Here is a 113,976-nt window from a genome sequence, read left to right on the forward strand (position 1 = left end):
GCGCAGGTGCAAGTCCGGTGTGGGTTTCCCCTACGGCCGAAGGTTGCGGGCGACAAGTGGCCAGTATGGTGGTGCGCGCCGCCGAGCCGCCCGAATCGAGGTCGAGTACACGGGCGGTGGAGCCAACCAGGAGAACCTGCCTTGAGTCGTGAAACTGACAGTCCGTCCTCCGGGCCCAACGGGCGCGGCGGAACCGCATACCCGTCGGGGACTCCGCCGTACGGAACGCCCAAGGCTTCCGACGGCGCCGCCGACAACGGACGTTCCGCCGGTGACCGGCCGGAACAGCCCAAGACCGAGACCACGCTGACGACGCGGATCCGCATCAACATCCCCGGATCCCGGCCCATTCCGCCGGTCGTCGTGCGCACACCCGTCGGAAGCGGTGAGACCTCCGACAGCACGAGTGTGCCCACACCGGCCCCTGTCGACACCGGGCCGAGCACCGGCGTGGGCGGGCCCGTGGACTCCGACACCGGGTCCCACCCCATGCCCACGGCCGCCGCCGAGGACAAGACCAGCGACTGGTTCGCGCCCCGCAAGTCCGGTGCGCCCAAGGGCGGTCCGGGCGGTGGCGGCACCAACGGCGCCGGTACGCCCGGCGCTTCGGGTGCTCCGGCCCCCGGCACGGGAGTTGGCGCTTCCGGTGCCCCCGCCGCACGGCCCTCCGGCTCAGGTGCGCCCAAGGGCGCCGGTGCCGGTGGTGCGGCCAGGCCCGGTGGCTCCCGGCCAGGCGGCACCAACGGCGCGGGACTGGCCGGCGCGGGCGGTACCGGGCCCGTGGCCCCCGGCCACGGCGGCGGTACCGGTTCCTTCGACGTGTCCGCGGCACTGGCGGCGGGGCCGCTGGGCAGCGGCCCCGGCAGCTCGCCGTATCCGACGGACGGCACGGGCGACGGCGGCGGTGAGCCGCGGCGCGACGGGCTTCCCTACTTCTCCGGCGGCGGCCAGGGCGGACCTTCGGGCCCGACCGGCGGGCCGGTCACCGGCGACGGCCAGCTGAATCCGCCCGGCACTGTGCGCGGCGGAGCCCCGGGCGGACCCGGTGGTCCCGGTCTCCCCGGTGGTCCGGGCGGCCCCGGTGCACCCGGCGGTCCGCGTGTCCGTGGTGGCATGGGCGACCAGAACGGCCAGGGTGCCGCCGCGTTCCACGGCGCTTCCGGCGGACCGGCTGGCCCCGGCGGCCCCGGAGCCCCGGACGGCTCGGGCTTCCCCGGCCCCAACGGCGCCCAGAACGGCTCCGGCTTCCCCGGCGGACCTGGTGGGCCCGGTGGCCCCGGCGGTCAGGCCGGCCCTGGTCAGGGTGGCCCCGGCGGCCCTCCCGCCTCCGGCTTCCCCGGCGGCAAGGGCGCCCAGCACGGCTCGTCCTTCACCGGAGGACCCGGCGGCGGGATGAGCGACGACACCGCGATCCTCACCCCGCAGAAGCCCGCCCCCGAACCCGGTACGCCGGGCTACGGCGGCCCCGGTGAGAACGTCTCCGGACACACGCTGACCAGCGGCATCCCCGTCGTACCGCCCGCCCCGAACTCCCCGTTCGGGCCCGGCGCACACACCGACGGACCGCTGCCGCACCAGCCCCCGAAGCTGCCCGAACCCGTCTCGCCGGCGGCGCCCGCGGCCTCGCGGACCAAGAAGAAAAAGGGCCGCAACAAGCTGGTGCTCCTGGTCACCGGCGTGGTGACCCTGGGCGGCATCGCGTACGGCGCCGGACTGCTGATGAACCACTCCGACGTGCCCAAGGGCACCACCGTGCTCGGCGTCGACATCGGCGGCGGCACCCGTGACGAGGCCGTCAAGAAGCTCGACGACGCCTTCAAGGCGCGGGCCGCCAAGCCGCTGCAGCTCTCGGTCGAGGGCGACACCGTCGCGCTCAGGCCGGACCAGGCCGGTCTCCAGCTCGACAGCCAGGCGACGGTACGGTCCGCGGCGGGCAGCGACTACAACCCCGTCTCGGTGATCGGCTCGCTGTTCGGCAACCATCGCGTGGTCGACCCCGCGATGCCCGTCGACGAGGAGAAGCTGACGGCCGCCCTGGAGCGCGCCGCGGGCGGCTCCGGCTCGGCGACCGAGGGCACGATCAAGTTCCAGTCGGGCAAGGCCGTCGCCGTCTACGGCAAGGCGGGCAAGGGCATCGACACCGGACAGTCGACGGAGGCCGTCGAGGAGGCGTACCGCGCCCAGGTGGAGACCGGTAAGGCGGCGACCGTCAAGGTTCCCACCACGGCCAAGGAGCCCAAGGTCACCAAGGCCGAGGTCGACCGCATGATGAAGGCGTTCGCGCAGCCGGCGATGTCGGCCAACGTGACGATCAAGGCCGGCGGGGTGGAGCTCCCGTTCAGCCCGGAGAACTCCCTGTGGAAGTTCCTCGGAGTCAAGGCCAACGCCCAGGGGAAGCTGGTCGAGTACTACGACCTGGAAGCGCTGAAGGAGTTGTACGGCGGCGCCTTCGACGGCGTGCTGATCACCCGGGGCAACGGCAAGAAGACCCCCGTCACACCTCAGGACGTGGTCGGCGCGATGCGTCCGGCGCTCCTCGGCAAGACGGCGGCGGACCGTGTCGGAGTGATCGAGACCAACCCCAGCTAGTCGCGGACTGGTTGAAGGGGGCACCCGGTGATGGCCGGGTGTCCCCTTGTCTCGTTCCGGCGACCGGCTCATCGTGGCCCGAGTGGCCCGCGCCGGGCGGGCGTCGAAGGGGCGGGTGCCGGTATGGGCTGGGAGTTCACGGACGACCGGGGGATCACGTTACGGCGCATCGGGCGGCCCGAGAGGGTGGCCGCGTACGTCCGCGCGGGCGCGGCTCTGTGGGATCTGGGGGTGCGGCCCGTCGGCGTGTACGGATCAGGCCACGACGGCGACGAGCCCGACCGCGCCAAGTCCGGCGCCCTGGCCGACGTCCCCTACCTGGGCGCGGGCAGGGGACTCGACGACGGCGCCATTCGTTCCGTACGGCCCGACATCGTCGTCGACGTCACGTACGACCGGGACAAGCCGTACGCCGTCACGGAGGCGGCGGCGAAACGGGCCGGCGCACCCGTCCTCGCCCTCGCGGTCGGCGGCGACACCTCGCTGCCCAACATCCTGGCGCGCTTCGACCAGCTGGCGGTGGCCCTCGGCGGCGAACCGGCGGGCGGGGACAGCGAGTTGGCCGCCGCGGAGGACGCCGTGCGGTCCGCCGCCTCCGTTCCGCTGAAGGTGCTCGCGCTGTCGGCCGCCGGAGCCCGCCAGGTGCATCTCGCCCGGCCCGGGACCTGGCCCGAGCTGCGTCATCTGGCCGAGCTGGGCGTGGAGTTGGTCGAGCCCGGCGACGGGGGCGCGAACTGGGCCACGACCACCTGGGAGCGTGCCCTCGGCCTCGCCCCCGACCTGGTCCTCGCGGACGCCCGCGCGAACGCCGTACCGGCGGGGGAGCTGGAGTCCGTGCCCGCCTGGGAGGCCCTCACCGCGACCGCGACCGTGGAGCCCTGGAACCCCGAACTGCCGTGCAGCGCCCACGCGTACGCCGCTTTCCTCCGCTCGGTGGCGGACGCGCTGGAGGTGCTGGGGGACAAGAGGTGAGCTTCGTGTGACCCCCTGACCGCCTCGGCCGGTCGCCTCCGCGTACCCGCACATGACATCTGTCATCCGGGAGTCACGACGGCCGACACTGCCGGGCGGGGCCCGTCTCCCGCCACGCTGGGTCACATGACAGCGACTGCGACAGCGGAGGCCACCGGCTCGGTGGTCGGGTTCGATCAGGTGACCAAGACCTACGGAAGCGTACGGGCCGTGGACGGGCTCACGCTGGCCCTGCACCCGGGCGAGACCGTGGCCCTGCTGGGGCCGAACGGCGCGGGCAAGTCGACCACGCTCGACCTGCTGCTCGGCCTGAAGCACCCGGACAGCGGCTCGGTGCGGGTGTTCGGCGGCAGCCCGCGGGACGCCATCGTCGGCGGGCGCGTCGGCGCGATGCTGCAGAGCGGCGGGCTGATGGACGAGGTCACGGTCGGCGAACTGGTGCGGCTGGCCTGCGACCTGCACCCGAAGCCGTTCCCCGTGTCGGACGTGCTCGCCCGCGCGAGCCTCACACAGATGGCGGACCGCAAGGTCAACAAGCTCTCGGGCGGCCAGCAGCAGCGCGTGCGCTTCGCGCTCGCCACGGCCGGGGACAGCGACCTCATCGTGCTCGACGAGCCGACGACCGGCATGGACGTCTCCGCGCGCCAGGCCTTCTGGGCCACCATGCGCGAGCAGGCCGACCAGGGGCGCACGGTCCTGTTCGCCACGCACTACCTGGAGGAGGCCGACGCCATCGCCGACCGCGTGCTCGTCCTGCACCGGGGTCGGCTGCTCGCGGACGGCACCGCCGCCGAGATCAAGGCGAAGGCCGGCGCCCGGCGGATCGCGTTCGACCTGGAGGGGCCGATCGACGAGCCCGCGCTGCGCGACCTGCCGTTCCTCACCTCGCTCGACGTGTCCGGCCACACGGTCCGCATCCAGTCCTCCGACGCCGACGCGACCGTCCACGCCCTGTACGGGCTCGGTGTATACCCCCGCAACCTCGAAGTGGCCGGGCTCGGTCTGGAGCAGGCCTTCGTCGCCATCACCGCCGCCGAGGAGGCGCGCACCTCATGAACGCCACGAACCCCGTCAAGGCCATGACCCCCGCGAGGGCCAGGAACGGCATGTCCGGCATGAACGGCCTGATCAGGCTGGAGATCATCCGCGCCCTGCGCAACCGCAAGTTCCTGTTCTTCTCGGTGATCTACCCCTCGGCCCTGTTCCTGCTGATCGCGGGCAGCGCCGACAGCACCACGAAGGTCGACGGCACCGGGCTCACCCTGCCGACCTTCTTCATGGTCTCCATGGCGTCCTTCGGCGCCCTGACCGCCGTCCTCATGGGCAACAGCGAGCGCATCGCCAAGGAGCGTGAGAGCGGCTGGGTACGGCAGTTGCGGCTCACCACCCTGCCCGGACGCGGCTATGTCCTCGCGAAGACCGCGAGCGCCGCCGTGATCAGCCTGCCGTCGATCGTCGTCGTCTTCGTGGTCGCGGCGGCCGTGAAGGACGTACGCCTGGACGCCTGGCAGTGGCTCGCGCTCACCGGCGCGATCTGGGCGGGCAGCCTCGTCTTCGCCGCGCTCGGCGTCGCCATCGGCTACATGGCGAGCGGTGACGCGGTCCGCCCGATCACGATGATCGTGTACTTCGGCCTGTCCATGCTGGGCGGACTGTGGATGCCCACGACGACCTTCCCGGACTGGCTGCAGGACATCGCGAAGTGGCTGCCCACGCACGCGTACGCTGCCCTCGGGCAGGCCATCGAACAGAGCCGGGCCCCGCACGCGCAGGACCTCGCCATCCTCGCCGTCTCCTTCGTCCTGTTCGCGGGCGGCGCGGCCTGGCTGTACAGGAAGGACACGCTGAAGGCGTGAGCGGTGTGGAGATCGGCATCGGGCAGCGCCCCACGAACCGGAGGCAGCGGGCGGTCAAGCTCCTCTGGACCAGCATCTGGCTCGCCTATCTGAGCGCGCCCGTGAGCGACCTGCTGCACGGCGGGCACAGCGACGGAGTCCGGGTCCTCGGCGCCATCGGCCTGGTGGCCTTCGTCGTCTGGTACTTCGCCCTGATCTTCCGCGCCGGACGCGGTGAGACGAACGGTGTGGTGCTCGGCTCACTGGCCGTGCTCGCGGCCCAGTCCTCGATCCTCTCGCTCACCCTCGGCCGCGAGTGGCTCGTCCTGTTCGTGTACGTGTCGGTCGCGTCCGGCGCGGCACTGCCCCCGCGGCTGGCACGGCTGACCGTCCCGGGCGTGTCCGCGCTGATGACGGTGATCGCCCTCTCCGTACCGGAGGGGAACGAGTACCTGGCCTCGCTGCTCCTCCCGGCACTCCTCGGCGGTTTCGCGATGGTCGGCGTCCGCACCCTGATCCGTACGACGATCGAGCTGCGCGAGGCCCGCGCCACCGTCGCCCAGCTCGCCGCCAACGAGGAACGGCTGCGGCTCGCCCGCGATCTGCACGACCTGCTCGGCCACTCGCTCTCGCTGATCACGCTGAAGAGCGAGCTCGCGGGCCGGATGCTGCCCGACCACCCCGACAAGGCGGCCCAGCAGGTCGCCGACATCGAGAACGTCAGCCGGCAGGCCATGGTCGACGTCCGGGAGGCGGTCACCGGCTACCGGCGGCCCCGGCTGACCGGCGAACTCGCGGGTGTACGGGTCGCCCTCACGGCGGCGGGCATCACGGCCGAACTGCCGGCCGAACCGGACCTCACGGGCGTCGCCTCGGAGACCGAGTCCGCACTGGCCTGGGCGCTGCGCGAGGCGGTCACCAACGTCGTACGCCACAGCGGGGCCCGGCGCTGCACGGTCGAGCTGGTGCGGCGCCAGACGCTGGAGGGGCCGGTGCTGGAGCTGACCGTGGAGGACGACGGCGGCGGGGCGGCCGGCGGTCCCGGCAACGGGCTGACCGGACTGCGGGAGCGGCTGGAGAAGGTGGGCGGGGAGCTGGAGGCGGGAAGCGCACGGCACGGTTTCCGGCTGCTGGCCCGAGTACCGGTGGGCACGGCGGCCGTAGGATCCGGGGCATGAGCCGAACGATCAAGGTCCTGCTCGCCGAGGACCAGTCGATGGTCCGCGAGGCACTGGCCGCCCTGCTCGGCCTCGAACCGGACATCGACGTGGTGGCACAGGTCGCCCGCGGCGACGAGGTGCTGGCCGCCGTACGCGCGCACGACGTGGACGTCGCCCTCCTGGACATCGAGATGCCGGGCGCCACCGGCATCGAGGCGGCGGCCGAACTCCACCGGGAGTTCCCCGAGCTCAAGCTGGTCATCCTCACGACCTTCGGCCGCCCCGGCTACCTCCGCAGCGCCATGGAGGCGGGCGCCGACGCCTTCCTGGTCAAGGACGCCCCCGCCGCCCAGCTCGCCGCGGCGATACGCAAGGTCCTCACCGGCGAACGCGTCATCGACCCCGCACTCGCCGCGGCTGCCCTGGCCGAGGGCGCCAACCCCCTGACCGACCGCGAACGCGAGGTACTCCGCGCCGCGGCCGACGGCTCCACCAACGCCGACCTGGCAACGACCCTCCACCTCTCCCACGGCACGGTCCGCAACTACCTCTCCACAGCCATCCAGAAACTGGCGGCCCGGAACAGGGCGGAGGCGGTCACGATCGCGCGGGAGAAGGGCTGGCTGTAGGGCCCGTCAGGCATCTCAGTTGAGCATGGCCCGCGCGGCCCGGGCCTGCCGCCGAACCCGATCGGCGGCAGGCTCGTCAACGGCGGCCACGACCTCCGCGTACGCGTCGAGTTCCAACGCCCCCGTAAGGAAATCCCCCCGCTCGACGAGCAACTGCGCCCGGTCGTACCGAAGACGAGCGGGATGGGACGGCAGCAACAGAGAAAGCTCGACGGCCCACAGCGCGACATCGGACCGCTCCGGCCGCGCGGCGGCCCAGGCACGAATGTTGTTGAGGATGCGCAGGACGACGTCCAGCGGATCGGCGGGCGACAGCATCGAAGGATCCAGCGGCGCCCCCGTCGCACCGGCCACCAGCAACTCGGCATCGGTCCCGGTCAGCACCCGGCCACCGTCGAAGGGATCGACGAGAACCTGCTGCTGGAAGAAAGCACTGAGCGAAGCTCCTTGAGGGGCGGTGGTCGGGTGACGGGTGGGAGGACCGAAGCCCACGACGAAGTGCCCCGGCAGCGCGACCCCGTACACCGGGGCCCCCGCCCGCCGCGCGACCTCCATCCACACCACCGACAGAAGGATCGGCAGCCCGCGCCGCCGTCGCAGGACCTCGTGCAGCAGCGAGGAGTCGAGCCGCTGATAGTCACCGGGCGTGCCCCGGAACCCGCAGCGGTCACCGAGGTGCTCGGCGAGTGCTGTGGCCCAGGACCGCGGCCCGCCGGGCCGGAACGGCAGCTCCCCGGCCAGCCGGTCCAGCTCGATCTGCGCCGCGTCCATGCCGGTCTCGTCCAGCTCCCCGTCCGCCTGGGCGCCCACCAGCAGACACAACGCCGACAGATCGGGCCGCTCGGCCCGCGCCTCGTCGCCGAACCGCCGCCGCCACTCGGCGCTCCGCTCGGGCCCGGGAGGATGAAGAGGACGCATAGCTGCCTCGTGCCCTTTCACACCGATCGATACCGCTCTGTGGCTCCGCCACGGATTTCGCCGCCGGGGAGGCGGCCGACGTGTTCGTCGGCACCCGCGGAGGCCCCGCCGTCCGTTGCCGTGGGCCCGAGGTAGTGGTGGTACGCGTGATGCGCCGCGAAGCCCATCCGCGCGTACAGGGCCCGGGCGCCCGCGTTGTCGGCCTCCACCTGGAGCCAGGCCGCCGAGGCGCCCTCGGACAGCGCCCGGCGGGCCAGGGCCGTCATGACCGTGGTGGCGAGACCCTGGCGGCGCAGGGACGGGTCGACCTCCACCGCCGCGAAACCGGCCCAGCGTCCGTCGATCACACAGCGGCCGATCGCCGCGGGTATGCCCGGTTCGGCGCCCGGCACGGTCGCGAACCACACCGAGGGGCCGCTGCCCAGCACCTGCAGGGCCACCTCGCTCACGCCCTTGCGCTGGTAGCGGCCGAGCCAGGCCTCGTCCGCCTCGCGCGCCAGCGCGACGGTCCGGTCGGGGCCGGGGTCCGGGAGATCACCGATCGGGGCCAGAGCGCCGATCCACATCTCCGCGGTCACCTCGCGCACCCACCCCCGCGCCTCCAGCTCCGCGCACAGCAGCTCCTGCGTGCCCGCCGCTCCGGTCGCGGTCTGCACATACGCGGGCAGCCCCCGGGCCGCGTACCACTCCTGTACGAGCGACAGTGTCTCGTCCAACGGGACGCCCGGGTCGCCGAGGGGAAGCACCGAGTTGGCGCGCCGGGTGAACCCCGCGGCGGCCCGCAGCTCCCACTCGCCGAGCCGCTCGCGCTCGACCGGTTGCCAGGCCCGGGCGGCGACCCGCGCCAGTTCCTCGTACGAGGCGGCGGGGCCCTTCCGCCGAGCGGGCGCGGCGGGCACGACCTTGCCCGCCACCAGCGCCGATTCCGGAATACGGACGCTCTCCCCCGACCGTCGTGTGATCAGCAGCACACCGTCGTCCCATGATGTGAGAACGCCAACCGTGTCGGTGAACTTCTCACCCTCAGGAGGGTCTTCGCGCAACCGTCTCACCGAGACGCGTTTCCCCACGTCAGCGGGGGTAACACGGACTTCGAGACGGAAGTGTGCGGAGAATTCCACAGCTCAGTCCAACCCTCCTGTTCGGATCATGCCCAAGAACGGAGATACTAGGTGCGGGCATCGACGACGCCGCGCTCCCGCGCGCCAGGTGGCGGAGCCTGAAGACGGCTCGCCAGCGCCCTATCGAGGAGGAACGACAGCGTGACCTACGTCATCGCGCAGCCTTGTGTCGACGTCAAGGACAAGGCGTGCATCGAGGAGTGCCCGGTCGACTGCATCTACGAGGGCTCCCGGTCCTTGTACATCCACCCGGACGAATGCGTCGACTGTGGTGCCTGTGAGCCGGTCTGCCCGGTCGAGGCGATCTTCTACGAGGACGACACTCCCGAGGAGTGGAAGGACTACTACAAGGCGAACGTCGAGTTCTTCGACGAGCTCGGCTCGCCCGGCGGTGCCAGCAAGCTGGGACTCATCGAGCGCGACCACCCCTTCGTCGCAGCGCTGCCGCCGCAGAACCAGTAAGCGCCGGTACGTACGCCGGGGGCCCCGCCCAGCGACGCCGGGGCCCCGCCCGGCGGTAGAAGCGCCGCCTCGGTCCCGTACGGCCTGCCGCCGTACGGGACCGAGGCGTTTGCCGTACGTGCCACCCGTCCGTGCGGACGCCCGCGTCCGTACGAGAAAGTGAGCCAGAACCCGTGTCCGCAGTCTCCGACCGGCTTCCCACCTTCCCCTGGGACAAGCTGGAGCCCTTCAAGGCGACGGCCGCCGCTCACCCGGGCGGCATCGTCGACCTGTCCGTCGGCACCCCGGTCGACCCGGTGCCCGACCTGATCCAGAAAGCCCTGGTCGCGGCGGCCGACTCGCCCGGCTATCCCACGGTGTGGGGCACGCCGGAGCTGCGGGACGCGCTGGTGAGCTGGTGCGAGCGACGGCTGGGCGCACGGGACTTCACCCACCGCAACGTCCTGCCGGTGGTCGGTTCCAAGGAACTGGTGGCCTGGCTGCCCACGCAGCTGGGCCTCGGCCCCGGCGACCGGGTCGCCTACCCGCGCCTGGCGTACCCGACGTACGAGGTGGGCGCACGCCTGGCCCGCGCGGACCATGTCTCGTACGACGACCCCACGGACCTGGACCCCACCGGCGTCAAGCTCCTGTGGCTCAACTCCCCGTCGAACCCGACCGGCCGGGTGCTCTCCCTCCCGGAGCTCACCCGGATCGTGGCCTGGGCGCGCGAGCACGGCATCCTCGTCTTCGCCGACGAGTGCTACATCGAGCTGGGCTGGGAGGCCGACCCGGTCTCGGTCCTGCACCCAGAGGTGTGCGGCGGCTCGTACGAGGGGATCGTGTCGGTCCACTCGCTCTCGAAGCGGTCCAATCTGGCGGGCTACCGCTCGGCGTTCCTGGCCGGTGACTCCGCGGTCCTCGGCGACCTGCTCCAGATCCGCAAGCACGGCGGAATGATGACCTCGGCGCCCACCCAGGCCGCGACGGTGGCCGCCCTCTCCGACGACACCCACGTCCAGGAACAGCGCGCCCGCTACACGGCCCGCCGCACCGCCCTGCGCGACGCCCTCCTGGCCCACGGCTTCCGCATCGAACACAGCGAGGCCAGCCTCTACCTCTGGGCCACCAGGGACGAGCCCTGCTGGGACACGGTCGCCCACCTCGCCGACCTGGGCATCCTCGTGGCCCCGGGCGACTTCTACGGCCCGGCGGGCGACAGGTTCGTCCGCGTGGCACTGACGGCGACGGACGAACGGGTACAGGCAGCGGTGGCCCGCTTGGCGCCCCTTTAGAGGCACAAGCGAAGGGGTCCAGGGAACTCCCTGGACCCCTTCCCCGTAAAGCCCCCGGGGGGCTTAGCCGAGCGGCAGGCCCTGAAGCGGCAGCTGCTCCGCCCCGGGCAGCCCACCACCGGTGGCCCCCGCGGTGTCACCCAGCACGCCACCCGCGGTCCCGGCGACATCCCCGGCCGTCTTCTGCGCGGCGGGAGTCGTGGTCTTGACGGCCTTGCCGCCGGTCTTGCCCGCGGTCGGCACGGCCTTCTTGACGGCCTTGCTGCCCGCGTCACCCGCGAGCCCGGTGGCGTTCTGCGCGGCGCCGTCGACGGTGGTGCCCGCGTTGTCCAGCGCGGTCAGCCCGCCGAGGTCGGGGGTGGCCGGCAGTTCGGCCGCGCTCGCGGAGCCGGCCGCACCGACCCCGGCTGCCGCTCCCGCTGCGACGAGCAGCGCGGCACGGGCGATCCGGCGGGTCAGGGGGAGGGACATGATGCTCCTTTGACGGAAGAGAACGGTGAAATGTCGTCCCGCGCCCGGCAGTTGACCGGCTGGCTGTCGGTCTTCCGTCGATCGACCGGCTGTTGATCGTTCCGGGCTCGGACGCAGTGACTACCGCTCGAAGTCCGCGAAGGTTGCGGTGGCCCAACGTAAAGAGTTGGCAATGCGTCGCATTATCGGCTGTGGAGAAACCCGGGCAAAGAACGCCCGGTGGGAAAGTCTGCCGAATCGCTACGGCCCTTTGATCCCAAGGGATTTGGCGGATTCGCCAGAGGCGCCGGAAGGGCCGGAGGAAATACCTGGCCGGCCGTCGACATGCCGCGCCGGGCATGCCCCCAACGGGTGACGGCCCGTACTACTGACCGGTGACGATTCGGACTTCGCCCGTGGAGTTCCACGCGCCCGAGTCGTCGCGCCACTCGCTGCGGGTGCTCCCGGCCGTCCACGCCCGGCCCGCGTACGAGACGCGCTCGACGTGCAGCGCCGACGAGTTGGCCACCGCCCAGTGCGCCAGGGCCCAGCCGCGCCGCCGCTCCCCGCCCTGCGCTGCCGGGGTCTTCGGGACGGTCACGGTCACGGTGCGCGTGCCGCCGGGGCCGTTCGAGGCGGTGGATGAGGTCGACGGCACGGCCGTCGAGGCCGACGGGGAGGCCGAGGGCGTGGCGGCCACCTCGGCGCCCGTCTCCTGGAACGCGTCGCGCCCGAAGTCCCGTACGAGCGCGGCACGCACCGCGTCCGGGCCCTCGGGCGGTGTGCTCGGACGGCCCTCGCAGGTGAAGGTGGCGGCGGCGCGCCCGGTCAGGGCCGCGGCGAGGAGCGTGGCGTCCGGCTCGTGCTTCGCGTACGCCTCCGGGAAGCCGCTGCGCTGGACGCGCTGCGCGGCGACGGTGAGCGGCAGGTCCGTGTAGTCCGGCACCTTCTCCAGGTGCTCGTAGAACTCGCCCGCCGCGTACGCCGGGTCCAGGATCTCCTTCTCGGTGCCCCAGCCCTGTGACGGCCGCTGCTGGAACAGGCCCAGGGAGTCACGGTCGCCATGGCTGATGTTGCGCAGGGCGGACTCCTGGAGGGCCGTCGCGAGGGCGATGGTGACGGCCCGCTCGGGCACTCCGCGGTTGGTGCCGACGGCCGTGATCGTCGCCGCGTTCACCGCCTGCTCCGCCGTGAACTGGTACGACGCCCCGTCGCCCTTGCCGGAGACGACCGTGCACTTCGGTTCTCCGGTGCTCCCTGTCAGGTACTGCACGGCGAGATAGCCGGCGAGGGCGAGCAGCACGGCGAAGGCGGCTCCGGAACGGAGGAGACGGCCACGGCGTACGGACCTGGCGGAGGTGGGGGACGGCTCTGGCACGCGTACAAGGTACTGGAGAGTACTGTCGGCCATCTGTGGGACTGTGGACAAGCCAGTGACGGCAGAGGTATCAGGCCACCGACAGGGCCGGGACACGGGCCGCGTTAGGGTCGACGGCATGGCCGACACCCAACTTGACCTCGCCCTGGACGCCGCCCGGCTCACCGCGCAGCTCGTCGACTTCCCCTCCGAGAGCGGCACCGAGAAGCCCCTCGCGGACGCGATCGAGGGCGTGCTGAGGGCCCTGCCGCACCTGACGGTCGAGCGGTACGGCAACAACGTCGTGGCGCGTACGAACCTGGGCCGGGCCGAGCGCGTGATCCTGGCCGGCCACATCGACACGGTCCCGATCGCCGACAACGTGCCCTCGCGCCTCGACGAGGACGGCGTGCTGTGGGGCTGCGGCACCTGCGACATGAAGTCAGGCGTCGCCGTCCAGCTGCGGATCGCGGCCACGGTCCCGGCCCCCAACCGCGACCTCACCTTCGTCTTCTACGACAACGAAGAGGTCGCCGCACACCTCAACGGGCTGAAGCATGTCTCCGAGGCACACCCTGAGTGGCTGGAGGGCGACTTCGCGGTCCTCCTGGAGCCGTCCGACGGGCAGGTCGAGGGCGGCTGCCAGGGAACCCTGCGCGTGCTGCTTCGCACAAAGGGCGAGCGGGCCCACTCCGCGCGCAGCTGGATGGGCTCCAACGCCATCCACGCCGCCGCCCCGATCCTCGCGCGCCTCGCCGCCTACGAGCCGCGCTACCCGGTCATCGACGGCCTGGAGTACCGCGAGGGCCTCAACGCCGTCGGTATCTCGGGCGGGGTGGCGGGCAACGTCATCCCCGACGAGTGCGTGGTGACCGTCAACTTCCGTTACGCGCCCGACCGCACGGAGGCCGAAGCGCTGGCCCACGTCCACGAGGTCTTCGCCGACTGCGGCGTCGAGGAGTTCGTGGTCGACGACCACAGCGGCGCGGCGCTGCCGGGCCTCTCCCACCCCGCTGCCGCCGCCTTCATCGAGGCCGTCGGGGGCACCCCCCAGCCCAAGTACGGCTGGACGGACGTCTCCCGCTTCAGCGCGCTCGGCGTTCCGGCCGTCAACTACGGCCCCGGGAACCCGCATCTGGCACACAAGCGGGACGAAAGGGTGGAAACCGCGAAGATCCTCGCGGGCGAGGAGCGGCTGAGGGCGTGGCTGACCGCATGACCCGTATCTGACGGCGGTTCATGGCGGACATGTCGGCGTCCCCCCTCCGTAACCCGCGTAGATCTACGCTGGGGTGGAACGACCCGCACGCGTGAAGGGAGCGGACATGGCTACTGGCAACCCGGAGGGCAAGAAGCGGCCACCGGAGGAGCAGCGGCTGGGCCCCGTGCTGCGCAGGCGGGGGCAGGTGCAGGCGAGCACGACCGACCAGCGGCTGCTGGACGCCGGCGGGCCCTCGGACTGGGTCCACACCGATCCCTGGCGGGTGCTGCGCATCCAGTCGGAGTTCATCGAGGGCTTCGGCACGCTGGCCGAACTGCCGCCCGCGATCAGTGTGTTCGGCTCGGCTCGGACGAAGGCGGACTCTGCGGAGTACGAGGCCGGGGTCGCGCTCGGGCGCGGGCTGGTCGAGGCGGGGTTCGCCGTCATCACGGGCGGTGGCCCAGGCGCCATGGAGGCCGCCAACAAGGGCGCCTGCGAGGCCAAGGGCATCTCCGTCGGGCTCGGCATCGAGCTGCCCTTCGAGCAGGGGCTCAACCAGTACGTCGACATCGGGCTCAACTTCCGGTACTTCTTCGTCCGCAAGATGATGTTCGTCAAGTACGCCCAGGGCTTCGTGGTCCTCCCCGGCGGCCTCGGCACCCTCGACGAACTCTTCGAGGCCCTCACCCTCGTCCAGACCCAGAAGGTCACCCGCTTTCCGATCGTCCTCTTCGGCACGGAGTACTGGGGCGGGCTGGTCGACTGGCTCAAGAACACCCTGATCGCCCAGGGCAAGGCCTCGGAGAAGGACCTCCTCCTCTTCCACCTCACGGACGACGTGGACGAGGCGGTGGCACTGGTTTCGAAGGAGGCGGGGAGGTAGGGGGGCTTTTCCCTCGCCCCCGCCGCCCCTACCCGTCCCGTCCCCTGGGGGCTGCCGCCCCCAGACCCCCGCATCGCGCTACCGCGCTCGTCCTCAAACGCCGGACGGGCTGGGTGGGCGGGGGCTGGCGGGGTGGGTGGGTTGACCGGGGTGGGTGGGAGATCGGCCTGAACGGCCTCGTCCTCAAACGCCGGACGGGCTGACTGTGTCGGCCCGGGCTGCGGAAAATCCAGCCCCTCCGGCGCTTGAGGAGCGGGGGTTCGGGGGCGGAGCCCCTGAAAAGGGACGGGAATGGGTAGGGGCGGCGGGGGCGAAAAAAGCCCTACGCCAGCCCCCGCCGGGCGACGGCCGGCGGGCGGTGGCCGGCGATCGACGCGACCATGTCCAGGACCTGCCGCGTCTCGGCGACCTCGTGGACCCGGTACACCTGCGCCCCCAGCCACGCCGACACGGCGGTGGTCGCGAGCGTCCCCACCACCCGCTCCTTCACCGGCCGATCGAGCGTCTCCCCCACAAAGTCCTTGTTGGACAGGGACACCAGCACGGGCCAACCCGTATCCACCATCTCCCCGAGCCGCCGCGTCGCCTCAAGACTGTGCCGCGTGTTCTTCCCGAAGTCGTGCCCGGGATCGATGAGCACGGACTCCCGAGGCACCCCCACCGCCACGGCCCGCTCGGCCAGCGCCACGGTCACCCGCAGGATGTCGGCCATGACGTCGTCGTAGGCGATGCGGTGGGGACGGGTCCGGGGCTGGGTCTCCCCGGCGTGCGTACACACGAGCCCCACCCCGTACCGCCCGGCGACCTCCGCGAGCAGCGGATCGACCCCGCCCCACGCGTCGTTGAGCAGATCCGCACCCACGTCGCACACGGCCTCGCCCACCTCGTGCCGCCAGGTGTCGACGCTGATGATCACGTCGGGGAACCGGCGCCGCACCTCGGCGACGAAGCCGACCGTCCGCCGCGCCTCCTCCTCGGCGGTGACCTCCTCGCCCGGCCCGGCCTTGACCCCGCCGATGTCGACGATGGCGGCGCCCTCGGACACCGCCTGCTCCACGCGCGCGAGCGCGGGCTCGTCGCGGAAGGTGGCGCCCTGGTCGTAGAAGGAGTCGGGGGTCCGGTTCACGATCGCCATGATCACCGGCTCGTGCGCCTCGAACTCGCGCCTGCCCAGCCTGAGCATCCCCTGTGACCTCTCCCAGTAGTTGGCAACGGATGTCGCCGTTCCGCCGCCTGCGACCCTAACTGTCAGAGTCGCATGGCACGATCGGAGCCTGATACTTTCCGCGCCGACGCGCCCGCGTCGGCACCAGAGTGTGGGGACCTCAGCGATGTTCATGTTCTTGTTCCTGGTCGTCGCCCTCGTCGTGGTGGTCGGCGCGGTGACTCTCTCCGTGGTGGGCGGCGGTGAGAGCGGCGCCCTTCCCGAGACCCCGCCGGAGCGGCTCCAGGACCCGCTGCCCCTGGACCGCCCCCTGCACCGCGGTGACGTGGAGGCCCTGCGCTTCCCGCTCACGATGCGCGGCTACCGCATGGCGGACGTGGACGACGCCCTGGGCCGCCTCGGTGCCGAGCTGGCCGAGCGGGACGCCCGGATCTCCGACCTGGAGGCCGCGCTGGCCGGAGCGGCCCACGCGGCCCGGTCCACCTCCCTGGAGAAGCCCGCCGAGGAGGACCACCGGTGAGCGACGCCCTGAAGGGCTCGGACGGCGCCCTGCGCTGCCCCTGGGCCCTGTCCACCGAGGACTACGTGGCGTACCACGACGAGGAGTGGGGCCGCCCGGTCCACGGCGACGACGCGCTGTACGAGCGGCTGTGCCTGGAGGCCTTCCAGTCAGGTCTCTCCTGGATCACGATTCTGCGCCGCCGCGAGGGCTTCCGTACCGCCTTCGCGGGCTTCAAGATCTCCGAGGTCGCCACGTTCACGGACGCCGACAAGGAGCGCCTCCTCGCCGACCCCGGCATCATCCGCAACCGCGCCAAGATCGAGGCGACGGTGGCCAACGCGCGCGTGCTCACGGAGTGGGCGCCGGGCGAGCTGGACGAACTGATCTGGTCCTTCGCTCCCGACCCGGCGACCCGCCCGGCCCCGAAGGCCCTCGCCGACGTCCCCGCGGTCACCGACGAGTCGAAGGCCCTCTCCAAGGCCCTCAAGAAGCAAGACATCCGCTTCGTCGGCCCGACCACGGCCTACGCCTTGATGCAGGCGTGCGGCCTGGTCAACGACCACCTGGCGGATTGCGTGGCCAGAGACGCCGCCCTTTAGGGGCGTGGGGAACTGCGCGACGGCGCCCACCGGCCCGCAGCTCCCCACAAACGGTCACCGCCCCAGATACTTCGGCTTCTCCTTGTTGACGAACGCCTGCACAGCGATCACGTGATCCTCGGAAGACCCGGCCCGAGTCTGCAGCTCGTCCTCCTTCTCCAGGGTCTCCTCCAGCGAGTGGGTCAGCCCGAACGCAAGAGACTCCTTGAGCGCGGCGTACGCCAAGGTCGGCCCCTCGGCCAAACCCCGAGCCACCTTCACCGCCTCGGCGGCCAGGTCGGCGGACGGCACGATCCGGTTGGCGATCCCCAGCTCGTACGCCTCCTGGGCGGTGATGCTGCGCGGAAAGAGCAGCAGATCCGCGGCCCGCGAGGGCCCGACGACCCGGGGCAGCGTCCACGAGATCCCGGAGTCGGCGGTCAACGCGACCCCGGCGAACGACGTGTTGAAGGCGGCGGTGTCGGCGACGATCCGATAGTCCGCCGCGAGGGCGAAACCGAAGCCGGCGCCGGCCGCGACCCCGTTGACGGCTGCCACGACCGGCTTCGCCGCTCCGGTCAGGGCCCGCACGATCGGGTTGTAGTGCTCCTGGACGGTGCTCATGACACCCCCGCCCGAGCCGGACTCGCGCGCCGCCATCAGCCCGCCGATGTGCTCCTTGAGGTCCTGGCCCACGCAGAAGGCCCGGTCACCGGCGGCGGTGAGCAGCACGGCCCGTACGGAGTCGTCACCCGCGGCTGCCTGTGCCGCCTCGCGGAAGGCGACCTTGGTCTCGATGTTCATCGCGTTCATCGCCTCGGGGCGGTTGATCGTGATCGTCGCGAGTCCGTCGCTCACCTCGTAGAGCACGGTGTCGGCCATGGGGGTCCCCTCCGGTTCGCGGCTCCGTCGTACCCGTCGGTACGTCCTGGTCTGAGGACAGCATGGCGGAGATCATGAGCGGCGGCGGGGTTCGGACATGTGACCTGCGTCAAAGAATTCCGGCGTCCGAAAGTCCATGCAGCGGCGCGGCAGCGGCGCAGTATCGCAGCCACTTCGGCGAATTGAGTGGTTTTGCTCAAGCGCGTTGCGCAAGCGATGCCGACTGATGTTGGTCATCGGGTCCTGAGATGCGGGATAATGGCCTGGAAGCAATGTGTTCGATGCCGGTGACGCGTGTCCGACGAGAGGATGCGTGCCCTTCAGTGGGGCCGTCGGCGACGATGAGCTGGTTTCAGGAAGGGGAACGAGCATGGCGGCCATGAAGCCGCGGACGGGCGATGGCCCGCTCGAGGTGACCAAGGAGGGGCGGGGCATCGTCATGCGCGTTCCGCTCGAAGGCGGCGGTCGGCTCGTCGTCGAGCTGACCCCTGACGAGGCCGACGCGCTCGGCGACGCCCTCAAGAAGGTCGTCGGCTGACGCGGAACGCGACCATACCTGTCCACTGCCCCGGCATCCAAAGTGATGCCGGGGCAGTGGGTTTTCAGGGGTACGACGGTGACGTACGCCATGTGTGTTCGCGCAGGTCAGCAGGGGTTTTGGGGTGGTCGGGCGAGGGTGCGGATCAGCGTTTGACCGCGCACAGCAGGCCGTCGCCGACCGGCAGGAGCGAGGGAATCAGCTCCTGGCTCTCGCGGACCGTGCGCAGCAGTTCGCGCAGCCGCAGGACCTCCGTGGGCTGCGGGCCCGACTCCACGGTCCGGCCGTTCGCGAAGACACCCTCGAAGACGACCAGGCCACCGGGCCTGAGCAGGCGCAACGATTCAGCGAGGTAGTCGAGGCTCTCGAGACGGTCGCCGTCGCAGAAGACGAGGTCGTAGCCGGCGTCCGCGAGCCGGGGCAGGACGTCCAGCGCGCGGCCCGGGATGAAGCGGGCCCGGTTGCTCGCGAAGCCGCACGCGCGGAAGGCCTGGCGGGCGAACTGCTGGTGCTCCGGCTCCGGATCCACGGTCGTCAGTACACCGTCCGGCCGCATGCCGTGCAGAAGATGCATTCCGGAGACCCCGGTCCCGGTGCCGATCTCCGCGACAGCCTTGGCGTCCACGGTGGCGGCGAGCAGTCGCAGCGCGGCGCCCGTCCCGGGCGACACAGAGCGCAGCCCTGCGTCCCGGGCCCGGTCCCGGGCCCAGTGCAGTGCTTCGTCCTCGGCGACAAAGGCGTCGGCGAACGCCCAGCTCGTCAGCCGGTTGCCGGTAATGGCCCTCTCCTGTCCCCGTGGTTGCCTGGGCGTGACTGTATCCGTTGCCGCCGGGAACCCGCAGATGGGACCAGGCGTTTAGAGGGGGTGGAGAACTACGCGGGGGTAGCAGATGGATCAGGACACCGAGCAAGTGCTGACGCAGCCATATGAGCGCGTATCAATTTCTCGTAAAACCGCTTATCCGGAGCTAACGGGCGAGGTGGCTATGGTAGGGGCTCCACCGGACACCACCAGAGCCGACAGGGGAGGTGCGGCTGCGCCTGTGGATCGGGGAGGGGTGCTGAGGCGCCTGCTCAGATCGGCGGGTGAGCCGAAATCTGTGAACGACACCGCTGACCGTTTCCGCACCGCTGACTCCGCTCAGACCGCGACCTTCACGTCCGACGCGGACTCGCAGGCGTGGACTCCGCCCACCTGGGAGGAGATCGTCAGCACGCACAGCGCCAGGGTCTACCGTCTCGCCTACCGCCTGACGGGCAACCAGCACGACGCCGAGGACCTGACCCAGGAAGTCTTCGTCCGGGTCTTCCGTTCCCTGTCGACGTACACGCCGGGCACCTTCGAGGGCTGGCTCCACCGCATCACCACCAACCTCTTCCTGGACATGGTCCGCCGCAAGCAGCGCATCCGTTTCGACGCCCTCGGCGACGACGCGGCCGAGCGCCTGCCCAGCCGCGAGCCCTCCCCGCAGCAGGTCTTCAACGACACGCACTTCGACGCGGACGTCCAGCAGGCCCTCGACACCCTCGCCCCGGAGTTCCGCGCCGCGGTCGTCCTGTGCGACATCGAAGGCCTTTCGTACGAGGAGATCGCCGCGACCCTGGGCGTCAAGCTCGGCACGGTCCGCAGCCGCATCCACCGCGGCCGCTCCCAGCTGCGCAAGGCGCTCGCCCACCGCTCGCCCGAGGCCCGTGCCGAGCGCCGCGGTTTCGCGGTCACCGGAGTGCCCGCTCTGGGAGGAGGGGGCGCGAGCGCGTGAGTGGATCACGGCTTAATCCTGCCGACCGGCCCCTTACCGAGCAGCACCTCGGAGACCGTCTCTCCGCCCTCGTGGACGGCGAGCTCGGTCACGAGGCGCGCGAGCGTGTCCTCGCACACCTCGCCACGTGCGCGAAGTGCAAAGCCGAGGCCGACGAGCAGCGACGACTGAAGAACGTGTTCGCGGAGGTCGCTCCGCCGCCCCCCTCGGAGAGTTTCCTGGCCCGTCTGCAGGGGCTCCCCGGAGGAGGTGACCCGGACAGCGACGGATCGCCGCTGGGCGGGGGAGGGTTCGGCACGTCCGGAGTCTTCGGCATGAAGCCGGACTCCTTCGGCTATGTGCCGTCCGGCCCCCACGCCGCCGTGCTGCCCTCCGAGCAGCGCGGGTTCCGCATCCATGACATAAGCCGGCGTGAGGCCGAGCGTTCGGCCTCAAGGGGACTGCGCTTCGCGGCAGCCGCCGCCGGTGCCGTGTCGCTCGCCGCGATCGCGCTCGGCGGAGTGTCGACCGGCATGCCGACGGACACCACGGACGCGCGCGGCGGGTCGGGCTCCGGAAGCAATGTGACCCCGATGCGGACGGCGAACGTGGGCGGGGCGACCAACCCCGACTCGCAGCGCCGCCGGTCCCTCACACCGCTGCTCGCACAGGGACAGCGCTCCTTCACCGGGGAGGGCGGCGCGCAGACCGAGATGTCCGCGCCGCTGCTGCCCGGGGTGCCCGCGCCCCTGACCCCCTCACCCGCCGAGCAGGACGCGCGCACGCTGCACGCGCTGACCACCCCCGTGGTGGCCGGTGCCGCGGCTATGTCCCCGCTCATACGCCCCTTCAGCCCCGCCCCACCGGTTGCGCTGACCGCCTTCTCGACGGCGTCGGAGCTGGAGACGTCCCTGCTGCCGCTCGTGCAGCCGTCCGACCCGTCCGCCTCACCCTCGCCTTCCTCCCCCGGCTGAACCGGCCCTCTGCGCGGCGGCCCGTGAACCTGGTTGAATCCAGGGATGGGCCGCGCCCGCGGTGAGAAATCCGGGCTCGGAGTGGACAAACCGCGGTGACCGCCGACGTGCCGAGCCGCGGGTCAGGTGTGGGGAGAGCATGGACGAGGGGAAGCCCACGAAGCCGAAGTGGTGGAGCCGGCCCCGGACCCACGTGCCGGAATCCGCTCCGGTGGACCCGGTTTCCGCGGGGGACGGCACGAGTGGGTTCCACGGGGGCGACATGGACGGCGACTTCGAGCTGGAGAAGCCCGCGGTTGGCGGCGCCTCAGGCGCCTTGGCCGCACCAGGCGCCCCGGGGGGTTCCGGTGCCGCTGGTGCTTCGGGTGCCCCGGGTGGCTCTGGTGCCTCGGACGGCGTGGGCGTTTCCGGCGGTGCGAGTGCGGGTGCGGTTGCAGGTACGACCGGCGCCGCGAACGCCCTGGGCGGCGACGCCCCGACCGGTTCCGCCGTGGCGCCGAGCCGTGTGCCGGACCCGACACCGACCGAAGTCCCGGGCCAGACACCTAGCCGGGTGCCGGACCAGACGCCGAACCGCGTGCCGGACCAGACACCCAGTCGGGTCCCGGACCAGACACCGGGCCCGGCTTCGAGCGAGGTGCCGGCCGACGTGAGCGGTGGCGCCGACGTGCCCGGTGGGCGGCCCGAGTCTCTGGGCGAGCGGCCCAGGCCTCTGCACGACCCGGATCCCTACAGCACGCCGCCCTACGGCGGGCCCGGTCCCTGGGCGCCCGCGCCCCCGGTCCAGCACCCGGCGACGACTCCCACGCACGGCACGGCCGTTCATGCGGTGACTCCGCCCCAGGGCACCCCGGCAGGAGCCGGTCCCGAGGACTCCGTCCCGCGGCCGGCCGCCACCCAGGGCATCCTCGGACCGGCGCTGCCCTCCGGCTACCACCAGGCGGCGGCTCCCCTCCACGGCACTCCCGACCACGGCCCCACCGACCACAGCGCCCCCGCGCCGGCCCCGGCGCCCCACCCCTTCGCCCCGCACGTCCCTGGACAGCACGCCTCGGCCCCGCATGTCCCGGCCGCCGCCGCCCCCGTGCCCCAGGCCGACGCTCAGGCCCAGCCGCCGCACACGCATCCCCAGACCCACCCCCAGGCACCCCACACCCCCTGGCAGAACTACGACCCGTGGGCCGCCGCGCCCCTCCAGCAGAACGGGGCGGCCGTCGAGAGCACGACCGGGCGGCGTCGGCGTACCCGGCGGGGGCTGGTCCTCGGGGCCGCGCTCCTCGCCCTCGTGTCCGGCGGTGTCGGCGGGGCCGTAGGGGCGTATCTGGAGCGCAACGGCGGGATCGACGACGTCGTGCTGCCGCAGGCCGGGACCGAGGCCAAGGGACGGGCCGCGGACAGCGTGGCCGGGATCGCGGCCAGCGCGCTGCCCAGCGTGGTGACCCTGCATGTGAGCGGGTCGGAGTCGCAGGGCACCGGCACCGGGTTCGTGCTCGACCAGCGCGGCCACATCCTCACCAACAACCACGTCGTCGACCCGGCGGACGGCAGTGGCGAGATAACCGTGACCTTCAGCGGCGGCCAGACCGCCAAGGCCAAGGTCGTCGGTCACGACAGCGGCTACGACCTCGCCGTCGTGAAGGTGAGCGGTGTCCGCGGCCTCAAACCACTGGCCCTCGGCAACTCCGACAACGTCCAGGTCGGCGACCCGGTCGTGGCCATCGGTGCCCCCTTCGACCTGGAGAACACCGTCACCGCGGGCATCATCAGTGCCAAGGAGCGCCCCATCACGGCGGGCGGCGAAGAGGGCGACGGCAGCGACATCTCGTACGTGGACGCGCTGCAGACGGACGCCCCGATAAACCCCGGCAACTCGGGCGGTCCGCTGGTCGACTCCAAGGCCCGGGTCATCGGCATCAATAGCGCCATCCGCTCCGCCGACAGCGGCTCGGACCTGGAGGGCGGCCAGTCCGGCTCGATCGGCCTCGGGTTCGCCATCCCCATCAACCAGGGCAAGCGCGTCGCCGAGGAGCTCATCAACACCGGCAAGGCCACCCACCCGGTGATCGGCGTGACGCTCGACATGGACTACAGCGGCGACGGCGCCCGCGTCGGCACCAAGGGCAACGACGGCAGTGCCCCGGTCAACCGGGACGGCCCCGGCGACCGGGCCGGCATCAAGCCCGGCGACGTCATCACCGAGGTCGACGGGCAGCGCGTGCACTCCGGCGAGGAGCTCATCGTCAAGACCCGGTCCCACCGCCCCGGCGACCGCCTGGAGCTGACGCTGGAGCGCGACGGCAAGGAGAAGAAGGTCACGCTCGTCCTCGGTTCCGCCGACGGCGACTGACACAACGATTGCGCGGGGCAACCGACAGGAACTTCACAGGAAGCGGGCCGCACCCCGGCCCCATCAGGCAAACATCCTGGAAAACCCGGTGTGTACACGCGGTCGGAGGGCCCCGGACAGTACCGGACAGACAGGATCGCCGGGTACCGTGGACCCGGCCCGGACCACGGAAAGACCTGCCGAGGGCCGAGGACATCGCAAGGAGCTGAAGGTGTTCAATGACATAGGACCGCTCGAGCTCGTGACGCTCGTTGTCCTTGCCGTGCTCGTCTTCGGCCCTGAGAAGCTCCCGAAGATGATTCAGGACGTCACGCGCACCATCCGCAAGATCCGTGACTTCTCGGAGAGCGCCAAGGCGGACATCCGCGAGGAACTCGGCCCGGAGTTCAAGGACTTCGAGTTCGAGGACCTCAACCCCAAGACGTTCATCCGCAAGCAGCTGGACAACGACGAGCTGGGGCTCAAGGAGATCCGCAACGGCTTCGACCTGAAGAAGGAGATGGCCGACGTCACGGACGCCGTGCACGGCCGCGACTCCGAGTCCTCCGCCTCCTCGTCGTCGTCCTCCTCGTCCGGTTCCACCGGCGGCACCGTCGACATGACGAAGAAGCGCGAGAAGCTCGATCAGGACGAGCGCCCGCCGTTCGACGCCGACGCGACCTGAGCCGGTCCCGGGCGCTCGGCTGCCCGGCTGACCGGCCCTGACCTGGGCCGACTCCGGCCGCTCTGAACGGCCGGGGCCAAGGCGTACGCCCGCGGCCCGTCGACGTGCGGCACGCCCGCCGTCCGGAATGCGCTTCAGCCGGGTCGCCGACACCCCTTTTCTCCGTACGCCGCCTGCGTTCTGCCTGCTCAAAGGGTGCCTGATCTGACGCGTACGCGACCCATGAGCCGACCGGTTTCCCGGGTCGTCGCGGACCTGTGGCTATCCTGCCTAGTTGTTGTGCGGACCGGAAGGACGCCCGAAGGGGGGCGGGCCGCCCGGTTCGACTAGAGCGAGGAGGCGTCCGGGCGATGGAGACGACAAGTCGGGTAGGCGCGCAGGCGCCGGCTGCGGAGGGCGGACAACAGGTCCCCTCCGCCCGGCGCACGGTCGACGGCTACCTGCTGGCGCCCTTCCCGTGGTACGGCCTCGACGAGGCCTTCACGGGACCGCGCTGGCTGATGCAGGTCGGTGCTTCGGCCGACGGAGCCATTGAGCACGGATCGATCGGGCACGGCGACGAGCCCTCGGTACGCGGCGAGACCACGGAGGACAAGGAGCGGTTCGCGGTCGTGGTGACCGTGGCGGCCAGCCCGGTGCGGCGCAGCGCCGACGGCACGGGGCTGCTGGAGGCCACCTCGGTGTCCTCGGCGGCCTGGCTCGCGGGGGTCGGGCTGCTGTCCTTCACCTGGCCCGGGCAGATGGACCACACGCTGCGGGACGACTGGCTGGACCAGCAGACCGAGACGGCGTGGGTCCTCGCGGACGATCTCGACGGCACCGACTGGTCCACGCTCTCGCTTCCCGTGGACGGTGTTCCGACGCCGTTCCACTACCGCGAGTCCGAGTTCGGGTGGGTGCTCGCGGGGTCCACGCAGGAGGGGGTCCACCTGGGGGCGTACGGGCGGGGGATGAGCGCGTACGGGCTGGGCTTCGCCGTGATCAAGGACATCGCCACGTACGCCTAGGCGGCGGGCTGAGCGAGGAGGGCACCGTCTGTTGGCGGTGCCCTCCTTGGTGTCGTTCGTCTGCTGCGGGCCGGTGCGTATAGGTGCGGGTTGGTCATCGCCGAGTGCGCGGTTCCCCGCGCCCCTAAATGAGACGGGCCCGCTTTTAGGGGCGCGGGGAACCGCGCACCCAGCCACAGACCATCCGCAGCCGCTCCACGAGAAGCGGCTGCAGGGCCGTGGGCGACGTCCTAGAACTTGTTCCGCGGGGTGATGCCCAAGGACATGCCCGACAGGCCCCTCTGGCGGCCGCCCAGCTTGCCCGCGATGGCTCGTAGGGCCGAGCCCGCGGGGGAGTCGGGGTCGGAGAGGACGACCGGCTTGCCCTCGTCGCCGCCCTCGCGGAGGCGGAGGTCGATGGGGATGGAGCCGAGGACCGGGACGGTGGCGCCGGTGGTGCGGGTCAGGCCGTCGGCGACCGACTGGCCGCCGCCCGTGCCGAAGATGTCGACCATCTCGTCGCAGTGCGGGCACGGCATGCCCGACATGTTCTCGACGACGCCCACGATCTTCTGGTGGGTCTGGACGGCGATCGAGCCGGCCCGCTCGGCGACCTCGGCGGCGGCCTGCTGAGGCGTCGTCACGACCAGGATCTCCGCGTTCGGGACGAGCTGCGCGACCGAGATCGCGATGTCGCCCGTACCCGGCGGGAGGTCCAGGAGCAGGACGTCCAGGTCGCCCCAGTAGACGTCCGCGAGGAACTGCTGGAGGGCGCGGTGGAGCATCGGGCCGCGCCACACGACGGGCGCGTTGCCCGGGGTGAACATGCCGATCGAGATGACCTTCACGCCATGCGAGGACGGCGGCATGATCATGTTCTCGACCTGGGTCGGGTGGCCGTCGGCACCGAGCATGCGGGGCACGGAGTGGCCGTAGATGTCGGCGTCCACGACACCGACCTTGAGGCCGTCCGCGGCCATCGCCGCCGCGAGGTTGACCGTCACGGACGACTTGCCGACGCCGCCCTTGCCGGAGGCGACCGCGTACACGCGCGTCAGCGAGCCCGGCTTGGCGAACGGGACCTCCCGTTCGCCCTGGCCGCCGCGCAGCGCGGACGCCAGTTCCTTGCGCTGTTCGTCGCCCATCACGTCCAGCGTCACGTCGACGTGGGTGACGCCCTCGACCGCCGCGACGGCGTCCGTGACGTTCTTCGTGATGGTCTCGCGCATCGGGCAGCCGGAGACAGTGAGGTAGACGGTGACCGCGACAGCACCGTCCGCACCGATCTCCACCGACTTGACCATTCCGAGCTCGGTGATCGGGCGATGGATCTCGGGGTCGTTCACTGTCGCCAGTGCTTCACGCACCGCGTCTTCCGTAGCCATGGGTCGATGGTACGGCGCTTCGCACCGGCCCCGGAAAGCCTGTCACCGGTCGTCTACGTCACGTCCCCGAGGGTGTTCTGCCGGGAATACGACACGAGCGTCGCCGCGGGCCTCCGGACGCCGCTCGTCCAGCTCCTTGACCAGGTCCTCCAGCTCCGAGCGGATCCAGTCACGGGTGGCGACCTCGCCGAGGCCCACGCGCAGCGCGGCGATCTCCCGCGTCAGGTACTCGGTGTCCGCGATGGACCGCTCGTTCTGCTTGCGGTCCTGTTCGAGGTTGACCCGGTCGCGGTCGTCCTGCCGGTTCTGCGCGAGGAGGATCAGCGGGGCGGCGTACGAGGCCTGGAGCGAGAGCATCAGGGTCAGGAAGATGAACGGGTAGTTGTCGAAGCGCAGGTCACGCGGCGCGGACACGTTCCACACCACCCACAGGATGATGACGACCGTCATCCAGACGATGAACCGCCCGGTGCCGAGGAAACGGGCGATCCGCTCGGACAGCCGGCCGAAGGCCTCCGGGTCGTACTCGGGCAGGAATCGGCGCCGAGGCGGCTGCGGCTGGTCGAGCCGCGTGCGCGGCCGGCCGGCGGCGGTCGCCCCGGTGGCGGCCCGTTCGCGGGCGGCCTCGCGCTCAGGAGCCATCAGAAGCCCCCTCACCGGCCGTCTCCGCCGGTGTCTCCCCGTCCAGGTGGAACTCCGTCTCGCGCCAGTCCTCGGGCAGCATGTGGTCGAGCACGTCGTCCACGGTGACCGCGCCGAGCAGCGAGCCGCTCTCGTCGACGACGGGCGCCGCGACCATGTCGTACGCCGCGAAGAAGCCCGCCACGACGGGCAGTACGGCCTCGGGGTCCAGCGGCTGCAGATCGTCGTCGATCATCGAGCCGACGAGCGTGTACGGGGGATCGCGCAGCAGCCGCTGGAAGTGGACCGTGCCCAGGTACTTGCCGGTGGGCGTCTCGTCCGGCGGGCGGCACACGTACACCTGGGCGGCCAGCGCGGGGGAGAGGTCGGGGTTGCGTACCCGCGCGAGCGCGTCCGCGACCGTCGCGTCGGGACGCAGCACGATCGGCTCGGTCGTCATCAGCCCGCCCGCCGTGCGCTCCTCGTACGCCATCAGCCGCCGTACGTCCGCCGCGTCGTCCGGACGCATCAGCGCCAGCAGACGCTCCTTGTCCTCCTCCGGCAGCTCGGCGAGCAGGTCGGCCGCGTCGTCGGGGTCCATCGCCTCCAGGACGTCAGCGGCGCGCTCCTCCTTGAGCTTGCCGAGGATCTCGATCTGGTCGTCCTCGGGGAGTTCCTCCAGGACGTCCGCGAGCCGGTCGTCGTCCAGGGCCGCCGCGACCTCCGCGCGCCGCTTGGGGGACAGGTGGTGCAGCACGTTCGCGAGGTCGGCGGGGCGCAGCTGCTCGAAGGTGGCGAGGAGGTTCTCGGCGCCCTGCCCGTGCTCCTCCAGCGAGAACCCGGTGACGGCCGACCACTCGACGGTCAGCGTCTCGCCCCTGGCCCGCCGGAAGGCGCTGCCCGTGCGCCCCTTCCGTACGAAGACCCGGTCGATCTCCCAGTCGCGACGGGCGGGCAACTGCTGGATGGAGATGTCGAGGACGGTGACCTCCTCCTCCGTCTCGACGAGCGTGACCCGCCGGTCGAGCAGCTCCCCGATGACCAGCCGCTCGGTGGGCCGCTGCTCGAAGCGGCGGACGTTGAGGACACCGGTGGTGATGACCTGACCCGACTCGATGCCGGTCACGCGCGTCATGGGCAGGAAGATGCGGCGGCGGGTGGACAGTTCGACGACGAGGCCGAGCAGCCGAGGGGGCCGCCTGCCGACGCGCAGCATGGCGACCAGGTCGCGCACCCGGCCCACCTGGTCGCCGTTCGGGTCGAAGACGGCGATGCCGGAGAGGTGCGAGACGAAGATCCTGGGGGCGCCTGCCGCCATGCCCGCGCCTCCTTCTCCGTACGGGCTCCACTACGGGCGTTTTGCTGTGTCATGTCCGCTCGGGTGGGCTTCAGGCTAGCCCGTCCCGGTCGGATACGCCCTGGTGAGCGGTGCGGACGGACCCACTCCGAGTGGCGTGGGGAGCCCCGGTACGCTGCGGTACGCCGTTGAGGTCACCCGTATGAGAGGCAGCGCCACCTGTGACTGCGATTCCCCAGGGACGTACCCGTAGGGCCGCGTTGGCGAGCGCCGTGTGTGCGCTGGTCGTGACGGGGACAGGGGTGACGGGGTGCGGCGGTGACGACCCGGACGCGGGCACGAACGGGGTGGGGAAACTGCCCCCGGCCAAGATCCAGAGCAGAACGCAGTCGGCCGCCAAGGCCGCGGAGACGGTACGGCTGTCCGGTGCCGTGATCAGCGGCAAGCGCACCTACAAGCTGGACATGCAGCTGAAGGGTGACGGCGGCACCGGCTCGGTCACTTCGAAGGGAGTGACGTTCCAGCTGCTGCGGGTCGACGAGCACCTCTTCATCAAGGCCGACGCGGACTTCTGGGACCACCAGGACGGCAAGAGCGACGACGGTACGTCCGACGCGACGGCCGCGGGCAAGCTCGAGGGCAAGTACGTGAAGGTCCCCAAGGGCGACCCCGCCTACAAGCAGCTCAGCGTCTTCACCGACAAGGACGTCCTCCTCGACGGCCTCCTCACCCTCCAGGGCGAGCTCGCCACCGAAGGCCACCACGAGCAGCGCGGACTCCGCACGATCCGCATCACCGGCGACAAGGGCTCCGGCGGCGAACTGGACGTCTCCCTGGAAGGCAAGCCGTACCCCCTCCTCCTCGTCCGCGCAGGCGGCGCCGGAACCCTCCGCCTGACGGACTGGGGCAAGGGGTTCGCCTTGGAGGCCCCGGACAAGGACGACACGGTGGACTACGGACAGCAGCTGCCCTCGTCCTGAGGGGGGTTGGGGGCGGTGCGGGTCGTTCGTGCCGGAGTGCGCGGTTCCTCGCGCCCCTAAAAGCGGGGCCGGGCCCTTTCAGGGGCGCGAGGAACCGCGCACCCAGCCACGACTCACCCGCACCCGAAATCCGACCCGAGCCCCGCTCCCCGCGGAGCGCTCAGCGCTTGCGCTTCTTGAAAAGCAGCCGCGGCAACCCCGCAGGAATCGCCCGCCGCGTAGTCGCAGACGTAGGCGACGGCACAGCAGCGAGCGACCCGTCCGGCAGCGACGCAGTCGCCCCCGTCGGCGCGAGCCGAACCACCCGGCACTCCCGGGCCCACCGCCCGGTCATGGCCTCGCCATCGGGCGCGTTCAGCCGCTTGCCCTTCAGCTCGCCGACGGCCGCGTCCCACTCCTCGGACCCGGGAGCGAGCTCCACCACCTTCGCGGACCAGGAGACAAGACGACCGCCCTTGTCCTTGCTGCGGACGGTGACGACGGCCTCGCCCCCGTCCACGAGTCCGGGCAACGGCTGCTCACCGGGCCCGTCGCCGACCAGGCACACGGCCCCGTCGTGCCACACGTGCCACAGCGCCTGGGAGGACGCACCGTCCGCCGACCCGGCCCCCTGGGCGGGAAGCCCCCGCACCCAGACGAGCCCGGACTTCTTCGTGGCCTCCTCGACGAGGGCCTGGTCGAGCAGCTGATCCGTCATGGGGGTCAGCCTAGTGCCGGGCCCCTCGGGGCAGGTCAGAGCCAGCCGTTGCGCTTCAGGGTCCGGTGGATGCCCAGGCAGAGCACCACGGTGATACCCATGATCACCGGGTAGCCGTACTTCCAGTGCAGCTCCGGCATGTGGTCGAAGTTCATGCCGTACACACCGCACACCATCGTCGGCACGGCGATGATCGCCGCCCAGGACGTGATCTTGCGCATGTCCTCGTTCTGCGCGACGGAGGCCTGCGCGAGGTTGGCCTGGAGGATCGAGTTGAGCAGCTCGTCGAAGCCGACGACCTGCTCCTGGACCCGCGCGAGGTGGTCGGCGACATCGCGGAAGTACTTCTGGATGTCGGGGTCGACCAGCCGCATCGGCCGCTCGCTCAGCAGCTGCATGGGCCGCATCAGCGGCGACACCGCGCGCTTGAACTCCAGCACCTCGCGCTTGAGCTGGTAGATCCGCGCCGAGTCCACGCCGCGCGACACCCCGCCCCGGGGACCGGGCGAGAACACCTCGGTCTCGACCTCGTCTACGTCGTCCTGGAGGGCGTCCGCGACCGCCACGTACCCGTCGACGACGTGGTCGGCGATGGCGTGCAGCACGGCCGAGGGGCCCTTGGTGAGCAGCTCGGGGTCGTCCTGCAGCCGGTGCCGCAGCGCCCGCAGCGAGCCCTGGCCGCCGTGCCGGACGGTGATGAAGAAGTCCCGTCCCGTGAAGCACATCACCTCGCCGGTCTCGACGACCTCGCTGGTGGCGGTGAGCTCGTCGTGCTCGACGTAGTGGATGGTCTTGAAGACGGCGAACAGGGTGTCGTCGTACCGCTCCAGCTTGGGCCGCTGGTGGGCGTGGACGGCGTCCTCGACGGCCAGCGGGTGCAGCCCGAACTCGGCGGCCACACCGGCGAATTCGGCCTCGGTCGGCTCGTGCAGGCCGATCCAGGCGAACCCGCCGTCCCGCCGCGCCTGACGGATCGCCGCACGCGGGGTGAGGCCCTCGTCGGACGGGAGGCGGACGCCGTCGCGGTAGACCGCGCAGTCCACGACGGCCGAACTGGCCCCGGCCGCGCGGGTGGTGTCGTACGCGCCGCCGTCCTTGCGCAGCGAGGGACGGACCGCGGCACGCAGGTCACGAATCATCGACATGGCTGGCTCCTTCGCGGAACGAGAGCCGCCGGCAACGGTTGAGACTGCCCGGAATGGGGACGTCCTGGGTGCGGATGTTTGGCACGTCCACAAAGCGGGGAGCACCGCACCGTCGCGGTGGCAGCTTCGCTACTGATACAGATCAGAAAAATTCAGACAGATCAGGAAAAACGAAGTGCTCTTCCGTTGTGCACCGGAGGCCAGGACGCGAGTGCGAGAGGTGGCAGCCAGTAGAGCGTGAGCTCTGGAGCTGAGAGGGACTCAGCAGCCGGAAGAGCGGGTGGTACTGCACGGTCGACTTCGATCCATGGAGCCCCACCTCCTCCGGCCGGTCCCCCGTAGGGGAGGTCCATCCCCCGTAGGGGAGTCTCATGCGTCGAGACTGTCGAGACTTGGGTCGGGACTCGAGAGCGACGCTTCTGCGTGCTGCCCCGACCAGCGGCCAAGACTATCAGCCGACTGAAGTGTCAAGCCGTCGCTTTGCCCGTCACTGACGAGTTCTATGCTCGGCGCATGGCTGATGTTCTTCCTCTGGTCGAGGCCCGGTTGCGTACCGCGCTGGGCGAACCGGACGCGCGCGCCGCGGTGACCTTCCTCGGCACGGACCGCATCGAGGTGCTCCGCTTCAGCGACGCGGAAGCCGGCAAGGGGATCGTCCGCTACGCCACGCTCGGCATGTCCGCCCAGCCGATGGCCGACCCGATGTCGGTCGTCGCCGACCCGGTCGCGGGCCCGCGCGCCGAGCTGGTCCTCTCCGTACGGGCCGGGACCGCCGATACCGACAAGGTGCTCCGCCCGCTCGCCGTACTGGCCGCGTCCCCGCAGGTCGAGGGCCTGGTCGTGGCCCCGGGCGCCTCGCTCGACGTGGGCGAGCCGCTGTGGCCGGGCGCCCCCTTCACCTCCGTACTGGTCGCCGAGGCGGGCGGCCTGATCGAGGACCTGGAGCTCGACGCACCTCTCGATCCCGTACGTTTCCTGCCGCTGCTCCCCATGACGCCGAACGAGGCCGCGTGGAAGCGGGTGCACGGCGCGGGGGCCCTCCAGGAGCGCTGGCTCACGAGCGGGACGGACCTGCGCGATCCCTCACGCACGTCCGTCCCGCTGGACTGATCCGGGCGGCCCGGGGGTGAGTAACGTCACCAACCCGTGGCCGGAATCCGTCAGTTGGCAAAAACGGCGACACTGTCCTCGGTCGCGTGCCGCGTCTCCAGTTCCTCGGCCTCGTGTGTGAGGGACTTCCGGCGTACGAGGACGACGACCGCACCCAGCACCGCGGTGACCGCCGCGACCACGAACGGGATGTGGATGTCGGTCCACCCCTCGATCCGGGGCGCGAAGAAGGGGGCGGCGGCGGCCGCGAACCAGCGGACGAAGTTGTAGCCGGCGCTCGCCACCGGGCGCGGGGCGTCCGAGACGCCGAGCGCGAGCTCCGTGTACACGGTGTTGTTCACGCCGATGAAGGCGCCGGAGAGGATCGTGCAGACGACGGCCGTGGTGTGGCTGCCGTAGCCGAGGACGAGCACGTCGGCCGCGAGCAGCACCAGCGAACCGCCGAGCACCTTGAGAGACCCGAACCGTGCCTGCAGACGCGGCGCCACGAGCACCGAGAACACCGCGAGCAGCAGCCCCCAGGCGAAGAAGACCGCGCCGGACCTGTACGGGCTCATGTTCAGCACGAACGGCGTGAAGGCCAGCACGGTGAAGAACGTGTAGTTGTAGAAGAACGCGGAGGCCGCCACCGACGCGAGCCCGCCGTGGCCGAGCGCCTTGATCGGGTCGAGCAGGCCGGTCTTGCGCGCGGGCTTCGGCTGCTCCTTGAGGAACGCCGTGATGCACAGGAACCCGATCGCCATCAGGACCGCGGTGCCGAAGAACGGATAGCGCCAGCTGGCGTCCCCGAGCAGTGCGCCCAGCAGGGGCCCGCAGGCCATGCCGAGGCCCAGGGCGGACTCGTAGAGCAGGATCGCCGCGGCGCTGCCGCCGGCCGCCGCGCCGACGATGACGGCGAGGGCCGTCGAGACGAACAGGGCGTTGCCGAGGCCCCAGCCCGCGCGGAATCCGACGAGTTCGCCGACCGAACCGGAGGTGCCGGACAGGCCCGCGAAGACCACGACCAGGGCGAGGCCGAGGAGCAGGGTCCTGCGGCCGCCGATACGGCTGGAGACGAACCCCGTGACCAGCATCGCGACGGCCGTGATCAGGAAGTACGAGGTGAAGAGGAGTGAGACCTGGCCCGCGGTGGCGTCCAGGCCCTTGGCGATGGAGGGCAGGATCGGGTCGACGAGGCCGATGCCCATGAAGGCGACGACGGATGCCCCGGCGGTCGCCCAGACCGCCTTCGGCTGACGCAGGAGGCCGCCGGCACCCGCGTCGAACGTGTCCCCCTCGGCGGGACCTCCTGTGTGCTCTGCCGTACCGCTGTTCATGCCGGCTCCTTCACTCCTCGCATCGGGATCGTTGGCGTATACACATAATAAGTTAGCTCGACTAATAAATGCAAGCTACATCTTGTTTCGGGGGGTGATCCGAGGTGAGGGGAAGGTGACCGGCGCACGCCGGACGGGTGATCGTCCTTGACTCAACCAAATACGGGGAGGACCGTTGGGCCTTATGAGGGGCGAACCCAGTTGCCCGAAGTGTGGTGGCCGGGTCAGGGCTCCCGGCCTCTTTGCCGACTCCTGGCAGTGCGATGTGCACGGCATCGTGCATCCGCTGCAGCCCGTGATCCCGCCCAGCGTCGAAGCCCTCGGCGTGGTCGTGCACCGTGCGCGCGTACCGGTGTGGATGCCGTGGCCGCTGCCCGTCGGCTGGCTCTTCACGGGTGCCGCGTTCGCCGGTGACGACCGCAGTGGCGGTCGCGCCACGGCGGTGGCCTGCTCCGGGCCGGGGCCGCTCGGTGGCATAGGGGAGCTGGTGCTCATCGCCGAGGAACTCGGGGTCGGGCTCGGCGCGCGGTACGCGGGGATCGACGGGCCCGATCCGGGGCCGTACATGAGCGTCGAGAAGCCCGCCCAGGCGAAGCTGCTCGCCGCGGGGCGACCGACGCCGTTGTGGCATGTCGCCGGGACGCCCGACGACCGGGCCGTCTTCGCGGGGGAGGCGCGGGGGTTGTGGCTGTGGGCCGTTGTGTGGCCCGAGCAGTCGGGGTTGCTGATGTACGACGAGCTGGTGCTCACGGATTTGCGCGATGCGGGGGCGGAAGTGGATCTGCTGCCCTGCGGGGCGTTGTCGCCGCGCATTCTTGAGCCGTAGCGCTCCGCCGGCGGGGTGGGCGGCTACGGGGGCGGGGTGTCCGTGGTCTGCCGGGTGCGAGTTGGGTGTGGTGGGGTGCGCCCACGCGGCGGAGCCGCAAATCGATACAGCCCCGCGCCCCTGAAAGCATGTAGGGGGTGACCCCGCACTTTGGGTGTGACAGGAGTCGTCCCTGGGGCCGTTATCCTTGAGCGGTCCGTCTTGTTCCGTTCATGTCTGGAGTTCGTGTCGTGCGCATCGATCTGCACTGCCACTCCACGGCGTCCGACGGTACGGACACCCCTGCCGAGCTGGTGCGCAACGCCGGCGCCGCCGGGCTCGACGTCGTCGCGCTGACCGATCACGACACCACGCGCGGGTACGCGGAGGCCGTCGCGGCCCTGCCCGCCGGGCTGACGTTGGTGACCGGGGCCGAGCTCTCCTGCCGTCTCGACGGGGTGGGGCTGCACATGCTGGCGTACCTCTTCGATCCCGAGGAGCCCGAGTTGCTGCGCGAGCGCGAGCTCGTACGCGACGACCGGGTGCCGCGGGCCCGGGCGATGGTCGGCAACCTCCAGGAACTGGGCGTGCCGGTGACGTGGGAGCAGGTGGAGCGGATCGCGGCCGGCGGTTCCGTGGGCCGGCCGCACATCGCCACCGCGCTGGTCGAGCTGGGCCTCGTGGGCAGCGTCTCCGAAGCGTTCACGACCGATTGGCTCGCCGACGGCGGGCGCGCCTATGTCGAGAAGCACGAGTCCGATCCCTTCGAGATGATCCGGCTCGTCAAGGCCGCCGGTGGCGTGACCGTCTTCGCGCATCCCGCCGCCGCCAAGCGCGGGCGGACCGTGCCGGAGTCCGCGATCGCCGAGCTCGCGGCGGCCGGGCTCGACGGCATCGAGGTCGACCACATGGACCACGAACCGGCCACCCGGGCCCGACTGCGGGGCCTCGCGGGCGAGTTGGGGCTGCTGCCGACCGGCTCTTCCGACTACCACGGCAGTCGGAAGACGTGTGTGCTCGGGGAGTTCACGACGGATCCCGAGATCTACGGGGAGATCACCCGGCGGGCCACCGGCGCGTTTCCCGTGCCGGGGGCCGGCGGGGGCGCCGAGCGGTAGGCGATGCGGGCCGGGTCCGGCTCGGGGCCGGCTCGGTTCCAGCTTGGACTCGGCTCGGGTTCGGCTCGGGTCCGGCTTTGGTCCGGCCCTGGTTCACGCTTGGGTCCTGCCCGGTTCAGGCTCGGGGCTGGCTCGGGTCGCTTTGAGAGCGCCTGCGCCTCAGGCTGCACCCCACCCTCCGGGCTACGCGACGCCTGCCCACAGCCGCAGGGGTGGTGCGGCCTGTCCTCGTTGTTGTTGTTCCACTCCCTCGTCCCGTCGTCCCTCTTCTCGCAAGGCTCACCGTGTTCGACCTCGCCGTTTTCGGCTCTCTCTTCCTCACCCTCTTCGTCATCATGGATCCCCCCGGGATCACGCCGATCTTTCTCGCGCTGACGGCCGGACGGCCTGCCAAGGTGCAGAAGCGGATGGCGTTCCAGGCCGTCTGCGTGGCCGGCGGAGTCATCGCCGTCTTCGGGCTGCTCGGGCACCAGATCCTCAACTACCTGCATGTGTCGGTCCCCGCGCTGATGATCGCGGGCGGGCTGCTGCTCCTGCTCATCGCCCTCGACCTGCTCACGGGCAAGACGGACGAGCCCAAGCAGACGAAGGACGTCAACGTCGCCCTCGTACCGCTGGGCATGCCGTTGCTCGCCGGGCCGGGCGCGATCGTGTCCGTCATCCTGGCCGTGCAGAAGGCGGACGGCGTCGCCTCGCAGGTGTCGGTGTGGGCCGCGATCGTCGCCATCCATGTCGTGCTGTGGGTGGTGATGCGGTACTCGCTGCTGATCATCCGGGTCATCAAGGACGGCGGTGTCGTGCTGGTGACGCGGCTCGCGGGCATGATGCTCTCCGCGATCGCCGTGCAGCAGATCATCAACGGCGTCACACAGGTCATCCAGAGCAGCTGAAGACCCTCGTGCGGGCGCCCTCCGCGGCGCCGCACAACGCAGAACCCCCGTACGGCGTCGGTGCCGTACGGGGGTTCTGAAGTCTGTCTGTCCGTCAGTGGGTCAGTCAGTCGTCGTCTGTCGAGCGTCCGATGTTATGAGGCCGAGGTGTTGGCCGGGCGGATCCAGAGGCGCTGCCCGATGGCTGCTGCCTGCTGAACGATCCTGTTGACGGAGGCGGCGTCCACGACGGTGCTGTCCACGGGGGTTCCGTCGACGTCGTCAAGGCGCATGATTTCGAAGCGCACAGGCTTCTCCCTTCGTCTGGTCATCCTCCTGAGGAGAACTACTTGGTTACATAGGGATCCAACGGCATGCGTGTTACAAACATTCCCTACGCTAAAGAAATTTTTCGAACGGCTAACTACCGACTGGTATCCGACCGGCATCCAAGCCAGCTTTGAGATCGATTTCCGGACCGGTTGTGTTCGTCCCGTGACCGCCTGCGACAATGAGGCGCATATGAATGACGACCTCGATCCAGCGGTGCTCGGTGCGCGTATCGACCGCACGAACGAGCTGCTCCAGCGCATGCTCGCCGAGGTGGCGAAGACGCCGTCGACTCATGCGATCTTCGTCGACGCGGGGTATCTCTACGCGGCCGCGGGCCGGCTCGTCGCCGGGACGGAGGACCGCCGGGCCTTCGATCTGGACGCCGAGGGACTCATCGAGGCGCTCATCGACCGGGCCCGCACGATCTTCGCGGACAGCAGGCTGCTGCGCGTCTACTGGTACGACGGGGCGCGGCGCCGCATCCACACCGCGGAGCAGCAGTCCATCGCCGAGCTGCCCGACGTGAAGGTCCGCCTCGGCAACCTCAACGCCAACAACCAGCAGAAGGGCGTCGACTCCCTGATCCGTACCGATCTGGAGTCACTGGCCCGGCATCGCGCCATCAGCGACGCGGCGCTCATCGGCGGCGACGAGGACCTGGTCTCGGCGGTCGAGGCGGCGCAGGGGTACGGGGCCCGCGTGCACCTGTGGGGGATCGAGGCGCCGGAGGGGCGCAACCAGGCGGAGCCGCTGCTCTGGGAGGTCGACAGCCAGCGCACGTTCGACCTGGAGTTCTTCAAGCCGTACGTCGCCCGGCGGACCTCCGCCTCGTACGACACGTCGGCGGCGGGCCGGCCCACGCGCGAGGACGTGCGGTTCGTGGGCGCGCAGATCGCCGCGAAGTGGCTTTCCGCGCGGGGGCGCGAGGCGCTGTCGGAGCTGCTGCCCGGGCATCCGTACCTGCCCGGCCCCGTCGACCAGGATCTGCTTGTGGAGGCGGAGGGGCTGCTGCAGTACTCGCTGCGGGGGCAGGCGGACCTGCGGAGGTCGTTGCGGGACGGGTTCTGGGAGCACTTGCAGGGGCAGTACTAGCCCGTCACCAGCCCGTCTGCTGTTTCCGGTCCCAGAACGCGGCCAGCGCCTCCGCCGTCTCCCGCGGGCGGTCCGAGTTCGGTGAGTGCTCGGCCCCGTGGACGATCGTGCGGTGCGCGTCGAGGCGTACGGCCATGTCGTCGAGGAGCGGCACGGGCCAGGTGTCGTCGCGTTCGCCCGACAGGACATGGACGGGCAGCCCGACGGCGGCCAGCTCGGCCACGCGGTCGGGCTCCTCGCACAACTGGCGTCCCGCGGCGATGAGTTGGGCCGGGCTGTTGCCGAGCCAGCGCCGCTTCAGGTCGTCCTGGTCGTCGAGGCCGGCGTCCAGATCGCCCTCGGCGTCCTCCGGCGGCTCAAGGGCCTGGATGGCTTCCCACACCTCACCCATGTCCATCACGGCGAGCGCGTCCCGCAGGAGCTTCACGCGCTGCTGCTGGGAGGGGGAGATCTCGGCGGGCCCGGACGCCATCAGGGTGAGCGAACGGAAACGGGACGGATCCAGCAGCACGGCCGCCCGGGCGACCTGCCCGCCGAAGGAGTGGCCCACGAGGTGGACGCGCTCCTGCGGGCTGGCGGTCAGGGCGTCGATCTGGGCGAGGACGTCCTGCGCCAACTCGGCCTGCGCGTAAGGCGTTTCGTCATCCGTCGGGCCCGGCGACTCGTACTGGCCCCGCCCGTCCACGGCGACGGTCCGGTACCCGGCCGCGGCCAGCGGTTCGTGCAGCGAGATGAAGTCCTCCTTGCTGCCGGTGAAGCCCGGCAGCAGGAGCGCGGTGCCCTTCTCGGGGCTGCCCGCCTCGATCACGGCAAACTCCCCGCGCGCGGTGACGAGCCGATACGCACGGGCTCCGGACGGCGGGACGAAGGTGGCGGGCCTGCTCATGAGGAGGAGGCTATCCGGGGAACCTTTCGGCTGGCATGCCGGGCGGCGACCGGGGGCTGTCGGGCCGGTCACATGGGGCTGTGGCTGTGTGCGGGGGTGCCGAGGGTGGGGCCGTGAGCGTGAGGGGGAGCGCCGAGGGTGGGGCTGTGACTGTGCACGGGGGTGTCGACGGTGGGCCCGCGATCGTGTGCGGGCACGCCGGCGACGGGCCCGCGATCGTGTGGGGGTGCGCCGACGATGAGCCCGTGACTGTGCACGGGAGTGCCGGAGACGCGCCCACGACCGCGCGCGGGAACGCCGAGGGTGGGGCCGTGACCGTGTGGGGGAGTGCCGACGGTGGCCCGCGGATGTGCGGGGGAGTGTCGACGACGGGCCCTGGTGACTGTGCACGGAAGCGCCGACGACGCGCCCACGGCCGCGCGCGGGAGCGCCGACGACGGGGCCGTGACTGTGCACGGAGGTGCCGACGGTGGGCAGCACACGATCGTGTGCGGGCAGGCCGACGACGGGCCCGTGATCGTGTGGCGGGCACGCCGACAATGAGGCCCGCCCATGACCGTGCACGGGCACGCCAACAACGCGCCCGCGATCGTGCAGGCCGGGGAACGCCGACGGCGACCCGCGCCCCCGCCCGGAAACGCCGACGGCCCGGCCCCGCCGAAGCGGGACCGGGCCGTCAGGTGTGAGCGTCAGCTCTCCGTCGGCTCGGCGGTTGCTGCCGTCTTCCGTGCACGGCGGCGGGGCGTGGCCTCGGGGGCGTCCGCGTCTGCCACGGTGGCCGCAGTCTTGCGGGTGCGGCGCGGCTTGGCCGGGGCCTCGGCATCGGTGGCCTGGGCCGGGATGTCGGCCTCGGCGACCGCGACCTTGCGGGCGCGGCGGCGGGGCTTCGCCTCGGCAGCCTCGGTCGCCTCCGCGGTGTCCACGGCGGCCTCTGCGGCTGCCGCGGTCTTGCGGGTGCGGCGCGGCTTCGTCGCCGTGGCCGCCGGTGCCTCGACCGTCGTGCCCTCGGCGGTGTCCACCGCGACCTCGGCGGCCTTGCGCGTACGCCGACGCGGCTTGGCCTCCGCGACGGGCGCCTCGTCCACCGGAGCGGTCTCCGCGACCGTGGCGGCCGTGACGGCCTTACGGGTGGTGCGGCGGCGCGGCTTGGCCTCGGCCTCCTCGGCCACCTGGGCCGGGATGGCGGCTTCGACGGCCTCGACGGCTGCGGCGACCTCGTCGGACGCTGCGGCCTTACGAGTGCGGCGGCGCGGCTTGGCCTCCGCGGCCTCGGCGGTGTCCAGGACGGCCTCCGCGGCTGCCGTGGTCGTCGCCTTGCGCGTGCGGCGCGGCTTGGCCTCGACGGCCTCCACCGGCTCGACAGCGGCTTCCACCACGACCTCGGGGGCCTGGGCGGTCTTCCGCGTACGGCGGCGCGGCTTCGTCTCGGCGACCTCCGCCGCCTCGACGACAGTGCCCTCGGCGGTGTCCACCGCGGTCTCGGCAGCCGTGCCGGCCGCGGCGGACTTGCGGGTCCGGCGGCGCGGCCTGGTCTCGGACGCCGGCTCGGACACCTCGACCGCCTCGGCGGCGGGAGCCGTGGGGGCCTCCTCGACGACGGCGGCCTCGGGCTGAGCGGCCTCCGCGGTCCGGCGCGAACGGCGGCGACGCGACCTGGGCTCCGCGACGACCGGCTCGGCCGACGCGATCGGCTCGGCGGCCTCCGCCACCGTGCCCTCGGCCGTGGCGACGGCCGTCTCGGCCGCCTCCGACCCACCACCGGAACGCGTACGACGACGGCGACGCGGCGTGCGCGGCTCCGTGGCCGCGCCGGCCGGCGCCGACTCCGTGATCTCCGGGGCGGTCTGCTGCGTGGTCTGCTGCTCCGCGCCGTCGAGCGGCGTGCCGTTACGGGTGCGGCGACGGCGACGCGGCGTACGAGCCGGACGCTCGCGGTCCCGCTCGGCGACCGGGGCGGAGGCCGAGGCCGGGGCGCCGGAACGGCCGCCGCGGCCGCGCGGGCCACGCCCGCCGGTCTCGCCGAGGTCCTCGACCGCCTCGGCCGAGAGACCGGCGCGGGTGCGCTCGCCACGCGGCAGGACGCCCTTGGTGCCCGCCGGGATGTTCAGCTCTTCGTAGAGGCGCGGGGACGTGGAGTACGTCTCCGGCGGGTCGCTCAGACCGAGGTCCAGCGCCTTGTTGATGAGCTGCCAGCGCGGGATGTCGTCCCAGTCGACGAGGGTGATCGCGATGCCTTTGGCCCCCGCGCGGCCCGTACGGCCGATGCGGTGCAGGTACGTCTTCTCGTCCTCGGGGGACTGGTAGTTGATGACGTGCGTGACGCCCTCGACGTCGATGCCGCGCGCGGCCACGTCGGTGCAGACGAGCACGTCCACCTTGCCGTTGCGGAAGGCGCGCAGCGCCTGCTCGCGGGCGCCCTGGCCGAGGTCGCCGTGGACCGCGCCGGAGGCGAAACCGCGCTGCTGCAGCTGGTCGGCGAGGTCCGCCGCCGTCCGCTTGGTGCGGCAGAAGACCATCACGAGACCGCGGCCGTCGGCCTGCAGTATCCGCGAGACCATCTCCGGCTTGTCCATGTTGTGCGCGCGGTAGACGAACTGCTTGGTGTTGCGGACCGTCTGGCCCTCGTCGTCCGGCGCCGTGGCGCGGATGTGCGTGGGCTGCGACATGTAGCGGCGCGCGAGGCCGATGACCGCGCCCGGCATGGTCGCCGAGAACAGCATCGTCTGACGGCGGGCCGGCAGCATGTTGATGATCTTCTCGACGTCGGGCAGGAAGCCCAGGTCGAGCATCTCGTCGGCCTCGTCGAGAACGAGGGACTTGATGTGCTTGAGGTCGAGCTTCCGCTGGCCCGCGAGGTCCAGCAGCCGGCCCGGGGTGCCGACGATCACGTCGACGCCCTTCTTGAGGGCCTCGACCTGCGGCTCGTACGCCCGGCCGCCGTAGATGGCCAGAACGCGTACGTTACGGACCTTGCCGGCCGTCAGCAGGTCGTTCGTGACCTGCGTGCACAGCTCGCGCGTCGGGACGACGACGAGGGCCTGCGGGGCGTCGGTGAGCTGCTCGGGCTTGGCCCGGCCCGCCTCGACGTCCGCGGGAACGGTCACGCGCTCGAGGAGCGGAAGGCCGAAGCCCAGCGTCTTGCCGGTGCCGGTCTTGGCCTGGCCGATGACGTCCGTGCCGGTCAGGGCAACGGGGAGCGTCATCTCCTGGATGGGGAAGGGACTGGTGATGCCGACGGCCTCAAGGGCTTCGGCCGTCTCGGGAAGAATCCCAAGGTCTCGGAAAGTAGTCAGGGTGCTGCCTCTTCTGTGTACGCGGTGCGAGGCGAGCGCGGGGGTCGTGTCGGGACCGTGCCGGGGACGTCGGCCGCTCTTGACCAGCGGGCCGGGTGGCATGGGACCACTGCCGACGCTCGAGCTCTCGTACCGCTGAGGGTTCCCTCCGGGTGTCGTACGCAATGTGCCGTACCGACGTGGAGGGCTGTCTGGTCGGAGCCGATCGGGCCACCGACCGGGCATCCTCATTCGTGCGGCCCGTCGAGTTACGTAGATCAACTCAGCGAGCGCATTACCACCATACCCCGGAATCGCGCATATGCGATGGCCGATTTGGTCACGTAGTCGTCGTCACACTGATTGACCAGGGCCTTCCGTCGTACGGTGGGCGGGCTATTGTGCGCTTCATGACGACGCCTGACAACGCTTCCGACGCATCTGCCGCTCACACCGGAGTCGCCGCCCAGGACTGGGCCAAGGCCTCCGTCGACCCCCAGTACCGCGCCGCGGTCGTGGACCTGATCGGAGCGCTGGCGTACGGGGAGCTGGCGGCGTTCGAGCGCCTCGCGGAGGACGCGAAGCTGGCGCCGACGCTCGCGGACAAGGCGGAGCTGGCGAAGATGGCGTCGGCGGAGTTCCACCACTTCGAGCAGTTGCGGGACCGGCTCACGGAGATCGGGGCGGAGCCGACGCAGGCCATGGAGCCGTTCGTCGCCGCGCTCGACGGTTTCCACAAGCAGACCGCGCCCTCGGACTGGCTGGAAGGGCTCGTCAAGGCGTATGTCGGCGACTCGATCGCCAGTGACTTCTACCGGGAGGTCGCCGCCCGGCTCGACTCCGATACGCGGGGGCTCGTACTGGCCGTCCTCGACGACACCGGGCACGCGTCGTTCGCCGTCGAGAAGGTGCGGGCCGCCATCGACGCGGATCCGCGTGTGGGCGGTCGACTCGCCCTGTGGGCGCGGCGGTTGATGGGCGAGGCGTTGTCGCAGTCCCAGCGGGTCGTCGCCGACCGGGACGCCTTGTCGACGATGCTCGTCGGTGGGGTGGCCGACGGGTTCGACCTCGCCGAGGTGGGGCGGATGTTCTCCCGGATCACCGAGGCGCACACCAAGCGGATGGCCGCGCTGGGGCTGGCCGCCTAGCCTTTTGGCGCCGGTTCGTTTCAGCGGTCGCCCGCCGAATCGGAACCCTTGGAGTCGTCGCTCACACCGTCGCCGAGTGGCGGCCGAGTCTTCCCGCGGGGCGCAGGAGCAGGGAGACGGAGGCCGCCGAGACGGCCACCGCGCCGAGCATCACGGGCAGGAAGCCGACGGATCCCAGGGCGGTGTGGGTGAGGAAGGCGCCGAAGAGGCCTCCCGCGATGCCTGTCCCGAGGACGAGGCGGCGAGCGGGCAGGCGGTGCGGCAGGCGATACGCGGCGGCCCAGGCCAGTGCCAGACCGAGAATCGCGGAGCCGAGCGCTTCCAAGAACATCAGTGGGTCCCTCCCGCACGGCTGTGTGCACTTCGGTCGTAGCCCGTCATACCCGTGACCTGCGGAATGCAATCCTCCTCTGTGAGCGAGTTGTGCTCCATCCGTGAAGCACGGACACCAGGGGCGAGAGTGTGGAAAAGGGGATGGAAGAGGGAATGGAAAAGGGGCTCGACGGCAACTGCCGTCGAGCCCCTTCTCGTCGCCTTACAGCGCGCTGAAGCCCACCTTGCGGGTCGTCGGCTCGCCGAGCTCCACGTAGGCGAGGCGGTCCGCCGGAACCAGGACCTTGCGGCCGTGGTCGTCCACGAGGCTGAGCAGCTGCGACTTGCCGGCCAGCGCCTCGGACACCGCGCGCTCGACCTCTTCCGGGGTCTGACCGCTCTCCAGAACGATCTCGCGGGGCGCGTGCTGCACGCCGATCTTGACCTCCACGGCTATGTCCCTCCGACGGTCACTGATGTGCGCGTTCGTCCGCGCCGTACGCAGCACACATTAGCCCGGTGAGGGGACGTACATGCTCCGCCCGAGAACGCCAGGAGCGAACATCCGGTGGGAACAAAGTGGCGGTCAGTGGTGCTCGCTGCCGTGCAGCGGGAAACCGGCGATGCCCCGCCATGCCAGCGAGGTCAGCAGCTGGACCGCCTGGTCGCGCGGCACGCTGCGGTCGCTGTGCAGCCAGGAGCGGGCCACCACCTGGGCGAGTCCGCCGAGACCCGAGGCCAGCAGCATCGACTCGGCCTTGGACAGGCCGGTGTCCTCCGCGATGACCTCGCAGATCGCCTCCGCGCACTCGAACGTGACCTTGTCGACCCGCTCGCGCACCGCCGGCTCGTTCGTCAGGTCCGACTCGAAGACCAGGCGGAACGCGCCGCCGTCGTCCTCCACGTACGCGAAGTACGCGTCCATGGTCGCGCGCACCCGCAGCTTGTTGTCCGTGGTGGACGCCAGGGCGGCCCGTACGGCCTGCAGCAGTGACTCGCAGTGCTGGTCCAGCAGCGCGAGGTAGAGGTCGAGCTTGCCGGGAAAGTGCTGGTAGAGCACCGGCTTGCTGACGCCCGCGCGTTCGGCGATGTCGTCCATCGCGGCCGCGTGATATCCCTGCGCGACAAACACTTCCTGGGCAGCGCCGAGGAGCTGGTTGCGTCGGGCACGGCGCGGCAGGCGTGTGCCCCGCGGGCGCGCCGCCTCTGTCTGCTCGATGGCTGTCACGCCGCCTCCCAAAATCGTCCACATTGCGGTGAGCGCCGCGCGGCCATCGTACTTTTCGGTAACCGTGGTGTGCGCGGTGCGAGCGCAGAATTTCACGGACCGGACGCCGGTGATAACCCTGCATAACCCTTCATCAATGGGCATACCGGGCGGTCGTGTCTTCTCCGACGCCGTCCCGGTTCGCCTCACCTCGGCTCAGCGGTAGTCGTCCTCGTCGAGTTCGACGACTCTCGCCTGTTCGGCGAGGTCCGCCTCGTCGGCGCTGTCCTTGTCCGCGTCGGTCAGTGGTTCGTCGCGGTGGGGGGCCAGGTCCGCGTGCTGTTCGGCCGCGTCGGCTTCGGGGGCCTCGACACCGATCTCGGTGTCGTCGGATTCCTCGATGGTCTCGGGGTCGGTGGGGTCGACGGTCATGTGTCCTCTTCCCGAGTGGGTGCGAGTGCGCTCTCGTGCGAGTAACGAGTGCCCTCGTCTATGAAGCGTATGAGAGTCGAGATCGGGACGCTATGCGATCGCGCCGCCGTCCGGCCGCCGTCCGGCCGCCGTCCGGCCGCGGTCCGGCTGTGGTCCGGTCGTGGTCCGGTCGTGGTTCGGACGGCGAACGGTCGCCGTCCGATCTGTTCCTCGGTCGTCGCGCGGGCGCCGTCCGGCCCGTCGTGCGACACCGGACCCTGTGACTGCGAACACACGATCCAGCGCGTGATCGTCTCGTAACATTGCCGCATGTCTTCGACCGAACTGCCGTCCGTACTGGCCACTTCCGTCGCTCCGAAGGTCGGGACCGTCAGGGTGGCCGAGGGGGAGCGGCTGCGCACGGTCGGGCTCCCCGGGATCACGCTGACGGTCCGGTCGAGACCACCGGTGCGGGAGGGACTGCCGCCCGCGCTGTACGTGCACGGGCTGGGCGGTTCCTCGCAGAACTGGTCGGCGCTGATGCCCCTCCTGGACGGCCTCGTGGACAGCGAGGCCGTCGATCTGCCGGGCTTCGGCGACTCGCCGCCGCCGGACGACGGCGACTACTCGGTGACCGGGCACGCGCGCGCGGTCATCCGCTTTCTCGACGCGGCCGAGCGCGGTCCCGTGCACCTCTTCGGGAACTCGCTGGGCGGCGCCGTCACCACGCGCGTCGCGGCCGTACGGCCCGATCTCGTCCGCACGCTCACCCTTGTCTCACCGGCGCTCCCGGAGATCCGGGTGCAGCGCTCGGCCGTACCGACGGCGCTGCTCGCCCTGCCCGGAGTGGCGGGTCTGTTCACCAGGTTCACCAAGGACTGGTCGGCCGAGCAGCGCGTACGAGGGGTCACGGCGCTCTGTTACGGCGACCCCGGCATGGTCACTCCCGAGGGATTCCGCAACGCGGTCGAGGAGATGGAGCGACGGCTCGCCCTCCCCTACTTCTGGGACGCCATGGCACGTTCGGCACGCGGCATCGTGAACGCGTACACGCTGGGTGGCCAGCACGGACTGTGGCGCCAGGCCGAGCGGGTGCTCGCGCCGACGCTCCTCGTCTACGGGGGGCGCGACCAACTCGTCTCGTACCGTATGGCCCAGCGCGCGGCACGCGCCTTTCGCGACTCGCGGTTGCTGACGTTGCCTGACGCGGGACATGTGGCGATGATGGAGTACCCGGAGACCGTGGCCACGGCCTTCCGCGAACTCCTCGCGGACACCGGCGAGTTGGCCGACACCGGCCCTACCAGCGCGAGGAGCTGAGGCGGGACGTGGGACGTCACAGCCGCCGCGGGCCGGCCCCCAAGGGCGACACCGCCGACATACACGTGGTTCCAGCTGCCCGGTCGGAACCGGAGCCGGTGAAGAAGAAACGGACCGGGCGCCGACGGGGGTCCGCTGAACAGCAAGCTCCTCAGCCGCCGAGGGGCGGGACGCCGTCCCAGGGCGTGCCCCGGCTGCCCGAGGGCTGGGCACCCCGAGGGCCTGAGGGCGTACAAGGCGTGCAGGGGCAGGGAGTTCCGCGGTCAGGGGGCGGGATGCCTCCGGGTGGAGCACCGGGCCGAGGCCCGGGTAGGGCTTCGGGATTCGCGGGTGGCGCGCCGACGGGGGGACCTCCGCGGTTCTCCGGCGGCCCGTCGGCAGGAGGACCGGCCGGTGGGGGAGCGCCCACCGGGAGGCTTCCCGACGGCACGCCCGCGTACGGGTTTCCGCGCCTTCCCGACGGGACTCCGGCACACGGATTTCCGCGTATGCAGGGCGGGGGGACGCCGGACGGGCGGACACAGGGCGGGCGGACGCAGGACGGCACGCCCGATCGTGGGGTTCCGCGCCCTCAGGACGGCACGCCTGCCTATGGCTTTCCGAGGCCGCAGGACGGCACCCCAGCCCACGGCTTTCCGCGGTTGCCCGACGGGACTCCGGCGCACGGGTTTCCCCGGCTGCCCGACGGGACTCCGGTCCGTGGCACGCCGCGTTACCCCGACGGCACTCCCGCTCACGGCGTACCGCGAGTCCGTGGTGGGCACCCCGAGCAGCGCGAAACCGGCGGTGCGTGGGGCGAGTTGAGGGGCGGGCCGCAGGCATCCCCGCAGGGGCCTCCCGGGGCGGCGCGGCCCGGGCCCGGACAAGGTCAGGGCGGGGCGCCGGGCCGGCCCGGTCCGACGGTTCCCCGGCAGCGGTTCGCGCCGCCCCGGTCGGGAGCCGGCGGCCCCAGGCAGGCCTACGTGGACGCCTTCGACCAGGGCGACGGCTCCTTCGCGCCCCGTTCCGGCGCCGCGGCGACACTTCGCGCGGACCCCTACGCCTCCGTCACCGTCTGGGACGACGAGGTCGAGCACAAGGTGGCCCCGGGCGGGCACAAGGGGCCCCCGGGCGATCAGGAACCCCCGGACGCGCGGCCCGAGAAGGCCAGGGGAGGCAAGGGCCGGGCCTTCACCGGCATCGCGGCAGCCGCCGTCACCACCGTCCTGGCCGTCGTCGTGGCCGGGCAGGTCACCGGCGGACGTGAGGACGACTCCGTACGCCCGCAGTCGGCGAGTGGCGGGGACCGCGGGGCCAAGGACTCGACGTCGCGCACCGACGGCCGGCCGGTCCCGTCCGCGTCGGCGGGTGCGGACGCGGGTCAGGGTGCGGTCACGCTGTCGTACTCCCAGCAGATGGCGAAGAAGTATCCGCTGGCGGCCGATCTCAAGGGCTCCGGGGAGTTCGACGCGGTTTCCGGGTTCGACAAGGCGCCGGGGACCGGGCGGAAGTACACCTACCGCGTCGACGTCGAGAAGGGCCTCGGCCTCGACGGTGGGCTCTTCGCGGAGGCCGTGCAGAAGACCCTGAACGACGACCGGAGTTGGGCCCACGACGGCGGTCGTACCTTCGAGCGGGTCTCCTCCGGGAAGTCCGACTTCGTCATCACCCTGGCAAGTCCGGGGACGACGGCGTTCTGGTGTGCCAAGTCGGGCCTCGACACCACCGAGGACAACGTCTCCTGCGACTCGGCCTCCACCGAACGCGTGATGATCAACGCATACCGATGGGCCCAGGGTTCCGAGACGTACGGCGACAAGATGTACGCCTACCGCCAGATGCTGATCAACCACGAGATCGGCCACCGGCTCGGCTTCGGCCATGTGAGCTGCAGCGTGGACGGCGCGCTCGCCCCCGTCATGCAGCAGCAGACCAAGTTCCTCGACCACGACGGAATCCGCTGCCGGCCCAACCCCTGGGCGTTCCCCGGGAAATGACGCCCTTCTCGGGGAACTGACGCCTCTCCCCGGGAGCTGGCGGCCTTTCGCCGGAAACCGGCGGGCCGTGACATGACGAAACGTGTTCGGTTGATCTCTTAGCGCGACGGAACGCGACCCGCACGGGAAAGTTACGACCGTTCACCCCTTTTGGTGGCGCGATGGACAACCGTCCATCGCGCCACCGTCATGTCCGCATACGTTCGTCCCGCTGCGAGCCGCCGGGTCAACGGCGGCTCCCCATACGGGAGATCGGGGGTGCGCTCGTGCGCATCGGACTGCTTACGGAGGGTGGCTATCCGTATGTGAGCGGTGACGCCAGGCTCTGGTGCGACCGGCTCGTGCGCGGGCTCGGGCAGCACGAGTTCGACATCTACGCGCTCAGCCGCAGCGAGCAACAGGAGGACGAGGGCTGGATCGAGCTCCCGCCCCAGGTCAGCCGCGTACGCACCGCACCGCTGTGGACCGCCGAGGACGACGGTGTCGGATACGGGCGACGGGCGCGGCGGCGGTTTGCCGAGTGTTACGAGGAGCTGGCGGCGGCCGTGTGCGCCGGGGACGCGCCTGTGGGATCCGCCGCGTTCGAGGGATCGGCCGGGGCTGTCGGGGCGGTCGGGTCTGTTGGGTCTGCGGTGGCAGCCGGATCCGCCGGGGTGGCTGGGGTAGCTGGGGGTGGAGGAGCGGCCGGGGGCGCTTCCGCGGGCGCCTCCGCGGCTGTGGCGGACCGTTTCGGCAATGCGCTGTACGGGCTCGCGGAACTCGCCCGGGACGAGGGCGGACTGGTCGGCGCCCTGCGCTCCGAGACCGCTGTGCGCGCCCTGGAGCGCGCATGCCGCGCGCCCGGCGCACTTCGTGCCGCACGCGGCGCACGCGTACCGGATCTGCTCACCGTCGCCGCCCAGGTGGAGCGCACGCTGAGACCGCTGTCCCTCGACTGGTACGAGGACGACGGGCTCGGCTCGGTCGACCTGTGCCACGCCACGTCCGGCGGCGCGGCGGCCCTGCCCGGGCTGCTGGCGCGGCACTTCGCGGGCGTGCCCCTGCTCGTCACCGAGTACGGCGTGCAGTTGCGGGCGCACTATCTGGGCGCGCGGGAGGATCTGGAGGGCCGTGCGGCCTCGTCCTCGGCGCGGGCCCTGCTCGCCGCGTTCCATGGTCGGCTCGCCGCCGAGGCGTACCGGCAGGCCGAGATCATCACGCCCGGCAACACACACGCCCGCCGCTGGCAGGAACGCTGCGGCGCCGACCGCGCCAGGATCCGTACGGTCTATCCCGGCATGGAGGCGTCCCGCTTCTCGGACGTGGGCGAGAGCGCCGAGGCCGCCGACGCGGACACCCTGGTGTGGGTCGGGCGCATCGAGCCCGCCAAGGACCTGATCTCGCTGCTGCACGCCTTCGCGGAGATCCGCAAGGACGAGCCGAAGACGCGCCTGCGGATCGTCGGCGCACCGGCCGAGGGGCTGGAGGGCGCGACCTACCTGGCGCACTGCAAGGCACTCGCCGCGCAGCTCTTCCCGGACGAGGCGGACGGCGTGCACACCGTCGGCGACAACCCCGTCTCCTTCGAGGAGATCGGCGGACCGGAGGTACCGACCCTCCCGGAGGCGTACGAGGCGGGCGCCGTCGTCGTCCTGTCGAGCGTCGTCGAGGGCTTCCCGATCAGCCTCGTCGAGGCGATGTTCTGCGGACGCGCCACGGTGTCCACCGATGTCGGCGCTGTCGTGGAGGTCATCGGCGGTACGGGTCTCGTGGTGCCGCCGCGCAATCCACGGGCGCTCGCCGAGGCGTGTGTCTCCCTGCTGCGCGACCCGGAGCGACGTGCGCGCCTCGGCGCGGCGGCACGCGCGCGGGCGCTCGAACTGTTCACCGTCGAGCAGAACATCACGGCATTTCACGGCATTTACCTGGAGATCATCGCGCGCTGTCCGGTCCGGCGGGTCCTCGTCGACGCCTCGGGCGAACCCCTGCCGTTCGCCATACCGGCCGAGATCCATGTACCGGGGCGGTGGGCCGACTCCGGCACCCGACTGGTCGCGGGCAGACCCGGGCCGGGATGGGCCGCGGGACCACCGGTCCGGGGTGTCCCACTCGGGTCCGCCTCTGAGGGCGCTTCCGGTGAGCCCGTCCCTGCGGGGGAGGGGGCGCGGTGAACGGACGACGACGGACGGGGCGCGCGGACGCCACCCGGGCGCCGGGGAGCCCCGAGACGTGGGACGCAAGGTCCGAGGAGTGGCTGACGGGCGCCGAGGAGCCGGGGACGATCCCGGACGCCGAGGTGGGCGAGACGCGGGTCGTCGACGTCCAGCCGGGAGAAGTCCGCGTGGTGGACGTGCAGTTGGGGGAGTCGAGGGTGGCGGATGCCCGGCCCGAGGCGTCGAGCGCGGCGGATGCCCGGCGCGGGTGGGATGCCGAGTCCCGTGATGTTGCCGGTGCCGCTTCCCGTGCCGGTGCCGGTGTGGGGGCGGCCGTGGCTCCGGTCTCCGGCCGGAAGCCGTCGGCTCACGTGGGCGAGGCCGCGTCCGCCGTCCGCGGGGATTCCGCCTACGGGAGCGAGTCGGCAGGCTCCGACCGTGTGGCGTCCGCCTACGCCAGGGGAGGCGCTGCCGGGGACCGCAAGCCCTCCGCCCGGCGCGGTGCCGTCGACCCCGTGAAGGCCCTGATGCACCGCCACCGCGAACTGTGCGAGCGCGCGGTGGACCCGCTGGAGATCGCAGCCGGGCTGGAGGCACACGGTGTGACCGACCGGACCGCCACGCGCTTCCGGCACCGGGACGTGTTCTCGCTCGCCGAAGAGATGTACGCGCGCGTGCCCCGCGCCGGCGACCCGGCCCCTCAGTCCGAGGCGCCGGACACCCCCGGGGTGCGCGCCGACTGGGCTCTGCTCACCCTGCTGCCGGGCGCCCTGTGCGCGGCGACCGTCACCGGGCTCCGGCTCACGGAGGGACGGCCGCGTCTCGCGGTGGCCGTCGTGGGCGTGTTCGCCATTTCGATGGGCCTGCGCGCCGCCGTACGCCGCGGCCCTCTGCGCGCCGCCCGCGCGTGGCACCCGACCACGTCCACACGCGCATGGACGTGCGGACTCCTCGCCTACGCACTCCTCGGCGACGGCCTGCTCGCCGCGGGCATCGAGGGCGGCCCCACCGGACCGCCCACCGGAGGCTCCGACAGCCCCTGGCCGATTGCCCTCGCGTCCCTCCTCGCCCTCACTCTTGCCGTCGTCCCGGCGGCCTGGTGCGCACACCTCTTCGCCGTACGCGCCCGGCGCCGACTCGCCACCAGTCGAGGCCTGGAGGAGTTCGCCTCCTCCGTGAGGCCCCTGCTCCTGGGCGTGTTCGGACTGTTCCTCTGCGCCCTGGGCGGCCTGCTCGCCGGCAGCGGGGCATGGCTGGGCGAGCCCCCCGCGTACGCCGCGGCCGGTGCCCTCGGCGCGCTTCTGCTGCTCGCCCGGCTCCTCACCGTGCACGGCTTCACGCACGCCCCCGCCGTCATCCTCGCGGCCGCGGGCACGGCCGAGGCGCTGGCGCTGGTGAGCGTCTTCGCCGGCCGCCTGCCCGGCTGCTCGCTGCTGGCCCGGCCCGTCGAGAACGTGGCCGCCGCCTGGGGGCCGGGATCCGTCCCCGCCCTCGTGTGCGGGGGCGCGGCACTCGTCCTCCTGATCCACGCGACCAGGACCCTCACCCGGGCCTCGGCCCACGCGGCACACGGAGACACACCGTGAACCGCCCCCGGCGCCCGGCCTCCGTGCCGAGCGCCCTTCCCGCGGGGCCGACACCGCGGGCCTTCCGTACGACCCACGGCAACACCCTGAAGGAGAACGCCAGATGATCACCCTCCGCATCGGAGAATCCGCCCCGGGAGCCGCCCGATGAGGGTGCTGCTGATCGGAGCCAACGGATACCTGGGCCGCTTCGTCGCCGACCGTCTGCTCGCCGACCCCGCCGTGCAGCTCACCGCCCTCGGCCGGGGCGACGACGCGGACGTGCGCTTCGACCTCGCCAGCGGCAGCCCGGGCGCGCTCACCCGCTTCCTGGACGCGGTGCACCCCGGCGTCGTCGTCAACTGCGCCGGAGCCACCCGCGGCGGCGCCCGCGAGCTGACCCGGCACAACACCGTCGCCGTCGCCACCGTCTGCGAAGCCCTGCGCCGCAGCGGCTGCGGAGCGCGCCTCGTGCAGATCGGCTGCGGCGCGGAGTACGGCCCCAGCCAGCCCGGCTCCTCCACGGCCGAGGACGCAGTGCCCCGCCCCGGCGGCCCGTACGGCGTCAGCAAGCTCGCCGCCACCGAACTGGTCCTCGGGTCCGGCCTCGACGCCGTCGTCCTGCGCGTGTTCTCGCCCGCCGGACCCGGCACCCCGGCCGGCTCGCCCCTCGGCCGCCTCGCCGAGGCCATGCGCCGCGCCATGCAGTCCGGCGACGGCGAACTCAAACTCGGTGGCCTCGGCGTCCAACGCGACTTCATCGACGTACGCGACGTCGCCCGTGCCGTCCATGCCGCCTCCCTCTCCGCCGCACAGGGCGTCATCAACATCGGATCCGGTCGTGCCGTACGCCTCCGCGACGCCGCCTCCGTCCTCGCACGCGTCGCCGGCTACGGCGGTGCCCTGCACGAACTCGACGGACCGCCCGTCCCGGTCAGGCCGTCCATCGGCCACCCCCGCTCCGAGACCGAGCACACGGCCCCGACCGCCTACCCCTACCCGGACGGCTGCGGCAGTTGGCAGCAGGCCGACGTGCGCACCGCACGCGACCGGCTCGGCTGGCGTCCCCGGATCAACCTCGAGGAATCCCTCGCCGACATCTGGATGGAGGCGGCATGCCGCATCTGACCAGCACCGCAACGGGCACCGCGAGCACCGATTTACGGGCCGGCTTCGGCATCCCTGGCTATGCGCACCCCCTTGTCGCCCCGGTCGAGTGGGGCGAACTCACCCGCCCCGGAACCCCCTTGCACTGGGTCGTCCTGAACGTCGCCGACGGCCCCGGCACCCGCCCCGACCCCCGCTGCCTGGAGGCGGCCGGCCGCCTGCGCAACGCGGGCGTCCGGGTCCTGGGCCACCTGGATGTGACGTACGGCGCACGAGCCTTCGGTGAGCTCGTCTCCGACGCACACCGCTATCGCGACTGGTACCAGGTCGACGGCTTCCTCCTGGACCGCTGTCCCACGGAGCGGACAGCGCTGCCCGAGATCCGTCGCACGGCCACCACCCTGCGCGCGCTCTTCGGCGAGAGCCACAAGGGCCATATCGTCCTGGGCCACGGCACCCACCCGTATCCCGGATATGCCGAGACCGCCGACCAGTTGGTGACCTTCGCCGGGCCGTGGAGCGATTACCGCTGGTCGCAGGTGGCCGAGTGGACCGCCGAGTACCCGCCCGAGCGCTTCTGCCACTTCGTGCACAGCGTGCCCCGCGGCCATCTCGACGAGGCCCTGCGCATCGCCCGCTGGCAGGGCGCCTCGACGATCTACTTCACCGACCGCACGGATCGCGGGGGTTCGGCCGATCCCTGGGAGAGCATGCCCGGCTACTGGGACGAGATCGTCTCGCGGGTCGGAACGGGTGTCTCGGAATGAAGAAGGGCGTGGCAGTGTTACGGGGAGAACAACTGTAGTGATTGACCGACCAACGGAGTCCCCGTGTCGCTGCCACCCCTGGTCGAGCCAGCTGCTGAGCTCACCGTAGACGAGGTCCGCAGGTACTCCCGCCACCTGATCATCCCCGACGTGGGCATGGACGGGCAGAAGCGGCTGAAGAACGCCAAGGTGCTCTGTGTGGGCGCCGGCGGCCTGGGCTCGCCGGCGCTGATGTACCTGGCCGCCGCCGGCGTGGGCACGCTCGGCATCGTGGAGTTCGACGAGGTCGACGAGTCGAACCTGCAGCGCCAGATCATCCACAGCCAGGCGGACATCGGCCGCTCCAAGGCCGAGTCGGCCCGAGACAGCGTGCTGGGCATCAACCCGTACGTGAACGTGGTCCTTCACGAAGAGCGGCTCGAGGCCGAGAACGTGATGGACATCTTCAGCCAGTACGACCTGATCGTCGACGGCACGGACAACTTCGCGACCCGCTACCTGGTCAACGACGCGTGCGTGCTGCTCAACAAGCCGTACGTGTGGGGCTCGATCTACCGCTTCGACGGCCAGGCCTCGGTCTTCTGGTCCGAGCACGGACCCTGCTACCGCTGCCTCTACCCGGAGCCCCCGCCGCCGGGCATGGTCCCCTCCTGCGCCGAGGGCGGCGTCCTCGGTGTGCTGTGCGCGTCCATCGGTTCCATCCAGGTCAACGAGGCCATCAAGCTCCTCGCGGGCATCGGTGAGCCGCTCCTCGGCCGCCTGATGATCTACGACGCCCTGGAGATGCAGTACCGCCAGGTCAAGGTCCGCAAGGACCCGAACTGCGCGGTCTGCGGCGAGAACCCCACCGTCACCGAGCTCATCGACTACGAGGCCTTCTGCGGCGTCGTCTCCGAAGAGGCCCAGGAAGCGGCCGCCGGCTCGACGATCACTCCCAAGCAGCTCAAGGAGTGGATCGACGACGGCGAGAACATCGAGATCATCGACGTCCGCGAGATCAACGAGTACGAGATCGTCTCGATCCCCGGCGCCAAGCTGATCCCGAAGAACGAGTTCCTCATGGGCACCGCCCTGGAGACCCTCCCGCAGGACAAGAAGATCGTCCTGCACTGCAAGACGGGTGTCCGCAGTGCGGAGGTCCTCGCGGTCCTCAAGTCGGCCGGATTCGCGGACGCCGTGCACGTGGGCGGTGGCGTGATCGGCTGGGTCAACCAGATCGAGCCGGAGAAGCCGGTGTACTAGGCGTACGCCTTCTTCGGAGGAAGGGCTCGGCACCAGGTGTGCCGGGCCCTTTTCCATTGCCCCGAGCAGGACCGCCCTGGGCGTGACTGCCCCGGACCGGACCTCCCTGGTCGGGGCTGCCCGGCCGGCTACTCGCAGACCTTGCCGTCGTCCGGCACCTTCCCGTCCAGCAGGTAGTCGTTCACCGTGCTGTCGACACAGTCGCTCCCGCTCCCGTACGCCCCGTGTCCCTCGCCCTTCCAGGTGAGCTGCACACCGACGCCCTTGCCCAGCTCGTCGGCCATCTTGCGGGCACCCTCGTACGGCGTCGCCGGGTCGCCGGTGTTGCCCACCACCAGGACGGGCTCCGCGCCGGGCGCGGACACCTCCGCCGTCTCGTGCTGTCCGGCCACCGGCCAGTCGTGGCACCAGCCCGCCGTGTCCCAGCCCATCGAGTCGCCGAAGACGGGCGAGATCTTCCGGAACTCGGGGAGCAGCGCCTTCGCCTCCTCGGGCGTCGGCCGCTCCTTGTCGTCCAAGCACGATATGACCCGTTGTGAATGCGTCGTCGTGCCGTAGCGCCCCGACGCGTCACGGTCGTTGTAGCCGTCCGCCTGCGCGAGCAGTTCCGTACCGTCGCCGTCCTCGGCCGCTTCGAGCGCGCTGGTGAGCGCGGGCCAGGACGACTTGCTGTAGAGCGGGTAGATGACGCCCGTGAGGGCCAGCTGCTGGGTGAGGTCGCGGCCGCTCGTCGTCGGCAGCGGCTCGGAGTCGATCCGCTGCAGCAGATCCACGATCTTCTGGGAGCCCTCCTGCGGGTCCTGGCCCGTCGACTTGAGGTAGTCCTCCAGGGCGCGCTGGAAGCCCCTGGCCTGGTTCTTGGCGTGGCCCACCGTGCCGGCGGTCGGGTCGACGACCGCGTCGAGGAGCAGACGCCCCACGTTCTTGGGGAACAAGTGGGCGTACACGCCGCCCAGTTCCGTGCCGTACGAGATGCCGAAGTAGTGCAGCTTCTGGTCGCCGAGGACATGGCGCATCAGGTCCATGTCCCGGGCCGTGTCGGTCGTCGAGACATGCTCCATGAGCTTGCCCGCCGACTTCTCGCAGCCCTTGCCGAAGTCGGCCGCGTCCTTGAAGAACGTGGTCTCCTCGGCGGAGGTGTCCGGAGTGGTGTCGACCGACTCGGCCGTCTGGATCTCCTTGTTGTCGCGGCAGCGCACGCCCTCGCTGGCCGCGACGCCGCGCGGGTCCCAGCTCACCAGGTCGTACTTCTTGTGGAGCGCGGCGAACGTCGGTCCGTACGGCGGCAGATAGTCGACGCCCGAGCCGCCCGGGCCGCCGAAGTTGAACAGCAGCGAGCCGATGCGCTCGTCCGAGGAGCCGCTCGACTCGCTGCGGATCAGCGCTATGCCGATGGTCTCGCCCGTCGGCTTCGACCAGTCCAGCGGCACCTTGAGCGTCGCGCACCGCCAGTCGTCGCCCGGCGCGGGGCCCGTCGCCGTGGCCTTGCAGCCCTCCCAGTCGAGCTTCTGTGAAGTGAGGGAAGCGGGCAGCCCGGTGGTGTCGGAGGGGGCCGCGGCAGGCGGCCTTCCGTCGTCCTTGCTCTCGTCCCCGTCGTTCCCGGACGAGCCGCTGCAGCCGGCCACCAGCAACGCGGCGGCGGCCACAGCCGTCCACCGTGCGATACGCGCCATGAACACTTCCCCCCTCGCGGGCGTCGTCCGCCGGATGTCGCGGATGACAGTCAGGCAATAGTAGGCAGAAGGCCGCGAGCGCCGTGATGCCCTGTGGATAACCGTCTGACCTGCTATTTCACGAGCAGACCTTGCCGTTCGGCGGAACCTTGCCGTTCAGCAGGTAGCCGTTCACGGCGTCGCGCACGCACTTGTTTCCGCTGTCGTACGACCCGTGCCCCTGGCCCTTGTACGTCAGCTCCACCCCGACGCCCTTGCCCAGCGAATCCACCATCTTGCGGGCGCCCTCGTAGGGCGTCGCCGGGTCGCCGGTGTTCCCGACCACGAGGATCGGCGCCGAGCCCGGCGCACTGACGTCCGGGTGGTCGGCGGCGCCCGCCACCGCCCAGTCGGTGCAGCCGACCAGGCCCCACGCCAGATAGTCGCCGAAGAGGGGCGAGGCCTCGCGGAACTCCGGAAGCTTCGCCTGCACATCTGCGGTGGTGTAGCGGGGCTTGTCGTCGGCGCAGTTGATGGAGACGTTGGCGGCGGCGATGTTGCTGTACTCGCCGTCCTGGTTGCGCCCGTTCATCGAGTCGGCCAGCAGCATCAGCACCCTGCCGTCACCGTCGTACGCCTGCTGGAGTCCCTCGGTCAGGTACTCCCAGAAGTCCTTCGAGTACAGGGACTGCGCGATGCCGCTGGTGGCGGCGGTCTGGGTCAGCTGACGGGGGAAGACGCCCGGGATGGGCTTGCTGTCGAGGTCCTTCAGCAGTTTGGCGATCCGGTCCTTGACGTCCTGGGCGCTGTCGCCGAGCGGGCAGTCCTCCGTCTTCGACGTGCAGTCCTCGGCGAAGTTGTCGAGCGCGAGCTGGAAGCCCTTGGCCTGCCCGAGCGACCCCTGCTCCGAGTTCTGCGTCGGGTCCACGACCGCGTCGAAAACAGCCCGCCCCACCTTCTTGGGGAACAAGTGGGCGTACACACCGCCCAGTTCCGTGCCGTACGAGATGCCGAAGTAGTGCAGCTTGTCGTCGCCGAGGACCTGCCGCATCAGGTCCATGTCGCGGGCCGCGTCAGTGGTGCGTACGTACGGGAGGGTCTTGCCGGAGTTCTTCTCGCAGGCCGCGTTGAACCCCTTGGTGTTGTCCAGGAGGGTTTTCTGCTCGGCCGTGTCGTCGGGGGTGGCGTCCTGCTGGAAGTACTCGTCGAGCTGTTCGTTGCTCTCGCACTTCACGCCCGCGCTGCGACCGACGCCCCGGGGGTCGAAGCTGACCAGGTCGTAGCGGGTGCGCAGTTGCTCGTAGTCCTTGCCGAACGCGGGGAGCGTGGTGACGCCCGAGCCGCCGGGGCCGCCGAAGTTGAAGATCAGTGAGCCGATGCGCTTGTCCTTGGCGCCGCTCGCCTCCGCGCGGATCAGCGCGAGCCCGATCGTGTCCCCTTTGGGCTTGTCCCAGTCGAGAGGTGCCTTCAGGGTCGCGCATTTCCACGTGTCACCGTCCGGCAGGGGCGACGGGGCGTCTCCGCCGCCCTCGGCCTCGGAGGGCTCCGGGCAGTCCTTCCAGCTCAGCTTCTGCGCCGACAGGTCCTCGTCCTTGGAGTCACCGTCGCCGCCGCAGCCGGCGAGGGCCGCCGACAGCAGAACGGCGGTCGTGGTCAGGGCGGCGGCCCGCAGCGGGGAAGGGTTCGGCATGCTCCCATCCTGAGGTCGCCCGGGGCGGGGCGCTCGGGGCACGGGCCGTGCGGGTGAGAGCCCCTACGCCCTTCTGCGGAGCGCTTTCTCGTGTCCCAGGGGGCAGCTCAGGGGCGCCCAGAGGCACCTCAGGGGTCAGAGCGCGCCCTTGCGCGTGAGGTGGTTGAAGAACAGCCACCCCGGCAGCACGGGCAGCCACAGCGTGAGCAGCCGGTACAGGAGGACGGCGGGCGCCGCGACCTCGCTGGGGAGCCCGACGGCGATCAGACCGACCGTCAGGGTCGCCTCGACCGCGCCCACGCCACCGGGGGTGGGAGCGGCGGAGCCGAGCGCGTTTCCGGCGAGGAAGACCACGGCGACGCTGGCGATGCTCAGGGAGGGCATGCCCTCGGTCCCGAAGGCCCTGACCGACGCGTCGAGGCACATCACGAAGCAGGCCGTCAGCAGAAGCATGCCGCCGATGCCGGTGAGGAGCTTCTGCGGCCGCTGCAGCACATCCAGCATGCGCGGCACGACACCCGCGAACAGCGACCTCACGCGCGTGACGACGAATTTCCGCAGGAACGGCACCGAGGTCACCACGAGGACGAGGACCGCCACGGTCAGCAGACCTGCGATGACGGTCCTGGACGGCGACAAGGAGGGCGTCTTTTCGGTACCGGTCAGATAGCCGAAGGAGAGCAGCATCAGGATGTGGCAGCCGAGCCCGAACAGCTGCGACGCGCCGACACTCGCCACCGCGAGCCCCGGCCGTACCCCCGAGCGCTGGAGGAACCGCGTGTTGAGGGCGACACCGCCCACCGCCGCGGGCGCCACGATCTTCACGAAGGACCCGGCGACCTGCGCGGCCACGGTCCGCATGAACGGCACCCGCTCGGGCACGAAGCCCAGCAGGCTCATGGCCGCCGCGAAGTAGCTCAGCATCGAGAAGAGCACGGCGGCGGCGACCCAGCCCCACTCCGCTTCGTCGAAGAGCGTGCCGAACTCGATGTGCGTGAGCTGCGTCAGCAGGAAGTACGCGCCGAACGCGCCCGCGATGAAACTGATCAGCGTGCGCGGCCGGATGCGCTCCAGACGGGCCGGTTCGACCGGTGCCTGCGGCCTGATCAGGAGCACCTGGTGACGGATCTGGGTGAGCAGATCCTCCTCGCGCGCCTCCTCCAGGGCGTCGTCGATGGCGCGCTTCTCGGCCCGCTGTTCGGCGCGTACGGCCTTCTTGTCGGGCTTCTCCAGGACGGGCCTGGTCGCCTCGGGGGTGTGCTCGTGCTCCTCGGCGCGGGCCAGCTTGGCCTGCCGGGAGGCTTCCAGGACGGCCTCGCGCTCGCGCTCCGACCGCTCCCGGGCCAGCTTCCGCAGCGTCGCGCGGTGGGAGCGCGTGAGCGCGATGGGCTGCAGCATGGGCAGACAGTCCGCGACCGCGTCCGGGCCGAGCACCCCGACGGCCGAGGCCACCGCGCGCTCCGCGCCGACCCGCAGGCCGAGCGTGGTCACCAGCTGGGCGACGTCCATGCGCAGCAGTAGCTCACCGGCCGCGATCTCGCCGTTGCGCAGGTCCGTGAGGATCACCGTGCCGGAACGATCCACCAGGATCGCGTCGCCGGCGAGTCTGCGGTGCGCGATGCGCCGGGACTGCAGCGCCTGCACCTGGTGCCAGGTGTCCCGGAGCAGGTCGTCGGTGATGTCCTCGTCCGGCAGCGAGTCGAGCGTGCGCCCACCTGTGTGCTCGTAGACCAGCATCACGGCGTCGGGGCCGAGCTCGGACGTCGCGATCAGCTTGGGCGCGTTGGCTCCGGCCGCGATGGCCGCGTACGCGAGGAGGGCCTCCTGCTCCAGGGCCTGGCGCAGTGACTGGAGGCTGCGGCGCGTGGTGATGCCGCGCAGCGTCAGACGGCGCCACACGCGGTAGAAGAAGCCCTGCGCCTGCTGTTCGCGGTCGACCACCGTGACGTCCAGCGGTGGACCGTCCTGGAGCGTCACGAAGTACCGGCGGCCACGGTCGCCGTCCAGGGCCTCGGGAGTCTCGTCCCGGGCCGCGCTCACCGGGTGGAAGCCGACGTGCCGCAGGCCCGCCATCAGGGTCCGTCCCGTGGGCCGTACGTTCGGCGAGCCGACCGCGTACAGCGTCCCGTACGCCACGCTCCAGCCGATCAGCACGGTCAGGATGATCGAGAACGGGGTCGTGTAGCCGGTGACCAGCATGGAGAAGGCGTCGAGCATCAGCACGACCCACAGCACCGCGCGCCAGCGTGGCCGGCGCGACATGCCGACGGCCGTCATGTACGCGATCACCGGCGCGAGATAGCCGTGCACCGGGTCGGTGAGGGCGTGGATGTCGCCGGGGGAGGGCTGGGTGAGCGCCTTCTGGATCGAGTCCGGTGCGGCCTTGGCGACCCACAGGTCTGTGGCGAGTGTCACTCCGTGTGCGAGGACGGCGGCCAGCACGCCGTCGGCGATGCGCAGCCCGTCGCGTTTGATCAGCCGCTCGATGGCGAACGCGACCGGCACCAACAGGATCGCGATGCTCGACGCGAGCCCCGCGATCTTGATCAGCAGGTCGGGTGCCTCGTCGGTGCCCTTGTTGATGTCCTGGGCCAGCCCCGACGTCGTGCCGTGCGCGAACGCGGCGATCGCCAGCAACAGGGCGATCGCGAGCACGCCCACCAGGAGACGCATCAGGTCGGAAGGGCGGTGCACGCGCGCGGGGAGCAACGGTTCGTCGCCTTCGACCTCTTCGCTGTGGGCGTCGTCGTCGGCGCAGTCCGCCGCCTCGTCGCCCCCCTCCTTGTGCGCGTCCGCCTGTCCGTCGGCTCGCCCGCCGGGGTCCGTCTTCTTGGTCAGATCGGTCTTCTCGGACGCGTTCGCAGTGCGCTCGTCCGAGTCGTCGCCGGTGTTCGGGCGCGACGAAACCTCAGAGGTGCCCTCCGCGTCTTCGGGGTGCACGCCCTGCTGTTTCATCGTCTCTTCTTGATCTCGTATCACCAGTAACCGCCCGCACGATGGTGGCATGCCCCGCCGACACAGGGGGGCATCAGGGTGCAATGCGGGGTCGCACAGTCTGCCTGAAGCGCTGCTCCGGGGCGAGGGATACGCACAGTCGCCACCGCGTCACGATGTCGGTGCTCTGGGGCAGGATGGGCCGGATGAGCGAGCAGAGCCTTCCGGCGGACGCCCTGCCGGAGTACGCGGAGCGGGTCCTCGACGTCGCCGAACTGATCCCGCCCGGGCGTGTCATGACGTACGGAGATGTCGCCGAGTGGCTGGAGGAGGGCGGACCCCGACAGGTCGGCCGCGTCATGGCCCTCTACGGAGGAGCCGTTCCCTGGTGGCGGGTCATACGCGCGGACGGCGTGCTGCTCCCCGGCCACGAGCTGGAGGCGCTGGGCCACTACCGCGCCGAGGGAACGCCCCTGAAGGAGGCGAGCAGGGCCTCCGAGGGCCATCTCCCGCGCGTCGACATGAAACGGGCGCGGTGGGACGGCGGCGGGCGCACGGAGGGTCACACCTGACAGCTTCCGGCATCGAGCTGTCAGGAGGGGTACCGATGGCCCGTACGGGGGAAGCGGGGCACGCCCGTGACATGCCGTACGTTCGTGAGGCGGGAGGCGCGTGTGCCTGGTGGGAACAAGAGGAAGCGCTGCTTCCACCACATCCACCGGCGTAGCGTCGACGGCGCGCATCCCGTTCATCCCGCGGCCACCGCCCTCACCGCGCGAGGGGCCCTCCACCCGTCGCCCCACCAACACCGCTGAACGACGGCGTTCCGCGTCGACAGAGACAGAACCAAGCACACCCACCAGGACCGGCGAACCACGTGAGCTCCTCTTTCTCCACCAGGCGCCTGTCGCACCCCCAGGGGCGACAGGGGGCCCGTGGCGCTTACCGGCTGGTGCGTACCCCGCCGGCCAGGGTGGCTCCCCCTCTGCTGGACGCAGCACAGCGTGCGGCGGTTGACCACGAGCACGGCCCGCTGCTCGTCCTCGCAGGTCCGGGCACCGGCAAGACGACCACACTCGTGGAGTCCGTCGCGGCGCGCATCGCGCGCGGCACGGACCCCGAGCGGATCCTGGTGCTCACCTTCAGCCGCAAGGCCGCCGTCGAACTGCGCGACCGCATGGCGCTGCGCATAGGAGCGGCCCGCGCGCCCCAGGCGACGACCTTCCACTCCTTCTGCTACGCCCTGGTCCGCGCCCACCAGGACAGCGACCTGTTCGTGGAGCCGCTGCGGCTGCTCTCCGGCCCCGAACAGGACGTGGCGGTACGGGAACTGCTCGCGGGCCAGCCCGGCCTTGAGCGGCTCGGCCTCGCCCATGTGCGCTGGCCGGACGAGCTCCGCGCCTGCCTGACCACGCGCGGCTTCGCCGACGAGGTCCGCGCGGTCCTCGCCCGCAGCCGCGAACTGGGCCTCGGTCCCGACGCCCTCCAGGCCTTCGCCCGGCGCATCGGACGCCCCGACTGGCTCGCCGCCTCCGCCTTCCTCGCCGAGTACCTCGACGTCCTCGACATGCAAGGAGTCCTCGACTACGCGGAACTGGTGCACCGCGCGGTGCTGCTCGCCCGGCGCCCCGAGGTCGCCGAGCGCCTGGCCGCGCGGTACGACGCCGTCTTCGTGGACGAGTACCAGGACACCGATCCGGCACAGGTACGGCTGCTGCACGCGCTCGCGGGCGACGGCCGCACCCTCGTGGCCTTCGGCGACCCCGACCAGTCGATCTACACGTTCCGGGGCGCCGACGTGAACGGCATCCTCCAGTTCCCGGACGCCTTCCCGCGCGCGGACGGTACATCGGCACCGATGGAGGTCCTGAGGACCTCACGCAGGTCCGGCGCCGGCCTCCTGGCGGCCACCCGGCTGCTGACCCAGCGCATGCCCCTGACCCGCCTCCCCGCGGAGAAGGTACGCGCCCACAGGGAGCTGGCCCCCGTGCGGGGCGGCGGCACCGTCGAGGTCCACACGTACCCGACGCCCGGCACGGAGCTGGACAACATCGCGGACATCCTGCGCCGCGCGCACCTGGAGGACGGCGTCCCCTGGAACGAGATGGCCGTCCTGGTGCGCGCGGGCTCCCGCACCATCCCGACGATCCGCCGCACCCTCACCGCGGCCGGCGTCCCCCTCGACATCGACGGCGACGACCTGGCCCTGCGGCACGAACCGGCCGTGTCGCCGCTCCTGACGGCACTCAGGGCGGTGGCTGCGGCGGAGACCTCGGGGGCCGTGGGTACGGCGGGGAGCTCGGAGGCTGCGGGTGCGGCGGCAGACGCACAGGCTGACGAGGACGTACGGGCTGGCGAGGGTGTACAGGCCGACGACGAAGTGCGTCCCGACGAGGGCGTACGAGCTGAGGCGGATGAATCCGCGGAGGCGGACCACCAGGGCACACCCTCCGAAGGTGCCGGCGCACCGGTCGAGGAAGCGGGCGCGCCCGACGAGGAGCCGGATGGCCCCGCCGACCCCGCCGACCCCGCCGAGGAACCCGCCCCGGACGCGCCCTCTCCGGACAGGCCCTGGCTCGACACCGAGACCGCGCTCAGCCTCCTCGCGTCCCCGCTGGCCGGCATGGACGCCGCCGATCTGCGCCGCCTGGGCCGCGCCCTGCGCGAGGAGGAGCGCGCCGCGGGCAACCATGTGCCGCCGCCCTCCGACGAGTTGCTGGCGCGAGCGCTGGCCGAGCCGGAGCGGCTGGTGGCCCACGATCCGTCGTACGCGCGCGGGGCCCAGCGTCTGGGCGCCCTGCTGCGGAAGGCGCGGGAGCGCCTCGCGGGCGGCGGTACGGCCGAGGAGGCCCTCTGGGAGCTGTGGGACGGCACGCCCTGGCCGCAGCGCCTGGAGCGGGCCGCCCGGCGCGGCGGCGCGGCCGGTCGCAACGCGGACCGCGACCTCGACGCCGTGTGCGCGCTGTTCGCCACCGCCTCCCGCGCGGAGGAACGCACCGGAGGCCGCGGCGCCCTCAACTTCCTGGAGGAGATCGACGCCGAGGACATTGCCGCCGACACGCTCACCCGCAGGGCTGTACGCCCCGACGCCGTACGCTTGATGACCGCGCACCGCTCCAAGGGGCTGGAGTGGCGCCTCGTGGTCGTCGCGGGTGTCCAGGAGGGGCTGTGGCCCGACCTGCGCCGCCGCGGTTCCCTCCTGGAGGCCGACCGCATCGGACGCGACGGCCTCGCGGAGCCGCTGACCCCGGGAGCGCTCCTCTCCGAAGAGCGCCGTTTGTTCTATGTGGCCGCCACGCGCGCGCGTGAGCGCCTCGTCGTCACCGCTGTGAAGGCCCCGGCCGACGACGGCGACCAGCCCTCGCGCTTCATCACCGAACTCGGCGTGGAGCCCAAGGACACGACGGGCCGTCCCCGCCGCCCCCTGTCCGTCGCCGCGCTCGTCGCCGAACTGCGCGCCACGACGGTCGACCCGCGCGTCTCGGACCGGCTCAGGGAGGCCGCGGCCCGCCGGCTGGCCAGGCTCGCCGCGCTCGGTGACGAGGACGGCCGCCCCCTCGTGCCGTCCGCCCACCCCTACCGCTGGTGGGGCATGTACGAGCCGACCGAGAGCAAGGTGCCGCTGCGCGACCGCGACCACCCCGTGGTGCTGTCCGGAAGCGCCCTCGACCAGCTCGCCAACACCTGCGCCCTGCAGTGGTTCCTGGGCCGTGAGGTGAAGGCCGACGCCCCAGCGACCGTCGCCCAGGGCTTCGGCAACGTGGTGCACGTCCTGGCCGACGAGGTCGCCTCCGGCCGCACCCCCGCGGACCTCGCCGTCCTCATGGAGCGCCTCGACTCCGTGTGGGACGCGCTCGCCTTCGACGCGCCCTGGAAGTCGGCGCAGGAGAAGGAGCACGCGCGCGTGGCGCTCGAACGCTTCCTGAAGTGGCACGTCGATTCCAATGGCGCCCGCGCGGGCCGTACACCCGTGGCGAGCGAGCACGACTTCGACGTCACCCTCGAAGCGGGCTCCTACGAAGTACGCATCCGCGGTTCCATGGACCGCGTCGAGCAGGACGCCGAAGGCCGCGCCTACGTAGTCGACTTCAAGACCGGCAAACAGGCACCGAGCGCGGCCGAGGTCGCCCACCACCCGCAGCTCGCCGTCTACCAGCTCGCCGTCCGCGAAGGCGCGGTCGACGAGGCCTTCGAGGGTGAACGCCCCGACGCGGGCGGCGCCGAACTCGTCCAACTCCGTCAGGGCGCCCCCAAGAAGGACGGCGGCGAGACCCTGCCCAAGGTGCAGGCCCAGCAGCCGCTGGAGGGGGAGTGGGTCGGCGACCTCCTCGCCACCGCAGCGGGCAAGGTCCTCGACGAACGGTTCACCCCGACGACCGGCCAGCACTGCACCCACTGCGCGTTCCGGGCCTCGTGCAGCGCGCGACCGGAAGGGCGACACGTGGTCGAGTGAGCCGGAAGGGCAGCAGGTGGTCGAGTGACAGGCATGGTCCGGTGGGTGAAGGGCGCGGTCGGGTGACGGCCACGGTCGAGTGACAGGGCGCGGGCCCCGGAGGGCGCGCCAGCATCCGCCGTACCGGAGGCTCCGCCGTTCGAAGGGCTCCCGCCGTACACGAAGTGACGTACCGCACCACGCGTGCTGACCAGCGCATCCTCCGGCCCGGCCACCGATTCGGCACCGGCTGTCAGTGGGCCCGGCTAGCCTCTCTGACGTGCCAGCCCGTATCTCTGACCCCGAGCAGCTCAAGGAGCTCCTCGGCATCCCGTTCACCCCGGAGCAGACGGCCTGCATCACCGCACCGCCCGCCCCGCAGGTGATCGTGGCAGGCGCCGGCTCCGGCAAGACCACGGTGATGGCCGCCCGCGTGGTGTGGCTGGTCGGCACCGGACAGGTCGCGCCCGAGCAGGTCCTCGGCCTGACCTTCACCAACAAGGCGGCGGGCGAACTCGCCGAGCGCGTACGGAAAGCACTCATCAGGGCGGGTGTCACCGACCCGGACGTGATCGACCCGGACAACCCGCCCGGCGAACCGGTCATCTCGACCTACCACGCCTTCGCGGGCCGCCTGCTGACCGACCACGGACTGCGCATCGGGCTCGAACCCACCGCGCGTCTCCTCGCCTACGCGACCCGCTACCAGCTCGCCGCGCGCGTCCTGCGCGAGGCACCGGGGCCCTACCCCGCGCTCACCCGCTCCTTCCCCGACCTGGTCAGCGACCTCCTCACGCTCGACGGCGAGCTCGCCGAACACCTCGTACACCCCCAGGACCTGCGGGCCTACGACGCCGCTCTGCTGCGGGACCTGGAGAGCGTCAAGCTCACCAACGCCGACCTGCGCAAGGTCCCCGAGACGGCCGCCGCCCGGCGTGAACTGGCCGAACTGGTGAGCCGCTACAGGGCCGCCAAACGCGAGCGCGACCTCCTCGACTTCGGCGACCAGATCGCCCTCTCCGCGACCCTTGCCAGCACGCGCCCCGAGGTCGGCGGAATCCTGCGCGACGAGTTCCGAGTGGTGCTGCTCGACGAGTACCAGGACACCTCCGTGGCCCAGCGCATCCTCCTGGCGGGCCTGTTCGGCAGCGGCACGGGCCATCCCGTGACCGCCGTCGGCGACCCCTGCCAGGCGATCTACGGCTGGCGCGGCGCCTCCGTCGCCAACCTCGACGACTTCCCCGAGCACTTCGCCCACGCCGACGGCCGTCCCGCGACCCGCCAGTCGCTCAGCGAGAACCGCCGCAGCGGCGGCCGTCTCCTCGACCTCGCCAACGGCCTCGCCGAGCCCCTGCGCGCCCTGCACGCGGGCGTGGAGGCCCTGCGCCCGGCCCCGGGAGCCGAGCGGGACGGCATGGTGCGCTGCGCCCTCCTGCGCACCCACGCAGAGGAGATGGACTGGCTCGCCGACTCCATCGCCCATCTCGTACGCACCGGAAAGGCGCCCGGCGAGATCGCCGTCCTGTGCCGCACGGCGACCGACTTCGCCGAGATCCAGGGCGCCCTCGTCGCCCGCGACATCCCCGTGGAGGTCGTCGGCCTCTCCGGGCTGCTGCATCTGCCCGAGGTCGCCGACCTGGTCGCCGTCTGCGAGGTCCTCCAGGACCCGGGCGCCAACGCCTCGCTGGTCCGCCTGCTCACCGGCCCGCGCTGGCGCATCGGCGCCCGCGACCTTGCCCTCCTGGGACGCAGGGCCCGTCTTCTCGTGTCGCACGCGCGCGTGGGGGCCGACGACGACCCCGACCGGCGGCTCGCCGCCGCGGTCGAGGGCATCGACCCGGCCGAGATCATCTCGCTCGCGGACGCCCTCGACACGTTCCTGGAGACACCCCTCGGAGGCCACGGGGACGACGACGGACTGCCCTTCTCCGCCGACGCCCGCGTACGGTTCGCACGTCTCGCCACCGAACTGCGCGACCTGCGCCGCTCGCTCTCCGACCCGCTCATGGACGTCCTGCACCGGGTCCTCGCCACCACCGGCCTGGAGGTGGAGCTCTCCGCCTCCCCGCACGCCCTGGCCGCCCGCCGCCGCGAGACCCTCTCCAACTTCCTGGACATCGCCGCGTCCTTCGCCGCCAACGACGGCGAGGCCTCCCTCCTCGCCTTTCTCGGCTTCCTGCGCACCGCCGCCCAGTACGAGAAGGGCCTCGACAACGCCCTGCCGGGCGGCGAGAACACCGTCAAGGTGCTCACCGCGCACAAGTCCAAGGGCCTGGAGTGGGACGTCGTCGCGGTCCCGGGCCTCGTCACCGGTACCTTCCCCAGCAGCCAGGGCCGCGAGAAGTGGACCGCACAGGGCAAGGTCCTGCCGCACGAGCTCCGCGGTGACGCCGACACCCTGCCGGACATCGGCGCCTGGGACTCCCGCAGCATGAAGGCCTTCCACGAGGCCATGAAGGAGCACCAGCACACCGAGGAACTCCGCCTCGGGTACGTCACGTTCACCCGCCCCCGCTCCCTGCTGCTCGGCTCGGGCCACTGGTGGGGCCCCTCCCAGAAGAAGCCCCGCGGCCCCTCCGACTTCCTGCAGTCCCTGTACGACCACTGCGCGGCCGGGCACGGCGAGATCGAGGCCTGGGCGGATGAACCCGAGGAGACCGAGGAGAACCCCGCGCTCCACGAGGCCGGCGGCGACCACGCCTGGCCGCTCCCGCTCGACGACGCGGCCATGGCCCGCCGCCGCGCGGCCGCCCAGACGGTCCTGGCCCACCTGGAGTCCGGCCACTCCCACGAGACGGCCCACCCCTCGTCCCACGACGCCCCGGAGTCGTACGACGACCCGGACTGGCCGCCTCCGCCCGAGGACGACGAGCCGCCGTACGACGAGCCCCCCTACGGGGACGAGCCGCCTTACGACGAGCCCCCTTATGCGGAGGACGACTTCCCGAATGAGCCCCCCTACGGGGACGACGATTTCGCGGACGCTCCCTACGGAGAGACGTCACTCAGGAAGACGCCCCGCGGGGACGGCCCCCACGAAGAGACCGATCTCACAGACGGGGCAGCCCGCGGAGACGGGGACTCGTGGACCACGAACCGCCCCAGGGTTCCGCACCCCACCCAGTCCCCGGACGCGCACTCCACCCGCTCCCCGGACGCACGCCCGCACCCTCCGGAGACGCCGCGCCCCGCCTCCGAGACCAGGCACCTCACCCCGGAGGAAGCCCGCACCGTCGCCTCCTGGGACCGTGACCTGGACGCCCTCACCGGCGAGCTCCTGCGCGCCCGCGAAGGCGTCACGGACGTCACCCTGCCGGCCTCCCTGACCGCCTCCCAGCTGCTGAGCCTGGCCGCCGACCCGGACGCCTTCGCACAGGAACTGGCGCGCCCCATGCCACGCCCGCCCCAGCCGGCCGCCCGCCGCGGCACCCGCTTCCACGCCTGGGTCGAAGCCCGCTTCGAAGAGCTGCGGCTGCCGATGCTGGAACCGGAGGAACTGCCCGGCAGCGAGGCCGAGATCGCCGACGAACGCGACCTGGAAGCCCTCAAGGACGCCTTCGAACGCACCCCGTACGCCCACCGCACCCCCTACCGCGTCGAGGCACCCTTCCAACTCGAGATCGCCGGACGCGTCGTACGGGGCCGCATCGACGCCGTCTACAAAGAAGACGACGGCGACGGGACGACGTACGAGATCGTCGACTGGAAGACCAACCGCGCCCGCAACGCCGACCCCCTCCAGCTCGCCCTCTACCGGCTCGCCTGGGCCGAGCAGCACGGCGTACCCCTGGAATCCGTACGGGCCGCCTTCCTGTACGTGCGCAGCGGCGAGGTCGTACGGCCCGAGAGCCTGCCCGACCGGGCCGCACTGGAGCGGCTCCTCCTCGAAGAACCACCCGATGGGGTCCCCGAGGAACCGCCGGACCAGCACGCGCGCGTGGACGGCTAGGCTCGTGACCATGAGCAAGACTCCGGACAGCGCCGTCCGCGCGTACATCGAGCAGCACCGCGCCGCCTTCCTCGACGACCTCGCCGAGTGGCTGCGCATCCCGTCCGTGTCGGCCCAGCCCGAACACGCCGCGGACGTACGGCGCAGCGCCGACTGGCTCGCCGCCAAACTCCAGGAGACCGGCTTCCCGACCTGCGAGGTCTGGGCGACACCCGGAGCCCCGGCCGTCTTCGCCGAGTGGCCCTCCGACGACCCGCAGGCACCCACGGTCCTCGTCTACGGACACCACGACGTACAGCCCGCGGCCCGCGAGGACGGCTGGGACAGCGACCCCTTCGAGCCCGTCGTCCGCGGAAACCGCCTCCACGCGCGCGGGGCCGCCGACGACAAGGGCCAGGTGTTCTTCCACACACTCGGCGTCCGCGCCCACCTCGCCGCCACCGGCCGCACCGCCCCCGCCGTCCACCTGAAACTGCTCATCGAGGGCGAGGAGGAGTCCGGCTCCCCGTACTTCCGCGCACTCGTCGAAGAGCGGAAGGACCGGCTGGCCGCCGACGCCGTGATCGTCTCCGACACCAGCATGTGGTCCGAGACCACCCCCACGGTGTGCACCGGCATGCGCGGCCTCGCCGAGTGCGAGATCACGCTGTACGGGCCCGACCAGGACATACACTCCGGCGCCTTCGGCGGTGCCGTACCCAATCCGGCCACCGCGGTCGCCCGCCTCGTCGCCGCCCTGCACGACGAGCACGCGCGCGTGACGATCCCCGGCTTCTACGAAGGCATCGCCGAACTCACCGACCGCGAGCGCGAACTCTTCGCCGAACTGCCCTTCGACGAGGCGGAGTGGCTGCGCACCGCCAGGTCGACGGCCACCCACGGAGAGGCCGGACAGACCACCCTGGAGCGCATCTGGGCCCGCCCGACCGCCGAGGTCAACGGCATCGGCGGCGGCTACCAGGGTCCCGGCAGCAAGACGATCATCCCGTCCTCGGCCATGGTGAAGCTCTCGTTCCGGCTCGTCGCCGGACAGGACCCCGACCACATCGAGAAGATCGTCCGCGCCTGGACCGCCGAGCGGTTGCCCGCCGGAATCCGCCACGAGATCACCTTCGCCGCCGCCACCCGCCCCTGCCTCACACCGCTCGACCACCCGGCGCTGAAGTCCGTCGCACGCGCCATGGGCCGCGCCTTCGAGCAGGAGATCCGCTTCACCCGCGAGGGAGGATCAGGGCCCGCCGCGGACCTCCAGGACGTCCTCGCCGCACCGGTGCTGTTCCTCGGCATCTCGGTCCCGTCCGACGGCTGGCACGCCCCCAACGAGAAGGTCGAACTAGACCTGCTCCTCAAGGGCGTCGAAACCACCGCCTACCTGTGGGGCGACCTGGCCGAGAACTGGCGCGATGCACACTGAAGAAGCCCCGTCGCACACGTCCTGCCGTACAGCCGCTGAACCACCCGCCGAAACAACCGTTCCACCGGGGGAGTTGGAAGCACCCGTGACCACCTGGACCGACCACACCGCCGACCGTCCCATCTCGCTCACCGCCCCGAGCGGCATCGACCGGGCCGCCCACCACCGGCTCGACGAGGCCTGGCTCGCCGCGGCGTGGAGCCACCCCACCACCCGCGCCTTCGTGGTCTCCGGCGGCCAGGTCCTCATCGACGAGACGGCGGACGGCACCACCGAGCTCGTCATGACCCCGTCCTTCGAAGCGCCCCTCACCGAAGCACACCGCTACTTCCTGGGCACCGACGACGACGGCGTCAGCTACTTCGCACTCCAGAAGGACGCCCTTCCGGGCCGTATGGACCAGTCCGCGCGCGCGGCCGGCCTGCGCGAGGCCGGCCTGCTCCTCTCACAGCGCGACGCGGGCCTGATGGTGCACGCGGTCGCCCTGGAGAACTGGCAGCGCCTGCACCGCTTCTGCTCCCGCTGCGGCGAACGTACGGTGATCGCGGCGGCCGGTCACATCCGCCGCTGCCCCGCCTGCGGCGCCGAGCACTACCCGCGCACGGACCCCGCCGTGATCATGGCCGTCACCGACCACGAGGACCGCATCCTCCTCGGCCGGCAGGTCCACTGGCCCGAAGGCCGCTTCTCCACCCTCGCCGGATTCGTCGAGCCCGGTGAGTCCATCGAGCAGTCGGTCCGCCGCGAGGTCTTCGAGGAGGCCGGTGTCACCGTCGGCGAGGTCGAGTACATCGCCAGCCAGCCCTGGCCCTTCCCCTCCAGCCTCATGCTGGGCTTCATGGCCCGCGCCACCTCGGCGGAGATCAACGTCGACGGCGAGGAGATCCAGGAAGCCCGCTGGTTCTCCCGCGAAGACCTGCGGGCCGCCTTCGAGTCCGGGGAGGTCCTGCCTCCGTACGGCATCTCGATTGCGGCCCGCCTGATCGAGCTCTGGTACGGCAAGCCCCTGCCGACGCGCGGAGCAGCCGCCTGAGGCACGTACCGGCTACGCGCCGATCTTCTGCTTGACCTGCGCCAGCGAAGGGTTCGTCAGCGTCGAACCGTCCGGGAAGAGGACGGTGGGAACCGTCTGGTTCCCGCCGTTCGCCTTCTCCACGAAGGCCGCCGACGCCGGGTCCTGCTCGATGTTGATCTCGTTGTACGTGATGCCCTCGCGGTCCATCTGGCCCTTCAACCGGCGGCAGTAGCCACACCACGTGGTGCTGTACATCGTCACAGTGCCCAGCATGTCTCTCATGCTCCTTCGCTGCAGGGAGTGCGTCTTCGCAGTGATGGAACGTACGCGACCTGGCCGCCATTCCCGTACGGGGCAGGGGAGAGAGCCGGTACACACGGCGGAGGACGGCCCCGGCGGGCACCGGCGAAAAGGGGCGGTGCCGTCGACGCCGGCCGGGTGCCTTCCGCGCTGGGCCGAGCCGGGCGCCTGCCGCATTAGTACGACTGCGAGCGCCTCCCTGTGGACAACCGGCGCACCCGTCTCCGCCGACCTGGCAGCATGGCGGGGTGACAGCAGCAACGCATTCCACCCTCTTCCCGCAGGCCCCTGACACGGCCGACGCGGTACTGGAAGGGCTCGACCCCGAGCAGCGCGAGGTCGCCACCGCCCTGCACGGCCCGGTGTGCGTGCTGGCCGGAGCCGGTACGGGCAAGACCCGCGCCATCACCCACCGCATCGCCTACGGGGTGCGCGCGGGGATCCTCCAGCCCTCCAGCGTGCTCGCCGTCACCTTCACCAACCGCGCCGCCGGAGAGATGCGCGGCCGGCTCCGCCAGCTCGGCGCCTCCGGAGTCCAGGCCCGCACCTTCCACTCCGCCGCCCTGCGCCAGCTGCAGTACTTCTGGCCGAAAGCCGTCGGAGGCAGCCTGCCCCGGATCGTCGACCGCAAGATCCAGCTCGTCGCCGACGCCGCGGCCACCTGCCGCGTCCGCCTCGACCGCGGCGAACTGCGGGACGTCACCGCCGAGATCGAATGGTCCAAGGTCACCCAGACCGTCCCCTCCGACTACGCCGCCGCCGCGGCCAAGGCCGGCCGCGAAGCCCCCCGCGACCGCGCCGAGATCGCCCAGCTCTACGCCGCGTACGAGGACCTCAAGCGCGACCGCAGCGTCATCGACTTCGAGGACGTCCTGCTGCTGACCGTCGCCATCCTCCAGGACCAGCACGACATCGCCGAAGCGGTCCGCGCCCAGTACCAGCACTTCGTGGTCGACGAGTACCAGGACGTCAGCCCCCTCCAGCAGCGCCTCCTCGAACTGTGGCTCGGCGAGCGCGACAGCCTCTGCGTCGTCGGCGACGCCAGCCAGACCATCTACTCCTTCACCGGCGCGACCCCCGACCACCTCCTCGACTTCCGCACCCGCCACCCCGGAGCCACGGTCGTCAAACTCGTCCGGGACTACCGCTCCACCCCCCAGGTCGTCCACCTCGCCAACGGCCTGCTCGCCCAGGCCCGCGGCCGTGCCGCCGACCACCGCCTGGAGCTGATCTCCCAGCGCACCGCGGGCCCCGAACCCGGCTACACCGAGTACACCGACGAGCCCGCCGAGGCCGAAGGCGCCGCCCGACGCATCCGCGACCTCATCGCCTCCGGCATCCCCGCGAGCGAGATCGCGATCCTCTTCCGTACGAACTCGCAGTCCGAGATCTACGAACAGGCCCTCGCCGACGTCGCGGTGCCCTATCAACTGCGCGGAGCCGAGCGCTTCTTCGACCGGCCCGAGGTGAAGAGAGCCATCCACGCCCTGCGCGGTGCGGCCCGCTTCGGGGGCAACGACTCACTCCTCGACGACGCCCCGGACCTGCCCTCGCTGGTGCGAGCCGTCCTCTCGGGAGACGGCTGGACCCACCAGCCCCCCGCGGGCTCCGGAGCCGTCAGAGAGCGCTGGGAGTCCCTCGCCGCCCTCGCCCACCTGGCCCAGGACTTCGCCACCGCCAAGCCCGACGCCACCCTCGGCGACCTCGTGGCCGAGCTCGACGAACGCGCCGGCGCCCAGCACGCCCCCACCGTCCAGGGCGTCACCCTCGCCTCCCTCCACTCCGCCAAGGGCCTGGAGTGGGACGTCGTGTTCCTGGTCGGCGTCGCCGAAGGCATGATGCCGATCACCTACGCGAAGACCGACGAACAGATCGAGGAGGAACGCCGCCTCCTCTACGTCGGCGTCACCCGGGCCAGAGAGCACCTCTCCGTCTCCTGGGCACTGTCCCGCTCACCCGGCGGCCGGCCCAACCGGCGCCCCAGCCGCTTCCTCGACGGACTGCGCCCCGGCTCCGTCACCACGGCGAACCGCGGCGGCGCGGCAGGTCCCCTCGGCTCGGGCGGCATCGAGAGGGGCGTTCCCGGCAGCGCCCCCGGCGTCACCCGACGGGCCAACCGCACCCCCGCCCGCTGCCGGGTCTGCGGCCGCACCCTCAACGACGCCGGCGAGATGAAACTGATGCGCTGCGAGGACTGCCCGTCCGACATGGACGAAGGCCTCTACGAGCGGTTGCGCGACTGGCGGGCGGTCCAGGCGCAGCGCAGCGGGCAGCCGGACTTCTGCGTCTTCACGGACAAGACCCTGATGGCCATCGCGGAAGCGGTGCCGTCCACTCCGGTCGAGCTGTCCCGCATCCCAGGGGTCCGCGCCCGCAAGCTCAACCGCTACGGGGCCGACGTACTCGCCATCTGTGCAGGTCAGGAAGTTGAGGACGGTGGGGACGAGGACTGATTCAAACTCGTCGAAAAAATAGTTTGCGCATGCCCCAGCAATCCCCATAGGTTCTAAAGCACGGAAACGGCGGCCTTCTCGAAGGCCCTGGTTCCGTGCTGTACTTAATAACCGACGGACCGGCTCGCCCGGTCCCAGAGACGCCGAGAGGAGGCGATTCCAGTGATCAGCATCAACAGCAGCTCCGTCAGCACCGCCAAATTGACCGATCGCTCGGTCGTCTCCACGTGCCTGCTCGGCTTCTCGAACCTGGGCACCGGTCTGTCCGGCATCGCTGCCGTCCGGCCCGTGTCCTCCGTGTCTCTCTCGGGTCTCCCTGTCCGTGAGCGCAATGAGCGACCGATGAAGGCACTGGAAGCAGTAGAGGCACAGGCGCAGGCCTATGCCTTTGCGGCCACCGGTGCCGGAGCCACCGCCAAGCAGACGCACCACACGATGTGGGCCTTCCGTGGGCCTGAACCCTGGAGTGATCCAGCCTGATCGACGATCAGGCCGGCGCCTTCAGGGCCGCGGAACCCCACCCGGGATCCGCGGCCCTTCTGTTTGTCCCCGAACAGGGACGACAGAGCGAAGGGGCCTCGGGACAAGAAAAGAACCCGGTACCAGCCGCCAACCGGCCGACCCGGCCGGCACGACCAGACGAGGAAGACCAACCGTGCAACTCGAAGCGCACGCCCCGTCCGTACCGCCTTCCGAAACGATCTCCCCGCCCGGCCTCACGGAGGACTCCACCTTGATCCCGCTCACTGCGCTCACCGCGCTCGACGACGCCATCGAGAACCTCGGCGTACCCGTCCCCTGCCGTTCCTACGACCCGGAGGTCTTCTTCGCCGAGTCGCCGGCCGACGTCGAGTACGCCAAGTCCCTCTGCCGCACCTGCCCGCTGGTCGAGGCCTGCCTCGCCGGCGCCAAGGAGCGGCGTGAGCCCTGGGGCGTCTGGGGCGGCGAGCTCTTCGTCCAGGGTGTCGTTGTCGCCCGGAAGCGGCCGCGTGGCCGCCCGCGCAAGAACCCGGTCTCGGCATGAACACCCTAGGAACGATCGATCGCCCCCTGACGCACGACCCCAAGAAGCAGGTCCCGATGAAGCCGTCCACCAGCGAGCCCGCCGGCTCCGCGATCCCAGACTTCACCTCCACCGGCGCGAACGACACGCGCCAGAACAGGACCCGAGAGATGCAACTCATCCCAGAAGCCCTGGCTCGTGCGCATATGCACGAGCGGCTGCATGAGGCGGAGCAGGAACGCCGGGCGATGCGCCTGGTGACCGCCCGTCGCATGCAGCGCCGTGCCGAGCGCGCCTCACGCCGCGCCCGCCGCGCACTGGCCATGGCGGTCATGCAGTAGAGCCGTTTTCGCAACGGCAACAGAAGCAACAACTGATGCGGGGGCCGGTCCGAACGGACCGGCCCCCGCGGTGCGTTGCGCCTCACCAACCGCGGACCCCGGAGTTATCGTCACCACGTGACGAGTCTTCCCGGGGACAGTGACAGCGGCGGCTCCACCCCGGAGCCCCGGCCCATCGCGTGCGCCCGCTGCGGCACCACGTCAGAGGACCCGCCACTCACCTGGACCTTCTCCGTGGAGAACGGCACCCGCCACTACATCTGCGACACCTGCGCCCGGGCCAACCTCAGGGCGATCGAGGGACGACTGGACTCGGCTTGGTGGTGAGCTCCGGAGTCAGTCCGCCGGGGCGGGTCGGCCTCAGTCACCTGACCCACGGCTCGGCCAGGAGAACGACTCGATCAGCCTCGACATCGAACCCGAGCACCGGATGGCCACAGTCGCCCTCCGGATCCATCAGCACCGGCTTGCCCAACTGTCGCCCGATCTCCCGAAGGAAGCCACAGAACACATCAAGTCGCTCCTGGCCCTGCAACTCCCGTAGGTCGATGTCGAAGTCGACTTCATCGGCAGCATGGAAACGAAAGATCGCCAGCACATCGGCCGTCGGCCAGACACGTAGTTCCGGGCACTCGGCATCCGCCGGGCGGGACAGCACGGCCTCCGCGCGGGGCACAGGAAGCACCGTCTTGCCTTCGGAGTACTGGCGCTTCCATCCCCTCTCCACTGCAAGATCGAGGACCGCCTGCCAGTCCTCCACCGAGGCACCGGGAACACGCACGTCAGGCAGCGCCCCCATCAAGTCCGGGTCGAAGAAGCAGCTCACGTCGTCCCACGGCAGATCAGCCACCTCGACATGCTGACCGGCTCCCCAACCTGACGCACCTCCGTTTCCTTGGCCAAGGGCATAGGGGCACCCCGCCCAAGGAACGGCACCCCAAACTCACGCCCCAGCCGCCGAGTCCTCCTCCGTCAGGGGCTCGTCGTCGTCCAGTACGAACCCCGGCAGCCACTCCTCCAGTTCGTCCCGCAGTCGTACTGTCGCGCCCAGTTGGCACAGCACGCCGATGGTGCTCAAGGTCACTCGGTGGATGAGGAGGTACGCCGGGGGCAGGTTGAGTTGTTTGCCGAGTTGGTGGGCGGGGGAGCGGGGGTCGGCGATGCGGGCCGCCTGGCTGCGCATCCAGCCGCGGGTGAAGGTGAACTCGTCGGCCTGGGCCGGCTCGATGATGGGGAGCAGGTAGTCGAGAACGGCGTCCGGGTCGAGCTCTATGGACTCCTTGACGAAGCCCTCCTCGCGGAGCAGGTCGTAGACCGCCTCGGCGTCGCCGTCGAGGGTCATGCGGAGTGAGTCGCCGATCGTCGCAGGAAGGCCGCCCGGCAGGCGGTCCACCGTGCCGAAGTCCAGGACGCCCAGCCGCCAGCCGCCCTTGCCTCCGGAGCCCTCGGCGGCTTCGGCGTCCTCGGGGTCGTCCGGCAGGAGACGGAAGTTGCCCGGGTGCGGGTCGGCGTGCAGCAGGCCGGTGCGGGACGGGCCCGAGAAGAGGAAGCGGGCCAGGAGCTGGCCTGCCCGGTCGCGCTGCTCCTGCGTACCGTCGGTGATCACCTCGGACAGGGGGATCCCGTCGATCCACTCCGTCACCAGGACCTGCTCGCACTGGTGGACCACGGCCGGCACCAGTACATCCGGGTCGTCCGCGAACTCCTCCGCGTGCGCCCGCTGTGCCTGCGCCTCCAGGGCGTAGTCGAGCTCCTCGGACACCCGGTCGCGCAGCTCCGCGATGAGCGGCTTGATGTCCATGCCGGGAATCAACGGTCCCAGCAGGCGGGCAAAACGGCTCAGCTGGTTCAGATCGGACAGCAGGGCCTCGCCCGCCCCGGGGTACTGCACCTTGACCGCGACCTCCCGGCCGTCGTGCCACACCGCCCGGTGCACCTGGCCGATCGAGGCCGCCGCGGCGGGCTTGTCCTCGAACTCCAGGAACAGGTCGTGCCAGTCCTCGCCGAGCCGCTCCGCCAGCACGGAGTGCACCGTGCGGGTCGGCATCGGCGGGGCCGCCTCCTGGAGCTTCGTCAGCGCCGCGCGGTAGGGGCCCGCGACCTCCTCGGGCAGCGCCGACTCGAAGACGGACATGGCCTGTCCGAACTTCATGGCTCCGCCCTTGAGCTCGCCGAGCACCTTGAAAAGCTGCTCCGCCGTGCGCTGTTGCAGCTCGCGACCCACGAGCTCGGCGGACTTGCCGCCGATTCGTTTGCCGAGTCCCCAGGTCGCCCGCCCGGCGAAGCCGAGCGGTAGTGCGGCGAGCTTGGCGGTTCGGGTGACCGCCTTCCGGGGAAGATCAGACATGCGCCCTCCAAGTACCGGACAGCCGTGCCGCGTGCGGCTGTTGCCCGGCCATTGTCTCGTGCGGCCCTTCGTCGTCCGAGGTCTGCTCCCCCTTAGCTTTCTCCGCGGCCCCGCAGCGGCATGCGGGATGCTCCCACACCGGCGTCGCGTGCCAGTCGAGACCAGGCACCGAGACCTCCCATCGGGCCCCCGCACTCGACGGCAGCTCCCCGTCCAGAAACGCGAGCGCATGCCCCGCGGCCAGCCCGGCGACCGCGGTGGACAGCGCCAGATCGCACGCCGGCACGTGACGGGACTGGGCGGAACGCCACTGTGCCAGCAGGCGTGGCCAGGTCGGGTCCCGGTCGGTGCGTCCCAGATCCAGGCAGCCCGCACAGGCCGTGTCGCCCGGCAGGACGAGTGGGCCGACGACCCCCGTGCCCTCCACCACCCCGGCGTACAGATGGGGTGTTCCGGAGTCGATCAGCGGCTCGGCGGCCGACGGGTCGGGCGCGTGGATGGCGAGGCCGTCCCGGGGGGTGACGATCACGAGGGAGAGGCCCGGATCCTCTTCTTCGGGAGCGGGGCGTGCGCTGCCACGCCGGGGCGGACAGTTCGGGGCCGCACGGCGCACCGCACGGCGTGCGGCCTCGTCCCTGCGCTCACCGATGGATTCGACGGGCAGCCCGCCCGGAGCCACGTCCCACGGCTCGACGCAGCCGCCGTCCTGCACGTCGACCTGGCCCACGCCCGCTCCCGCCAGCGCCGCGGCCAGCACCACTCCGACCCGGCCCGCGCCCCGCACCTGCACGCGAAGTGAGCGGCGGGCCGCCAGCCGGCGCATGGCCTCGCCCGGTTCGGGTGTGACCAGGGAGAGCGATGCGGCGTCGGGCCGCAATCGGTCCAGGACCGCCGGTTTCTTGCGCAAGGCGTCGGCGGCCGGACCGCCGCCCGTCGCGTCGTCCAGCAGTCCCGCCCGGGCCAGTCGCTCCACCAGACCGTCGACATGGCCGTCGGGCAGACCCATGCGGCGCCCCTCGTCGCGTAACAGAGGCAGGCCGCGGGTGCCGTCGAACAAGGTCAGGAGGCTGCCCGTCGCCGTGTCCATCGGGCCGAGCACCATCGCGTGTGCGGGTGCCATCCCGAACTGCGCGGTGTTGAGATCCCGCCAACCGCGCCGCAGCGCGGGTTTCACCATCGGATGCATGCCCGACCCCCGTACGTCCCCGTTGCGCCGGCGGATGTTCGTCCTGCTCCGCCGGTCGAATGTCAGCATGCCCGCATTGCCCGGCGCGTGCCGAAAGTTGTCCACAGGCGGTGGATATTCGTCGTACAAATCGAGCGCGTGGGGTGCGGTTCGGCATCGATGCGTCCCGGAGGCGGGACTTCCCCCGTGTGCAACGGGTAACGTCGGGGCGTGCCCGCCGACCCACTGCACCGCGCCGGAAACCCACAGCGCAGCACGACGAGCCAGCCGCCAAGCGGCTCGGGGGCGAGCGCGATCGAGGTCCGCAGGAGCGCGCGACGGCGCAGAACGGTCTCCGCGTACCGTGAAGGCGATCGCACCGTCGTGCTCATCCCCGCCCGCATGTCCGAGGCGGAGGAGCAGCGCTGGGTGAGCGTCATGCTCGACAAACTGGCCGCCCAGGAGAACAAGCGGGTCCTCGGCGACACGGAGCTGTCCGAGCGGGCCGCGCGCCTCTCCGATCTGTACTTCGACGGCCGGGCCCGGCCCACTTCGGTCCGCTGGGTCACCAATCAGAACACCCGCTGGGGCTCGTGCACCCCCGCCGAGGGCAGTATCCGTCTTTCGCACCGGCTGCAGGGCATGCCCGAATACGTCGTCGACTACGTCCTCGTCCATGAACTCGCGCATCTGCTGGTTCCCGGCCACGGTCCCGACTTCTGGCGGCTCCTGGAGGCCTATCCGCGGACCGAGCGGGCCCGCGGCTACCTCGAAGGGGTGGTCGCCGCCGACCGGCTGCCCCACCTGCCCGCCGCCCGCGACGAGTGACGTCGGCCCGACGCCCGTCCGGTGCTGAAGGCCTGCTCGGACCGCTCGAAGCAGGGATTCTGTACCGGGTCTGTACCGGCTTGGTCCGCGGCCGGATTTTGCCGTTAGCCTGACGCGACGCACTCGCATTCGGGATGGGGGACGGTCGTTACGCATGGCCAGGGAATTCCAACGCGGCCACAAGGCCAAGATCAGTGACCTCACCGCGGGCACCGATCTGTACGTAGGTGTGCAGATCACCGGCCCCGGACTGACCTTCGACATCAGCTGCTTCGGTCTGGACGCCGACGAAAAGCTTTCGGACGACCGGTTCTTCGTCTTCTTCAACCAGCCGAAGACCCCCGAAGAGTCCATCCAGCTTCTCGGTGCGCAGGCGGGCGACACGGAGTCCTTCCGCGTCACGCTCGACAGGATCCCGTCGCAGATCCAGAAGCTGTCCTTCACGGCGACGATCGACGGCGCCGGACAGATGTCGCAGGTCGCCCCCGGGTACCTCCGCATCGTCGCGGGCGGCGAGGAGGTGGCGCGCTACTCCTTCAACGGTGGCGAGTTCTCCACCGAACGCGCCGTGATGCTGGGCGACTTCTACCTCAAGGACGTATGGCGGTTCGCCGCGGTCGGACAGGGCTTCGACGGCGGGCTCGACGCGCTGCTGAAGAACTTCGGCGGCGAGGTCGCCGAGGAGGAGCCCGCGGCTCCGGCACCGGGGGCCGCCGCGCCCTCGTTCGCGCCGCCCGCCCAGGGCGCCGCACCGCCCGCGTTCGGCGCGCCGGCAGGCCCCACCGTGCCGGCTCCAGCGCCGGCTCCGCAGCCTGCCGCCCATTTCGCACCGCCCCAGGGAGCCACGCCACCGCCGGCCCCCGCGCCTTCGGTGCACGCGGCGCCGACCATCATCGCGCCCATGACCCCGCCCGGCGGCGCCCCGGTACCGCCTCCGGCTCCCGCCCCGGCGCCCTACGGGCAGCCCGGCCAGCAGCAGGCTCCGTACGGTCAGGCCCCCGGCCAGACCGCACCCCTGCCGCCCGGCTACGGACAGCCCCAGGCACCTCAGGCGCCCCAGGCTCCCGTTCCGCCCCCGGGCTACGGCCAGCCGACCCCGCCTCCGGGCTACGGTCAGCAGCCGCCGTTCGGCCAGGTGCCCGGTCAGCCCGGCGCGCCGGGTGCGCCCGCCGCCTACGGAGTGCCTCAGGGTGCTCCCCCGGGAGGCGCCGGTGTCACCGCGGCGCTGCAGGCGTACAAGGAGACGCCCACCGGGCAGCGCTGGACCCAGCAGAACAAGAAGATGGTCCGTGTCGACCTCGGCATGGGCGGTGACCAGGCCGTACTGGCCCGCCAGGGCAGCATGGTGCTCTACCAGGGCAAGGTCGACTTCAGCTACAAGGGCGCCGGATTCTCCGGGCGGATCGTGGGCAACGCGACCGGCCAGGAGATGCAGCTCATGCGCTGTTCGGGCCGCGGCCAGGTCTTCCTCGCGGAGAACGGCGCCATGCTGCACCCCATCGAGCTGCAGGGTGACGCCGTCTGCGTCTCCGCGGAGAACGTCCTCGCCTTCGACGAGACGCTGCAGTACGAGGTGCGCCGCGTCGAAGGACACGGCATCCCCGGCGGAGCGCTGTTCACGATGCAGTTCCAGGGGACCGGCACCGTCGTCGTGAAGACGCGCGGGGTGCCCGTCGTCCTGCCCGTGACGCCGACGACGTTCGCCGACTGCAACGCCGTCGTCGCCTGGTCCGCCGCCTCCCAGGTGATCGTCTCCAGCCAGGTGCGGATGCGCCGCAACGCCTATCCGGGCGACACCGGCGAGAGCGTGAACCTCCAGTTCCGCGGCGCGCCCGGCAATTTCATCGTCGTCCAGCCGTACGAGGTCTGAGGGAGCCCGTCCTATGAACCAGCAGCTCGCGGGCTTCGCCCCGGCACCCGTTGCCGCACGCATGGAGAACCACGGCAACCACATGCTCAAGGTCGCCATGCAGACCGGAAACGACCTCCTCGCGCGCGTGGGGTCGATGGTCGCCTACGAAGGCTTCGTCCAGTACGAGCCCAATCCGCCGGCCGTACGCCAGATCGCCAAGGACTGGATGACCGGCGAGGGCGCACCCCTGATGAAGTGCTCCGGAGACGGTCTGCTGTACCTCTCCGACTACGGGGCGAACGTCGTCGTCATCAACCTCAACGGCGACGCGATCTCCGTCAACGCCACCAACCTGCTCGCCTTCGACGCGCACCTCACCTGGGGTGTCGAGCGGGTCAAGGGGCTGGCGAAGTTCGCCGGACAGGGCCTGTGGAACACCAAGATCTCGGGGCAGGGCTGGGTCGCCCTTACCTCCCGGGGCAAGCCCATCGTCGTCGACTGCGGCGGCGGCGAGGACGAGACGTACGTCGACCCGGACGCGCTCGTCGCCTGGTCCCCGAACCTCAAGGTGAAGGGCAAGCGCAGCTTCAAGGCGCAGTCCCTGATCGGGCGGGGCAGCGGCGAGGCCTTCCAGATGGCCTTCTCCGGACAGGGCATCGTCGTCGTCCAGCCCAGCGAGGACAGCACCGACCGCCTCCGGGTACGGGGCTGAGGGGGAGCACACACACCATGCAGAGCCCGCTTTTCGCCTACAACGACCAGCAGTCCCAGGAGCGCTACAGCCTGCAGAACAAGCAGATGCTGCGCGTCGTCCTGGAGGGCCACGACGACATGCTGGCCCGCAAGGGCACCATGGTCGCGTACCAGGGTCTTGTGGAGTTCGACGCCGAGTACCAGAACTCCGGTCAGCAGCGTTCGCGCGCGGCCACCGGAGAGGGCCTCGACCTGATGCGCTGCCACGGGCAGGGCACCGTCTACCTGGCCAACCTCGCCCAGCACATCCATGTGGTGGACGTGGACCAGGACGGCCTCACCGTGGACAGCAGCTACGTCCTCGCGATGGACTCCTCGCTGCACCACGAGGTGATCGCCGTGGACAGCCAGTACGGGATCTCCGGCTCCGGCAAGTACCAGCTCAACATCACCGGGCGCGGCAAGGTCGCCCTGATGACGTCGGGCATGCCGCTGATGCTTCAGGTCACGCCGGACCGGTACGTCAACTGCGACGCCGACGCGATCGTCGCCTGGTCCACGAGTCTGCGCGTCCAGATGCAGGCCCAGACCCACTCCTCAGGCGTGTTCCGGCGCCGCGGCAACACCGGTGAGGGCTGGGAGCTCAGCTTCATGGGCCAGGGATACGCGCTCGTCCAGCCCAGCGAGTTGCTGCCGCCGCAGAACGCGGCGATCGGGTCTGGCGTTGCCGCCCAGTACGGGATGGGGCAGCAGGGGGCCCGGGGGCAGAACCAGGGCAACGCCTGGAGTTAGGACCTTTCGCTCGGCATTCTTCGGAGTGCCCCGCGAAGGGGCTGGGGCCGGTGGTCGGCTGCGGGCCCGCCGTGGCTGGGCGCGCAGTTCCCCGCGCCCCTGAAGGGACGCGTGTGTAAGGGGCGGTCGCCATTGCGGCCGCCCCTTACACGTGCCTCTTCAGAGCCTCGCTCGTGTTGCTGCCAGGAGGCGTACGACCGAGTCGTCCGCCACCTTCGCCACCTCGTCGTACGGGAACCAGCGCAGGTCGAGGGACTCGTCGCTGATCTCCTGGACGGCGCCCGGCTCGGCCACGACCGCGTACTGCACGTCGAAGTGGCAGTGACAGGGCGGCGGGATGGGATGCCGGTCCAGGCGTACGGGACCGCCCGGGAGCAGGGTCAGGCCCGCGATACCCGACTCCTCCGTGGCCTCGCGCAGGGCCGCGGCCTCCAGGGTGGCGTCGCCGGGTTCGCAGTGACCACCCATTTGGAGCCACATCCGCAGCTTTTTGTGAAGCGTCAGCAGCACCCTGCCGTGCCCGGGATCGATCACCAGGGCGCTCGCCGTGACGTGCCCGGCCGTGCAGGCCTTCCACATGCCGTCCTGATGCGCCTCCAGATGGTCGAGGTAGGCCTGGCGCAGCTCCTCCTGGCCCTCGATGCCCTTCAGGACCAGGACGGCGTCGTCGTACAGGCTCACTTGTCGTCGTCGCCCTTTTCCTCGCCCTTTTCCCGGCCCTTTTCGTCGTCCTTGGGCTCGTCCTTCGTGAGGTTCGGCTTCTCGGACGGGCCGCTCGCGGCCTCGCCGAGCATCTTGTCGAGCTCGGAGAAGTCCAGCTGCTCGCGGTGCACGAAGCCGTCCGGGTCGTCCAGGTCGGAGGCGGTCGGCAGCATGTCCGGGTGCGCCCAGAGGCCGTCGCGGCCGTCGACACCGCGCGCGTCCGTGAGCGAGGCCCACAGGCGCGAGGCGTCCCGCAGGCGGCGCGGGCGCAGCTCCAGGCCGATCAGCGTGGCGAACGTCTGCTCGGCGGGGCCGCCCGTCGCACGGCGGCGGCGCAGCGTCTCCCGGAGCGCGTCGGCGGACGACAGACGCGGCTTCGCGGCCGAGTGGACCACCGCGTCCACCCAGCCCTCGACGAGCGCGAGAGCCGTCTCCAGGCGGGCCAGGGCGGCCTTCTGCTCGGGTGTGTCCTCCGGCTGGAACATGCCCTGCTGGAGTGCCTGCTGCAGCTCTTCCGGGTTCTGCGGGTCGAACTGGCCGACCACGTCCTCCAGCTTCGCCGTGTCGACCTTGATCCCGCGCGCGTACCCCTCGACCGCGCCGAAGAGGTGCGAGCGCAGCCACGGCACGTGGGCGAAGAGCCGCTGGTGGGCGGCCTCGCGCAGGGCGAGGTAGAGCCGCACCTCCTCCTGGGGGACGCTCAGGTCCTTGCCGAACGACTCGATGTTCAGCGGCAGCAGCGCGGCCTTGCCGACCGGGCCGAGCGGCAGGCCGATGTCGGTCGAGCCGACGACCTCGCCCGCGAGTACGCCGACGGCCTGCCCGATCTGCGTACCGAACATGGCGCCGCCCATGGAGCGCATCATCCCCAGGAGCGGGCCCGCCATGGCCTGCATCTCCTCGGGCAGTACGTCGCCCATCGCTGCGCCGACCCGCTCGGCGACCGGGTCGACGAGCTCCTTCCACACCGGCAGGGTCGCCTCGACCCACTCCGCGCGGCTCCAGGCCACGGCGGAGCCGGCGCCGGACGGCAGCGACGTCGCGTCGTCCAGCCACAGGTCGGCCAGGCGCACGGCCTCGTCGACCTGGGTGCGCTCGGCGGGGCCGATGCTCGCGTCCTTGGTGCCGTCCGGAGTGCCCTGGGACACCGTCTGGCGGGCGATCTGCTTGGCCATGTCCCAGTTCACCGGCCCGCCCTCGTACGAGAGCATCTGGCCGAGCTGCTGGAACGCGGCGCCCAGGTCGTTGGGGTTCAGCGAACCGAACATGGCTGCGAGCGGGTTGTCGCCACCCGGTCCTCCGGGCCCGAAACCGAACGGGTTGGCAGGTCCCTGACCACCACCGCTCTGCTGGTCCTTCTTCTTGCCCTCGTCGCCGTCGTCCGGCTCCTCCGGCGGAAGGCCGAATCCGAATGGGGTGTCACTCACGGGATTCCTCGGCTGTTAAGGCCGCCGGTTCGCTCCGACGGCGGCTGCCCTACATCACCACCCAGCGTAGACACCACAACCGGTTCGGGCCTCGGTGCTTCGCCGACACAGCGGCTGCGGCAGGATGGATGCCACCTGGTACGTACGCGTCACGCGCGTTCTTACTGAAGACAACCGCTGGAGACGCCCGGTGAGTTCCCCAGATCCACAGGTTCGCGCAGCGCGAAACCCTTCAACCAATCCGGCCGTACGCGGCCCCGTCGTCGCGATCACCGGCGCCGCGGCCGGAATCGGCGCGATGCTCACCGAGCGGCTCGCCGCCAGCGACGAGATCAAGCAGGTCATCGCCATCGACGAGCGGCGCGGGGAGTGCGCCGCCGCGCAGTGGCACATTCTGGATGTCCGGGATCCGGCGATCGCCGAGAAGCTGCGCGGCGCGGACGTCGTGGTGCACCTCGCGCTCGATCTCGACCTGGAGACGGATCCGGCCGCCCGTACGGCCTACAACGTGCGGGGGACACAGACCGTGCTGACGGCCGCCGCGGCGGCCGGTGTGCATCGCGTCGTCCTGTGCACCTCGGCGATGGTCTACGGAGCCCTGCCCGACAACGAACTGCCCCTCTCCGAAGACGCCGAACTGCAGGCGACCGCGGAGGCCACGGGTGTGGGGGACCTCCTGGAGGTCGAGCGGCTCGCGCGGCGGGCGCCGCGTGCGCATCCCGGGCTCAACGTCACCGTCGTACGGCCTGCCGTGCTGGTCGGAGGCACCGACACGGCCCTCACGCGGTACTTCGAGTCGCCCCGGTTGCTGGTCGTCGCCGGGTCTCGGCCCGCCTGGCAGTTCTGTCATGTCGAGGACCTGTGCGGGGCTCTGGAGTACGCCGTTCTTGAGAAGGTCGAGGGGGAGCTGGCCGTCGGGTGCGAGGGGTGGCTGGAGCAGGAGGAGGTCGAGGAGCTCAGCGGGATCCGGCGGATGGAGTTGCCGTCGGCCGTTGCGCTGGGGGCCGCGGCTCGGCTGCACCGGATCGGGCTCACGCCGTCTCCGGCGGGGGATCTCGCCTACACGATGTATCCCTGGGTGGTGAGTGGGAGCCGGCTGCATGATGCCGGGTGGCGGCCGCAGTGGACCAATGAGGAGGTCCTTGCGGAGCTGCTCGAGGAGGTTGCCGGGCGGCACACTCTGGCCGGGCGGCGGCTTGGGCGGAAGGACGCGACTGCCGCGGGGGCTGCGGGGGCGACTGTTGCTCTGTTGGGTACGGCTGCGTTGGTGCGGCGGGCTCGGAAGGCTCGGCGGCGGATTTGAGGCGGTGGGGCGGTGGCGTGGGGTTTTTCGCCCCCGCCGCCCCTTCCCATTCCCGTCCCTTTCTGGGGGCTCCGCCCCCAGGCCCCCGTATCGCGCTGAACGCGCTCGTCCTCAAGCGCCGGACGGGCTGGATGGGTGGGCGGGGCTGACCGGGGGTGGGTGGGCATCGGCCTGGACGGCCTCGTCCTCAAACGCCGGACGGGCTGAGTCCCTGTAGGAGGCTCCAATGATGCACGCGCGCGTGCGGTGGAAAACCCGTATTCCGTGGGGTTGCCGGGGTGGGGCACGATGGGGGTATGGCAGCCATGAATGATCATCCCGGTGAGCAGGTCGGTCAGGAGCCCATCAAGTTGCTGGCGATTCGGGAGACCGCTCTCTCCTTGGACGAGGTTTTCCGGGCTGTGGGGGACGATGCGTCCGGGGGGACCGCGCTGTTCGTGGGGACCGTGCGGAATCATGACGGGGGAGCCGATGTCGACGCGCTCGGGTACTCGTGCCATCCGAGTGCCGAGGCGGAGATGCGGAGGGTCGCCGAGAAGGTCGTCGCCGAGTATCCGGTGCGGGCGCTCGCCGCGGTGCACCGAGTCGGTGACCTTCGGGTGGGTGACCTCGCGGTGGTCGTCGCCGTTTCGTGTCCACATCGGGGTGAGGCGTTCGAGGCCTGCCGGAAGTTGATCGACGATCTCAAGCACGAGGTTCCGATTTGGAAACACCAGACGTTTTCCGACGGTACGGAGGAGTGGGTCGGGGCCTGTTGAGGTCACACTGGTCACCTGAGACTCAGGTGCCACTCCTGTCCGCCGTTCCGGTTGCGTAACCAGACCCCTGCCGTGAGCGTTGAACATGCGGATGGTTAATCTGCTGATCAGTCAGTTGCGGTCGCTCATGGGGTTGGGAGGTCGGCATGGCGGCGCTCGCCTGGTTGCTGATTCCGCTTTTGGCCGCGATCGGCGCCGGACTCTGGGGCAGTTGGGCCGGACGGAACCGAAAGACCCTCGGGGACGGCACCGAGCTCGCGGGCTACACACGCTTCCGCGAGGCCATGGAGAAGTCGGAGAACCCGGAGAAGTCGGAGCAATTGCACACGGATGCCTGACCTGCCCGGATTCCCCGGACGGACGGCCCTGACGGTGCGCTGACAGACCGGTCCCGTACTGTCGTTCCATGCCACGCCGCACCGCGACGATGCTCGCCTCCACCCTGATGCTGATCGCGCTCCTGTGCGCGGGAGTCTTCATCAATGTGCCGTATTCGGAGATGTCACCGGGTCCGACGGTGAACACACTCGGTCAGCACGACGGCGAGCCGGTGCTCCAGATCTCAGGTCGCAAGACCTACGCGACGACCGGGCATCTGAACATGACCACCGTCCGGGTCACCAGCGCCGACTACAAGATGAACCTCGTCGAGGCCGTGTACGGGTGGCTGGCCCACGACAACAAGGTCGTTCCGCACGACACGCTCTATCCGAACGGCAAGACGGAGGAGCAGTCGACGCAGGAGAACGCCGAGGAGTTCAGCCAGTCCCAGGAGAGCGCCAAGGTCGCGGCCCTCAAGGAACTGAAGATCCCGGTGAAGTCCTGGGTGATCGTCTCCACCGTCGTCAAGGACACCCCCGCCGAGGGCCGGCTGCACGCCGGTGACGTCATCAAGGCCGTCGACGGTACGACGGTGAAGGCGCCCGACGACGTCGCGAAGCTGGTCACCAAGCACAAGCCCGGTGAGAAGGTCGTCTTCACGATCGTGCCCGCCAAGGAACAGGCCGCCGCCGAGAAGGAGGACAGGACGGCGACCAAAACCGAGGAGATCACGATCACCACAGCCAAGTCCGACGACTCCGGCGAGCAGCGCGCGATCGTCGGCATCTCGGCCGGGACCGACCACACGCTGCCGTTCACCATCGACATCAAGCTCGCCGACGTCGGCGGCCCCAGCGCCGGCCTGATGTTCGCCCTCGGCATCGTCGACAAGCTGACGCCGGGCAACCTCACCGGCGGCAAGTTCGTCGCCGGCACCGGAACCATCACCGACGACGGCACGGTCGGCCCGATCGGCGGCATCGAGATGAAGACGGTCGGCGCCCGCGACAAGGGCGCCCAGTACTTCCTGACGCCCAAGGACAACTGCGCGGCCGCCTCCCGCGACGTCCCCGACGGGCTCACGCTCGTCAAGGTCGACACCATCGACGACGCGATGAGCGCCCTCAAGGACATCCGCGGCGGCAACACGGCCGACCTGCCGAAGTGCACCAAGAGTTAGGGCACCCGGCGGGCCGGCCCGCTCCGCGCTACTCCGCGAACGTCGCCGTCAGGGCGTCGGCCAGGCCCGGCACGAGGTCCGAGCCGGTGAGGACGTCCGTCGCCGCGTCCTTCTCGCGCAGTCGCAGCGCCGACTCGCGCTTCCCGCCGCGCAGTACCGCGACGGTCATCCGGACCTCCTGGCGCTCCGGGTGCTCGGCGACCCACTTCGCCAGCCGCTTCTCGTCGAGGCCGTCCGGTACGGACGCCTCCGCGGACGGCGGGAGCATCAGCCGCTCCACGGACAGGGCGCAGCCGACCACCGCGTCCGGCCAGGCGATGGTGCCGAGGAACTCGTCCAGCGGGCTGCCCGCGGGGAGTTCGTCCTGCTCAATCGGGGTAAGGGTGCCCTCTGGGGCGTCTTCGGTCAGACCGAGGCGCTCGGCGAGCCCCGGTTCCTGGGAGCGCAGCCGGCCGGTGTCGACCAGGGCGAAGAGACGGGCGGGCTGGTCCCAGCCGAGCCCCGCTACGTACTCGTCGATCTCGAGGACGGCACGGGTGAGTGGCCCGGCCGCCATGGGTGTGCCTGAGGAGGCGGTGTTGGACATGGTCACAATCCTGCCTCGTTCGGCCCCCGAAGCGGGAACCGAGTAAAGCATCAGTAAGTTGCATAGATGTGGCCCGGCGTTTGCGGGGCCCCCAGATACCAACAGCGAACTTCGAGGTGCGCACCTTGGCTTTCCAGATGCCGGACCGCGGCGGAGGCCCGACGGGGCCACGGATCAGAGTGGGCCGACCGTCCCGGCGCGTCCGGACCCTGCTCATGACACTGGGCGTACTGGCCGTGCTGGCCATGGCCTTCGTCATGTTCGCGGGGTTCTGGACGGACTGGCTCTGGTATCGGTCGGTCAAGTATTCGTCCGTCTTCACGACCACCCTGTGGACCAAGATCGGCCTGTTCTTCGTCTTCGGACTGCTGATGGCCACGGCCGTCGGCGTGAACATCTGGCTGGCCCACCGGCTGAGGCCGCCACTGAGCGCCATGTCGATGGAGCAACAGAACCTCGACCGCTACCGCATGGGCGTGGCCCCGTACAAGAAGTGGATTCTGCTCGGGATCACCGCCCTGGTCGGGCTGATCGCGGGCGCCTCCGCGGCGGGCCAGTGGCGTACGTGGCTGCTGTGGGTGAACGGAGTGCCCTTCAACCAGAAGGACCCCCAGTTCCACCTGGACATCGCCTTCTACGCCTTCGACCTTCCCTGGTACCGCTTCCTGCTGGGCTTCGGATTCGCTGCCGCGATCCTTTCGGTGATCGCCGCCGCGCTGACCCACTACCTGTACGGCGGGCTGCGCATCACCAGCCCCGGAGCGCGCGCCACGGCCGCGGCCACCGGGCATCTCTCGGTGCTGCTCGGCCTCTTCGTCGCCCTGAAGGCGGTCGCGTACTGGCTCGACCGGTACGGCCTCGCGGTGAAGTCCAGTGACTTCAAGGCGACGGACAACTGGACGGGCCTGAGGTACGTCGACGCGAACGCGTATCTGCCCGCCAAGACGATCCTGTTCTGCATCGCCGTCATCTGCGCCCTGCTGTTCTTCGCCACGCTGTGGCGGCGCACCTGGCAGCTGCCCGTCATCGGCTTCGGCCTGATGGTGCTCTCGGCGATCCTGATCGGCGGTCTGTATCCGGCGATCGTCCAGAAGTTCCAGGTCCAGCCGAACGAGCAGGCCAAGGAAGCGCCGTACGTCGACAAGAACATCAAGGCGACGCGCGAGGCCTACGGCATCGACGACGCCAAGGTGACGGACTACTCGGGCAAGGGCGGCACCGAGAACGCCCAGCAGATCCGCAAGGACGCCGACTCGGCCGCCAGCTACCGGCTGATCGACCCGAACGTCGTCTCGCCGGCCTTCCAGCAGCTCCAGCAGGAGCGCAAGTACTACCAGTTCCCCTCCACGCTCGACGTCGACCGGTACACGGACGCCGACGGCAAGGAGCAGGACACCGTCATCGGTCTGCGCGAGCTGAACCTGAACGGCATCCCGAAGAGCAACTGGATCAACGACCACTTCACGTACACCCACGGCTACGGCGCGGTCGCGGCCAGGGGCACGGCGACCGGTTCCGATCCGCCGGGTTCCCCGGACTTCTCGGAGTCGGGGCTGCCGACCACCGGTGACCTCGGCAAGTACGAGCAGCGGATCTACTACGGGGAGAAGACCGAGCAGTACTCCATCGTGGGCGGCCCGCAGAAGGAGCTCGACTACGAGGAGAACGGCGAGAAGACCACCAGCTACAAGGGCAAGAGCGGCGTCAACCTCGCCAACCCGATCAACCGCGCCGCGTACGCGGTGGCGTTCGGCGAGCCGCAGATGTTCTATTCGGGCGCGATCGGCGAGGGTTCCCGGATCCTCTACAACCGCACGCCCAAGGAGCGCGTCGAGGCCGTGGCCCCGTGGCTGACCATCGACGGCGACGCCTATCCGGCGATCGTGGACGGCAAGATCCAGTGGATCGTCGACGCCTACACGACGACCAACGGGTACCCCTACGCGTCCCGTACGACGCTGGGGGACACCACCGCGGACTCGCTGACCGACAACCAGCGGGCGGTGGTGGCGCAGCAGAACCGCGTCAACTACATCCGCAACTCGGTGAAGGCGACCGTCGACGCGTACGACGGCTCGGTCAAGCTCTACCAGTGGGACACCAAGGACCCGGTCCTCAAGACCTGGATGAAGGCGTTCCCCGACACGGTGAAGCCGAAGACCGACATCAGCGATTCGCTGATGGAGCACCTGCGCTACCCGCAGGACCTGTTCAAGGTCCAGCGCGAGCTGCTCACCCGCTACCACGTCACCGACGCCGCCCAGTTCTACAGCGGCAGTGACGCCTGGCAGGTGCCGGACGACCCGACCAACAAGGACAGCAGTGCGGTCCCGCCGTACTACCTGAGCCTGAAGATGCCGGGACAGAACGCGCAGCAGTTCTCGCTGACCACGACCTTCACGCCCAACGGGCGCCCGAACCTGGGGGCGTTCATGGCGGTGGACGCGGACGCGGCCAGTAAGGACTACGGCACGATAAGGCTGTTGAGAGTGACCTCCACGGTGAGAGGTCCACAACAGGTGCAGAGCGAGCTCAACAGCAACGCCGACGTCGCCGAGTTCGTCCGCAACCTCAGAGGCACGGACTCCGACATCGAGTACGGAAACCTGCTGACCGTGCCACTCAACGGCGGGTTCCTGTACATCGAGCCGGTGTACGCGCGCGGCGGCACGTCCAACTACCCGCTGCTGAGAAAGGTGGGCGTCGCCTACGGCGACCAGACCGTCTTCAAGGACACCCTCGCCGAAGGGCTGAACACGGTCTTCGGAGTGGACGGCGAGGAGACCACGGAGCCACCACCCAAGGACGGTGAGACCCCGAAGCCACCGACGACGGGCGACACCGACCTGGCGAAGGCCATCGCCGACGCCGAGGACGCCTACAAGGCCGGCGAGGAAGCGCTCAAGAAGGGCGACTGGGACGCGTACGGCAAGGCCCAGGAAGACCTTCAGGACGCGATCCAGCGGGCCTCCGAGGCCGAGCAGAAGGCCAGCTCGGCCAGTGGTGCCAACAGCGATGCGGACAAGGAAAAGAGCGGTCAACAGGACGGTGACCAGGGCAGTTGAGTCGACCCACCCCGCGCCGTGGTACGGTTGCAACACAACGGCGCGGGGTGGAGCAGTTCGGTAGCTCGCTGGGCTCATAACCCAGAGGTCGCAGGTTCAAATCCTGTCCCCGCTACTGAAGTAGAAGGACCCGGATCCTCAAAGGATCCGGGTCCTTCTGCGTGCGCGGACCCAGTTCGGCCCGGTTCGGGCCGAGTTCGGACCGTGCGGGGATCGCGTGCGTGTACCCATCGCTCATCAGTGCTGCTGAAGCGAAGGCTGCGCCATCCGCCTGGAGTTGGGAAATCTGTGTTTCACTTGTCTCTCTGTGGGCATGTCGACAAAACGCTGAAGTGACCTCACTGGCTGCGGTATACCAGGTGTACCCAGGTTGCAGGTGGTGCGACGATGGACGTTATGGGGGACAAGGCAACTCTGTTGGAGACAGGGCGGTTTGTGCAGCCTTCCGACCGGGACGAGACCGGCGAGGCTGCGGAGGAGGCTCGTCGACGACTCGCCGCGGAGGCGGGCGACGTCGAGGCGATGAGCGTTCTCGGAGCCATGCTGCTCCGCCGCGGTGATCTCGACGGGGCCGAGCCTCAGCTGCGCGCTGCCACGGCGGCCGGTGACCGGGCCGCCGCCAACAACCTGGGTGTCCTCCTGCATCAGCGCGGATACGCCGAGGAGGCGGCCGGCTGGTGGCGGATCGCCGCCGTCGCCGGATCCGCTGCCGCCGCGCACGCGCTGGGCCGCCACCACCGCGAGCGCGGGGACGAGCCCGCCGCCGAGTACTGGCTGCGGCAGTCCGCCGAGCAGGGACACGCCCTCGGCGCGTACGCGCTCGCCGACCTCCTGGAGCACCGTGGTGATGCCGGTGCCGTGGACTGGATGCGGGCCGCCGCCGAGCGGGGGCACCGCGAGGCTGCGTACCGGCTCGCGCGGACGCTGGACCGCAAGGCCGTGCAGGCGGGCGAGGACGACGGTGACAACGGTGTCGCGGCGACCATCGCCGCGCAGGCCGAGCAGTGGTACCGGCAGGCTGCCGCGCGCGGTCACCGGCGGGCCGCGCTGCACCTCGGCGCGATCCTGGAGAGGCGCGGGGAGCTCAAGGAGGCCGGGCGCTGGTACCTGACCTCCGCCAAGGACGGCGAGGCGCGGGCCGCCTGCGCGCTCGGGTTCCTGCTGCGGGACGCGGGCGACACCGAGAGCGCCGCCGTGTGGTGGCTGCGGGCCGCCCAGGACGGCGACGGGAACGCCGCCAACGCGCTGGGCGCGCTGCACGCCGAGCGGGGCGAGACCCAGACCGCCGAGCGGTGGTACCGGGCCGCGATGGATGCCGGCGATGTGAACGGCGCGTACAACCTCGGGCTGCTCTGCGCCGAGCAGGCGCGGACCGCGCAGGCCGAGCAGTGGTACCGGCGCGCGGCGTACGCGGGGCACCGGGAGGCCGCGAACGCGCTGGCCATCCTGCTGCTGCAGGTCGGTGACGCGTCCGGGGCCGAGCCGTGGTTCTCCAAGGCCGCGGAGGCCGGGAGCGTGGACGCCGCCTTCAACCTCGGGATCCTGCACGCCGGGCGGGGCGAGGACGCGGCGGCCCTGCGGTGGTACGAGCGGGCCGCTGCCGCCGGGCACACCGAGGCCGCGCTGCAGGTGGGGATCGCGCGCCTTCGGGACGGGGACGAGCGGGCCGCCGAGCGGCACCTTCGGTGTGCCGCGGGTGGGGGGAGCGCGGAGGCGGCCTATCGGCTGGCCACCGTGCTCGACGCGCGGCGGCCGCCTGCGCCCGCGCACGAGTTGGGGGAGCCGGCCACCGAGAAGAGTGAGTGCGAGGAGTGGTACGAGCGGGCTGCCTCCCAGGGGCATCGGCGGGCTCAGGTGCGGGTGGGGATGCTCGCCTCTGCGCGCGGGGATGTGGTGGACGCGGCTCGGTGGTATCGGGAGGCTGCGGAGGCGGGGTCTCGGAACGGGGCGTTCAATCTTGGGCTGTTGCTTGCCCGGGAGGGGAGTGAGCCGGAGGCTGCTCTGTGGTGGACTCGGGCTGCTGATGCGGGGCATGGGCGGGCGGCTTTGCGGCTTGCCCTCGTCTACGCGCGTCGGGGGGAGTTGGCGGAGGGGCAGCGGTGGGCTGATCGGGCCGTGTCGCTCGGGCCCGAGGAGGTGTCCGAGCGGGCGGCTCGGTTGCGGGATGCGTTGCGGCAGGAGTTGTCGGCGTGACGGCGGGGCGGGGGTGAGTTTTTCGCCCCCGCCGCCCCTTCCTATTCCCGTCCCTTACTCAGGGGCTCCGCCCCCGAACCCCCGGATCGCGCTGAACGCGCTCGTCCTCAAACGCCGGACGGGCTGATGGGGGTGGGTGGGGGATCGGCCTGAACGGCCTCGTCCTCAAGCGCCGGACGGGCTGAGAGTGTCGGCCTGGGCTGCGAAGGCGCCCCATCAGGGGCGGGGAACTGCGCGCCCAGCCACGCACCACCCGCACCCACACATCAGGCAAGCGACCCTCCACATCAGCCCCTCCGGCGTTTGCGGAGTGGGGATCCGGGGGCGCGAGGAACTGATTTGCACTGGTCGGCGCCGGTGACGTACTGTTCAGACATCGCCGCGGGGTGGAGCAGCTCGGTAGCTCGCTGGGCTCATAACCCAGAGGTCGCAGGTTCAAATCCTGTCCCCGCTACTGAAGACCGAAGGCCCGGAACCAATGGTTCCGGGCCTTCGGTGTGTTCGGAGGCAAGAGCAAGGGCGCGAGAGATGTTGAAAGCCCCGGCCTTCTTGTGGCCGGGGCTTCGAGGGGTGTTGAGGTAGGTCGTCAGGCCGTCGTGCAGTTCGGGCATACGCCTCTGTATGTGACCTCGACGCCCGAGACCGTGAAGCCGAAGCGCTCGGAGTCGGGGAGGTCCGCCAGTGGGTTGCCGCCCGGGTGGACGTCCTTGATCGCGCCGCACTGGGCGCAGACCAGGTGGTGGTGCGGACTGTGCGCGTTCGGGTCGTACCGCTTCGCGCGCTTGTCCGTGGCGACTTCCAGCACCTCGCCGAGCGAGACCAGCTCACCCAGCGTGTTGTAGACGGTCGCCCTGGAGATCTCGGGCAGCTTGGCCACGGCCCTGGCGTGGACCTCGTCGGCCGTCAGATGGACGTGATCGCCGTCGAGGACCTCGGCCACGACGCGCCGCTGCGCGGTCATGCGCCAGCCGCGTCCGCGCAGTCGTTCCAACAGGTCGCTCATACCACCAAGCCTAACAGCAAGGAGGCCCAGTTTCCGAACAGGTGTGACTTTGGAGCACTCCTTGACTTAGACATTGTCTATTGTAGGATCGAGTTCGGCTTTGGCTGAGGGACAGGACCAGCGGAGTCGGCAGGGATCGGCAAGGAATTACGCAGGAGGCGCACGTGACTCAGGGACCGCTTACGACGGAAGCCGGCGCGCCGGTGGCCGACAACCAGAACAGCGAGACCGCGGGGATCGGCGGACCTGTTCTCGTCCAGGACCAGCTCCTCCTGGAGAAGCTCGCGCACTTCAACCGCGAGCGCATCCCGGAGCGTGTGGTGCACGCCCGTGGCGCCGGCGCCTACGGCACCTTCACGGTCACCGCCGATGTCAGCCGGTACACGCGCGCCCACTTCCTCTCCGAGGTCGGCAGGCGGACCGAGACCTTCCTGCGCTTCTCGACCGTGGCCGGCAACCTCGGTTCGGCCGACGCCGTCCGTGACCCGCGTGGCTGGGCGCTGAAGTTCTACACCGAAGAGGGCAACTACGACCTCGTCGGCAACAACACCCCGGTGTTCTTCATCAAGGACGCCATCAAGTTCCCCGACTTCATCCACACGCAGAAGCGCGACCCGTACACGGGCTCCCAGGAGGCCGACAACGTCTGGGACTTCTGGGGGCTCAGCCCGGAGAGCACCCACCAGGTGACCTGGCTCTTCGGTGACCGCGGCATCCCCGCCTCGTACCGCCACATGAACGGCTACGGCTCGCACACCTACCAGTGGAACAACGAGGCCGGCGAGGTCTTCTGGGTCAAGTACCACTTCAAGACCGACCAGGGCATCAAGAACCTGACGACCGAGGAGGCCGTGAACGTCTCCGGTCTCGACCCCGACTCGCACCAGCGCGATCTGCGCGAGTCGATCGAGCGCGGCGACTTCCCGACCTGGACCGTGCAGGTGCAGATCATGCCGGCGGCCGACGCGGCGACGTACCGCTTCAATCCGTTCGACCTCACCAAGGTGTGGCCGCACGAGGACTACCCGCCCATCGAGATCGGCAGGCTGGAGCTCAACCGCAACCCGGAGAACGTCTTCGCCGAGGTCGAGCAGTCCGTCTTCAGCCCCGCGCACTTCGTGCCCGGCATCGGGCCCTCGCCCGACAAGATGCTCCAGGGCCGCCTGTTCGCGTACGGCGACGCCCACCGTTACCGCGTCGGCGTCAACGCCGACCACCTGCCGGTGAACCGTCCGCACGCCACCGAGGCGCGTACGCACTCACGTGACGGTTTCCTGTACGACGGCCGCCACAAGGGTGCCAAGAACTACGAGCCGAACAGCTTCGGCGGCCCGTTCCAGACGGATCGGCCGCTCTGGCAGGCGACCGCGAACTTCACGGCCGGCACCGGCAATCACGAGGCCCCGGTCCACTCCGAGGACGACGACTTCGTGCAGGCGGGCAACCTCTACCGCCTGATGTCCGAGGGCGAGAAGGGCCGTCTGATCGACAACCTCGCGGGCTTCATCGCGAAGGTCTCGCGCGACGACATCGCCGAGCGCGCGATCGACAACTTCCGTCAGGCCGACGGAGACTTCGGCAAGCGGCTGGAAGCCGCGGTCCAGGCCCTGCGCGGCTGACGCCAGCACTGGAACGCTTGTCGTCGAAGAGCGGGCCGGATCTCCCGTACCGGAGATCCGGCTCGTTCGCTTTCCGGGTGGTCAGGTCTCCAACTGTGCTCAAGGAGAGCCGGGTTGAAGCAGAGTCGGGTTGAAGGAGAGCCGGGTCGGAGTAGAGCCGCTCAGGCCGGGGCGTGCTGTCGCAGGGGTGCCCAGCAGCGGATGATGTCGCGGACCGAGACGATGCCGACCGGCTCGCCGCGGTCGAGGACGACGAGGTGGCGGAAACCGCCGTGGGTCATGGCGAGCGACGCCTCCTCCAGCGTCCAGGTCGGGGCGGCGAACACCACGTCGGTGGTCGTGTGGGCGTGGGCCCGCTCGGCGTCCGGGCTCTGGCCCAGGCCTACGGAGTTGAGGATGTCGCGCTCGGTGAGAATGCCGAGCCCGCCTTCGTCGGGGTCGAGAACCACGGCCGCGCCCACGCGGCGTGCGGACATCAGCGCGGCGGCCTGCCGGAGGGTGTGAGCGGGTCCGATGGTGAGGACCACCGTGCTCATGGCGTCGCGGACGAGCATGGACGGAGCCACCTCCTACGAATCCGTTAGTTAACGGATTCACAAGTTCACAAGTGGGGGGACTCTCAGAGTCGCAGTTAAAGAGACGGTCAACAAGAGGGCGCGTGCAGGCGATATTTGGGGCGCTTTCTCGTCTGCCGGTGCCTCAACTGCCCCCGGGCGCCTCAGTAGCGCTGGTTCAGATAACCCAGCAGCTCGTCGTGGAGGATGCCGTTCGAAGCGGCCGCGTTTCCGCTGTGCGGGCCCGGGCGGCCGTCGAGGCCGGTGAAGGAGCCGCCCGCCTCGGTCACGACGATCGCGGTCGCCGCCATGTCCCACAGCGACAGTTCGGGCTCCGCGCAGATGTCGACCGAGCCCTCGGCGACCATCATGTACGGCCAGAAGTCGCCGTACGCGCGTGTGCGCCACACCTCGCGGGTCAGGTCGAGGAAGCCGTCGAGCAGGCTGCGCTCCTCCCAGCCGCTCAGCGAGGAGTACGCGAAGGACGCGTCCCGCATGCGCGAGACCTGGGAGACCTTGAGCCGGGACGCGGACGACAGGCTGCGGCCGGTGAACGCGCCGTGCCCCTTCGCCGCCCACCAGCGGCGGCTCAGCGCGGGTGCGGAGACCACGCCGACGACCGGCTGATAGCCGCCCTCGCTCGCCTCCATCAGTGCGATGAGCGTCGCCCAGACGGGCACGCCGCGTACGTAGTTCTTGGTGCCGTCGATCGGGTCGATCACCCAGCGGCGGGGGCCCGTGCCCTCGACGCCGTACTCCTCGCCGAGGATCGCGTCCCGCGGCCGTGCCCGTTGGAGGTGGCCGCGGATCAGCTCCTCGGCGGCCTTGTCGGCCTCGCTCACCGGGGTCATGTCCGGCTTGGTCTCGACCTTGAGGTCGAGCGCCTTGAACCGGTCCATCGTCGCGGCGTCGGCGGCGTCCGCCAGGACATGGGCGAGGCGCAGGTCATCGCGATAGTCGGGCATGAGCGAACCGTATCTTCCGGGTCGCTCCGCGGGGAACGGGGGGAGACCGGGGGTTGTGTTACAGGTGCGGGTCGGATGTCGCCGGTCGCGCCCCGCTGTGGACGGTCGCACCCCGCGACGAGCCGCGGTTCGGCGCAGCCGCGCGCCCCTCGGCGGTGCTTGGCGCCCCCTGGTCGTGTCGCGAACCCTTGACAGTGCCTCCGTGCGCGTCAACTCTGAAGCGCAGAGCCGATCGCCCCAGGGAGGCGACGATGCCTGCAGCGCGGGAATCCCTACTGGACGCCGCCTACACGGCGCTCGGACGCCGTCCGTGGTCCGCCGTGCGGATGGTCGACGTGGCCGCCGCGGCCGGGGTTTCCCGGCAGACCCTCTACAACGAGTTCGGCAGCAAGGACGGCCTCGCGCGTGCGCTCGTACGGCGGGAGGCCGACGCGTATCTCGCGGGGGTCGAGCGGGCTCTGGTGAGCCGTACGGAGCCTCGGGAGCGGTTGGCCGCGGCGGCGGAGTGGACGGTGTCGGCGGCCCGGGGCAACGCGCTGGTGCGGGCGATGCTCACGGGGTGCTGGGCGGAGCGGCTGCCCTCGCCCACCCTGTCCGCGGTGCCGTCCTCGTCGGCCGTGCCCGCTCAGCGCAGGGCCGATGGGCCGTTGCCGTCGCCGGGGGACTTCGTGGGACTGGTGCGGGACAGGGCCGTCGCGTCGCTGGCCGTGCCGGGGGCGTCGAAGTCCGAGGCCTCGGAGCTGGCCCGGGCCTGTGAACTCGTGGTGCGGCTGGGGGTGTCGTGCGTGCTTGCCCCTGCCGGGGAGGGCGGTACGGCGGGGATGGTTCGGGATGCTTTAACGACTGTGCGGTCGGTGAGTTGAGCGCGGCTGCGGGTGGGCGGGCACGGACCGATCAGTGATCGGTGGCCAGTGACCGGTGGTCCTAGTGGGACGAGCCCGACAGCTGCAGGCCGATGACTCCTATGATCACCAGGGAGATCGAGATGATCTTCAGGGTGGAGACCAGGTCGTCGAGGAAGATCATGCCGTAGATGGCGGTGCCGGCGGCGCCGATGCCGGTCCAGACCGCGTACGCCGGGCCCACGTCGAGCTTCTTGAGGGACAGGGTGAGCAGGCCGAAGCTGCCCAGGGCGAAGATGCAGAAGGCCACCGTGGGCCAGAGTCTCGTGAAGCCGTGGGAGAGCTTGAGGCAGACGGCGAAACCCGTCTCCAGGAGCCCCGCAACGACAACCAGCAGCCACGCCATGTGATGCCCTCCCACGCTCCGTGACCGCTTCGTCTCGCTTGCATCCCGCTTGGTGCGATTATGCCTTTACCGTCGCAGCGGGGATGCAAACAACACTGAGGTCAAACGGAGATCGGTCGGGATCGCTCCGAGATCGGCCGGAGGTCAGCCGGAGGTCAGTCCCCCTCGCGCCGCTCGCGCGTGGAGAGCAGCCGGCGCAGCGAGTAGAGGCGCGCCGGATCCGCGTGCCCCTCGGCCACCCACGCGTCCAGTGCGCAGTCCGGTTCGTCATGGCTGCACGCGCGCGGGCAGCCCTCGGTACCGGGCTCCAGGTCCGGGAAGGCCTTGATGACCCGGGACGGGTCCACATGGTGCAGGCCGAAGGACCGTACGCCCGGCGTGTCGACGACCCAGCCGTCGTTGTCGGGCAGGGGGATCGCCCGCGCCGACGTCGTGGTGTGCCGGCCGCGGCCGGTGACCGCGTTGACCACGCCCGTCGAGCGCCGCCGCTCCCGCGACACGAGCGCGTTGACCAGCGTGGTCTTGCCGACGCCCGAGTGGCCCACGAACGCCGTGATCTTGCCGTCCAGCTGCTTGTGCACGCGGTCCAGCGCCTCGCCGCTCTCCAGCTCCTGACGGCTCGTCACGACGTACGGGACGCCCAACGCCCCGTACATCTCCAGGAGTTCGTCCGGCGGGGCCAGGTCCGACTTCGTCAGGACCAGCAGGGGGTCCAGACCGCCGTCGTACGCCGCCACCAGACAGCGGTCGATGAGGCGCGGGCGGGGCTCGGGGTCGGCCAGGGCCGTGACGATGGCCAGCTGGTCGGCGTTGGCGACGACCACACGCTCGTACGGATCGTCGTCGTCGGCCGTGCGGCGCAGCACGGAGGTGCGCGGCTCGATGCGGACGATGCGGGCGAGGGTGTCCTTCTCGCCGGACAGGTCGCCGACGATGGCCACCCGGTCGCCGACGACCGCGGCCTTGCGGCCCAGTTCGCGGGCCTTCATCGCCATGACGACCCGGTCGTCCACCAGACAGGTCAGACGGCCCCGGTCGACGGTGACGACCATGCCCTCGACCGCCTCCTCGTGCTTGGGGCGGATGTTCGTACGAGGCCGGTTGCCCTTGCGGTTCGGGCGCTGGCGGATGTCGTCCTCGTCGGTGTGCTTGCCGTAACGGCGCATGATCCTGGTCCGCCCGTCAGTTCCCGAGCATTCCGGTCCACAGATCGGGGAAGTCCGGCAGGGTCTTCGCCGTCGTCGCCACGTTCTCGATCTGTACGCCGTCGACCGCGAGACCGATGATCGCGCCCGCGGTGGCCATGCGGTGGTCGTCGTACGTGTGGAAGACCCCGCCGTGCAGCGCGCGCGGGCGGATGTGGAGGCCGTCCGCGGTCTCGGTGACGTCGCCGCCCAGTTCGTTGATCTCCTTGGTGAGCGCGGCCAGCCGGTCCGTCTCGTGCAGACGCAGATGGGCCACGCCGCGGAGGGTGGAGGGGGAGTCGGCGAGGGCCGCGACCGCCGCGATGCCCGGGGTCAGCTCGCCGACCTCGCCCAGGTCCACGTCGATGCCGTGGATCGAGCCGGAGCCGGTGAACTCCAGGCCCCGGTCGGTCAGTTCGCAGGAACCGCCCATCTCGGTGAAGATCTCACGCAGCTTGTCGCCGGGCTGGGTGGTGCGCAGCGGCCAGTCCGGGATGACGACCCTGCCGCCGGTGACCAGGGCGGACGCCAGGAACGGCTGGGCGTTCGACAGGTCCGGCTCGACGGTGAGGTCGCGGCCGAGGAGCGCGCCCGGCGTGACCCGCCAGACGTTCGGCTCGCCGCCCGACTCCGGGGTGTCCACCTGGGCGCCGATCGAGCGCAGCATGTCGACGGTCATCCGGATGTGCGGCATGGAAGGGAGCCTGGAGCCCGTGTGCCGTACCTCCACGCCCTGGTTGAAGCGCGGGCCGGACAGCAGCAGCGCCGACACGAACTGGGACGACGAGGACGCGTCGATCTCCACCGGGCCGCCCTCCAGCGCCCCGGAGCCGTGCACGGTCAGCGGCAGCGCGCCGCGGCTGTCGTCGTCGATCCGGGCGCCGAGGGCACGCAGCGCGTCGATCACTCCGTGCAGGGGGCGCTCGTACGAACGCGGGTCGCCGTCGAAGCGGATGGGGCCGTCCGCGAGGGCGGCGACCGGGGGCAGGAAGCGCATCACCGTGCCGGCGTTGCCGACGTCGACCGTCGCCGGGCCGTGCAGGCCCGAGGGGATGACACGCCAGGCCTCGCCGGAGCCGTCAGGGCCGACGCCCTCCTCGATGCCCACGCCCATCGCACGCAGGGCGCCGGCCATCAGGAGGGTGTCGCGGGAGCGGAGGGGGCGGCGCAGCCAGCCGGGCTCCGCCGCGAGGGCGGCGAGGACGAGGGCGCGGTTGGTGACCGACTTGGACCCGGGCACGTGGACCGTCGCGTCGACGGCTCCGCTCGCGTGCGGGGCGGGCCAGAGGGCGGTGTGTGCGGCGTTAACGGGCATGCCCTCACTTTAATGGGGGTTCGCTCTGCTGGGTTTGGCCGGGAAAGTGGGTCGTGGAGTTGGGTGCGGGTGCGTTGTGGCTGGTCGCGCAGTTCCCCGCGCCCCTGAAGACCCCCCTCCGGGGGAGCCTTCACAAACCCAGCAGCCACCTGCCCCCGCCCATCAGGGAGCACAGCGACACCGCGTGGAACAGGAACAGCCACAGGCCCGCCGGGACGTGGGTCAGGCGGGAGAGCTGGTCGGCGTCCGAGTCGCCGGCTCCGCCGCGGCTGCGCTTCATCTGGAGTTCGAAGGCCGGGCGGACGCCGCCGAGGAGGAGGAACCAGACGACGGCGTAGGCGAAGGCGGCCTGGACCTGGGGGCCGGCCAGCCAGGAGACCACCACGAAGGTGCCGCCGGTGAGGAGGACCGTGAGGGCGCCGTACGCGTTGCGGATCATCACCAGCATCGCCACGAGGAGCAGGGTGGCCAGCCACAGCAGGGCCGTGATGTGGCCCGCGGCCAGCAGCGCGGCGCCGCCGAGGCCGAGCAGCGGGGGAGCGGTGTAGCCGGAGGCCGCCGTGAGGATCATGCCGAGGCCGGTCGGTTTGCCGCGGCTGACGGTGAGGCCGCTGGTGTCGGAGTGCAGCCGGATGCCGCTGAGGCTGCGACCGGTGAGCAGTGCCACCAGACCGTGGCCGCCCTCGTGCGCGATGGTGATGGCGTTGCGCGAGAGCCGCCAGACGTTGTGCGGGACGATCACGGCCAGTGCCGCGACCATCGTGGCTATGACCACCCAGGTGTCCGGGTCGGGCTGGCTCCCGAAAACCTCGTCCCAGAGGGAGGCCAGCGAGGTGGCGGCGATGCTGTCCATTGTGGGGTTGGGCTCCCTCGGGTCGTATGGAATCTGGCAGTGTTGCACGTATGTGCGGACGGTATGCAGCGAGTCGTGGACCCGAGGATCTCGCAGGAATCTTTGAGATCGAGAAGTGGGAGCCGGAGGAGGCTCTGGCCCCCGACTTCAACGTGGCTCCCACCAAAGAGGTCTACGCGGTCCTGGACCGTCCTCTTAAGGACGCGGCAGACCCGAAGCCGGTTCGGCAGCTGCGCACGCTGAAGTGGGGCCTCGTCCCGTCCTGGTCGAAGACCCCCGAGGGCGGTGCCCGGATGATCAACGCCCGGGCCGAGACCGTCCACGAGAAGCCCTCGTACCGGCGGGCCTTCGCCACCCGGCGCTGCATCATCCCCGCCGACGGCTATTACGAGTGGGTGACCGCTTCCGGCGAGCGCGAGCTGGAGGTCGAGGGCAAGAAGAAGCGGCCCCGCAAGCAGCCGTACTTCGTGCTCCCCGCCGACGGGTCCGTCTTCGCGATGGCCGGGCTCTACGAGTTCTGGCGGGACAAGACGCTGCCCGACGACCATCCGCGGGCCTGGTGGGTGACGTGCTCCGTCATCACCACGGAGGCCGAGACCTCGCCGCTCGCCGTCGGACCGGAGGAGGGGCCGCGCGCGCTGGCCGACATCCACCCGCGCATGCCCCTGATGCTCACCCCGGACCGCTGGGACTCCTGGCTCGACCCGTCCCGTACGGACGTCGAGGACCTGCGCTCCCTGCTCGAGCCTCCCCCGGAGGGGCTGATGCGGGCGTACCCCGTCTCCACGGCCGTGAGCAATGTCCGCAACAACGGGCCGGAGCTGCTGAAGGAGCTGGAGGGGCCCGAAGAGGGCACACTCTTCTGACGTGACGGATCAGACGGGCCTGACGGGCCTGACGGGCCAGAAGGAACAGATGGGTCATATGGGTCACCTGGCGGAGATCGTCGAGACCATCGACACCGACGCGGGTACGGCCCGCGTCACCTGGCACCGGGCGAGGAAGGCGCGGCTGGTGCTGGCCGTGAGCCATGGCGCCGGCGGCGGGATCGAGGCGCGGGACCTGCGGGCGCTCGCCGCGGAGCTGCCCGGGCACGGTGTGAGCGTGGCCCTCGTCGAGCAGCCCTGGCGGGTGGCGGGCAAGAAGCTCGCGCCCGCGCCGAAGACGCTGGACGTGGGATGGCGGGGCGTCTGGCCCCTCCTGGCGAAGCCCGGTCTGCCCGTGATCGCGGGCGGACGCAGCGCCGGAGCCCGCGTCGCCTGCCGCACGGCCACCGAACTCGGCGCCCACGCCGTCCTCGCACTCAGCTTCCCCCTCCACCCGCCGGGCAAGCCGGAGAAGTCCCGCGCCGATGAACTGCTCGGGGCCGGGGTGCCCACGCTCGTCGTCCAGGGCGGCAACGACCCGTTCGGCAGACCGGAGGAGTTCCCGGAGGGTCCGTACGAGTCCCCGGAGAACGCGTACGAGATGGTCGAGGTGCCGTACGGCGATCATGGCTTCGCCGTGCCGAAGCGGGCCCCTCTCGACCAGGACCAGGCCCTGAAGATCATCACCGATGGCGTACTGAAATGGACCTCGTCACTCGGGTGACGAGTGGACCCCATCACTCGGGTGACCCCCGGGAATGCTGAGCCCCGGGCCACTGTTGTGCGGATCAGACGGCACGACACGTGCTGTGAGAAGTCGCATGAGAGGAAGTCCGCCGCATGGGTTCGACCATCTGCCCGAGCCGTAGCAGCAGCGCTGACCTGGAGTGGTCGGTTCTGCATGCGGCAAAGACCACCCCTATTCGGGCGGCGGCCGGGCCGGATCGTCGTCTATCCTCCGATTCTGGTGGGTCCGGTTTCGGTCCTGCCCAGACTCTGGAGGAGGTGGGTCCGGTCACAGGGACCGACGCAGGGACCGAACACGGCCAGGCGGAGCAGCCCGAGGGCCCGGGCAGCGGCGAGTCGACCGCCGAGCGCAGTGCGCGCTTCGAGCGGGACGCGCTGGAGTTCCTCGACCAGATGTACTCGGCCGCGCTGCGCATGACGCGGAACCCGGCCGACGCCGAGGACCTGGTGCAGGAGACGTACGCGAAGGCGTACGCGTCCTTCCACCAGTTCCGTGAGGGCACCAACCTCAAGGCGTGGCTGTACAGGATCCTCACCAACACCTTCATCAACTCGTACCGCAAGAAGCAGCGCGAGCCCCAGCGGTCGGCCGCCGAGGAGATCGAGGACTGGCAGCTGGCGCGCGCCGAGTCGCACATGTCGACGGGTCTGCGCTCCGCCGAGTCGCAGGCGCTCGACCACCTGCCCGACTCGGACGTGAAGTCGGCGCTGCAGGCGATCCCGGAGGAATTCCGTATCGCCGTCTATCTCGCTGACGTAGAGGGCTTTGCGTACAAGGAGATCGCGGACATCATGGGGACACCCATCGGTACGGTGATGTCCCGGCTGCACCGGGGCCGCCGCCAGTTGCGCGGCATGCTCGAGGACTACGCGAAGGACCGCGGCCTGGTCCCGGCGGGCGCCGGGGAGTCGGACGGAACGAAAGGCTCGGGCTCATGAGCTGCGGAGAGCCGCACGAGACGGACTGCAGTGAAGTACTCGATCATCTCTACGAGTTCCTCGACCGGGAGATGCCGGATGCCGACTGCACCAAGTTCGAGGTGCACTTCGAGGAGTGCTCCCCGTGCTTGGAGAAGTACGGCCTCGAGCAGGCCGTGAAGAAGCTGGTCAAGCGGTGCTGCGGCCATGACGACGTGCCGACCGACCTTCGGGCGAAGGTCATGGGCCGTATCGAGCTGATCCGCTCGGGCGAGACCGTGCCCGAGCACGATGTCGCCGTCGCCGACATCCGGGGCGCGGCCACCGAGGGCTGACACCCTCCTCGGTGCCTATGCGTCTCGCCAGGCTCTCTCCGCCCACGCTCTCTACGCGCTGCCGGTCCTGATACCGGCTCCGCTCGCCACGCTGCCCGCGGCCGGACCGGGTCGACCGGTCCGGCCGCGGGCAGTGGTGTGAGACGTCCGGGTCGTTTTCAGACCTCCAGGCCGTTCTCGATCCGCTTCAGGCTGTGCCTGGCCAGCGCCAGGTTGCTGCGGTTGCGGTCGAGCGCGAGGTAGAGGAACAGTGTGCCGCTGCTGCTGCCGAGCGGGCGGATCAGGTGGTACTGCTGGCCCAGCGTGATCAGGATGTCCTCGATGGTGTCGTCCATGGCCAGCGACGCCAGCGTGCGCATCTTCGAGCGCACCACCTCGGTGTTGCCCGCGGCGGCCAGCTCCAGGTCGAGCGACGGGCCCCCGCCGAGCGTGCCGAGCGACATTCCGCTTTCGTAGTCGACGAGGGCGATGCCGATGGCCCCGTCCACGGTCATGGCTTCCTTGAGCGCGGTCTCGATGTTCACGTTGCCCCAATTCCTCAGTGACGCTGACGGTCGTTGCTCGTACAACTACGATCGAACACAAGTGGCTTGTGCGTCACAAAACATCAAATTTGTTACCTGTTGCGTTAGTTGATGTTCAAAGTACTGTGCGACGTTCGGACGTGAAGGGGGAAACGGGGAAATGACAACGGCCGTTGAAGCCTCCCTGGCCCGGCTCCTCGACTCCCCGGGGGTCACGGGTGTCGCCCTGGTCGACGCGGTCACGGGCCTCACCTACGGGGTGGCCGGCGACGCCGAGGAGGCCGCGGGCGGTGCGGAGTGTGCCGAACTCGCCGCGCTCATCGCCGAACGGCTCGGACGGGCGGGCGCCGAGGGGGAGTTGGAGAGCGTGATCACGACCAGCGCGCGGCGCCACCAGGTGCTGCTCGCGGTGACACGGCCGGCCGGCGACCCCCTGCTGCTGGCGGCGGGCATGGACCGGGAGCGGGCCAACCTGGCGCTCGCCACGCGGAGTCTGGGCGACCGCGTCGCAGAGGTGCTCGCATGACGGGAGCCCCGGCGCGCAATCTGCCCGCGCTTCTGCAGGGGCTGCACGAGGAGGGCTTCACCGGCACGGTGCGGGTCTCCGGCGCCCCGGGCGGAACGATTCATCTGAGGGACGGTCTGATCGGCGCGGTCGAGACACCGGGCGCGCCGACCGCCACCTCGGTCCTGCTCACACCGGGCCGGATCGACGACGAGGCCTGGCTGGCCGCGTGTGCGGCGGAGCGTGATGTGGACCGGCTGGGCGGGCAGTTGGTGGCCGCGGGCCTGATCGGCGCCGCCGAACTGGAGGTCGTGTGCACCGCGGCCGTGTTTGACGCGGCCTTCGCCATGGCGCTCGGCCCGCCCGGTAGTTGGACACTGAGCGACCCGGAACCCACCCTCCTCGCCGTGCCGGGCGTGGAACCGCGGCGGCTGACCGAGGAGACCACCCGGCGCATGGCACAGCTCTCCGGCCCGTGGGGGGCGCCGGGAGAACTCGCGCGTGTGCGGCCCACACCGGTTCCGGGCCCCGGGCCCGGCCGCTGGCTGTCGCACCGCCTTCAGGCCGCGCTGAACACCGTCAACGGGCGCCGTACGGCCCGGGACATCGCCTTCACGCTCGGCCGCGGGCTGTACGCGGTCATGCTGGACCTGACCCGCCTGGAAGCTCTGGAACTCGTCCGGTGGGAGGCGGGCAGGGAACCCGGCGCCAGGCCGAGCACCGCGCCGCGCGTACTGCCCGAACGTCGCTCCGCGACACCGCAGCCGTCGAGGTCGGGCGGCGGGTCAGGGGCAGGGTCGGGGTCAGCGTCCGGGTTCGGGTCGCAGTCCAGGGCCGAACCGCTGCCGAGGCGCAGGCCCGGCGGTGCGTCGAGGGTGGGAGAGGGCCCGGCACGGGAGGGTCCGGCGGGCCAATGGCCCGCGGAGGGAAGCAATGCTTTTGCCGCAGGGACGGACGGGGGGACGGGGGGGTAGTGAGTTCACGCCGACGTCGGGCAGCGATGCGCCGACGGAGCACGGAGGCCGAAGCGAGGCGGGCCGCGAAACGGCGGACACGAGCACCGGACGCGGACGCCCCACAGGCGCGGTCCGGACGCTCCGCCGAATCCGGCACTCCATCGCAGGTTCCACAGGCACCGCACGTTCCACAGACACCGCAGGACCAAGAGGTGCCCCAGGCGCAACAGGTCCCGCAGGTGCAACAGGTCTCACAAGCACCGCCGTCGCGACCGTTATCCCCGGTCGGCAGACCGCCGCTGCCCGTGCGGGGCGCCGCGGCCTCGTCGTCCGGGGCCGACGGGGACACCGCCGGTGAATCTCCGGGGGCGCAGCCGTTCGTGCTCCCCATGCTCTCGCCCGAGGACCTGGCCGCCGACCAACCCTCGGTCGACATGCTGCGCCGTGTCCGCCGGGGCCTGACGGGACTGCCGGAATCCGACTGACCCCTTGGCACGTGCCACTTGGACCGTACCAGGACTGCATATGCCCTTAGCAAGGAGCTCGTCATGAGTGAACAGCCGCCGCCCAGTCCCCTGACGGAGATCCTGACCTCGCTGCGCGACCGGGTGATGGGGATATCCCAGAGCGTTCTGTCCACGGCGGACGGCCTCCTCGTCGTCCACGACTCGGACTCCGTCCACCCCGAGTCCGTCGCCGCGCTGGCCGCCGCGACGCTCGGGGTGGGGCGGCGGATGGCGGACCAGGCGGGCGTCGGCGCGCTCCGCGAGGTGGTGGCGAGGTGCGGCTCCGGGCACGTCATCGTGATGGCGGTCGGCGACCGGGCTCTGCTGACCGTCATGGGGGACGACGGTCTCGACATCCCCGCGTTCCAGCGCGAGTCACCGGCGACGGTGGAACAGCTGAGCCGGGCGCTGGCGGCCGATGTGGCGCACTGATGGCTTCTTCGACGAGGCGCTGAAGGCGTTCTGACAGTGCTCTGACGGCGTTCTGGCGGTGCTCTCAAGGCGTTCTGGCGTTGCACTCAAGGCGGACGCCCTGACGGCGCAGCGCCCCGCGCGTACCCGGCTCACTCGAACGGGCGAATCGTTCCATGCTTCGCCCGAGCCGTGCCCGGCCGTCCTATCGTCCATGTCCCAAGGCCTGTACGGGGCTTGTGGTCCCAGGGCCGGTACGGGGCCTGTGCCGGAGCCGCCCCGCCCGGTCGGCCGACAGGGGCCGGGCCACAGGGAAGGGGACGCCATGCGGCCGGTTTCGCCGTGGGCGCGTGTCTACGTCGTCTGCACCGCGCTCGGAGCGGCGTGCTGTGCTCTTCCGCTGCCGGCCACGCACGCCCCGTGGGGTGCGGTGGTGCTCTTCGCGGCGCTCTGCGCGGGGTGCGAAGGGCTCGCCGGAAGCCGGTTCGCGGCGGGCCGCACACCCGAGGGCGCGGGGGTGGCCGGGGAACCGGGCGGTTCCCCCAGGTGGCACACGCCCGTGATCCTCGCCGCGGCCTTTCTGCTGCCGCCTCCGGCCGCGGCGCTCGTGGCCCTGCCGGGGGCGCTGCTGACCCGGGTCGAGCAGCGTCCGCGGTGGCTGCGCCGGGTGTGGCGGGCCGGGCAGCTCGCGCTCGCGGCGTGGGCCGCCTCCTGGGTGCACTGGGCGCTGGACGGGCGGGACGCGGTCCTCTCGTCCCACTTCCCGTACGTCCTCGTGACCGCCGGCGCGGCCGTCGTGGCGTTCTGCCTGGTGCTGACCGTGCTCGACGGCGGGATCCTGGTGCTCGCCGAGCGGGTGCCCGTACGGAGTGCCTGGCGCGGCCTCTTCCTCCGCTCGCTCGCGCCCGTCGCCGTGCACGGGCTCGCCGGGCTGATGATGGCGGTGCTCTGGCGCAGTCCGTACGGGCCGGTCTCCGCGCTGCTCGTGCTGTTGCCGATGTACGTGTCGTGGTGGGTGTTCGCCCAGTACCACCGGGAACGCGCCGCCCACCAGGCGACCATCCGGGCGCTCGTGCAGGCCGTCGACATCAAGGACGGGTACACGCGCGGGCACAGCGAGCGGGTGGGGCAGGCGTCGATGGTGATCGCGCGCGAACTGGGCATGGACGACGAGCGGGCCGAGGTGCTCAGGTTCGCCGGGATCCTCCACGACGTCGGCAAACTCGGGGTCCCCACGCGGCTGTTGCGCAAGGACGGGCCGCTGACGCCCGAGGAGCGGCGGGTGATCGAGCTGCATCCCGAGTACGGGCACGAGATGGTGCGCGGGATCGGGTTCCTGGGGGAGGCCAGGTCGGCGATCCTCCACCACCACGAGCGGCTGGACGGGAGTGGGTATCCGTACGGGCTCAAGGGGGGCCAGATCCCGGAGTTCGCGCGGGTGGTGGCGGTGGCGGACGCCTTCGACGCGATGACGTCCACCCGGTCGTACCGGCGGGCGCGGCCTGTGCCGGCCGCGCTGGAGGAGTTGGAGCGGTGTGCGGGGGCGCAGTTCGATCCGCGGATGGTGGAGGCGCTCGTGCGGGGGCTTGCCCGGAGGGGGTGGCATCCCGTGGTGACGGCGGACGAAACGCCGCTGCGCGGCGAGCCTCACCCACCCGCTCCGCCCGTTTCCAGCACGCCACCAGGTCAACGCAAAAGCCTCGACGGAACCAGACCATGAGGGCCCCCGGCAACACCGCGCCCTCACAAGCCACCGACCACCACGCCCACCGCCGGGCACCCGCGCCCCATTCCGCCCGCCGGGCACCCGCGCCCCACTCCGCTCGCCGGGCACCCGCGCCCCATTCCGCCCGCCGAGCGCCCGCGCCCCACTCCGCTCGCCGGGCACCCGCGCCCCACTCCGCCTGCCGAGCAGCCGCCCCCCACTCCGCCCGCCGAGCGCCCGCGCCCCACTCCACCCGCCGAGCGCCCGCGCCCCACTCCGCCCGCCGAGCAGCCGCCTCCCCCTCCACCCGCCGAGCGCCTGCGCCCCACTCCACCCGCCGAGCGCCCGCGCCCCACTCCACCCGCCGAGCACCCGCCCCCCACTCCACCCGCCGAGTCCCCGTCCGCGCGGTCCGTCGGAGGTCCCCGTGAACCCGTCGCGCCCCCCGTCCGTGCTCACCCTCGCCCGTGCCACCGCCGCCCTCCTCGCGGGCGGCGCCCTCGTCGCCACCCTCTGGCACGGCCTCGACGAGCGCGGGGTGGCTCTCGCGTTCGGGGTGCTGATCGCCGTTGGGGAGCTGGGGCGGTGGGGTGGGGCCGAGCAGCGGGAGTCGGCGCCGCTCGGGGCGGCCGGGGCGCTGGCGTACGCGCTGCTGGGGGAGAACGGCGGGCAGAGCACCCACCACGGGGTTCTGCAGACCGTCGCCGTCGTCGTGGCGGCGTCGCTGGTGGGGTGCGTGCCTCACGTGGCCAAGGGGCACGGGCCCACCGCCGACCACCTCACCCGGCGCGTCCTGACCGTCGCCTTCGCCGCAGTCTGCTTCCAACCTCTCTACAACCAGGGCAGGTTGAGGGAGTGGGCCGAGGACGGACCCACGTACGCGGCCCTCGTCGTCGCGCTGCTTGTGCTGAGCGCGCTGTGGGACGCCGTACTGGCCGCCGCCATGGCGCACGCGCGGACGCGCTGGCCGTTCGGGCCGCTGCTGCGGGACGAGCTGCGGGGCACGCTCGGCATCGGGTCGGCGGTCTGCGCGACCGGTGCCGTGATGGCGCTCGCGGTCGCCGTCGCCGGCCTGTGGGCGCTGCCCGTGTTCTCCCTGCCGCTGCTGCTCACCCAGCTGTCCTTCCGGCGGTACGCGGCCGTGCGGACCACCTACCGCCAGACCATCGCCTCCCTCGCCCGGGCCACCGAGATCGCCGGCTACACCCCGGCGGGGCATGCCAGACGCGTGGCCGCGCTCAGCCGGGCCGTCGGCCGTGAGCTGGGGCTTTCCGAGCCCGAACTGACCGTTCTGGAGTACGCCGCCCTGATGCACGACATCGGTCAGCTGTCCCTCGTCGATCCCGTTCCCGCGGGGGCCACGGCCTCCCTCGCCCCCGACGACCAGCGGCGCATCGCCCTGCTCGGCGGCGCCGTGGTGCGCCAGACCGGAGTGGACGCCGAGGTCGCCGTGGTGGTGGAGCGCCAGGCGGACCCGTACCGCGAACAGCCGGTCAGCGCCAGAATCGTACGGGCGGTCAACGCGTACGAGGAGAAAGCCCGGGAAGCAGGTCCCGGCGGGCCCCTCAAGGCGTTGGAGGAGCTGAGGCTCGGCACCGCCCGGGACTATCAGCCCGAGGTGGTGGAGTCGCTGGCCAGGGTGCTGGCGAGGGGCAGTCTTATGCTGCCCCTGGCTGGGTAACCCATGGGTAATGAGCGCCCGTCCGACCGTCCGTGGTTGGATGCGAGGAAGAGGACATCAGGGGGCACAGTCCAGCCCGAGGCTGCACGCTCTTCAACGAACTGGCAGGCGGGAATCGTGAGGATCTTCGGCAAGGGACGGCACCGGCCCTCCGCCTCATGGCGGCAGGCCACCGACCGTGCGTTCACGCTGATCGGCGACGGCCGGTACGAGGACGCGGGAGCGCTGCTGACGCGCGCCGCGGACCTGGAGCCCTGGCTGTCCGAGTCCTGGTTCAACCTCGCGCTCCTGCACAAGTTCCGGCACGACTGGGAGCAGGCGCGGGCGGCCGGTCTCAGGGCCGTGGC

The 113,976-nt window shown here is 71.1% G+C and carries 104 protein-coding genes and 2 tRNA genes (1 of these 106 running past the window's edge); 67 read left to right on the plus strand and 39 right to left on the minus strand.

Annotated elements, in window-relative coordinates; genetic code table 11:
* Positions 1-141: 141 nt before the first annotated feature.
* The 6 genes from ACN20J_RS31795 to ACN20J_RS31820 all read left to right on the plus strand — a co-directional run bounded on the left by ACN20J_RS31795 (position 142) and on the right by ACN20J_RS31820 (position 7,185).
* Positions 142-2,589 (plus strand): hypothetical protein, encoded by a 2,448-nt coding sequence (locus ACN20J_RS31795; RefSeq protein ID WP_419667353.1) that lies wholly within the window; start codon positions 142-144, stop codon positions 2,587-2,589.
* A 123-nt stretch (positions 2,590-2,712) separates the two neighbouring features.
* Positions 2,713-3,561, plus strand: coding sequence for an ABC transporter substrate-binding protein (locus tag ACN20J_RS31800; protein ID WP_419667354.1), 849 nt, complete (start codon positions 2,713-2,715; stop codon positions 3,559-3,561).
* Positions 3,562-3,687: 126 nt separating this feature from the next.
* Positions 3,688-4,617, plus strand: coding sequence for an ABC transporter ATP-binding protein (locus tag ACN20J_RS31805; protein WP_190229700.1), 930 nt, complete (start codon positions 3,688-3,690; stop codon positions 4,615-4,617).
* A gap of 59 nt (positions 4,618-4,676) precedes the next feature.
* Positions 4,677-5,417, plus strand: a complete 741-nt coding sequence (locus ACN20J_RS31810) for an ABC transporter permease (RefSeq protein ID WP_189838429.1) — start codon at positions 4,677-4,679, stop codon at positions 5,415-5,417.
* On the plus strand, positions 5,414-6,574 hold the full coding sequence (locus ACN20J_RS31815) for a sensor histidine kinase (protein WP_361904412.1): 1,161 nt from the start codon (positions 5,414-5,416) through the stop codon (positions 6,572-6,574). Before ACN20J_RS31810 ends, ACN20J_RS31815 begins: the two co-directional genes overlap by 4 nt.
* On the plus strand, positions 6,571-7,185 hold the full coding sequence (locus ACN20J_RS31820) for a response regulator transcription factor (protein WP_362000328.1): 615 nt from the start codon (positions 6,571-6,573) through the stop codon (positions 7,183-7,185). The genes ACN20J_RS31815 and ACN20J_RS31820 overlap by 4 nt, the downstream gene beginning before the upstream one ends.
* 15 nt (positions 7,186-7,200) lie before the next feature.
* Here ACN20J_RS31820 and ACN20J_RS31825 read toward each other — a convergent pair whose 3' ends face one another.
* Complete coding sequence (locus tag ACN20J_RS31825) at positions 7,201-8,103, minus strand: transglutaminase-like domain-containing protein (RefSeq protein WP_419667355.1); 903 nt, start codon at positions 8,101-8,103, stop codon at positions 7,201-7,203.
* Between the two features lie 17 nt (positions 8,104-8,120).
* Positions 8,121-9,224 (minus strand): GNAT family N-acetyltransferase, encoded by a 1,104-nt coding sequence (locus tag ACN20J_RS31830; RefSeq protein ID WP_419667356.1) that lies wholly within the window; start codon positions 9,222-9,224, stop codon positions 8,121-8,123.
* A gap of 141 nt (positions 9,225-9,365) precedes the next feature.
* Between ACN20J_RS31830 and fdxA the strand changes: the two genes are divergently transcribed.
* The gene (gene fdxA / locus ACN20J_RS31835) at positions 9,366-9,686 is read left to right on the plus strand and encodes a ferredoxin (RefSeq protein WP_019058397.1); all 321 of its coding nucleotides are present in this window, start codon (positions 9,366-9,368) and stop codon (positions 9,684-9,686) included.
* Positions 9,687-9,859: 173 nt separating this feature from the next.
* Complete coding sequence (locus ACN20J_RS31840; RefSeq protein ID WP_189837473.1) at positions 9,860-10,960, plus strand: bifunctional succinyldiaminopimelate transaminase/glutamate-prephenate aminotransferase; 1,101 nt, start codon at positions 9,860-9,862, stop codon at positions 10,958-10,960.
* A 63-nt stretch (positions 10,961-11,023) separates the two neighbouring features.
* Here the strand turns inward: ACN20J_RS31840 and ACN20J_RS31845 are convergent, their stop codons facing one another.
* Positions 11,024-11,431, minus strand: a complete 408-nt coding sequence (locus tag ACN20J_RS31845) for an ATP-binding protein (RefSeq protein WP_189837474.1) — start codon at positions 11,429-11,431, stop codon at positions 11,024-11,026.
* A gap of 364 nt (positions 11,432-11,795) precedes the next feature.
* Positions 11,796-12,788, minus strand: coding sequence for a heavy metal transporter (locus ACN20J_RS31850; RefSeq protein WP_189838430.1), 993 nt, complete (start codon positions 12,786-12,788; stop codon positions 11,796-11,798).
* A 118-nt stretch (positions 12,789-12,906) separates the two neighbouring features.
* Here ACN20J_RS31850 and dapE point away from each other — a divergent pair, with 118 nt between their 5' ends.
* On the plus strand, positions 12,907-13,986 hold the full coding sequence (dapE, locus tag ACN20J_RS31855; protein WP_326728596.1) for a succinyl-diaminopimelate desuccinylase: 1,080 nt from the start codon (positions 12,907-12,909) through the stop codon (positions 13,984-13,986).
* A gap of 106 nt (positions 13,987-14,092) precedes the next feature.
* Positions 14,093-14,851 carry a TIGR00730 family Rossman fold protein gene (locus ACN20J_RS31860; protein WP_189837476.1) on the plus strand — a complete coding sequence of 253 codons (759 nt, stop codon included), beginning with the start codon at positions 14,093-14,095 and terminating at the stop codon, positions 14,849-14,851.
* Between the two features lie 322 nt (positions 14,852-15,173).
* On the opposite strand, the gene folP is transcribed toward ACN20J_RS31860, so the two are convergent.
* On the minus strand, positions 15,174-16,034 hold the full coding sequence (folP, locus tag ACN20J_RS31865) for a dihydropteroate synthase (protein WP_419667357.1): 861 nt from the start codon (positions 16,032-16,034) through the stop codon (positions 15,174-15,176).
* Positions 16,035-16,182: 148 nt separating this feature from the next.
* Between folP and ACN20J_RS31870 the strand changes: the two genes are divergently transcribed.
* Positions 16,183-16,536, plus strand: coding sequence for a DivIVA domain-containing protein (locus tag ACN20J_RS31870; RefSeq protein WP_361901723.1), 354 nt, complete (start codon positions 16,183-16,185; stop codon positions 16,534-16,536).
* A complete protein-coding gene (locus ACN20J_RS31875; protein WP_419667358.1) occupies positions 16,533-17,117 on the plus strand; it encodes a DNA-3-methyladenine glycosylase I in 585 nt (194 codons plus the stop codon). The genes ACN20J_RS31870 and ACN20J_RS31875 overlap by 4 nt, the downstream gene beginning before the upstream one ends.
* 54 nt (positions 17,118-17,171) lie before the next feature.
* Here ACN20J_RS31875 and ACN20J_RS31880 read toward each other — a convergent pair whose 3' ends face one another.
* The gene (locus ACN20J_RS31880; RefSeq protein WP_419667359.1) at positions 17,172-17,978 is read right to left on the minus strand and encodes an enoyl-CoA hydratase/isomerase family protein; all 807 of its coding nucleotides are present in this window, start codon (positions 17,976-17,978) and stop codon (positions 17,172-17,174) included.
* A gap of 370 nt (positions 17,979-18,348) precedes the next feature.
* On the opposite strand from ACN20J_RS31880, the gene ACN20J_RS31885 reads away from it, so the two are divergent.
* Positions 18,349-18,516: a DUF3117 domain-containing protein gene (locus ACN20J_RS31885; protein ID WP_003966491.1), complete on the plus strand. Its 168-nt coding sequence runs from the start codon at positions 18,349-18,351 to the stop codon at positions 18,514-18,516.
* Positions 18,517-18,661: 145 nt separating this feature from the next.
* Here the strand turns inward: ACN20J_RS31885 and ACN20J_RS31890 are convergent, their stop codons facing one another.
* Positions 18,662-19,360 carry an O-methyltransferase gene (locus ACN20J_RS31890; RefSeq protein ID WP_281198615.1) on the minus strand — a complete coding sequence of 233 codons (699 nt, stop codon included), beginning with the start codon at positions 19,358-19,360 and terminating at the stop codon, positions 18,662-18,664.
* A gap of 214 nt (positions 19,361-19,574) precedes the next feature.
* Between ACN20J_RS31890 and sigE the strand changes: the two genes are divergently transcribed.
* The 5 genes from sigE (at position 19,575) to ACN20J_RS31915 (ending at position 25,247) form a co-directional block, all read left to right on the plus strand.
* Positions 19,575-20,276 carry an RNA polymerase sigma factor SigE gene (gene sigE, locus ACN20J_RS31895; protein ID WP_055614050.1) on the plus strand — a complete coding sequence of 234 codons (702 nt, stop codon included), beginning with the start codon at positions 19,575-19,577 and terminating at the stop codon, positions 20,274-20,276.
* On the plus strand, positions 20,273-21,229 hold the full coding sequence (locus ACN20J_RS31900) for an anti-sigma factor family protein (protein ID WP_189837481.1): 957 nt from the start codon (positions 20,273-20,275) through the stop codon (positions 21,227-21,229). Before sigE ends, ACN20J_RS31900 begins: the two co-directional genes overlap by 4 nt.
* A gap of 139 nt (positions 21,230-21,368) precedes the next feature.
* Positions 21,369-23,576 carry a trypsin-like peptidase domain-containing protein gene (locus ACN20J_RS31905; protein ID WP_419667360.1) on the plus strand — a complete coding sequence of 736 codons (2,208 nt, stop codon included), beginning with the start codon at positions 21,369-21,371 and terminating at the stop codon, positions 23,574-23,576.
* A gap of 211 nt (positions 23,577-23,787) precedes the next feature.
* Positions 23,788-24,240, plus strand: a complete 453-nt coding sequence (locus tag ACN20J_RS31910) for a sec-independent translocase (protein ID WP_361923439.1) — start codon at positions 23,788-23,790, stop codon at positions 24,238-24,240.
* 350 nt (positions 24,241-24,590) lie between these two features.
* Complete coding sequence (locus ACN20J_RS31915; protein ID WP_190229710.1) at positions 24,591-25,247, plus strand: hypothetical protein; 657 nt, start codon at positions 24,591-24,593, stop codon at positions 25,245-25,247.
* Between the two features lie 230 nt (positions 25,248-25,477).
* Here the strand turns inward: ACN20J_RS31915 and ACN20J_RS31920 are convergent, their stop codons facing one another.
* The 3 genes from ACN20J_RS31920 to ACN20J_RS31930 are packed head-to-tail and all read right to left on the minus strand — an operon-like array spanning position 25,478 to position 28,550.
* Entirely contained in the window at positions 25,478-26,611 is a 1,134-nt protein-coding gene (locus ACN20J_RS31920; protein WP_189837485.1) for an Mrp/NBP35 family ATP-binding protein, read from the minus strand.
* A gap of 42 nt (positions 26,612-26,653) precedes the next feature.
* Positions 26,654-27,253: a DUF1003 domain-containing protein gene (locus ACN20J_RS31925; protein WP_189837486.1), complete on the minus strand. Its 600-nt coding sequence runs from the start codon at positions 27,251-27,253 to the stop codon at positions 26,654-26,656.
* Entirely contained in the window at positions 27,243-28,550 is a 1,308-nt protein-coding gene (locus ACN20J_RS31930) for a magnesium transporter MgtE N-terminal domain-containing protein (RefSeq protein ID WP_190229711.1), read from the minus strand. Before ACN20J_RS31930 ends, ACN20J_RS31925 begins: the two co-directional genes overlap by 11 nt.
* Before the next feature lie 200 nt (positions 28,551-28,750).
* Between ACN20J_RS31930 and ACN20J_RS31935 the strand changes: the two genes are divergently transcribed.
* Entirely contained in the window at positions 28,751-29,509 is a 759-nt protein-coding gene (locus ACN20J_RS31935; RefSeq protein WP_189837488.1) for a hypothetical protein, read from the plus strand.
* 160 nt (positions 29,510-29,669) lie between these two features.
* Here ACN20J_RS31935 and ACN20J_RS31940 read toward each other — a convergent pair whose 3' ends face one another.
* Together ACN20J_RS31940 and ACN20J_RS31945 are read right to left on the minus strand one after the other, a co-directional pair.
* Positions 29,670-30,206: a hypothetical protein gene (locus ACN20J_RS31940; RefSeq protein ID WP_419667361.1), complete on the minus strand. Its 537-nt coding sequence runs from the start codon at positions 30,204-30,206 to the stop codon at positions 29,670-29,672.
* A 35-nt stretch (positions 30,207-30,241) separates the two neighbouring features.
* Positions 30,242-31,351: a magnesium and cobalt transport protein CorA gene (locus ACN20J_RS31945; protein ID WP_143636549.1), complete on the minus strand. Its 1,110-nt coding sequence runs from the start codon at positions 31,349-31,351 to the stop codon at positions 30,242-30,244.
* A 513-nt stretch (positions 31,352-31,864) separates the two neighbouring features.
* On the opposite strand from ACN20J_RS31945, the gene ACN20J_RS31950 reads away from it, so the two are divergent.
* Entirely contained in the window at positions 31,865-32,461 is a 597-nt protein-coding gene (locus ACN20J_RS31950; protein ID WP_190229713.1) for a suppressor of fused domain protein, read from the plus strand.
* Between the two features lie 50 nt (positions 32,462-32,511).
* Here the strand turns inward: ACN20J_RS31950 and ACN20J_RS31955 are convergent, their stop codons facing one another.
* Complete coding sequence (locus ACN20J_RS31955; protein WP_189837491.1) at positions 32,512-33,777, minus strand: MFS transporter; 1,266 nt, start codon at positions 33,775-33,777, stop codon at positions 32,512-32,514.
* A 184-nt stretch (positions 33,778-33,961) separates the two neighbouring features.
* Between ACN20J_RS31955 and ACN20J_RS31960 the strand changes: the two genes are divergently transcribed.
* The 3 genes from ACN20J_RS31960 to ACN20J_RS31970 all read left to right on the plus strand — a co-directional run bounded on the left by ACN20J_RS31960 (position 33,962) and on the right by ACN20J_RS31970 (position 36,590).
* The gene (locus ACN20J_RS31960; protein ID WP_055610553.1) at positions 33,962-34,603 is read left to right on the plus strand and encodes a DUF6758 family protein; all 642 of its coding nucleotides are present in this window, start codon (positions 33,962-33,964) and stop codon (positions 34,601-34,603) included.
* A 230-nt stretch (positions 34,604-34,833) separates the two neighbouring features.
* A complete protein-coding gene (locus tag ACN20J_RS31965) occupies positions 34,834-35,700 on the plus strand; it encodes a PHP domain-containing protein (RefSeq protein WP_190229776.1) in 867 nt (288 codons plus the stop codon).
* Positions 35,701-35,984: 284 nt separating this feature from the next.
* The gene (locus tag ACN20J_RS31970) at positions 35,985-36,590 is read left to right on the plus strand and encodes a MarC family protein (protein WP_189837492.1); all 606 of its coding nucleotides are present in this window, start codon (positions 35,985-35,987) and stop codon (positions 36,588-36,590) included.
* Between the two features lie 134 nt (positions 36,591-36,724).
* On the opposite strand, the gene ACN20J_RS31975 is transcribed toward ACN20J_RS31970, so the two are convergent.
* Positions 36,725-36,877, minus strand: coding sequence for a hypothetical protein (locus tag ACN20J_RS31975; RefSeq protein ID WP_107102274.1), 153 nt, complete (start codon positions 36,875-36,877; stop codon positions 36,725-36,727).
* Positions 36,878-37,091: 214 nt separating this feature from the next.
* On the opposite strand from ACN20J_RS31975, the gene ACN20J_RS31980 reads away from it, so the two are divergent.
* Positions 37,092-37,994 (plus strand): NYN domain-containing protein, encoded by a 903-nt coding sequence (locus ACN20J_RS31980; RefSeq protein ID WP_189837493.1) that lies wholly within the window; start codon positions 37,092-37,094, stop codon positions 37,992-37,994.
* A gap of 4 nt (positions 37,995-37,998) precedes the next feature.
* On the opposite strand, the gene ACN20J_RS31985 is transcribed toward ACN20J_RS31980, so the two are convergent.
* The 3 genes from ACN20J_RS31985 to ACN20J_RS31995 form a co-directional block, all read right to left on the minus strand.
* Positions 37,999-38,880, minus strand: coding sequence for an alpha/beta fold hydrolase (locus ACN20J_RS31985; protein ID WP_419667362.1), 882 nt, complete (start codon positions 38,878-38,880; stop codon positions 37,999-38,001).
* A 68-nt stretch (positions 38,881-38,948) separates the two neighbouring features.
* A complete protein-coding gene (locus tag ACN20J_RS31990) occupies positions 38,949-39,434 on the minus strand; it encodes a hypothetical protein (protein ID WP_419667363.1) in 486 nt (161 codons plus the stop codon).
* A gap of 135 nt (positions 39,435-39,569) precedes the next feature.
* The gene (locus tag ACN20J_RS31995) at positions 39,570-42,083 is read right to left on the minus strand and encodes a DEAD/DEAH box helicase (RefSeq protein WP_190229715.1); all 2,514 of its coding nucleotides are present in this window, start codon (positions 42,081-42,083) and stop codon (positions 39,570-39,572) included.
* A gap of 479 nt (positions 42,084-42,562) precedes the next feature.
* On the opposite strand from ACN20J_RS31995, the gene ACN20J_RS32000 reads away from it, so the two are divergent.
* A complete protein-coding gene (locus tag ACN20J_RS32000; RefSeq protein ID WP_079052748.1) occupies positions 42,563-43,300 on the plus strand; it encodes a ferritin-like fold-containing protein in 738 nt (245 codons plus the stop codon).
* A gap of 61 nt (positions 43,301-43,361) precedes the next feature.
* On the opposite strand, the gene ACN20J_RS32005 is transcribed toward ACN20J_RS32000, so the two are convergent.
* From ACN20J_RS32005 to ACN20J_RS32020, 4 genes are all read right to left on the minus strand, one after another.
* On the minus strand, positions 43,362-43,631 hold the full coding sequence (locus ACN20J_RS32005) for a hypothetical protein (RefSeq protein WP_189837497.1): 270 nt from the start codon (positions 43,629-43,631) through the stop codon (positions 43,362-43,364).
* A gap of 204 nt (positions 43,632-43,835) precedes the next feature.
* Positions 43,836-44,063: a DUF3107 domain-containing protein gene (locus ACN20J_RS32010; RefSeq protein WP_055610545.1), complete on the minus strand. Its 228-nt coding sequence runs from the start codon at positions 44,061-44,063 to the stop codon at positions 43,836-43,838.
* Positions 44,064-44,198: 135 nt separating this feature from the next.
* Positions 44,199-44,840 (minus strand): TetR/AcrR family transcriptional regulator, encoded by a 642-nt coding sequence (locus tag ACN20J_RS32015; RefSeq protein WP_143636525.1) that lies wholly within the window; start codon positions 44,838-44,840, stop codon positions 44,199-44,201.
* 195 nt (positions 44,841-45,035) lie between these two features.
* Positions 45,036-45,251, minus strand: a complete 216-nt coding sequence (locus ACN20J_RS32020) for a hypothetical protein (protein ID WP_055610543.1) — start codon at positions 45,249-45,251, stop codon at positions 45,036-45,038.
* 309 nt (positions 45,252-45,560) lie between these two features.
* On the opposite strand from ACN20J_RS32020, the gene ACN20J_RS32025 reads away from it, so the two are divergent.
* From ACN20J_RS32025 to moeZ, 7 genes are all read left to right on the plus strand, one after another.
* Complete coding sequence (locus ACN20J_RS32025; RefSeq protein WP_190229716.1) at positions 45,561-46,550, plus strand: alpha/beta fold hydrolase; 990 nt, start codon at positions 45,561-45,563, stop codon at positions 46,548-46,550.
* Positions 46,551-47,038: 488 nt separating this feature from the next.
* On the plus strand, positions 47,039-48,526 hold the full coding sequence (locus tag ACN20J_RS32030; RefSeq protein ID WP_419667364.1) for a DUF3152 domain-containing protein: 1,488 nt from the start codon (positions 47,039-47,041) through the stop codon (positions 48,524-48,526).
* A 266-nt stretch (positions 48,527-48,792) separates the two neighbouring features.
* Positions 48,793-50,676, plus strand: a complete 1,884-nt coding sequence (locus tag ACN20J_RS32035; protein ID WP_419667365.1) for a DUF3492 domain-containing protein — start codon at positions 48,793-48,795, stop codon at positions 50,674-50,676.
* Positions 50,673-52,244 (plus strand): hypothetical protein, encoded by a 1,572-nt coding sequence (locus ACN20J_RS32040; protein WP_419667366.1) that lies wholly within the window; start codon positions 50,673-50,675, stop codon positions 52,242-52,244. Before ACN20J_RS32035 ends, ACN20J_RS32040 begins: the two co-directional genes overlap by 4 nt.
* A gap of 147 nt (positions 52,245-52,391) precedes the next feature.
* Entirely contained in the window at positions 52,392-53,351 is a 960-nt protein-coding gene (locus tag ACN20J_RS32045) for an NAD-dependent epimerase/dehydratase family protein (RefSeq protein WP_189837502.1), read from the plus strand.
* On the plus strand, positions 53,339-54,097 hold the full coding sequence (locus tag ACN20J_RS32050) for a spherulation-specific family 4 protein (RefSeq protein ID WP_189837503.1): 759 nt from the start codon (positions 53,339-53,341) through the stop codon (positions 54,095-54,097). Before ACN20J_RS32045 ends, ACN20J_RS32050 begins: the two co-directional genes overlap by 13 nt.
* A 63-nt stretch (positions 54,098-54,160) precedes the next feature.
* Positions 54,161-55,339 carry an adenylyltransferase/sulfurtransferase MoeZ gene (gene moeZ, locus ACN20J_RS32055; RefSeq protein WP_307521613.1) on the plus strand — a complete coding sequence of 393 codons (1,179 nt, stop codon included), beginning with the start codon at positions 54,161-54,163 and terminating at the stop codon, positions 55,337-55,339.
* A 128-nt stretch (positions 55,340-55,467) separates the two neighbouring features.
* Here moeZ and ACN20J_RS32060 read toward each other — a convergent pair whose 3' ends face one another.
* From ACN20J_RS32060 to ACN20J_RS32070, 3 genes are all read right to left on the minus strand, one after another.
* Entirely contained in the window at positions 55,468-57,012 is a 1,545-nt protein-coding gene (locus ACN20J_RS32060; protein ID WP_419667367.1) for an alpha/beta hydrolase, read from the minus strand.
* Between the two features lie 118 nt (positions 57,013-57,130).
* Positions 57,131-58,681, minus strand: coding sequence for an alpha/beta hydrolase (locus ACN20J_RS32065; protein ID WP_419667368.1), 1,551 nt, complete (start codon positions 58,679-58,681; stop codon positions 57,131-57,133).
* Positions 58,682-58,816: 135 nt separating this feature from the next.
* On the minus strand, positions 58,817-61,636 hold the full coding sequence (locus ACN20J_RS32070) for a lysylphosphatidylglycerol synthase domain-containing protein (protein ID WP_419667369.1): 2,820 nt from the start codon (positions 61,634-61,636) through the stop codon (positions 58,817-58,819).
* A gap of 185 nt (positions 61,637-61,821) precedes the next feature.
* Here ACN20J_RS32070 and ACN20J_RS32075 point away from each other — a divergent pair, with 185 nt between their 5' ends.
* The 5 genes from ACN20J_RS32075 (at position 61,822) to nudC (ending at position 72,443) form a co-directional block, all read left to right on the plus strand.
* Positions 61,822-62,187, plus strand: a complete 366-nt coding sequence (locus ACN20J_RS32075) for an MGMT family protein (protein WP_190229722.1) — start codon at positions 61,822-61,824, stop codon at positions 62,185-62,187.
* Positions 62,188-62,492: 305 nt separating this feature from the next.
* Positions 62,493-66,068, plus strand: coding sequence for a UvrD-helicase domain-containing protein (locus ACN20J_RS32080; protein WP_419667370.1), 3,576 nt, complete (start codon positions 62,493-62,495; stop codon positions 66,066-66,068).
* A 259-nt stretch (positions 66,069-66,327) separates the two neighbouring features.
* On the plus strand, positions 66,328-69,996 hold the full coding sequence (locus tag ACN20J_RS32085; RefSeq protein WP_419667371.1) for an ATP-dependent helicase: 3,669 nt from the start codon (positions 66,328-66,330) through the stop codon (positions 69,994-69,996).
* A 10-nt stretch (positions 69,997-70,006) separates the two neighbouring features.
* A complete protein-coding gene (locus ACN20J_RS32090; RefSeq protein WP_362001371.1) occupies positions 70,007-71,410 on the plus strand; it encodes a dipeptidase in 1,404 nt (467 codons plus the stop codon).
* A gap of 85 nt (positions 71,411-71,495) precedes the next feature.
* Positions 71,496-72,443, plus strand: a complete 948-nt coding sequence (gene nudC, locus ACN20J_RS32095) for an NAD(+) diphosphatase (RefSeq protein ID WP_246575274.1) — start codon at positions 71,496-71,498, stop codon at positions 72,441-72,443.
* 12 nt (positions 72,444-72,455) lie between these two features.
* On the opposite strand, the gene ACN20J_RS32100 is transcribed toward nudC, so the two are convergent.
* Positions 72,456-72,698 carry a mycoredoxin gene (locus tag ACN20J_RS32100; protein ID WP_055610529.1) on the minus strand — a complete coding sequence of 81 codons (243 nt, stop codon included), beginning with the start codon at positions 72,696-72,698 and terminating at the stop codon, positions 72,456-72,458.
* 275 nt (positions 72,699-72,973) lie between these two features.
* Here ACN20J_RS32100 and ACN20J_RS32105 point away from each other — a divergent pair, with 275 nt between their 5' ends.
* The 5 genes from ACN20J_RS32105 (at position 72,974) to ACN20J_RS32125 (ending at position 76,849) form a co-directional block, all read left to right on the plus strand.
* Complete coding sequence (locus ACN20J_RS32105; protein WP_361921660.1) at positions 72,974-75,178, plus strand: ATP-dependent DNA helicase UvrD2; 2,205 nt, start codon at positions 72,974-72,976, stop codon at positions 75,176-75,178.
* Positions 75,179-75,340: 162 nt separating this feature from the next.
* Positions 75,341-75,658, plus strand: coding sequence for a hypothetical protein (locus ACN20J_RS32110; RefSeq protein WP_189837513.1), 318 nt, complete (start codon positions 75,341-75,343; stop codon positions 75,656-75,658).
* Between the two features lie 175 nt (positions 75,659-75,833).
* Positions 75,834-76,202, plus strand: coding sequence for a WhiB family transcriptional regulator (locus ACN20J_RS32115; protein ID WP_189837514.1), 369 nt, complete (start codon positions 75,834-75,836; stop codon positions 76,200-76,202).
* Positions 76,199-76,522, plus strand: a complete 324-nt coding sequence (locus ACN20J_RS32120) for a hypothetical protein (protein ID WP_189837515.1) — start codon at positions 76,199-76,201, stop codon at positions 76,520-76,522. The genes ACN20J_RS32115 and ACN20J_RS32120 overlap by 4 nt, the downstream gene beginning before the upstream one ends.
* A 117-nt stretch (positions 76,523-76,639) precedes the next feature.
* Entirely contained in the window at positions 76,640-76,849 is a 210-nt protein-coding gene (locus ACN20J_RS32125) for a hypothetical protein (protein ID WP_189837516.1), read from the plus strand.
* A 37-nt stretch (positions 76,850-76,886) separates the two neighbouring features.
* On the opposite strand, the gene ACN20J_RS32130 is transcribed toward ACN20J_RS32125, so the two are convergent.
* The 3 genes from ACN20J_RS32130 to ACN20J_RS32140 all read right to left on the minus strand — a co-directional run bounded on the left by ACN20J_RS32130 (position 76,887) and on the right by ACN20J_RS32140 (position 80,055).
* Positions 76,887-77,372 (minus strand): hypothetical protein, encoded by a 486-nt coding sequence (locus ACN20J_RS32130; RefSeq protein WP_419667372.1) that lies wholly within the window; start codon positions 77,370-77,372, stop codon positions 76,887-76,889.
* A gap of 93 nt (positions 77,373-77,465) precedes the next feature.
* Positions 77,466-78,869, minus strand: coding sequence for an ABC1 kinase family protein (locus tag ACN20J_RS32135; RefSeq protein ID WP_419667373.1), 1,404 nt, complete (start codon positions 78,867-78,869; stop codon positions 77,466-77,468).
* A complete protein-coding gene (locus ACN20J_RS32140) occupies positions 78,862-80,055 on the minus strand; it encodes a TOMM precursor leader peptide-binding protein (protein ID WP_419668999.1) in 1,194 nt (397 codons plus the stop codon). The genes ACN20J_RS32135 and ACN20J_RS32140 overlap by 8 nt, the downstream gene beginning before the upstream one ends.
* A gap of 210 nt (positions 80,056-80,265) precedes the next feature.
* Here ACN20J_RS32140 and ACN20J_RS32145 point away from each other — a divergent pair, with 210 nt between their 5' ends.
* The 4 genes from ACN20J_RS32145 to ACN20J_RS32160 all read left to right on the plus strand — a co-directional run bounded on the left by ACN20J_RS32145 (position 80,266) and on the right by ACN20J_RS32160 (position 84,199).
* A complete protein-coding gene (locus ACN20J_RS32145; protein WP_189837518.1) occupies positions 80,266-80,862 on the plus strand; it encodes a M48 family metallopeptidase in 597 nt (198 codons plus the stop codon).
* Positions 80,863-81,016: 154 nt separating this feature from the next.
* Complete coding sequence (locus ACN20J_RS32150) at positions 81,017-82,732, plus strand: TerD family protein (RefSeq protein WP_419667374.1); 1,716 nt, start codon at positions 81,017-81,019, stop codon at positions 82,730-82,732.
* A 13-nt stretch (positions 82,733-82,745) separates the two neighbouring features.
* Positions 82,746-83,426, plus strand: a complete 681-nt coding sequence (locus ACN20J_RS32155; protein ID WP_055610520.1) for an AIM24 family protein — start codon at positions 82,746-82,748, stop codon at positions 83,424-83,426.
* 17 nt (positions 83,427-83,443) lie between these two features.
* Positions 83,444-84,199, plus strand: a complete 756-nt coding sequence (locus ACN20J_RS32160) for an AIM24 family protein (RefSeq protein WP_189837520.1) — start codon at positions 83,444-83,446, stop codon at positions 84,197-84,199.
* 159 nt (positions 84,200-84,358) lie between these two features.
* On the opposite strand, the gene ACN20J_RS32165 is transcribed toward ACN20J_RS32160, so the two are convergent.
* Complete coding sequence (locus ACN20J_RS32165; protein ID WP_419667375.1) at positions 84,359-84,880, minus strand: NUDIX hydrolase; 522 nt, start codon at positions 84,878-84,880, stop codon at positions 84,359-84,361.
* Positions 84,877-86,328, minus strand: coding sequence for a zinc-dependent metalloprotease (locus tag ACN20J_RS32170; protein WP_189837522.1), 1,452 nt, complete (start codon positions 86,326-86,328; stop codon positions 84,877-84,879). Before ACN20J_RS32170 ends, ACN20J_RS32165 begins: the two co-directional genes overlap by 4 nt.
* A 190-nt stretch (positions 86,329-86,518) precedes the next feature.
* On the opposite strand from ACN20J_RS32170, the gene ACN20J_RS32175 reads away from it, so the two are divergent.
* From ACN20J_RS32175 to ACN20J_RS32190, 4 genes are all read left to right on the plus strand, one after another.
* Positions 86,519-87,631: an SDR family oxidoreductase gene (locus ACN20J_RS32175; RefSeq protein WP_189837523.1), complete on the plus strand. Its 1,113-nt coding sequence runs from the start codon at positions 86,519-86,521 to the stop codon at positions 87,629-87,631.
* Between the two features lie 296 nt (positions 87,632-87,927).
* Positions 87,928-88,389, plus strand: coding sequence for a molybdenum cofactor biosynthesis protein MoaE (locus ACN20J_RS32180; RefSeq protein WP_361904224.1), 462 nt, complete (start codon positions 87,928-87,930; stop codon positions 88,387-88,389).
* Positions 88,390-88,535: 146 nt separating this feature from the next.
* Positions 88,536-88,727, plus strand: coding sequence for a hypothetical protein (locus ACN20J_RS32185; protein WP_055618591.1), 192 nt, complete (start codon positions 88,536-88,538; stop codon positions 88,725-88,727).
* 68 nt (positions 88,728-88,795) lie between these two features.
* Positions 88,796-89,890: a PDZ domain-containing protein gene (locus ACN20J_RS32190; RefSeq protein ID WP_190229733.1), complete on the plus strand. Its 1,095-nt coding sequence runs from the start codon at positions 88,796-88,798 to the stop codon at positions 89,888-89,890.
* Positions 89,891-89,918: 28 nt separating this feature from the next.
* Here ACN20J_RS32190 and ACN20J_RS32195 read toward each other — a convergent pair whose 3' ends face one another.
* On the minus strand, positions 89,919-90,476 hold the full coding sequence (locus tag ACN20J_RS32195) for a PPA1309 family protein (RefSeq protein ID WP_189837526.1): 558 nt from the start codon (positions 90,474-90,476) through the stop codon (positions 89,919-89,921).
* A 137-nt stretch (positions 90,477-90,613) separates the two neighbouring features.
* Here ACN20J_RS32195 and ACN20J_RS32200 point away from each other — a divergent pair, with 137 nt between their 5' ends.
* The 4 genes from ACN20J_RS32200 to ACN20J_RS32215 all read left to right on the plus strand — a co-directional run bounded on the left by ACN20J_RS32200 (position 90,614) and on the right by ACN20J_RS32215 (position 96,188).
* On the plus strand, positions 90,614-93,541 hold the full coding sequence (locus tag ACN20J_RS32200; RefSeq protein ID WP_190229779.1) for a UPF0182 family protein: 2,928 nt from the start codon (positions 90,614-90,616) through the stop codon (positions 93,539-93,541).
* A 41-nt stretch (positions 93,542-93,582) separates the two neighbouring features.
* Positions 93,583-93,656: transfer RNA gene (locus ACN20J_RS32205), tRNA-Met, on the plus strand.
* A 272-nt stretch (positions 93,657-93,928) separates the two neighbouring features.
* The gene (locus ACN20J_RS32210) at positions 93,929-95,734 is read left to right on the plus strand and encodes a sel1 repeat family protein (protein ID WP_362001440.1); all 1,806 of its coding nucleotides are present in this window, start codon (positions 93,929-93,931) and stop codon (positions 95,732-95,734) included.
* A gap of 380 nt (positions 95,735-96,114) precedes the next feature.
* A tRNA-Met gene (locus ACN20J_RS32215) sits at positions 96,115-96,188 on the plus strand.
* 132 nt (positions 96,189-96,320) lie between these two features.
* Here the strand turns inward: ACN20J_RS32215 and ACN20J_RS32220 are convergent.
* Positions 96,321-96,737: a Fur family transcriptional regulator gene (locus tag ACN20J_RS32220; protein WP_388355144.1), complete on the minus strand. Its 417-nt coding sequence runs from the start codon at positions 96,735-96,737 to the stop codon at positions 96,321-96,323.
* 146 nt (positions 96,738-96,883) lie between these two features.
* Between ACN20J_RS32220 and ACN20J_RS32225 the strand changes: the two genes are divergently transcribed.
* Entirely contained in the window at positions 96,884-98,356 is a 1,473-nt protein-coding gene (locus tag ACN20J_RS32225) for a catalase (RefSeq protein ID WP_361904230.1), read from the plus strand.
* Positions 98,357-98,517: 161 nt separating this feature from the next.
* On the opposite strand, the gene ACN20J_RS32230 is transcribed toward ACN20J_RS32225, so the two are convergent.
* Positions 98,518-98,910, minus strand: a complete 393-nt coding sequence (locus tag ACN20J_RS32230) for a cyclic nucleotide-binding/CBS domain-containing protein (protein WP_055617015.1) — start codon at positions 98,908-98,910, stop codon at positions 98,518-98,520.
* A gap of 164 nt (positions 98,911-99,074) precedes the next feature.
* Positions 99,075-99,875, minus strand: a complete 801-nt coding sequence (hisN, locus tag ACN20J_RS32235) for a histidinol-phosphatase (protein WP_055617014.1) — start codon at positions 99,873-99,875, stop codon at positions 99,075-99,077.
* A gap of 251 nt (positions 99,876-100,126) precedes the next feature.
* Between hisN and ACN20J_RS32240 the strand changes: the two genes are divergently transcribed.
* A complete protein-coding gene (locus ACN20J_RS32240; protein WP_189837528.1) occupies positions 100,127-100,738 on the plus strand; it encodes a TetR/AcrR family transcriptional regulator in 612 nt (203 codons plus the stop codon).
* 61 nt (positions 100,739-100,799) lie between these two features.
* Here ACN20J_RS32240 and ACN20J_RS32245 read toward each other — a convergent pair whose 3' ends face one another.
* The 4 genes from ACN20J_RS32245 to ACN20J_RS32260 all read right to left on the minus strand — a co-directional run bounded on the left by ACN20J_RS32245 (position 100,800) and on the right by ACN20J_RS32260 (position 104,475).
* Complete coding sequence (locus ACN20J_RS32245; protein ID WP_189837529.1) at positions 100,800-101,123, minus strand: DMT family transporter; 324 nt, start codon at positions 101,121-101,123, stop codon at positions 100,800-100,802.
* 155 nt (positions 101,124-101,278) lie between these two features.
* On the minus strand, positions 101,279-102,289 hold the full coding sequence (gene rsgA / locus ACN20J_RS32250; protein ID WP_055617011.1) for a ribosome small subunit-dependent GTPase A: 1,011 nt from the start codon (positions 102,287-102,289) through the stop codon (positions 101,279-101,281).
* A gap of 16 nt (positions 102,290-102,305) precedes the next feature.
* Positions 102,306-103,622: a 3-phosphoshikimate 1-carboxyvinyltransferase gene (gene aroA / locus ACN20J_RS32255; RefSeq protein ID WP_361904211.1), complete on the minus strand. Its 1,317-nt coding sequence runs from the start codon at positions 103,620-103,622 to the stop codon at positions 102,306-102,308.
* A gap of 130 nt (positions 103,623-103,752) precedes the next feature.
* On the minus strand, positions 103,753-104,475 hold the full coding sequence (locus tag ACN20J_RS32260) for a M50 family metallopeptidase (protein ID WP_189837531.1): 723 nt from the start codon (positions 104,473-104,475) through the stop codon (positions 103,753-103,755).
* Between the two features lie 50 nt (positions 104,476-104,525).
* Here ACN20J_RS32260 and ACN20J_RS32265 point away from each other — a divergent pair, with 50 nt between their 5' ends.
* From ACN20J_RS32265 to rsrA, 4 genes are all read left to right on the plus strand, one after another.
* Complete coding sequence (locus ACN20J_RS32265) at positions 104,526-105,341, plus strand: SOS response-associated peptidase (protein WP_189837532.1); 816 nt, start codon at positions 104,526-104,528, stop codon at positions 105,339-105,341.
* A gap of 49 nt (positions 105,342-105,390) precedes the next feature.
* Positions 105,391-106,065, plus strand: coding sequence for an alpha/beta family hydrolase (locus ACN20J_RS32270; RefSeq protein WP_419669000.1), 675 nt, complete (start codon positions 105,391-105,393; stop codon positions 106,063-106,065).
* A gap of 281 nt (positions 106,066-106,346) precedes the next feature.
* Entirely contained in the window at positions 106,347-107,027 is a 681-nt protein-coding gene (gene sigR, locus ACN20J_RS32275) for an RNA polymerase sigma factor SigR (protein WP_189837533.1), read from the plus strand.
* A complete protein-coding gene (gene rsrA / locus ACN20J_RS32280; RefSeq protein WP_055617006.1) occupies positions 107,024-107,341 on the plus strand; it encodes a mycothiol system anti-sigma-R factor in 318 nt (105 codons plus the stop codon). Before sigR ends, rsrA begins: the two co-directional genes overlap by 4 nt.
* A 158-nt stretch (positions 107,342-107,499) precedes the next feature.
* Here rsrA and ACN20J_RS32285 read toward each other — a convergent pair whose 3' ends face one another.
* Positions 107,500-107,865, minus strand: coding sequence for a hypothetical protein (locus ACN20J_RS32285; RefSeq protein WP_190229737.1), 366 nt, complete (start codon positions 107,863-107,865; stop codon positions 107,500-107,502).
* A gap of 160 nt (positions 107,866-108,025) precedes the next feature.
* Here ACN20J_RS32285 and ACN20J_RS32290 point away from each other — a divergent pair, with 160 nt between their 5' ends.
* From ACN20J_RS32290 to ACN20J_RS32320, 7 genes are all read left to right on the plus strand, one after another.
* The gene (locus tag ACN20J_RS32290) at positions 108,026-108,391 is read left to right on the plus strand and encodes a hypothetical protein (protein WP_246575279.1); all 366 of its coding nucleotides are present in this window, start codon (positions 108,026-108,028) and stop codon (positions 108,389-108,391) included.
* Complete coding sequence (locus ACN20J_RS32295; RefSeq protein WP_419667376.1) at positions 108,388-109,344, plus strand: DUF4388 domain-containing protein; 957 nt, start codon at positions 108,388-108,390, stop codon at positions 109,342-109,344. The genes ACN20J_RS32290 and ACN20J_RS32295 overlap by 4 nt, the downstream gene beginning before the upstream one ends.
* 287 nt (positions 109,345-109,631) lie before the next feature.
* Complete coding sequence (locus ACN20J_RS32300; protein ID WP_189838534.1) at positions 109,632-109,811, plus strand: hypothetical protein; 180 nt, start codon at positions 109,632-109,634, stop codon at positions 109,809-109,811.
* Between the two features lie 63 nt (positions 109,812-109,874).
* Positions 109,875-110,264, plus strand: a complete 390-nt coding sequence (locus tag ACN20J_RS32305) for a roadblock/LC7 domain-containing protein (protein ID WP_055617004.1) — start codon at positions 109,875-109,877, stop codon at positions 110,262-110,264.
* A gap of 304 nt (positions 110,265-110,568) precedes the next feature.
* Positions 110,569-111,963, plus strand: a complete 1,395-nt coding sequence (locus ACN20J_RS32310; RefSeq protein WP_364196858.1) for an HD-GYP domain-containing protein — start codon at positions 110,569-110,571, stop codon at positions 111,961-111,963.
* Positions 111,964-112,375: 412 nt separating this feature from the next.
* Positions 112,376-113,629, plus strand: a complete 1,254-nt coding sequence (locus ACN20J_RS32315) for an HD-GYP domain-containing protein (protein ID WP_419667377.1) — start codon at positions 112,376-112,378, stop codon at positions 113,627-113,629.
* Positions 113,630-113,746: 117 nt separating this feature from the next.
* A protein-coding gene (locus ACN20J_RS32320; RefSeq protein ID WP_190229740.1) for a tetratricopeptide repeat protein crosses the window boundary here: on the plus strand, positions 113,747-113,976 show its beginning. Its footprint extends 751 nt past the window's final position; only the first 230 of its 981 coding nucleotides appear in the window; its start codon is at positions 113,747-113,749; its stop codon lies off the right edge, out of view.

The organism is Streptomyces sp. 2-1 (assembly GCF_048564895.1).
Classification (GTDB): domain Bacteria; phylum Actinomycetota; class Actinomycetes; order Streptomycetales; family Streptomycetaceae; genus Streptomyces; species Streptomyces phaeochromogenes.

Coding starts and splice junctions, on each gene's coding strand:
- ACN20J_RS31960 (WP_055610553.1), top strand. CDS start 33,962: ATGAGGGGCGAACCCAGTTGCCCGAAGTGTGGTGGCCGGGTCAGGGCT.
- ACN20J_RS32260 (WP_189837531.1), bottom strand. CDS start 104,475: ATGGACAGCATCGCCGCCACCTCGCTGGCCTCCCTCTGGGACGAGGTT.
- ACN20J_RS32050 (WP_189837503.1), top strand. CDS start 53,339: ATGCCGCATCTGACCAGCACCGCAACGGGCACCGCGAGCACCGATTTA.
- aroA (WP_361904211.1), bottom strand. CDS start 103,622: ATGCCCGTTAACGCCGCACACACCGCCCTCTGGCCCGCCCCGCACGCG.
- rsrA (WP_055617006.1), top strand. CDS start 107,024: ATGAGCTGCGGAGAGCCGCACGAGACGGACTGCAGTGAAGTACTCGAT.
- folP (WP_419667357.1), bottom strand. CDS start 16,034: ATGCTCAGGCTGGGCAGGCGCGAGTTCGAGGCGCACGAGCCGGTGATC.
- ACN20J_RS32295 (WP_419667376.1), top strand. CDS start 108,388: ATGACGGGAGCCCCGGCGCGCAATCTGCCCGCGCTTCTGCAGGGGCTG.
- ACN20J_RS32135 (WP_419667373.1), bottom strand. CDS start 78,869: ATGTCTGATCTTCCCCGGAAGGCGGTCACCCGAACCGCCAAGCTCGCC.
- hisN (WP_055617014.1), bottom strand. CDS start 99,875: ATGCCCGACTATCGCGATGACCTGCGCCTCGCCCATGTCCTGGCGGAC.
- ACN20J_RS32020 (WP_055610543.1), bottom strand. CDS start 45,251: ATGACCGTCGACCCCACCGACCCCGAGACCATCGAGGAATCCGACGAC.
- ACN20J_RS31920 (WP_189837485.1), bottom strand. CDS start 26,611: ATGGCTACGGAAGACGCGGTGCGTGAAGCACTGGCGACAGTGAACGAC.
- ACN20J_RS32200 (WP_190229779.1), top strand. CDS start 90,614: ATGCCGGACCGCGGCGGAGGCCCGACGGGGCCACGGATCAGAGTGGGC.
- ACN20J_RS32265 (WP_189837532.1), top strand. CDS start 104,526: ATGTGCGGACGGTATGCAGCGAGTCGTGGACCCGAGGATCTCGCAGGA.
- ACN20J_RS32305 (WP_055617004.1), top strand. CDS start 109,875: ATGAGTGAACAGCCGCCGCCCAGTCCCCTGACGGAGATCCTGACCTCG.
- ACN20J_RS32190 (WP_190229733.1), top strand. CDS start 88,796: ATGCCACGCCGCACCGCGACGATGCTCGCCTCCACCCTGATGCTGATC.
- ACN20J_RS31955 (WP_189837491.1), bottom strand. CDS start 33,777: ATGAACAGCGGTACGGCAGAGCACACAGGAGGTCCCGCCGAGGGGGAC.
- ACN20J_RS32000 (WP_079052748.1), top strand. CDS start 42,563: ATGACGACGCCTGACAACGCTTCCGACGCATCTGCCGCTCACACCGGA.
- ACN20J_RS31805 (WP_190229700.1), top strand. CDS start 3,688: ATGACAGCGACTGCGACAGCGGAGGCCACCGGCTCGGTGGTCGGGTTC.
- ACN20J_RS31825 (WP_419667355.1), bottom strand. CDS start 8,103: ATGCGTCCTCTTCATCCTCCCGGGCCCGAGCGGAGCGCCGAGTGGCGG.
- ACN20J_RS32120 (WP_189837515.1), top strand. CDS start 76,199: ATGAACACCCTAGGAACGATCGATCGCCCCCTGACGCACGACCCCAAG.
- ACN20J_RS31925 (WP_189837486.1), bottom strand. CDS start 27,253: ATGGCTCCTGAGCGCGAGGCCGCCCGCGAACGGGCCGCCACCGGGGCG.
- ACN20J_RS32220 (WP_388355144.1), bottom strand. CDS start 96,737: ATGAGCGACCTGTTGGAACGACTGCGCGGACGCGGCTGGCGCATGACC.
- ACN20J_RS31800 (WP_419667354.1), top strand. CDS start 2,713: ATGGGCTGGGAGTTCACGGACGACCGGGGGATCACGTTACGGCGCATC.
- ACN20J_RS32155 (WP_055610520.1), top strand. CDS start 82,746: ATGAACCAGCAGCTCGCGGGCTTCGCCCCGGCACCCGTTGCCGCACGC.
- ACN20J_RS32140 (WP_419668999.1), bottom strand. CDS start 80,055: ATGCATCCGATGGTGAAACCCGCGCTGCGGCGCGGTTGGCGGGATCTC.
- ACN20J_RS31980 (WP_189837493.1), top strand. CDS start 37,092: ATGAATGACGACCTCGATCCAGCGGTGCTCGGTGCGCGTATCGACCGC.
- ACN20J_RS31940 (WP_419667361.1), bottom strand. CDS start 30,206: ATGACGGATCAGCTGCTCGACCAGGCCCTCGTCGAGGAGGCCACGAAG.
- ACN20J_RS32185 (WP_055618591.1), top strand. CDS start 88,536: ATGGCGGCGCTCGCCTGGTTGCTGATTCCGCTTTTGGCCGCGATCGGC.
- ACN20J_RS32100 (WP_055610529.1), bottom strand. CDS start 72,698: ATGCTGGGCACTGTGACGATGTACAGCACCACGTGGTGTGGCTACTGC.
- ACN20J_RS32005 (WP_189837497.1), bottom strand. CDS start 43,631: ATGTTCTTGGAAGCGCTCGGCTCCGCGATTCTCGGTCTGGCACTGGCC.
- ACN20J_RS32090 (WP_362001371.1), top strand. CDS start 70,007: ATGAGCAAGACTCCGGACAGCGCCGTCCGCGCGTACATCGAGCAGCAC.
- ACN20J_RS31990 (WP_419667363.1), bottom strand. CDS start 39,434: ATGGGCGGGCCTCATTGTCGGCGTGCCCGCCACACGATCACGGGCCCG.
- ACN20J_RS32075 (WP_190229722.1), top strand. CDS start 61,822: ATGAGCGAGCAGAGCCTTCCGGCGGACGCCCTGCCGGAGTACGCGGAG.
- ACN20J_RS31820 (WP_362000328.1), top strand. CDS start 6,571: ATGAGCCGAACGATCAAGGTCCTGCTCGCCGAGGACCAGTCGATGGTC.
- rsgA (WP_055617011.1), bottom strand. CDS start 102,289: ATGCGCCGTTACGGCAAGCACACCGACGAGGACGACATCCGCCAGCGC.
- ACN20J_RS31950 (WP_190229713.1), top strand. CDS start 31,865: ATGGCTGATGTTCTTCCTCTGGTCGAGGCCCGGTTGCGTACCGCGCTG.
- ACN20J_RS31885 (WP_003966491.1), top strand. CDS start 18,349: ATGGCGGCCATGAAGCCGCGGACGGGCGATGGCCCGCTCGAGGTGACC.
- ACN20J_RS32070 (WP_419667369.1), bottom strand. CDS start 61,636: ATGAAACAGCAGGGCGTGCACCCCGAAGACGCGGAGGGCACCTCTGAG.
- ACN20J_RS32045 (WP_189837502.1), top strand. CDS start 52,392: ATGAGGGTGCTGCTGATCGGAGCCAACGGATACCTGGGCCGCTTCGTC.
- ACN20J_RS31930 (WP_190229711.1), bottom strand. CDS start 28,550: ATGGCGGCAGGCGCCCCCAGGATCTTCGTCTCGCACCTCTCCGGCATC.
- ACN20J_RS32150 (WP_419667374.1), top strand. CDS start 81,017: ATGGCCAGGGAATTCCAACGCGGCCACAAGGCCAAGATCAGTGACCTC.
- ACN20J_RS31810 (WP_189838429.1), top strand. CDS start 4,677: ATGAACGGCCTGATCAGGCTGGAGATCATCCGCGCCCTGCGCAACCGC.
- ACN20J_RS32290 (WP_246575279.1), top strand. CDS start 108,026: ATGACAACGGCCGTTGAAGCCTCCCTGGCCCGGCTCCTCGACTCCCCG.
- ACN20J_RS31880 (WP_419667359.1), bottom strand. CDS start 17,978: ATGGCCGACACCGTGCTCTACGAGGTGAGCGACGGACTCGCGACGATC.
- ACN20J_RS32210 (WP_362001440.1), top strand. CDS start 93,929: ATGGACGTTATGGGGGACAAGGCAACTCTGTTGGAGACAGGGCGGTTT.
- ACN20J_RS32065 (WP_419667368.1), bottom strand. CDS start 58,681: ATGCCGAACCCTTCCCCGCTGCGGGCCGCCGCCCTGACCACGACCGCC.
- ACN20J_RS32195 (WP_189837526.1), bottom strand. CDS start 90,476: ATGTCCAACACCGCCTCCTCAGGCACACCCATGGCGGCCGGGCCACTC.
- ACN20J_RS32025 (WP_190229716.1), top strand. CDS start 45,561: ATGTCTTCGACCGAACTGCCGTCCGTACTGGCCACTTCCGTCGCTCCG.
- ACN20J_RS32270 (WP_419669000.1), top strand. CDS start 105,391: ATGGGTCATATGGGTCACCTGGCGGAGATCGTCGAGACCATCGACACC.
- ACN20J_RS31845 (WP_189837474.1), bottom strand. CDS start 11,431: ATGTCCCTCCCCCTGACCCGCCGGATCGCCCGTGCCGCGCTGCTCGTC.
- ACN20J_RS32240 (WP_189837528.1), top strand. CDS start 100,127: ATGCCTGCAGCGCGGGAATCCCTACTGGACGCCGCCTACACGGCGCTC.
- ACN20J_RS31860 (WP_189837476.1), top strand. CDS start 14,093: ATGGCTACTGGCAACCCGGAGGGCAAGAAGCGGCCACCGGAGGAGCAG.
- ACN20J_RS32230 (WP_055617015.1), bottom strand. CDS start 98,910: ATGCTCGTCCGCGACGCCATGAGCACGGTGGTCCTCACCATCGGACCC.
- ACN20J_RS32060 (WP_419667367.1), bottom strand. CDS start 57,012: ATGGCGCGTATCGCACGGTGGACGGCTGTGGCCGCCGCCGCGTTGCTG.
- ACN20J_RS32245 (WP_189837529.1), bottom strand. CDS start 101,123: ATGGCGTGGCTGCTGGTTGTCGTTGCGGGGCTCCTGGAGACGGGTTTC.
- ACN20J_RS31915 (WP_190229710.1), top strand. CDS start 24,591: ATGGAGACGACAAGTCGGGTAGGCGCGCAGGCGCCGGCTGCGGAGGGC.
- ACN20J_RS32160 (WP_189837520.1), top strand. CDS start 83,444: ATGCAGAGCCCGCTTTTCGCCTACAACGACCAGCAGTCCCAGGAGCGC.
- ACN20J_RS31945 (WP_143636549.1), bottom strand. CDS start 31,351: ATGTCGATGATTCGTGACCTGCGTGCCGCGGTCCGTCCCTCGCTGCGC.
- ACN20J_RS32180 (WP_361904224.1), top strand. CDS start 87,928: ATGGCAGCCATGAATGATCATCCCGGTGAGCAGGTCGGTCAGGAGCCC.
- ACN20J_RS31995 (WP_190229715.1), bottom strand. CDS start 42,083: ATGACGCTCCCCGTTGCCCTGACCGGCACGGACGTCATCGGCCAGGCC.
- ACN20J_RS32310 (WP_364196858.1), top strand. CDS start 110,569: ATGCGGCCGGTTTCGCCGTGGGCGCGTGTCTACGTCGTCTGCACCGCG.
- ACN20J_RS32030 (WP_419667364.1), top strand. CDS start 47,039: ATGCAGGGCGGGGGGACGCCGGACGGGCGGACACAGGGCGGGCGGACG.
- dapE (WP_326728596.1), top strand. CDS start 12,907: ATGGCCGACACCCAACTTGACCTCGCCCTGGACGCCGCCCGGCTCACC.
- ACN20J_RS31905 (WP_419667360.1), top strand. CDS start 21,369: ATGGACGAGGGGAAGCCCACGAAGCCGAAGTGGTGGAGCCGGCCCCGG.
- ACN20J_RS31985 (WP_419667362.1), bottom strand. CDS start 38,880: ATGAGCAGGCCCGCCACCTTCGTCCCGCCGTCCGGAGCCCGTGCGTAT.
- ACN20J_RS31870 (WP_361901723.1), top strand. CDS start 16,183: ATGTTCATGTTCTTGTTCCTGGTCGTCGCCCTCGTCGTGGTGGTCGGC.